The sequence below is a fragment of the Pseudomonas sp. PvP025 genome (assembly GCF_017832155.1).
Lineage (GTDB): Bacteria > Pseudomonadota > Gammaproteobacteria > Pseudomonadales > Pseudomonadaceae > Aquipseudomonas.
Genome location: NZ_JAFIBJ010000001.1, coordinates 3,960,608 through 4,073,708, shown reverse-complemented (window position 1 = coordinate 4,073,708; position 113,101 = coordinate 3,960,608). Strand labels below are relative to the sequence as shown.

General features: G+C 61.3%; 110 protein-coding genes and 1 pseudogene (2 of these 111 cut by a window edge). 60 read left to right on the top strand and 51 right to left on the bottom strand.

Going from position 1 to position 113,101, the window contains the following annotated elements:
• Positions 1 to 514, top strand: the 3' portion of a protein-coding gene (gene yihA, locus JOE32_RS17740) for a ribosome biogenesis GTP-binding protein YihA/YsxC (protein ID WP_015373414.1). The gene continues 128 nt to the left of window position 1, outside the view; the window shows 514 of its 642 coding nt (coding positions 129-642); the start codon falls outside the window, past its left edge; the stop codon is at positions 512 to 514.
• Between the two features lie 268 nt (positions 515 to 782).
• Here yihA and polA read toward each other — a convergent pair whose 3' ends face one another.
• On the bottom strand, positions 783 to 3,566 hold the full coding sequence (polA, locus tag JOE32_RS17735; protein WP_209986865.1) for a DNA polymerase I: 2,784 nt from the start codon (positions 3,564 to 3,566) through the stop codon (positions 783 to 785).
• A 74-nt stretch (positions 3,567 to 3,640) separates the two neighbouring features.
• Between polA and JOE32_RS17730 the strand changes: the two genes are divergently transcribed.
• The gene (locus JOE32_RS17730) at positions 3,641 to 3,931 is read left to right on the top strand and encodes a DUF2782 domain-containing protein (RefSeq protein WP_003187366.1); all 291 of its coding nucleotides are present in this window, start codon (positions 3,641 to 3,643) and stop codon (positions 3,929 to 3,931) included.
• 55 nt (positions 3,932 to 3,986) lie between these two features.
• Positions 3,987 to 4,940 (top strand): homoserine kinase, encoded by a 954-nt coding sequence (locus tag JOE32_RS17725; protein WP_209986860.1) that lies wholly within the window; start codon positions 3,987 to 3,989, stop codon positions 4,938 to 4,940.
• A 127-nt stretch (positions 4,941 to 5,067) separates the two neighbouring features.
• Here the strand turns inward: JOE32_RS17725 and JOE32_RS17720 are convergent, their stop codons facing one another.
• Positions 5,068 to 5,997, bottom strand: a complete 930-nt coding sequence (locus tag JOE32_RS17720) for a zinc ABC transporter substrate-binding protein (RefSeq protein WP_209986857.1) — start codon at positions 5,995 to 5,997, stop codon at positions 5,068 to 5,070.
• 46 nt (positions 5,998 to 6,043) lie between these two features.
• Between JOE32_RS17720 and JOE32_RS17715 the strand changes: the two genes are divergently transcribed.
• The 4 genes from JOE32_RS17715 to JOE32_RS17700 are packed head-to-tail and all read left to right on the top strand — an operon-like array spanning position 6,044 to position 8,861.
• The gene (locus JOE32_RS17715) at positions 6,044 to 6,538 is read left to right on the top strand and encodes a Fur family transcriptional regulator (RefSeq protein ID WP_169896426.1); all 495 of its coding nucleotides are present in this window, start codon (positions 6,044 to 6,046) and stop codon (positions 6,536 to 6,538) included.
• Positions 6,538 to 7,323, top strand: coding sequence for a zinc ABC transporter ATP-binding protein ZnuC (znuC, locus tag JOE32_RS17710; RefSeq protein ID WP_003233726.1), 786 nt, complete (start codon positions 6,538 to 6,540; stop codon positions 7,321 to 7,323). The genes JOE32_RS17715 and znuC overlap by 1 nt, the downstream gene beginning before the upstream one ends.
• Complete coding sequence (gene znuB, locus JOE32_RS17705; protein ID WP_209986854.1) at positions 7,316 to 8,104, top strand: zinc ABC transporter permease subunit ZnuB; 789 nt, start codon at positions 7,316 to 7,318, stop codon at positions 8,102 to 8,104. The genes znuC and znuB overlap by 8 nt, the downstream gene beginning before the upstream one ends.
• Positions 8,105 to 8,141: 37 nt before the next feature.
• Positions 8,142 to 8,861, top strand: a complete 720-nt coding sequence (locus tag JOE32_RS17700; protein ID WP_209986852.1) for a PA5502 family lipoprotein — start codon at positions 8,142 to 8,144, stop codon at positions 8,859 to 8,861.
• Between the two features lie 96 nt (positions 8,862 to 8,957).
• Here JOE32_RS17700 and katE read toward each other — a convergent pair whose 3' ends face one another.
• On the bottom strand, positions 8,958 to 11,099 hold the full coding sequence (gene katE / locus JOE32_RS17695; protein WP_209986849.1) for a catalase HPII: 2,142 nt from the start codon (positions 11,097 to 11,099) through the stop codon (positions 8,958 to 8,960).
• 265 nt (positions 11,100 to 11,364) lie between these two features.
• Between katE and JOE32_RS17690 the strand changes: the two genes are divergently transcribed.
• Genes JOE32_RS17690 through JOE32_RS17680 form a run of 3 tightly spaced genes read left to right on the top strand, consistent with a single transcriptional unit; the run spans position 11,365 to position 13,868 of the window.
• The gene (locus tag JOE32_RS17690) at positions 11,365 to 12,372 is read left to right on the top strand and encodes a methionine ABC transporter ATP-binding protein (protein ID WP_057006188.1); all 1,008 of its coding nucleotides are present in this window, start codon (positions 11,365 to 11,367) and stop codon (positions 12,370 to 12,372) included.
• Positions 12,372 to 13,046: a methionine ABC transporter permease gene (locus tag JOE32_RS17685; protein ID WP_209986847.1), complete on the top strand. Its 675-nt coding sequence runs from the start codon at positions 12,372 to 12,374 to the stop codon at positions 13,044 to 13,046. The genes JOE32_RS17690 and JOE32_RS17685 overlap by 1 nt, the downstream gene beginning before the upstream one ends.
• 51 nt (positions 13,047 to 13,097) lie before the next feature.
• Complete coding sequence (locus tag JOE32_RS17680; protein ID WP_209986844.1) at positions 13,098 to 13,868, top strand: MetQ/NlpA family ABC transporter substrate-binding protein; 771 nt, start codon at positions 13,098 to 13,100, stop codon at positions 13,866 to 13,868.
• A 149-nt stretch (positions 13,869 to 14,017) separates the two neighbouring features.
• Here the strand turns inward: JOE32_RS17680 and JOE32_RS17675 are convergent, their stop codons facing one another.
• Positions 14,018 to 14,653, bottom strand: a complete 636-nt coding sequence (locus JOE32_RS17675; protein ID WP_209986841.1) for an SCO family protein — start codon at positions 14,651 to 14,653, stop codon at positions 14,018 to 14,020.
• A gap of 165 nt (positions 14,654 to 14,818) precedes the next feature.
• On the bottom strand, positions 14,819 to 15,370 hold the full coding sequence (locus JOE32_RS17670; protein WP_209986837.1) for a cytochrome c oxidase assembly protein: 552 nt from the start codon (positions 15,368 to 15,370) through the stop codon (positions 14,819 to 14,821).
• 273 nt (positions 15,371 to 15,643) lie between these two features.
• Between JOE32_RS17670 and JOE32_RS17665 the strand changes: the two genes are divergently transcribed.
• A complete protein-coding gene (locus JOE32_RS17665; protein ID WP_209986834.1) occupies positions 15,644 to 16,291 on the top strand; it encodes a hypothetical protein in 648 nt (215 codons plus the stop codon).
• Positions 16,292 to 16,629: 338 nt separating this feature from the next.
• On the opposite strand, the gene JOE32_RS17660 is transcribed toward JOE32_RS17665, so the two are convergent.
• From JOE32_RS17660 to prlC, 8 genes are all read right to left on the bottom strand, one after another.
• The gene (locus JOE32_RS17660) at positions 16,630 to 18,171 is read right to left on the bottom strand and encodes a SulP family inorganic anion transporter (RefSeq protein ID WP_209986831.1); all 1,542 of its coding nucleotides are present in this window, start codon (positions 18,169 to 18,171) and stop codon (positions 16,630 to 16,632) included.
• An 85-nt stretch (positions 18,172 to 18,256) separates the two neighbouring features.
• Entirely contained in the window at positions 18,257 to 18,988 is a 732-nt protein-coding gene (locus JOE32_RS17655; RefSeq protein WP_003233703.1) for a carbonic anhydrase, read from the bottom strand.
• 229 nt (positions 18,989 to 19,217) lie between these two features.
• Positions 19,218 to 20,276, bottom strand: coding sequence for a PA0069 family radical SAM protein (locus JOE32_RS17650; RefSeq protein ID WP_209986826.1), 1,059 nt, complete (start codon positions 20,274 to 20,276; stop codon positions 19,218 to 19,220).
• A 70-nt stretch (positions 20,277 to 20,346) separates the two neighbouring features.
• Positions 20,347 to 21,645, bottom strand: coding sequence for a cytochrome c (locus JOE32_RS17645; protein WP_209986823.1), 1,299 nt, complete (start codon positions 21,643 to 21,645; stop codon positions 20,347 to 20,349).
• 12 nt (positions 21,646 to 21,657) lie between these two features.
• Positions 21,658 to 23,442: a GMC family oxidoreductase gene (locus JOE32_RS17640; protein WP_209986820.1), complete on the bottom strand. Its 1,785-nt coding sequence runs from the start codon at positions 23,440 to 23,442 to the stop codon at positions 21,658 to 21,660.
• A 2-nt stretch (positions 23,443 to 23,444) separates the two neighbouring features.
• A complete protein-coding gene (locus tag JOE32_RS17635; protein WP_209986817.1) occupies positions 23,445 to 24,197 on the bottom strand; it encodes a gluconate 2-dehydrogenase subunit 3 family protein in 753 nt (250 codons plus the stop codon).
• Between the two features lie 237 nt (positions 24,198 to 24,434).
• Entirely contained in the window at positions 24,435 to 24,701 is a 267-nt protein-coding gene (locus JOE32_RS17630; RefSeq protein ID WP_209986814.1) for a YheV family putative zinc ribbon protein, read from the bottom strand.
• Positions 24,698 to 26,797 carry an oligopeptidase A gene (prlC, locus tag JOE32_RS17625; RefSeq protein ID WP_209986810.1) on the bottom strand — a complete coding sequence of 700 codons (2,100 nt, stop codon included), beginning with the start codon at positions 26,795 to 26,797 and terminating at the stop codon, positions 24,698 to 24,700. The genes JOE32_RS17630 and prlC overlap by 4 nt, the downstream gene beginning before the upstream one ends.
• A 54-nt stretch (positions 26,798 to 26,851) precedes the next feature.
• On the opposite strand from prlC, the gene JOE32_RS17620 reads away from it, so the two are divergent.
• On the top strand, positions 26,852 to 27,394 hold the full coding sequence (locus JOE32_RS17620; RefSeq protein ID WP_209986807.1) for a gamma carbonic anhydrase family protein: 543 nt from the start codon (positions 26,852 to 26,854) through the stop codon (positions 27,392 to 27,394).
• Positions 27,391 to 28,050 carry an HAD family hydrolase gene (locus JOE32_RS17615; protein ID WP_209986803.1) on the top strand — a complete coding sequence of 220 codons (660 nt, stop codon included), beginning with the start codon at positions 27,391 to 27,393 and terminating at the stop codon, positions 28,048 to 28,050. Before JOE32_RS17620 ends, JOE32_RS17615 begins: the two co-directional genes overlap by 4 nt.
• Positions 28,051 to 28,101: 51 nt before the next feature.
• On the opposite strand, the gene JOE32_RS17610 is transcribed toward JOE32_RS17615, so the two are convergent.
• The gene (locus tag JOE32_RS17610; RefSeq protein WP_209986798.1) at positions 28,102 to 29,178 is read right to left on the bottom strand and encodes an aminopeptidase; all 1,077 of its coding nucleotides are present in this window, start codon (positions 29,176 to 29,178) and stop codon (positions 28,102 to 28,104) included.
• Positions 29,179 to 29,287: 109 nt separating this feature from the next.
• On the opposite strand from JOE32_RS17610, the gene JOE32_RS17605 reads away from it, so the two are divergent.
• A complete protein-coding gene (locus tag JOE32_RS17605) occupies positions 29,288 to 29,707 on the top strand; it encodes a hypothetical protein (RefSeq protein WP_209986796.1) in 420 nt (139 codons plus the stop codon).
• On the opposite strand, the gene JOE32_RS17600 is transcribed toward JOE32_RS17605, so the two are convergent.
• Both JOE32_RS17600 and JOE32_RS17595 read right to left on the bottom strand, forming a co-directional pair.
• Positions 29,708 to 29,947 carry a DUF1161 domain-containing protein gene (locus JOE32_RS17600; protein ID WP_209986793.1) on the bottom strand — a complete coding sequence of 80 codons (240 nt, stop codon included), beginning with the start codon at positions 29,945 to 29,947 and terminating at the stop codon, positions 29,708 to 29,710.
• 154 nt (positions 29,948 to 30,101) lie between these two features.
• A complete protein-coding gene (locus tag JOE32_RS17595; RefSeq protein WP_057006206.1) occupies positions 30,102 to 30,533 on the bottom strand; it encodes an OsmC family protein in 432 nt (143 codons plus the stop codon).
• 217 nt (positions 30,534 to 30,750) lie between these two features.
• Between JOE32_RS17595 and JOE32_RS17590 the strand changes: the two genes are divergently transcribed.
• Positions 30,751 to 31,752 (top strand): LLM class flavin-dependent oxidoreductase, encoded by a 1,002-nt coding sequence (locus tag JOE32_RS17590; RefSeq protein WP_209986790.1) that lies wholly within the window; start codon positions 30,751 to 30,753, stop codon positions 31,750 to 31,752.
• A gap of 59 nt (positions 31,753 to 31,811) precedes the next feature.
• Here the strand turns inward: JOE32_RS17590 and JOE32_RS17585 are convergent, their stop codons facing one another.
• Positions 31,812 to 32,036, bottom strand: coding sequence for a DUF1161 domain-containing protein (locus JOE32_RS17585; RefSeq protein WP_209986784.1), 225 nt, complete (start codon positions 32,034 to 32,036; stop codon positions 31,812 to 31,814).
• A 115-nt stretch (positions 32,037 to 32,151) separates the two neighbouring features.
• A complete protein-coding gene (locus JOE32_RS17580; protein ID WP_003233668.1) occupies positions 32,152 to 32,364 on the bottom strand; it encodes a dodecin in 213 nt (70 codons plus the stop codon).
• 157 nt (positions 32,365 to 32,521) lie between these two features.
• Between JOE32_RS17580 and JOE32_RS17575 the strand changes: the two genes are divergently transcribed.
• Positions 32,522 to 32,848: a DUF883 family protein gene (locus JOE32_RS17575; RefSeq protein ID WP_034101663.1), complete on the top strand. Its 327-nt coding sequence runs from the start codon at positions 32,522 to 32,524 to the stop codon at positions 32,846 to 32,848.
• Here JOE32_RS17575 and JOE32_RS17570 read toward each other — a convergent pair.
• Complete coding sequence (locus JOE32_RS17570) at positions 32,845 to 33,744, bottom strand: LysR family transcriptional regulator (RefSeq protein ID WP_209986781.1); 900 nt, start codon at positions 33,742 to 33,744, stop codon at positions 32,845 to 32,847. The genes JOE32_RS17575 and JOE32_RS17570 overlap by 4 nt on opposite strands.
• Before the next feature lie 110 nt (positions 33,745 to 33,854).
• On the opposite strand from JOE32_RS17570, the gene trpB reads away from it, so the two are divergent.
• The 3 genes from trpB to JOE32_RS17555 all read left to right on the top strand — a co-directional run bounded on the left by trpB (position 33,855) and on the right by JOE32_RS17555 (position 36,471).
• Positions 33,855 to 35,096 carry a tryptophan synthase subunit beta gene (gene trpB / locus JOE32_RS17565; RefSeq protein WP_209986778.1) on the top strand — a complete coding sequence of 414 codons (1,242 nt, stop codon included), beginning with the start codon at positions 33,855 to 33,857 and terminating at the stop codon, positions 35,094 to 35,096.
• Positions 35,096 to 35,905, top strand: coding sequence for a tryptophan synthase subunit alpha (trpA, locus tag JOE32_RS17560; RefSeq protein WP_057006211.1), 810 nt, complete (start codon positions 35,096 to 35,098; stop codon positions 35,903 to 35,905). The genes trpB and trpA overlap by 1 nt, the downstream gene beginning before the upstream one ends.
• Before the next feature lie 134 nt (positions 35,906 to 36,039).
• On the top strand, positions 36,040 to 36,471 hold the full coding sequence (locus JOE32_RS17555; RefSeq protein ID WP_209986775.1) for an anti-virulence regulator CigR family protein: 432 nt from the start codon (positions 36,040 to 36,042) through the stop codon (positions 36,469 to 36,471).
• Positions 36,472 to 36,710: 239 nt separating this feature from the next.
• Here JOE32_RS17555 and JOE32_RS17550 read toward each other — a convergent pair whose 3' ends face one another.
• The 6 genes from JOE32_RS17550 to JOE32_RS17525 all read right to left on the bottom strand — a co-directional run bounded on the left by JOE32_RS17550 (position 36,711) and on the right by JOE32_RS17525 (position 42,371).
• On the bottom strand, positions 36,711 to 38,015 hold the full coding sequence (locus JOE32_RS17550) for an MFS transporter (protein ID WP_209986773.1): 1,305 nt from the start codon (positions 38,013 to 38,015) through the stop codon (positions 36,711 to 36,713).
• Positions 38,016 to 38,171: 156 nt separating this feature from the next.
• Positions 38,172 to 39,320, bottom strand: a complete 1,149-nt coding sequence (gene dgoD, locus JOE32_RS17545; RefSeq protein ID WP_003233648.1) for a galactonate dehydratase — start codon at positions 39,318 to 39,320, stop codon at positions 38,172 to 38,174.
• 48 nt (positions 39,321 to 39,368) lie between these two features.
• On the bottom strand, positions 39,369 to 39,989 hold the full coding sequence (locus tag JOE32_RS17540) for a 2-dehydro-3-deoxy-6-phosphogalactonate aldolase (protein WP_209986771.1): 621 nt from the start codon (positions 39,987 to 39,989) through the stop codon (positions 39,369 to 39,371).
• 1 nt (position 39,990) lies between these two features.
• Entirely contained in the window at positions 39,991 to 40,956 is a 966-nt protein-coding gene (locus JOE32_RS17535; RefSeq protein ID WP_209986769.1) for a 2-dehydro-3-deoxygalactonokinase, read from the bottom strand.
• A 103-nt stretch (positions 40,957 to 41,059) separates the two neighbouring features.
• A complete protein-coding gene (locus JOE32_RS17530) occupies positions 41,060 to 41,389 on the bottom strand; it encodes a DOPA 4,5-dioxygenase family protein (RefSeq protein ID WP_209986768.1) in 330 nt (109 codons plus the stop codon).
• 31 nt (positions 41,390 to 41,420) lie between these two features.
• The gene (locus JOE32_RS17525; protein WP_209986766.1) at positions 41,421 to 42,371 is read right to left on the bottom strand and encodes a LysR family transcriptional regulator; all 951 of its coding nucleotides are present in this window, start codon (positions 42,369 to 42,371) and stop codon (positions 41,421 to 41,423) included.
• 103 nt (positions 42,372 to 42,474) lie between these two features.
• Between JOE32_RS17525 and betC the strand changes: the two genes are divergently transcribed.
• The 3 genes from betC (at position 42,475) to JOE32_RS17510 (ending at position 46,599) form a co-directional block, all read left to right on the top strand.
• Positions 42,475 to 43,989 (top strand): choline-sulfatase, encoded by a 1,515-nt coding sequence (betC, locus tag JOE32_RS17520; protein ID WP_209986764.1) that lies wholly within the window; start codon positions 42,475 to 42,477, stop codon positions 43,987 to 43,989.
• 18 nt (positions 43,990 to 44,007) lie between these two features.
• The gene (gene choX, locus JOE32_RS17515; protein WP_209986762.1) at positions 44,008 to 44,922 is read left to right on the top strand and encodes a choline ABC transporter substrate-binding protein; all 915 of its coding nucleotides are present in this window, start codon (positions 44,008 to 44,010) and stop codon (positions 44,920 to 44,922) included.
• Between the two features lie 108 nt (positions 44,923 to 45,030).
• The gene (locus JOE32_RS17510; RefSeq protein WP_209986760.1) at positions 45,031 to 46,599 is read left to right on the top strand and encodes a SulP family inorganic anion transporter; all 1,569 of its coding nucleotides are present in this window, start codon (positions 45,031 to 45,033) and stop codon (positions 46,597 to 46,599) included.
• 24 nt (positions 46,600 to 46,623) lie between these two features.
• On the opposite strand, the gene aroE is transcribed toward JOE32_RS17510, so the two are convergent.
• Both aroE and hemF read right to left on the bottom strand, forming a co-directional pair.
• The gene (gene aroE / locus JOE32_RS17505; protein WP_209986758.1) at positions 46,624 to 47,442 is read right to left on the bottom strand and encodes a shikimate dehydrogenase; all 819 of its coding nucleotides are present in this window, start codon (positions 47,440 to 47,442) and stop codon (positions 46,624 to 46,626) included.
• A complete protein-coding gene (gene hemF / locus JOE32_RS17500) occupies positions 47,442 to 48,374 on the bottom strand; it encodes an oxygen-dependent coproporphyrinogen oxidase (RefSeq protein WP_209986756.1) in 933 nt (310 codons plus the stop codon). The genes aroE and hemF overlap by 1 nt, the downstream gene beginning before the upstream one ends.
• Before the next feature lie 161 nt (positions 48,375 to 48,535).
• Between hemF and JOE32_RS17495 the strand changes: the two genes are divergently transcribed.
• Positions 48,536 to 49,513, top strand: coding sequence for an NADPH:quinone reductase (locus JOE32_RS17495; protein ID WP_209986754.1), 978 nt, complete (start codon positions 48,536 to 48,538; stop codon positions 49,511 to 49,513).
• A gap of 97 nt (positions 49,514 to 49,610) precedes the next feature.
• On the opposite strand, the gene JOE32_RS17490 is transcribed toward JOE32_RS17495, so the two are convergent.
• From JOE32_RS17490 to JOE32_RS17480, 3 genes are read right to left on the bottom strand one after another with little or no spacing between them, the layout of a single operon-like run.
• The gene (locus JOE32_RS17490) at positions 49,611 to 50,168 is read right to left on the bottom strand and encodes an L-threonylcarbamoyladenylate synthase (RefSeq protein ID WP_057006224.1); all 558 of its coding nucleotides are present in this window, start codon (positions 50,166 to 50,168) and stop codon (positions 49,611 to 49,613) included.
• Between the two features lie 59 nt (positions 50,169 to 50,227).
• Positions 50,228 to 51,331, bottom strand: coding sequence for a DNA-processing protein DprA (gene dprA, locus JOE32_RS17485; protein ID WP_209986752.1), 1,104 nt, complete (start codon positions 51,329 to 51,331; stop codon positions 50,228 to 50,230).
• Positions 51,332 to 51,390: 59 nt separating this feature from the next.
• A complete protein-coding gene (locus JOE32_RS17480; RefSeq protein WP_209986750.1) occupies positions 51,391 to 52,170 on the bottom strand; it encodes a peptidoglycan-binding protein in 780 nt (259 codons plus the stop codon).
• Positions 52,171 to 52,305: 135 nt separating this feature from the next.
• On the opposite strand from JOE32_RS17480, the gene def reads away from it, so the two are divergent.
• From def to JOE32_RS17455, 5 genes are all read left to right on the top strand, one after another.
• Positions 52,306 to 52,812, top strand: coding sequence for a peptide deformylase (gene def, locus JOE32_RS17475; protein WP_003233625.1), 507 nt, complete (start codon positions 52,306 to 52,308; stop codon positions 52,810 to 52,812).
• 68 nt (positions 52,813 to 52,880) lie between these two features.
• Complete coding sequence (gene fmt / locus JOE32_RS17470; RefSeq protein WP_209986748.1) at positions 52,881 to 53,834, top strand: methionyl-tRNA formyltransferase; 954 nt, start codon at positions 52,881 to 52,883, stop codon at positions 53,832 to 53,834.
• On the top strand, positions 53,831 to 55,141 hold the full coding sequence (gene rsmB, locus JOE32_RS17465) for a 16S rRNA (cytosine(967)-C(5))-methyltransferase RsmB (RefSeq protein ID WP_209986746.1): 1,311 nt from the start codon (positions 53,831 to 53,833) through the stop codon (positions 55,139 to 55,141). The genes fmt and rsmB overlap by 4 nt, the downstream gene beginning before the upstream one ends.
• Positions 55,142 to 55,163: 22 nt before the next feature.
• Positions 55,164 to 56,537, top strand: coding sequence for a Trk system potassium transporter TrkA (gene trkA / locus JOE32_RS17460; RefSeq protein ID WP_209986708.1), 1,374 nt, complete (start codon positions 55,164 to 55,166; stop codon positions 56,535 to 56,537).
• Between the two features lie 18 nt (positions 56,538 to 56,555).
• Positions 56,556 to 56,867 carry a hypothetical protein gene (locus tag JOE32_RS17455; RefSeq protein ID WP_209986705.1) on the top strand — a complete coding sequence of 104 codons (312 nt, stop codon included), beginning with the start codon at positions 56,556 to 56,558 and terminating at the stop codon, positions 56,865 to 56,867.
• 122 nt (positions 56,868 to 56,989) lie between these two features.
• Here JOE32_RS17455 and JOE32_RS17450 read toward each other — a convergent pair whose 3' ends face one another.
• The gene (locus tag JOE32_RS17450; RefSeq protein ID WP_209986702.1) at positions 56,990 to 57,877 is read right to left on the bottom strand and encodes a lysophospholipid acyltransferase; all 888 of its coding nucleotides are present in this window, start codon (positions 57,875 to 57,877) and stop codon (positions 56,990 to 56,992) included.
• Positions 57,878 to 57,917: 40 nt separating this feature from the next.
• Positions 57,918 to 58,475, bottom strand: a complete 558-nt coding sequence (tag, locus tag JOE32_RS17445; RefSeq protein WP_209986699.1) for a DNA-3-methyladenine glycosylase I — start codon at positions 58,473 to 58,475, stop codon at positions 57,918 to 57,920.
• Positions 58,476 to 58,556: 81 nt separating this feature from the next.
• Between tag and glyQ the strand changes: the two genes are divergently transcribed.
• From glyQ to JOE32_RS17425, 4 genes are all read left to right on the top strand, one after another.
• Positions 58,557 to 59,510, top strand: coding sequence for a glycine--tRNA ligase subunit alpha (glyQ, locus tag JOE32_RS17440; protein WP_003213601.1), 954 nt, complete (start codon positions 58,557 to 58,559; stop codon positions 59,508 to 59,510).
• Entirely contained in the window at positions 59,507 to 61,561 is a 2,055-nt protein-coding gene (glyS, locus tag JOE32_RS17435; protein ID WP_209986696.1) for a glycine--tRNA ligase subunit beta, read from the top strand. The genes glyQ and glyS overlap by 4 nt, the downstream gene beginning before the upstream one ends.
• On the top strand, positions 61,561 to 62,100 hold the full coding sequence (gmhB, locus tag JOE32_RS17430; RefSeq protein WP_173670281.1) for a D-glycero-beta-D-manno-heptose 1,7-bisphosphate 7-phosphatase: 540 nt from the start codon (positions 61,561 to 61,563) through the stop codon (positions 62,098 to 62,100). The genes glyS and gmhB overlap by 1 nt, the downstream gene beginning before the upstream one ends.
• A gap of 85 nt (positions 62,101 to 62,185) precedes the next feature.
• The gene (locus tag JOE32_RS17425) at positions 62,186 to 62,956 is read left to right on the top strand and encodes a lysophospholipid acyltransferase family protein (protein ID WP_209986693.1); all 771 of its coding nucleotides are present in this window, start codon (positions 62,186 to 62,188) and stop codon (positions 62,954 to 62,956) included.
• Positions 62,957 to 63,134: 178 nt separating this feature from the next.
• Here JOE32_RS17425 and JOE32_RS17420 read toward each other — a convergent pair whose 3' ends face one another.
• Positions 63,135 to 64,760, bottom strand: a complete 1,626-nt coding sequence (locus JOE32_RS17420; RefSeq protein ID WP_209990593.1) for a HAMP domain-containing sensor histidine kinase — start codon at positions 64,758 to 64,760, stop codon at positions 63,135 to 63,137.
• A gap of 400 nt (positions 64,761 to 65,160) precedes the next feature.
• On the opposite strand from JOE32_RS17420, the gene JOE32_RS17415 reads away from it, so the two are divergent.
• The gene (locus JOE32_RS17415; RefSeq protein WP_209986691.1) at positions 65,161 to 65,883 is read left to right on the top strand and encodes a response regulator transcription factor; all 723 of its coding nucleotides are present in this window, start codon (positions 65,161 to 65,163) and stop codon (positions 65,881 to 65,883) included.
• Between the two features lie 94 nt (positions 65,884 to 65,977).
• Here JOE32_RS17415 and gyrB read toward each other — a convergent pair whose 3' ends face one another.
• From gyrB to dnaA, 4 genes are read right to left on the bottom strand one after another with little or no spacing between them, the layout of a single operon-like run.
• A complete protein-coding gene (gyrB, locus tag JOE32_RS17410; protein WP_209986688.1) occupies positions 65,978 to 68,395 on the bottom strand; it encodes a DNA topoisomerase (ATP-hydrolyzing) subunit B in 2,418 nt (805 codons plus the stop codon).
• 4 nt (positions 68,396 to 68,399) lie between these two features.
• A complete protein-coding gene (recF, locus tag JOE32_RS17405; protein WP_209986685.1) occupies positions 68,400 to 69,503 on the bottom strand; it encodes a DNA replication/repair protein RecF in 1,104 nt (367 codons plus the stop codon).
• Between the two features lie 20 nt (positions 69,504 to 69,523).
• Positions 69,524 to 70,627: a DNA polymerase III subunit beta gene (gene dnaN / locus JOE32_RS17400; protein ID WP_209986680.1), complete on the bottom strand. Its 1,104-nt coding sequence runs from the start codon at positions 70,625 to 70,627 to the stop codon at positions 69,524 to 69,526.
• A 38-nt stretch (positions 70,628 to 70,665) separates the two neighbouring features.
• Complete coding sequence (gene dnaA / locus JOE32_RS17395) at positions 70,666 to 72,186, bottom strand: chromosomal replication initiator protein DnaA (RefSeq protein ID WP_209986676.1); 1,521 nt, start codon at positions 72,184 to 72,186, stop codon at positions 70,666 to 70,668.
• 585 nt (positions 72,187 to 72,771) lie between these two features.
• Between dnaA and rpmH the strand changes: the two genes are divergently transcribed.
• The 21 genes from rpmH to glmS all read left to right on the top strand — a co-directional run bounded on the left by rpmH (position 72,772) and on the right by glmS (position 93,051).
• Complete coding sequence (rpmH, locus tag JOE32_RS17390) at positions 72,772 to 72,906, top strand: 50S ribosomal protein L34 (RefSeq protein ID WP_003213577.1); 135 nt, start codon at positions 72,772 to 72,774, stop codon at positions 72,904 to 72,906.
• A gap of 16 nt (positions 72,907 to 72,922) precedes the next feature.
• On the top strand, positions 72,923 to 73,324 hold the full coding sequence (gene rnpA / locus JOE32_RS17385; protein WP_197675632.1) for a ribonuclease P protein component: 402 nt from the start codon (positions 72,923 to 72,925) through the stop codon (positions 73,322 to 73,324).
• Entirely contained in the window at positions 73,317 to 73,562 is a 246-nt protein-coding gene (yidD, locus tag JOE32_RS17380; RefSeq protein WP_192298133.1) for a membrane protein insertion efficiency factor YidD, read from the top strand. Before rnpA ends, yidD begins: the two co-directional genes overlap by 8 nt.
• A gap of 2 nt (positions 73,563 to 73,564) precedes the next feature.
• The gene (gene yidC / locus JOE32_RS17375; RefSeq protein ID WP_209986673.1) at positions 73,565 to 75,247 is read left to right on the top strand and encodes a membrane protein insertase YidC; all 1,683 of its coding nucleotides are present in this window, start codon (positions 73,565 to 73,567) and stop codon (positions 75,245 to 75,247) included.
• Between the two features lie 79 nt (positions 75,248 to 75,326).
• Complete coding sequence (mnmE, locus tag JOE32_RS17370; protein ID WP_209986671.1) at positions 75,327 to 76,697, top strand: tRNA uridine-5-carboxymethylaminomethyl(34) synthesis GTPase MnmE; 1,371 nt, start codon at positions 75,327 to 75,329, stop codon at positions 76,695 to 76,697.
• 549 nt (positions 76,698 to 77,246) lie between these two features.
• Positions 77,247 to 79,139, top strand: coding sequence for a tRNA uridine-5-carboxymethylaminomethyl(34) synthesis enzyme MnmG (gene mnmG, locus JOE32_RS17365; RefSeq protein WP_209986669.1), 1,893 nt, complete (start codon positions 77,247 to 77,249; stop codon positions 79,137 to 79,139).
• Entirely contained in the window at positions 79,136 to 79,780 is a 645-nt protein-coding gene (gene rsmG / locus JOE32_RS17360; protein ID WP_209986667.1) for a 16S rRNA (guanine(527)-N(7))-methyltransferase RsmG, read from the top strand. Before mnmG ends, rsmG begins: the two co-directional genes overlap by 4 nt.
• Positions 79,781 to 79,798: 18 nt before the next feature.
• Positions 79,799 to 80,596, top strand: coding sequence for a ParA family protein (locus JOE32_RS17355; RefSeq protein WP_209986665.1), 798 nt, complete (start codon positions 79,799 to 79,801; stop codon positions 80,594 to 80,596).
• Positions 80,597 to 80,605: 9 nt separating this feature from the next.
• A complete protein-coding gene (locus tag JOE32_RS17350) occupies positions 80,606 to 81,478 on the top strand; it encodes a ParB/RepB/Spo0J family partition protein (protein WP_057006243.1) in 873 nt (290 codons plus the stop codon).
• Positions 81,479 to 81,626: 148 nt separating this feature from the next.
• Entirely contained in the window at positions 81,627 to 82,034 is a 408-nt protein-coding gene (locus tag JOE32_RS17345) for a F0F1 ATP synthase subunit I (protein ID WP_003177069.1), read from the top strand.
• A gap of 16 nt (positions 82,035 to 82,050) precedes the next feature.
• The gene (gene atpB / locus JOE32_RS17340; RefSeq protein ID WP_057006244.1) at positions 82,051 to 82,920 is read left to right on the top strand and encodes a F0F1 ATP synthase subunit A; all 870 of its coding nucleotides are present in this window, start codon (positions 82,051 to 82,053) and stop codon (positions 82,918 to 82,920) included.
• Between the two features lie 133 nt (positions 82,921 to 83,053).
• Entirely contained in the window at positions 83,054 to 83,311 is a 258-nt protein-coding gene (gene atpE / locus JOE32_RS17335) for a F0F1 ATP synthase subunit C (protein WP_002555987.1), read from the top strand.
• A 56-nt stretch (positions 83,312 to 83,367) separates the two neighbouring features.
• Complete coding sequence (locus JOE32_RS17330; protein ID WP_003177066.1) at positions 83,368 to 83,838, top strand: F0F1 ATP synthase subunit B; 471 nt, start codon at positions 83,368 to 83,370, stop codon at positions 83,836 to 83,838.
• 12 nt (positions 83,839 to 83,850) lie between these two features.
• On the top strand, positions 83,851 to 84,387 hold the full coding sequence (locus JOE32_RS17325; RefSeq protein WP_003233569.1) for a F0F1 ATP synthase subunit delta: 537 nt from the start codon (positions 83,851 to 83,853) through the stop codon (positions 84,385 to 84,387).
• Positions 84,388 to 84,408: 21 nt separating this feature from the next.
• Entirely contained in the window at positions 84,409 to 85,953 is a 1,545-nt protein-coding gene (gene atpA, locus JOE32_RS17320) for a F0F1 ATP synthase subunit alpha (protein WP_003233567.1), read from the top strand.
• Between the two features lie 50 nt (positions 85,954 to 86,003).
• Complete coding sequence (gene atpG, locus JOE32_RS17315; RefSeq protein WP_003233565.1) at positions 86,004 to 86,864, top strand: F0F1 ATP synthase subunit gamma; 861 nt, start codon at positions 86,004 to 86,006, stop codon at positions 86,862 to 86,864.
• Positions 86,865 to 86,891: 27 nt separating this feature from the next.
• On the top strand, positions 86,892 to 88,268 hold the full coding sequence (gene atpD / locus JOE32_RS17310; protein WP_003233564.1) for a F0F1 ATP synthase subunit beta: 1,377 nt from the start codon (positions 86,892 to 86,894) through the stop codon (positions 88,266 to 88,268).
• 44 nt (positions 88,269 to 88,312) lie between these two features.
• Positions 88,313 to 88,729, top strand: a complete 417-nt coding sequence (locus JOE32_RS17305; RefSeq protein ID WP_003233562.1) for a F0F1 ATP synthase subunit epsilon — start codon at positions 88,313 to 88,315, stop codon at positions 88,727 to 88,729.
• Positions 88,730 to 88,851: 122 nt separating this feature from the next.
• A complete protein-coding gene (gene glmU, locus JOE32_RS17300; protein ID WP_209986663.1) occupies positions 88,852 to 90,219 on the top strand; it encodes a bifunctional UDP-N-acetylglucosamine diphosphorylase/glucosamine-1-phosphate N-acetyltransferase GlmU in 1,368 nt (455 codons plus the stop codon).
• 218 nt (positions 90,220 to 90,437) lie between these two features.
• Positions 90,438 to 91,208 carry a DeoR family transcriptional regulator gene (locus tag JOE32_RS17295; RefSeq protein ID WP_209990589.1) on the top strand — a complete coding sequence of 257 codons (771 nt, stop codon included), beginning with the start codon at positions 90,438 to 90,440 and terminating at the stop codon, positions 91,206 to 91,208.
• A gap of 10 nt (positions 91,209 to 91,218) precedes the next feature.
• Entirely contained in the window at positions 91,219 to 93,051 is a 1,833-nt protein-coding gene (glmS, locus tag JOE32_RS17290; RefSeq protein ID WP_209986661.1) for a glutamine--fructose-6-phosphate transaminase (isomerizing), read from the top strand.
• 261 nt (positions 93,052 to 93,312) lie between these two features.
• Here the strand turns inward: glmS and JOE32_RS17285 are convergent, their stop codons facing one another.
• The 6 genes from JOE32_RS17285 to JOE32_RS17260 are packed head-to-tail and all read right to left on the bottom strand — an operon-like array spanning position 93,313 to position 99,000.
• Positions 93,313 to 94,245: a phosphatidate cytidylyltransferase gene (locus JOE32_RS17285; RefSeq protein ID WP_209986659.1), complete on the bottom strand. Its 933-nt coding sequence runs from the start codon at positions 94,243 to 94,245 to the stop codon at positions 93,313 to 93,315.
• Between the two features lies 1 nt (position 94,246).
• The gene (locus JOE32_RS17280; protein WP_209986657.1) at positions 94,247 to 94,867 is read right to left on the bottom strand and encodes a lysophospholipid acyltransferase family protein; all 621 of its coding nucleotides are present in this window, start codon (positions 94,865 to 94,867) and stop codon (positions 94,247 to 94,249) included.
• Between the two features lie 9 nt (positions 94,868 to 94,876).
• Positions 94,877 to 95,320 (bottom strand): hypothetical protein, encoded by a 444-nt coding sequence (locus tag JOE32_RS17275; protein WP_209986654.1) that lies wholly within the window; start codon positions 95,318 to 95,320, stop codon positions 94,877 to 94,879.
• Positions 95,310 to 96,608, bottom strand: a complete 1,299-nt coding sequence (locus JOE32_RS17270; RefSeq protein WP_209986652.1) for a phosphatase PAP2/dual specificity phosphatase family protein — start codon at positions 96,606 to 96,608, stop codon at positions 95,310 to 95,312. The genes JOE32_RS17275 and JOE32_RS17270 overlap by 11 nt, the downstream gene beginning before the upstream one ends.
• A 2-nt stretch (positions 96,609 to 96,610) precedes the next feature.
• Positions 96,611 to 98,365: a bifunctional alpha/beta hydrolase/class I SAM-dependent methyltransferase gene (locus tag JOE32_RS17265; RefSeq protein ID WP_209986649.1), complete on the bottom strand. Its 1,755-nt coding sequence runs from the start codon at positions 98,363 to 98,365 to the stop codon at positions 96,611 to 96,613.
• A gap of 11 nt (positions 98,366 to 98,376) precedes the next feature.
• On the bottom strand, positions 98,377 to 99,000 hold the full coding sequence (locus JOE32_RS17260; protein ID WP_209986646.1) for a CDP-alcohol phosphatidyltransferase family protein: 624 nt from the start codon (positions 98,998 to 99,000) through the stop codon (positions 98,377 to 98,379).
• 305 nt (positions 99,001 to 99,305) lie between these two features.
• Here JOE32_RS17260 and JOE32_RS17255 point away from each other — a divergent pair, with 305 nt between their 5' ends.
• The 5 genes from JOE32_RS17255 to cfaB all read left to right on the top strand — a co-directional run bounded on the left by JOE32_RS17255 (position 99,306) and on the right by cfaB (position 106,393).
• On the top strand, positions 99,306 to 101,210 hold the full coding sequence (locus tag JOE32_RS17255) for a protease modulator HflK (RefSeq protein ID WP_209986642.1): 1,905 nt from the start codon (positions 99,306 to 99,308) through the stop codon (positions 101,208 to 101,210).
• Positions 101,211 to 101,222: 12 nt separating this feature from the next.
• Entirely contained in the window at positions 101,223 to 102,206 is a 984-nt protein-coding gene (locus tag JOE32_RS17250; RefSeq protein WP_209986640.1) for a protease modulator HflC, read from the top strand.
• Entirely contained in the window at positions 102,203 to 103,237 is a 1,035-nt protein-coding gene (locus JOE32_RS17245; protein ID WP_209986637.1) for a protease modulator HflK, read from the top strand. Before JOE32_RS17250 ends, JOE32_RS17245 begins: the two co-directional genes overlap by 4 nt.
• Positions 103,234 to 105,141, top strand: a complete 1,908-nt coding sequence (locus JOE32_RS17240) for a cation-translocating P-type ATPase (RefSeq protein WP_209986634.1) — start codon at positions 103,234 to 103,236, stop codon at positions 105,139 to 105,141. Before JOE32_RS17245 ends, JOE32_RS17240 begins: the two co-directional genes overlap by 4 nt.
• A gap of 64 nt (positions 105,142 to 105,205) precedes the next feature.
• On the top strand, positions 105,206 to 106,393 hold the full coding sequence (gene cfaB, locus JOE32_RS17235) for a C17 cyclopropane fatty acid synthase CfaB (protein ID WP_209986631.1): 1,188 nt from the start codon (positions 105,206 to 105,208) through the stop codon (positions 106,391 to 106,393).
• On the opposite strand, the gene JOE32_RS17230 is transcribed toward cfaB, so the two are convergent.
• Together JOE32_RS17230 and cls are read right to left on the bottom strand one after the other, a co-directional pair.
• Positions 106,381 to 106,803, bottom strand: a complete 423-nt coding sequence (locus tag JOE32_RS17230) for a hypothetical protein (RefSeq protein WP_209986628.1) — start codon at positions 106,801 to 106,803, stop codon at positions 106,381 to 106,383. The genes cfaB and JOE32_RS17230 overlap by 13 nt on opposite strands.
• A gap of 339 nt (positions 106,804 to 107,142) precedes the next feature.
• Positions 107,143 to 108,582, bottom strand: a complete 1,440-nt coding sequence (gene cls / locus JOE32_RS17225) for a cardiolipin synthase (protein WP_209986625.1) — start codon at positions 108,580 to 108,582, stop codon at positions 107,143 to 107,145.
• 135 nt (positions 108,583 to 108,717) lie between these two features.
• On the opposite strand from cls, the gene JOE32_RS17220 reads away from it, so the two are divergent.
• Complete coding sequence (locus JOE32_RS17220; protein ID WP_015373352.1) at positions 108,718 to 109,239, top strand: DUF3617 domain-containing protein; 522 nt, start codon at positions 108,718 to 108,720, stop codon at positions 109,237 to 109,239.
• Positions 109,240 to 109,331: 92 nt separating this feature from the next.
• Here JOE32_RS17220 and JOE32_RS17215 read toward each other — a convergent pair.
• From JOE32_RS17215 to folE2, 6 genes and pseudogenes are all read right to left on the bottom strand, one after another.
• A pseudogene (locus JOE32_RS17215) lies at positions 109,332 to 109,860 on the bottom strand (dihydroorotase); the annotation flags it as partial.
• Positions 109,861 to 109,863: 3 nt separating this feature from the next.
• Complete coding sequence (locus JOE32_RS17210; RefSeq protein ID WP_003231797.1) at positions 109,864 to 110,424, bottom strand: DapH/DapD/GlmU-related protein; 561 nt, start codon at positions 110,422 to 110,424, stop codon at positions 109,864 to 109,866.
• Positions 110,421 to 111,299 carry a metal ABC transporter substrate-binding protein gene (locus JOE32_RS17205; protein ID WP_209986622.1) on the bottom strand — a complete coding sequence of 293 codons (879 nt, stop codon included), beginning with the start codon at positions 111,297 to 111,299 and terminating at the stop codon, positions 110,421 to 110,423. Before JOE32_RS17205 ends, JOE32_RS17210 begins: the two co-directional genes overlap by 4 nt.
• An 11-nt stretch (positions 111,300 to 111,310) precedes the next feature.
• A complete protein-coding gene (locus JOE32_RS17200) occupies positions 111,311 to 112,177 on the bottom strand; it encodes a metal ABC transporter permease (protein WP_003231793.1) in 867 nt (288 codons plus the stop codon).
• A complete protein-coding gene (locus JOE32_RS17195) occupies positions 112,177 to 112,845 on the bottom strand; it encodes an ATP-binding cassette domain-containing protein (protein ID WP_209986619.1) in 669 nt (222 codons plus the stop codon). Before JOE32_RS17195 ends, JOE32_RS17200 begins: the two co-directional genes overlap by 1 nt.
• Positions 112,842 to 113,101, bottom strand: partial view of a GTP cyclohydrolase FolE2 gene (gene folE2 / locus JOE32_RS17190; protein WP_209986616.1) — the 3' end only. The gene runs 631 nt beyond the window's last position; the window shows 260 of its 891 coding nt (coding positions 632-891); its start codon lies off the right edge, out of view; it ends in the stop codon at positions 112,842 to 112,844. Before folE2 ends, JOE32_RS17195 begins: the two co-directional genes overlap by 4 nt.

Here is a 113,101-nt window from a genome sequence, read left to right as displayed (position 1 = left end):
CAAGTCCAGCGCACTGAACACCCTGACCCACGCCAGCCTGGCGCGCACCTCGAAGACCCCGGGCCGCACGCAACTGCTCAACTTCTTCAAGCTGGACGACGAGCGTCGTCTGGTCGACCTGCCAGGCTACGGTTACGCGAAAGTACCCATCCCGCTGAAGCTGCACTGGCAGCGTCACCTGGAGGCCTATCTGGGTGGCCGCGAGAGTTTGAAAGGGTTGATCCTGATGATGGACATCCGTCATCCAATGACCGACTTCGACCTGCTGATGCTCGACTGGGCTGTCGCCAGCGGCATGCCGATGCATATCCTGCTGACGAAGGCCGACAAGCTCACCTACGGCGCGGCCAAGAACACCTTGCTCAAGGTGCAGGCCGAAATCCGCAAGGGCTGGGGTGACACCATCACCATCCAGCTGTTCTCGGCGCCAAAGCGCATGGGCCTGGAAGACGCCTACACCGTGCTGGCCGGCTGGATGGAATTGGCAGACAAGGGCGCAGAAATCGCCGAATAGCTTTTCTGCAGGCAAAAAAAACCCCGGACTTCGTATGGGGAGGGGAAGTTCGGGGTTCAAGTTCCGGACCGCTAGGGCGGAGTCCGGATATCTGCCAACACTTAACACAACATAGGAGCTTTGAAGGGCTTCACCACCCATTCAGAGACTCTGAGTAGCAATTCACAGGTTAAGTTCCGGCCCGCCCGAAAAACTGTGAAATACCTGAAGGCTATTTCCCACGTCAAACGCTGTGCCACCGCCCGTTGCCGGTGGCGAACGCTCGCCGTCAGTGCGCTTCGTCCCAGTTGTTGCCCACACCCACTTCCACCAGCAGGGGCACGTCCAGTTGCGCGGCAGCGCTCATGTGCTCACGAATCCTCTCGCTGACTTCGGCGACCAGATCCTCACGCACCTCCAGCACCAATTCATCGTGTACCTGCAGAATCACCTTGGCATCCAGACCCGAGTCGGTCAGCCAGTTATCCACGCGCACCATGGCTTTCTTGATGATATCGGCGGCGGTGCCCTGCATCGGCGCGTTGATCGCCGTGCGCTCGGCGGCGGCGCGTTCCTGGGGTCTGTTGGAATTGATATCCGGCACATACAGGCGGCGGCCGAAGAAAGTTTCCACGTAGCCCTGGTCGGCAGCCTGGGCGCGGGTGCGCTCCATGTACTCGCGGACCCCGGGATAGCGGGCGAAATACACGTCGATATAGGCCTTGGCGGTCTTGGTATCGACGCCAATGTCTTTGCCCAGCTTCTGCGCGCCCATGCCATAGATCAGGCCGAAGTTGATCGCCTTGGCACTGCGGCGCTGGTCGGAGGTGACCTCGCCCAACTCCACCTTGAACACCTCGGCCGCGGTGGCGGTGTGCACATCCAGATTGTGACGGAAGGCATTCATCAAGCCTTCGTCCCTGGACAGGTGCGCCATGATGCGCAGCTCGATCTGCGAATAGTCCGCTGCCAGCAGCTTGTAACCTTTGGGCGCGACAAACGCCTGGCGGATGCGCCGCCCCTCAGCGGTGCGCACCGGGATGTTCTGCAGGTTCGGGTCGCTGGAAGACAGGCGCCCGGTCGCGGTCACCGCCTGGTGATAAGACGTGTGGATACGCCCGGTGCGCGGGTTGATCTGTTCCGGCAGGCGGTCGGTATAGGTGCTTTTGAGCTTGCTCATGCTGCGGTACTGCATCAGCACCTTGGGCAGCGGATAGTCATCCTCGGCCAGTTTGGCCAGCACTTCTTCCGCCGTCGAGGCCTGCCCCTTGCCGGTCTTTTTCAGCACCGGCATGCCGAGCTTGTCGTAGAGAATCGAGCCGAGCTGTTTGGGAGAACCCAGGTTGAATTCCTCACCGGCGATCTCGAATGCCTGGCGCTCCAGTTCGACCATCTTGTGGCCCAATTCGATGCTCTGGATACCCAGCAACTCCTTGTCCACCAGCGCGCCCTGACGCTCGATGCGCGCCAGCACCGGTACCAACGGAATTTCGATATCCGACAGCACGCTGGCCAGGCTCGGGATCGCGGCCAATTGCGCGTGCAGCGCCTGGTGCAGACGCAAGGTCACGTCGGCATCTTCGGCTGCGTACGGGCCGGCCTGTTCCAGTGCGATCTGGTCAAAGGTCAGTTGCTTGGCGCCCTTACCGGCGATGTCCTGGAAACTGACGGTGTCGTAGTCCAGGTACTTCTTCGCCAGGCTGTCCATGTCGTGCCGGGTGACGGTGGCATTGAGCACATAGGACTCAAGCATGGTGTCGAAAGCAATGCCGCGCACGGTGATGCCTTGCGCCGGGTCGCCGCCGATGGCGCAGTTGGCGAGGATGTTCATGTCGAACTTGGCGTGCTGGCCGACCTTGAGTTTGGCCGGGTCTTCCAGCAGCGGTTTCAAGGCAAGCAGCACGGTGTCACGGTCCAGTTGGTCCGGCACGCCGATGTAGGAGTGGGTCAGCGGGATGTAGGCCGCTTCATGGGACTGCACGGCGAAGGACACCCCGACCAATTGCGCTTTTTGCGCGTCGATGCCGGTGGTTTCGGTGTCGAACGCGAACAACGGTGCATCCTGGAGCTTCTTCAACCATAGCTCGAAGGTCGGCTGGTCGAGGATAGTGGTGTAGGCCGTTTCCAGGGGAGCCGTGGGTGCAGCCTCGACCACCTCGACCGCCACGGGCGCCGCGCTCAGCTCGACGCGCTTGGCATCGCGCTGAATCTCGTCGTACCAGCTCTTGAACTCGAGCAGGGTGTACAGCTCAAGCAGCTTTTCACGGTCCGGTTCGATCAGGTGCAGGTCGTCCAGGCCGATATCCAGCGGCACATCGATCTTGATCGTGGCCAATCGGTACGACAGGAACGCCATCTCGCGGTGCTCTTCCAGCTTGGCGCGCAGGGTCTTGGCGCCGCGAATCGGCAGGCTCGGCACAATGTCCAACTGCTCATAAAGCTCTTTGAGGCCGCCATTGACGCCCACCAACAAGCCGGAGGCAGTCTTGGGACCAATACCCGGCACGCCGGGAATGTTGTCGGACGAATCGCCCATCAATGCCAGATAGTCGATGATCTGCTCCGGAGCGACGCCAAATTTCTCCTTCACGCCCTCTACGTCCATCGCGCTACCGGTCATGGTGTTGACCAGGGTAATGTGCCCGTCGACCAACTGCGCCATGTCCTTGTCACCGGTGGAAATCACCACCGGCCGGCTGGCGGCCGCGCTGCTGCGGGCGAGGGTGCCGATCACGTCATCGGCTTCGACGCCTTCGACGCACAGCAACGGAAAGCCCAGAGCGATCACACTCTGGTGCAGCGGCTCGATCTGCAGACGCATGTCATCGGGCATGCTCGGACGATTGGCCTTGTAATCGGCATACATGTCATCGCGAAAAGTCCCACCCTTGGCGTCGAAAACCACCGCGAACGGGCTGTCCGGGTACTGCCGGCGCAGACTCTTGAGCATGTTCAGCACGCCCTTGACCGCGCCGGTCGGCAGGCCTTTGGAGGTGGTCAGCGGTGGCAGTGCATGGAAGGCGCGGTACAGATAAGAAGAACCGTCCACCAGGACGAGGGGCGCTTGGCTCATGAGCAGGATCAACCTTTTCGGCGGGTCAGGCGCTAGAATAGCCGGACCAATGAAAACAAAGGGACAAGGTTATCATGCGTACATTCAATCGCCTGCTGTTGACTGGCCTGATTGCACTCGCTCCGATGGCTGCCATGGCGGCAGACGATGCGCCGTCGGCCGACCCGGAAGTGACCATTCGCACGGAAGGCGACAAGACCATCCAGGAGTACCGCCAGAATGGCTTTCTGTATGCGATCAAGGTCACGCCCAAAGGTGCACCGCCGTATTTTCTGGTGCGCGCGGACGGAACCGACGCGAACTTCATCCGCTCTGACCAGCCGGATATGCTGATTCCGTCATGGAAGATCTTCGAATGGAAATGATTTCCCCACTTTAATCGACGCTGCAATTCGCAGCGTCCGTAACGGCAGTTTACCCATGTCTGTGTTTACCCCCCTGGCTCGGCCCGAGCTGGAAACCTTTCTCGCGCCCTACGGGCTCGGCCGCCTGCTCGACTTCCAGGGGATTGCCGCTGGTAGCGAAAACACCAATTTCTTCATCAGCCTGGAACAGGGCGAGTTCGTCCTGACCCTGGTTGAGCGCGGCCCTGTGGCAGAAATGCCGTTTTTCATCGAGCTGCTCGACGTACTGCACGACGCCGACCTGCCGGTGCCCTACGCGCTGCGCACCACCGACGGCGTCGCCTTGCGCGAGCTGGCCGGCAAACCGGCGCTGCTGCAACCGCGCCTGGCCGGCAAGCACATCACGCACGCCAATGCGCAGCATTGCGCCCAGGTCGGCGAACTGCTCGGCCATCTGCACCAGGCCACCCAGGGCGACAAGGTGCTGGAACGCAAGACCGACCGCGGGCTGGACTGGATGCTCAGTGAAGGTGCACAGATTGTTTCGCACTTGAACGCCGCGCAGCAAAGCCTGCTGCAGGACGCGCTGGCCGAGATCCAGGCGCACAAGGCCGACATCCTGGCCCTGCCGCGGGCCAACCTCCATGGCGACCTGTTCCGCGACAACGCGATGTTCGAAGGCACCCACCTGACCGGCCTGATCGACTTCTACAACGCCTGCTCCGGGCCGATGCTGTATGACGTCGCGATTGCGCTGAATGACTGGTGCTCGAACGCAGAAGGCGCAATCGATGGGCCGCGGGCCCGCGCGTTGCTGGGCGCCTACGCGGGGCTACGACCGTTTACCGCGAAGGAAGCCGAACTGTGGCCGACGATGCTGCGGGTGGCGTGCGTACGGTTCTGGCTGTCGCGCCTGATTGCTGCTGAGTCGTTTGCCGGGCAGGATGTGCTGATTCACGATCCAGCGGAGTTCGAACACCGCCTGGCGCAACGCCAGCGGGTCAGCGTCCACCTGCCGTTCGCCCTCTGAAGCCTTACCGGATCAAAAAATGTGGGAGGGGGCTTGCTCCCGATAGCGGCGTATCAGGCAACTTATGCATGCCTGGCACACTATCATCGGGAGCAAGCCTCCTCTCACACTTGATCTTCGCTTGGTCTTAAAGCGATTCCAGGCACCCCGCCAGGTCGTTACCCAGCTTGTCCAGCACTTGCTCGTAGCCATTAGCGGTGGCCGGTGTATAACCGCCCAGCGCATCCAGCTCCGCCAGTTTTACCGGCAGACCCGCCACCAGGGTTTCAGCCAGACGCGGGCGCAGCGGCGGCTCGCTGAACACACAGGTCTTGCCCACTTCCTGCAGACGCGTGCGCATTGCCGCGACATGCTGGGCGCCCGGTTGCACTTCGGCGGCAACGCTGAACACGCCGGCATGCTTGAGCCCGTAAGCCTCTTCGAAGTAATCGAAGGCTTCGTGGAACACAAAATAAGGTTGGCCGGCGATCCCTGCCACGCGCTTTTTCAGACGCGCATCCAGTGCGTCCAGACGCTCGTCGAAAGCCTTCACGTTGCTCTCATAACGGCCGGCGTTCTGCGGGTCGGCGGCACTCAGGTCAGCCGCCATGCGCGCTGCGATCACTCGCGCATTGAGCGTAGACAGCCACACGTGAGCATCCAGGCTGCCCGGACGGTGATCGTGGTCATGCTCGTCGGCATCGTCGGCGTGAGAGTGGCTATCTTCGGCGAAGCGACGCAGTTTCATGCCAGGCAGGTCCTGCACCGCCACCGTTGGCGCGCTGCGGCCCTTGAGCACGCGCGGCAGGAAGCTTTCCATGTCCGGACCGATCCAATACAGCAGGTCCACCGACTGCACGCGCCGTACGTCGGATGGGCGCAACGCGAAGTTATGCGGCGACGCACCCGGCGGCAACAACACCTCGGGAACCGCCACGCCGTCCTGCACAGCGGCGGCAATCAGCTGCAACGGCTTGATGCTGGTCAGCACCTTGACCTCGGCCTGAGCGGCCCCCGCAACGAAAAAACTGGCGATAAATATGACAAAAACTGGAAAAAGTCGGGACACGATGACCACTCAATGGCGTAGGAACGGGTAACATAATAACGTCTCTATCAAATGTCTGTCGCCGCTCATGCCTAAAACACCGCTTGCCAGCCGTCCCCACGACCATTCTCACTGCGTGCACACCGCGCTGGCGGAAGCCGACACCCTGTGTGCGCAAAAGGGTTTGCGCCTGACCGCCCTGCGTCGCCGCGTGCTGGAACTGGTGTGGCAAAGCCACAAACCGCTGGGCGCCTACGACATTCTCGGCGTGCTCAGCGAACAGGACGGCCGTCGCGCCGCGCCGCCTACCGTGTATCGCGCGCTGGATTTCCTGCTGGAAAACGGCCTGGTGCACCGCATCGCCTCGCTCAACGCCTTCGTCGGCTGCAACCACCCCGAACACGCGCACCAGGGCCAGTTCCTGATCTGCCGCGAGTGCCACGCCGCCATCGAGCTTGAACAAAAAAGCATCAGCGACGCGATCATCAAGAGTTCTGCCGAGGTGGGCTTTCAGGTCGAAGGGCAAACGGTCGAAGTGGTCGGCCTGTGCTCGGGCTGCCAGGGGGCTTGATGAGCAACGCGTTAATCCGCCTGGAGCAGGTCGGGGTCACGTTCGCCGGGCAAACCGTGCTGGATAACATCGCCCTGAGTGTCCAGCCACGGCAGATCGTCACCCTGATCGGCCCCAACGGCGCCGGCAAGACCACCCTGGTGCGCGCCGTGCTCGGCCTGCTCAAGCCCGACACCGGTAGCGTGTGGCGCAAGCCCAAGCTTCGCGTGGGCTACATGCCGCAAAAATTGCACGTCGATCCGACCTTGCCGTTATCCGTGCTGCGCTTTTTGCGCCTGGTGCCCGGCGTTGACCGCGCCCGCGCACAGGCGGCGCTCAAGGAAGTCGGCGCCGAGCAGGTGATCGACAGCCCGGTGCAAAGCATCTCCGGCGGCGAAATGCAGCGCGTGCTGCTGGCCCGCGCCCTGCTGCGCGAGCCCGAACTGCTGGTGCTCGATGAGCCCGTGCAAGGCGTCGACGTGGCCGGTCAGGCCGAGCTGTACAGCCTGATCACCCGCCTGCGCGACCGCCATGGCTGCGGCGTGCTGATGGTGTCCCACGACCTGCACCTGGTGATGAGCACCACCGACCAGGTGGTGTGCCTCAACCGCCACGTGTGCTGCTCCGGCCACCCGGAACAGGTCAGCGGCGACCCGGCCTTTGTCGAGCTGTTCGGCAAGAACGCGCAGAGCCTGGCGATCTATCACCACCATCACGACCACGCCCACGACCTGCATGGCGCCGTGGTCGACGACCCTTCTGCACCCCACGTGCACGTTCACGGAGATAGCTGCAAGCATGGCTGATTTTCTGCTCTACGCCCTGCTGGCAGGCTTGGCTCTGGCGTTGGTGGCGGGCCCGCTGGGCTCGTTCGTGGTGTGGCGGCGCATGGCGTATTTTGGCGACACCTTGTCCCACGCCGCCCTACTCGGCGTGGCCATGGGCTTTTTGCTGGATGTGAGCCCGACCATCGCCGTCACCGTGGGCTGCCTGCTGCTGGCGGTGCTGCTGGTGACCCTGCAACAGCGCCAGCCGCTGGCCTCCGACACCCTGCTGGGCATCCTGGCGCCGAGCACCTTGTCCCTGGGCCTGGTGGTGCTGAGCTTCATGCATGAAGTGCGCATCGACCTGATGGCCTACCTGTTCGGCGACCTGTTGGCGATCAGCCCGACCGACCTTGCGTGGATCCTCGGCGGCAGCGCTGCCGTGCTGATGCTCCTGGTGACGCTGTGGCGCCCGCTGCTGGCGATTACCGTGCACGAGGAGCTGGCCAAGGTCGAAGGCTTGCCGGTGCCGGCCCTGCGCATGGCCCTGATGTTGTTGATCGCGGTGGTGATTGCTGTCGCGATGAAGATTGTCGGCGTATTGTTGATCACCTCGCTGCTGATCATTCCCGCCGCCGCCGCCCAGCGCCACGCCCGCTCTCCGGAGCAGATGGCAATCGGCGCCAGCCTGTTGGGGATGCTTGCCGTCTGTGGGGGCCTGGCGTTGTCCTGGTTCAAGGACACGCCGGCCGGGCCATCGATTGTGGTCGCGGCCGCTGCCCTGTTTCTGCTGAGTTTTGTCCTGCCCCGTCGAGGGGTGTAGACTTGCTCGCTTTTTGCGCAATTAGAGAGTCGCAGGAATGAAGCCGTTCACCTCCCGTTATCTGCTCCTTGCCGCATTTTCCCTGCTGCTGGGCGCCTGTCAAAGCACACCGCCCGCCGCCCTCGCGACGCCGGACGCTCGCGCTGCGGCCATCGCGCAGCTGGAGCAAAACCTGGCCAGCAGCGAGCTGGCAACCGCCGAGGACCAACTGGCGGCCTTGCAGGCACAAACACCCAATGACCCGGCGCTGGAGGCTTACCAACGCCAGTTGGCCGAAGCCTACCTGCAGCGCAGCCAGATCGTCCTGCAAAAGGGCGACGTCAACGCTGCCGCCACCGCCCTGAGCCGTGCCCGTGCGCTGATGCCCAAGGCGCCGGCCCTCACCGGCGGCGTCAACAGTGCGATCAGCCATGCGCGCAAAGCCGAGCTGGACAAAGCCGAGGCCGCCTTGAAAGCCGCCGAAGCCAAGCCGCCCGCCAAGGTCATCGACCCGGCGGCGCCCAGCACCACGGTGGCGTTGAACCTCACCGATATCGAAGCCCTGCGCCATCAACTGGATGCGATTGCCACCGATGTGGTGAATTACCAGTGCGACGTGAGCATCCAGGCGCCGCGCACCGAGGATTACCCGTGGCTGGCCACATTACTGACCAAACGGGTGAAGCGGATTGATTCGGGGTATGAGCTGAAGATCCACCGCCAGATCCTGAAACACATTCCGGCGCAGGTTGTGCTGATTCCGCGCAAGGCGGACTAACGCAAATCGGGAGCAAGCCCCCTCCCACCCCTGGAACGCATTCCAGGGGTGGGAGGGGGCTTGCTCCCGATTGCGGTTTAAGAAACAACCAATAAGTTAAGCCGGAATTGCCTTGGCCTTGGCCTCACGATCCCAGACCCGATGCTCGGCAATCGCCGCAAAGAACGCCTTGAACGCCTTCGCATCCGCGCCCACGATCAGCCCCTCGTCCGCCTCCAGCTTCAGCAGATCCAACAGCGGCTTCACGTCACTGGCGACCGCAATCGCCTTCAGGTGCTTGTACGCCTCCAACACATAGTGCAGCGCCACACCGTCACCGCTCAGCGCGTCCACCGAAGCTTTACCGCCCGGGATAAACACCGCGTCAAAGGCAATCGACGGCATGCCTTCCATCGACGCATCCACCGGCAGCGCCTTGCCATCTGCCGTCGTCACCGGCGCCGAAGTCGGCCCCAGCAACTTGGCGTGGGCACCTTCTGCCTCCAGCGCTTTTTTCATTGCATCAATCGCTGCGCCGTCCACGCCATTGGCCGCCAGAATCGCCACTTTGCGCGTCTTGATATCACCCGATAGCAGGTTCACCTGGCTCAAGGCCGGCGATTTTTTAACCGAGGTCTCACGCACAGGCACGGTGCCTTTGGCCGGCGCCGGCAGGCCCAGGTTCTGCGCAACGCGCTTGGCCAGTTCCAGGTCGATGTTGGCGAGGATCTCGTTGACCTGGCGGGCACGGATGTACTCGCGCTCGACCTTGCCCAACTCGAAGCTGTAGGCCGCGATGATGTGCTCTTTCTCGTGGTGGCTCATGCTGTTGAAAAACAGGGTGGCCTGGGAGAAGTGATCGCCGAACGACTCGCTGCGCTCACGCACCTTGTTGGCGTCAACACGCTCGTAATAGGTTTCGAAACCGCCGTCAGTCGGGCCTGCCGGTGTTTCTTTCGGCCAGCCACCGTCGATGGAGTTCGGCTCGTAGGCGGCGCGGCCCTTGTCGATCACGGTGCGGTGCTGCGCGTCGCGCTGGCCATTATGGAACGGCGCAACCGGACGGTTGATCGGGATCTCGTGAAAGTTCGGCCCGCCCAGTCGGCTGATCTGCGTATCCGTGTAGGAAAACAGACGGCCTTGCAGCAGCGGGTCGTTGGTGAAATCGATACCCGGCACGATGTGGCCTGGGCAGAACGCAACCTGCTCGACCTCGGCGAAGAAGTTGTCCGGGTTGCGGTTAAGCACCATCTTGCCGAGCGGGGTGATCGGCACCAGCTCTTCGGGGATGATCTTGGTCGGGTCAAGCAGGTCGAAGTCGAAGTTATGCTCGTCTTCTTCTGCAACGATCTGAACGCCCAGCTCCCACTCAGGGTAGTCGCCGCTCTCAATCGCTTCCCACAGGTCGCGACGGTGGTAGTCGGTGTCTTTACCGGCCAACTTCTGCGCTTCGTCCCACACCAGGGAGCAGGTGCCGACCTTTGGCCGCCAGTGAAACTTGACGAAGCTCGACTTGCCTTCGGTGTTGATCAAACGGAAGGTGTGCACGCCAAAACCCTGCATGGCACGCAGGCTTTTTGGAATGGCACGGTCGGACATGGCCCAGATCACCATGTGCGCCGATTCCGGTTGCAGCGACACGAAGTCCCAAAAGGTATCGTGGGCCGAACCGCCGGTAGGAATCTCGTTGTGCGGCTCAGGTTTTACGGCATGCACAAAGTCAGGAAACTTGATCGCGTCCTGAATGAAAAACACCGGCATGTTGTTGCCCACCAAATCGAAGTTGCCTTCGTCGGTGAAGAACTTCACGGCAAAACCACGCACGTCACGCACAGTATCGCCGGAGCCGCGCGGGCCCTGCACGGTGGAGAAGCGCGCAAATACCGGCGTTTTATGCTCCGGCATCCGCAGGAAACCAGCCTTGCTAAGCGCAGAGTGGTCTTCGTAAGTCTGGAAGTAACCATGGGCGCCGGTACCACGGGCATGCACGATGCGCTCTGGAATGCGCTCATGGTCAAAGTGCGTGATCTTTTCACGCATGATGAAATCTTCGAGCAGCGAGGGGCCGCGAGCGCCCACCTTCAAGCTGTTCTGGTTGTCGGAAATCTTCACGCCCTGGTTGGTGCGCAGCGCCTGGCCGGTCGCGTCGGAACGGAATTCTTCCAGGGCCTGCAATTTGGCGTTGGTGTTGCCACGGTCAAGGGTATCGGTGCCCGCGAGTTCACTCTTCGGCGGGGTGGCTGGCTTCTTGTTACTCATCAGTCAAAACTCCTTATTCAAAGTGGCCAGAGCGTTCCCCGGCTCTTTTGAGCAAAACCCCAGGCACGGCACCTGGGAAATCGAGTTGCTTAAGTAGTGACTAATGAGGTTTTGGGCCGTTCCTTTTTTATGACCTTTGATCGCGTTATTGCCAAATCGCTGGTTGAATGCGAAATAAATGCTAAGAAAGACTATACGGACAGGCTAAAATGCGCGCCCGGCTAACCGCTGATCCCTTTTCCATGCGCCCCACAAGGTTCGCTACGTGATCGAGTTTCAAAACGTCCATAAAACCTACCGCGTCGCCGGTAGGGATATCCCCGCCCTGCACCCCACCAGCCTGCGCGTCGAAAACGGCCAGGTGTTCGGCCTCATCGGCCATTCGGGTGCGGGTAAAAGTACGCTGCTGCGCCTGATCAACCGCCTCGAAGAACCGAGTGGCGGGCAGATCACGGTCGACGGCGAAGAAGTCACCGCACTGGATGCCAACGGCCTGCGCCGCTTCCGTCAGCAGGTCGGGATGATTTTCCAGCACTTCAACCTGCTGGCGTCCAAGACCGTCGCCGACAACGTGGCACTGCCGCTGACCCTGGCCGGCGAGTTGTCGCGCAAGGCCATCGACCTGCGCGTGGCCGAGTTGCTTGCCCGCGTGGGCCTGTCGGACCACGCCAAAAAATACCCGGCGCAACTGTCCGGCGGCCAGAAACAGCGCGTCGGCATCGCCCGCGCCCTGGCGACCAAGCCAAAAATTCTGCTGTGCGACGAAGCCACCAGCGCCCTCGACCCGCAAACCACGGCGTCGGTTTTGCAACTGCTGGCCGAGATCAACCGCGAGCTGAAGCTGACCATCGTGCTGATCACCCATGAAATGGACGTGATCCGGCGCGTGTGCGACCAGGTGGCCGTAATGGACGCCGGCGTCATCGTCGAACAAGGCTCGGTGGCCGAGGTGTTCCTGCACCCCAAGCACCCGACCACCAAGCGTTTCGTGCAGGAAGCCGACCAGATCGACGAAAGCGAGCAGCGCGATGATTTCGCCCACGTGCCAGGCCGCATCGTGCGCCTGACATTCCAGGGCGAAGCGACCTACGCGCCATTGCTGGGCACCGTCGCCCGCGAAACGGGGGTGGACTACAGCATCCTCGCCGGTCGGATCGACCGCATCAAAGATATCCCTTACGGGCAACTGACCCTGGCCGTCACCGGCGGTGACATGGACGCGGCATTTGCGCGATTTACCGCTGCCGATGTCCATATGGAGGTGCTGCGCTGATGGACGTTTTCCTGAGTTTCTTCGCCAATATCGACTGGTCCGAGATCTGGCTCGCCACGGGCGACACCATGACCATGCTGTTCGGTTCACTGTTCTTTACCGTGCTGCTGGGCCTGCCGCTGGGGGTGCTGCTGTTCCTGACCAGCCCGCGTCAGCTGTTCGAGCAGAAAGGCCTGTACGCACTGCTGTCGCTGATCGTGAACATGCTGCGCTCGCTGCCCTTCATCATTTTGTTGATCGTGATGATTCCGTTCACCGTGTTGATCACGGGCACGTCCCTGGGCGTGGCGGGTGCGATCCCGCCGCTGGTGGTCGGTGCCACGCCGTTCTTCGCGCGGCTGGTGGAAACCGCCCTGCGTGAAGTGGACCGCGGCATCATCGAAGCCACCCAGTCCATGGGCGCCAGCACTCGCCAGATCATCACCAACGCATTGCTGCCCGAGGCACGGCCCGGCATCTTTGCAGCGATTACGGTGACGGCGATTACACTGGTGTCCTACACGGCCATGGCCGGTGTGGTCGGGGCCGGCGGCCTGGGTGACCTGGCGATCCGTTTTGGTTACCAGCGCTTCCAGACCGACGTGATGGTGGTCACCGTGGTAATGCTGTTGATTCTGGTGCAAATCCTGCAAACCGTCGGCGATCGACTGGTGGTGCATTTTTCTCGAAAATAACGGCCATTGCCGGCCAGAAGCCGGCAATTAACCGAACAAGGAGCTTGCTGCATGAAAAAACTACTGGTCGCTTTTGCCGCCGTTGCGGCGTTTTCCGCCCACGCCGAAACCCTCACCGTTGCAGCCTCGCCGGTGCCGCACGCGGAAATCCTCGAGTTCGTGAAGCCTGCCCTGGCCAAAGAAGGCGTGGACCTGCAGGTCAAGGTCTTCACCGACTACGTGCAGCCCAACGTGCAGGTGGCAGAAAAACGCCTGGACGCCAACTTCTTCCAGCACCAGCCGTACCTGGATGAGTTCAACAAGGCCAAGGGCACTCACCTGGTGAGCGTTGGCGGCGTGCACCTGGAACCTCTGGGCGCGTACTCCAGCAAGTACAAGAAGCTCGACGAGCTGCCGGACGGCGCCAACGTGGTCATCCCCAACGACGCCACCAACGGCGGCCGCGCCCTGTTGCTGCTGGCCAGAAACGGCCTGATCACCCTGAAGGACCCGACCAACATCCTGTCGACCATCAAGGACATCACCGGCAACCCGAAAAACCTGAAATTCCGCGAACTCGAAGCCGCCACCCTGCCGCGCGTGCTGACCCAGGTTGACCTGGCGCTGATCAACACCAACTACGCCCTGGAAGCCAAGCTGGATCCTTCCAAGGACGCGCTGGTGATCGAAGGCAGCGACTCGCCTTACGTGAACATCCTGGTGACCCGCGAAGACAACAAGGACTCGGACGCCGTGAAGAAGCTGGTAGCCGCCTTGCACACCCCTGAAGTGAAGCAATTCATCGAAGAGAAATACAAGGGTGCGATCAAGCCAGCGTTCTGATTCGTCCGTAAATCTGCGACCTCCAACCTGATGGAGGTCAAAAAAGTGGGAGGGGGCTCGCTCCCGATAGCAGCGCTTCAGTCAACTGATAGGTCGACTGACTCACCGCTATCGGGAGCAAGCCCCCTCCCACTTTTTTTGTGCCGGCCTTACTTGCGCAGCAATAATCCCGGCAACTGTGCCACCAGCTTCTGGTTGTTCAACGGCGCGCGGATAAACCCGCGCTGGGTGCCGTCCGGCCCGATAATCGCGAGGTTGCCACTGTGGTCGACGGTGTAGTTGGGCTTGCTGGTGTCAGCTGGTATGAAGGGGATGCTCACGGCATTCGACACCTTCTGCACATCATCCACAGTCGCACCGGTCAGGCCGCGGAACTGCGGATCGAAGTAACCCAAATACTGCTTGAGCTGCGCCGGAGTGTCGCGATGCGGGTCGACACTGACCAGAATCACCTGCAACTTATCCACAGCCTCCCTGGGCAACTCACTCTTGATTTGGCGTAATTGGGCGAGGGTAGTGGGGCAGATGTCCGGGCAGAAGGTGTAGCCGAAGAACAGCAGGCTCCACTTGCCTTTCAACTCGTTGATCACCACTGGCTGGCCGTTCTGATCTTGCAGGGTCACTGGCGGCAGTTGGCGGCTTTGCGGCAGCAGGATGATGCCTGCGTCGATCAACGCCACAGAGTCAACCTGACCCCTTCCCGAGATCGCCTTGTTAACGATGAGGCCCAGGATCAACGCCACCAGGGCAATCAGCATGAAGACAGTTTTTTGAGTTCGAGTCATAGGGTCAACAGTAGGAGTGGTTTATGAGCAGGGCGATAAACGACAGCAACAGGTGCCGGAGTGTAAAGCAGGAGAAGCAGCTGGGTGTAATGCTGCTTCAGGTTATGTAGTACGTATCATGATTGAGCATGTATTTGCCTCCGTTATGGAGGGGGCAAACAGTAGCTAGCCCTCGCCACGCAGGGCTACGGGCGATGAGTGAGCAGTGATATCGAACAACGTGTAAGCCAGCGTTATATGCGTCACATCCCGGGGCATGTCGCGGTCGACGATGAAACGTACCGGCATTTCTATGCGCTCGCCGGGTTGCAGCACTTGCTGGGTGAAACAGAAGCACTCGGTCTTGTGGAAGTACGGCGCGGCTTGCGCCGGGGAAATGCTCGGCACCGCCTGGGCGGTCATGGGTTTGTCGGTGGGGTTGTAGGCCACGAACAGCATCTCGCTGACGGCGCCTGGATGGACCACGACCTCACTGGCCTTGGCATGAAAATCCCACGCCATATTGGCGGCATTGGTGGACTGAAACTGCACCCGCACCTGGCGCATCGAGTCCACCACCTGCGATCCCCTGTATTGCCCGGCGGTCCCGTCGTTGAGGCCGAACGCGCTGGACAGCGCATCGTAGATGGGCACCAGAGCAAAGCTGAAAGCGAACATCGCCACCGCGAGGATCAGCACGCGCGCAATAAACCGTTTGAGCGGAACAGATTCAGCCATAACACCCACCCAGTATCCGCAAGGGCCACACAGTCCAGGACACCGTCGAGTATAGGCAGCGTTCGTAAACTCGTGATGTAGCCGGGAAAATCAGTGAAAAACGATCAGTCCCACCCGATAAAGTCAGGAGCGGAAACGTTTTTGCGACTAAAATTTGCGCTGGGATATAGCGCACGCGCATAACCATGAAGTAATTATGACAAATGCATCTTAGGCGCTCGGATAAACGGGCTAACTTCTCCTCTTTCCTACACCTGCTTGACTGGAGCCACCATGAACACCGCCGCATTGCGCGAGCAGATTTCCCGTGCCCATCACCACGAAGCCAGCACGGGCCAACTGGCCCTGCAACTGGAAAAACAATTGCCGCACCTGCATTCGGCCATTTCCCTGGCTGAACGTGATCGCAACGGGGTCATGACACGCTTCGTCACGGCCTACATCGACCTCGTCCCGGACCTGCTGGACGCCGCCAATGACGTGGCCCGCGCAGCCGGTATCGAAAGCCAGATCAAACCGGTACTGAAGATCGCCGAGCATTTTTTCCTGCAGCCACCGTCAATCCTCGCCGGGCACGAGGGCCTGGAAAGTTTGCTCGATGAGGCCTACCTGGCGCATCGCCTGGTGGAAGAAGTAAACGATCTGTATATCAAGCATTTCGGTCAGCCGTTGATACCGGCGGATACCACCGTGGCCAACCTGATTGCCCACCAATTGATCGGCGAAGCCTTCGCCAACCAGTTGGACGAGGCGGTACACCTGGCGGTGGATGAAATGCTCAACGAAGAGAGTTTTGCGCTGGAGTCGGTAGAGCGCTACCGGGAAAAGCTGAGAAGCCCGAACACCGAAGCTGCGTGGAAGCGCTGGCCGTGCCTTTCACGGCAGTTGGGCGTTGAACTGGCCCTGGATCAGCCTGCCTGATCTGCACAGCCAAAAGATCAAATGCGGGAGGGCGCAAACGCCTTCTTAGCAAACAAAAATAACGTGTTGATGTTAAAGCCTGAAATTTCACACTGCCCATGAGCAGTCAACCACACCCTTGTGGCGAGCAGGCTTGCCCTGCGTTGGGCTGCGCAGCAGCCCCAAAGCCAGGCGCTGAGCCGTATCAGGTACACCGCGTTTTGCTCGATTGGCGGCGCTTCGCACCCCAACGCGGGGCAATCCCGCTCGCCACAATAAGCCCACACATTTTCCTTAGCTGAACGGGATTAGGGCTTGCCACAACAAGCCCTCTCACCTTGGCGGAGCCACCCAGGTGTTCAAGCCGGGGCGGATCCAATCCCGGTTGTGGTCCTTATCCGCCCTTCCAGGCGACGCTTCAGCCCCCGCGCCTCAATCACCAGCTTCGAGCCCTTCGCCGCATTTGCGCGGCCCCATTCCTCCAGCAACTCCAGGCATGAATGGTCGATATAGCTCAGGTTATTGAGCGGCACATGCACGGTGGTCCCCGCCGGTACCGTCGACAGCACCTGGGTCAGCGCCGGTACCTTCAGGAAGGTCGCCGCACCGGTCAGGCGCAGTTCCATCTCGGCGTCCTGCGGCAGGTCGATCAGGCTGACTTTCAAGCGTGAGGCCTTGAACGCGAGCTTGAGCAATGTCAGACCGAAGCCCACCAGCACGCCCGTCAGCAAGTCGGTGAAAATGATCGCCAGGGCCGTGGCCGCGTAGGTGAACATCGGCATCCGCCCATAGCGCCCCAACGCCTTGAACGCCTTGATGTCCACCAGCTTGATCCCGGTGTATACCAGCACGCCGGCCAAGCTCGCCACGGGAATACTTTGCAGCACGCTCGACAGCAGCAGCACGAAGCCCAGTAGCCACAGGCCATGGAACATCGCCGACAGCCGCGTGGTGGCGCCGGCCTGGACGTTGGCCGAGCTGCGCACGATCACGCCGGTCATCGGCAGGGCGCCGACCAGACCGCAGAGCATGTTGCCTACACCTTGAGCAGACAATTCCTTGTCGAAGTCCGAGCGCTGCCCACTGTGCATACGGTCAACCGCGGCGGCGGACAGCAGGGTCTCAGCGCTGGCGATGAACGCCACGGCGAACGCCGCGATCAACAGCTGCGGATCGGCCAGGTTGAGCAGGTCGCTGGGACGTAGCCAATCGATGGCGTCCGCCAGGTTTTCCGGTACTTCCACGCGCTTGACCTGCAACGCCAGCACCAGGCTGGTCACGGTCGCCAGGCCCACACCGAGCAGAGCGCCGGGCACAAAGCGCAGTTTCTGCGGGCGCAATTTGTCCCACAGGTACATCACCAGCATGGTCGACAGCCCCAGCAGACCGGCCTGCCAGCCAAGGCCGCCGCCCAGCGTCGGGATCGCTTCGACCAGCGCCGCCGGGAAGCCCGTGAGGTTGTCCAGCCCGGAAGGCTTGGGCGCACCGTCGAGCATCACATGCACCTGCGACAGCACAATCAATACGCCGATACCCGCGAGCATGCCGTACACCACTGCAGGCGCCGTCACGCGGAACCAGCAGCCCAGGCGTAAACGCCCGGCCACCAATTGCAGGAAGCCCGCCAGCAGCAGAATCGGCCCGAGCATCAGCATGCCGTGCTGACGCACCAACTCGAACACCAACACCGCAAGGCCCGCCGCCGGGCCGCTGACCTGCAGCGGCGACCCCGCCAGCCAGCCCACCACCAACCCGCCGATGATCCCGGTGATCAGGCCCTTGGCCGGCGGCATGCCGGACGCGATCGCGATCCCCATGCACAGGGGCAGGGCGACCAGAAACACAACCACGGAAGCGAGCAGCTCCCGTGGCAATACAGCTTTCAATTGAGCAGCACGCATGATGACTCTCCCGAGGCATTCGCCGGGCGCGGTAAAGCCTGGCTGCATCCATGGCAGCCACCGCTTTACCCGGCAGGGAAGTGTGTTAGAAGCGCGCTTTAGGCGTCGCGGACGGAATCGGACCTTCACCGCCCAACGGTCGGAATGCCGACTGATCCGCGTCGTAGGCGCGGATCTCGCTGGTCTCGATGTTGTAGATCCAGCCGTGGATAAACAATTGGCCATTGGCCATGCGCGAAGCCACGGACGGGTGGGTGCGCAAATGCTGCAACTGGGCGATGACGTTTTCTTCGGTCAGCACCTGCATGCTTTCGCCTTCATTGGCGCAGTCGCAGTTGTCATGGACCATGGTCTTGGCGACCTCGGCATGCCGCAGCCAGGCCTTGACCGTCGGCATCTTCTCCAGGCTCTGGGGGTTGAGCACTGCGCGCATGGCGCCGCAGTCGGAGTGGCCGCACACGATGATGTGCTGCACGCCCAGGGCGAGTACCGCGTACTCGATGGCGGTGGATACGCCGCCGTTCATCTGGCCATAGGGCGGAACCACGTTGCCGACGTTACGGGTCACGAACAGGTCGCCAGGGGAGCTTTGGGTAATCAGCTCGGGCACGATGCGCGAATCGGCACAGGTAATGAACATCGCACGTGGGCTCTGGGCCGTGGCGAGTTTCTTGAACAATTCTTCCTGCTGGGGGAAGACGTCGTGATGGAAATGCAAAAAACCATCAACGATGTGCTGCAGCGCTGCATCGGCGGACTCCGCCACTTGAGGGGCTGAAGCCGACGCAGCCAACGGCTGTTTATCGTTATCACTCATGATTCATCCTCATACTTTATGCAGGGGCAGGGTTCAGCTCAGTTCGACGCCAGAGCCGTGAAATAGTTGTGCAATTGCCACAAACCAGGTCACCGACTCATTGGTCACTCGCTGAACAAGGTAACCATCGAAACTTAACTCAAGCTGAATGAACCGCTCTAGATCAAGGGTTTCATTGATATCAAAACGCGACTATTCCTACAGTAACCGTGTACCTCAACCGATCAGTCTATAACAGTGCCATCTGTCTACCCGGTGGACAGAACGCCGTGCAATCGAGGTTATACCCCTCCCGACGATCCAGGCCCAGGCGCTTGAGCGCCTTGCTGAACCGCTGTGCCAACAGGTCTGCAAAGGGCCCCTCGCCACGCATGCGCACGCCGAACCGACTGTCGTACACCTCACCCCCGCGCACCTGGCGCACCAGGCTCATCACGTGGGCCGCGCGCTGCGGGTAATGTGCCGCCAGCCACTCCTCAAACAGCGGCGCCACCTCCAGCGGCAGGCGCAGCATCATGTAGGCCGCACTTTGCGCCCCGGCAGCGTGGGCTTCGGTGAGCAGGTTTTCCAGCTCGCTGTCGTTGATCATCGGAATCATCGGCGAGCACAGCACACCCACCGGAATGCCTGCCTCACGCATCACGCGAATGGCCCGCAAACGCGCCTTGGGCGCCGCCGCGCGCGGTTCGAGGATGCGCTTGAGTTCGTCGTCCAGACTGGTGAGGCTGATCATCACCGCCACCAGCCGTTGCCGGGCCAGTTCGGTGAGCAGGTCGAGGTCGCGCAGTATCAGTGAGCCTTTGGTGATGATGGTCACCGGGTGCCGATAGCGCAGCAGCACTTCCAGGGTTTGCCGGGTGATTTTGTACTCGCGCTCGATGGGCTGGTACGGGTCGGTATTGGAACCCAGGTTGATCGGCGCACACACATAGCCGGGCCTGGACAGTTGCTGCTCGAGTACCTCGGCGGCATTGCTCTTGGCGATCAGACGGGTTTCGAAATCCAGCCCCGGCGACATGTCCCAATAGGCATGGCTGGGCCGCGCATAGCAGTAGATGCAGCCATGCTCGCAGCCGCGATACGGGTTGATCGAACGATCAAACGGCAGATCCGGCGAGTTGTTGCGCGTGATGATGGTTTTGGCCGTTTCGATGCGCACTTCGGTGCCCTGGGTCTGCGGCACTTCCTGATGCCAGCCGTCGTCTTCAGCCACGCTGACGGTGGGCGCAAAGCGGTTGTGCAGATTGGTGGCCGTGCCCCGGCCACGGGGCGGCAGCGCAGTCGTCATGAAAATGCCTCGATACTGTTTTTATGTACAGTATCGAGACACAAGCGTTATGACCAGTGCCGTCCGGCGGTCAGTGCTTTTGCGTGACCTGCCCCAGGTCATCGCCCGAGGTGCTGCGCATATCGCTCTTGCGCAGGTCGGCCACCTCGCTGGCGCTGATCGGCGTGCCTTTATTGCCCCAGCTGCCACGAATGAAACTGACAACGTCCGCCACTTCCTGATCCGACAAACGCCAGGCAAACGCCGGCATGGTGAAGGTCGATGGCGCCGCATGGGTAGCCGGCAGGGTGCCGCCGTTCAACACGATGTTGATCAACGACGTGGCATCCGCCGTCTGCAGCACCGGATTGCCTGCCAGCGCAGGGAACACCCGCGTGTAGCCATGGCCATCGGTACGGTGGCAAGCCGCGCAATTGTCGATGTACACCGACGCGCCCGGCTTACTGTCATCGCCCTTCCACAGCGCCTCGGCCACCTGTTTATCGTACTGATGCGGCTGGTCCTTGGGATCGACCGCAGGCAGGCTCTTGAGGTAACGGGCGATAGCGGTCAGGTCGTCTTCAGACATGTACTGCATGCTGTGGACGACAACGTCACTCATGCCGCCAAACACCGCGCTGCGGTCACTGCGACCGGTCTTGAGAAACTGCACCAGTTGCTCTTCGCTCCAGCTGCCGAGGCCGTCCTTGTGATCGCCGCGCAGGCTCTTGGCGATCCAGCCTTCCAGCGGCGCGCTGCCGGACAGGAACGCGTTGCCATCGGCAGCGCTCAGGGCTTTTTCCTGCATGGTCAGCGCACGCGGCGTATGGCACGCGCCGCAGTGGCCGAGGCCTTCCACCAGATAGGAGCCACGGCTGATCACCGGATCGGCACCCGCCGGCGCCTGGTAATCCGCCACCTCAGGCGCAAACATCCAGCGCCACGCCGCCAATGGCCAGCGCATGCTCAGGGGCCAGGGAATGTCGCTGTCGCGGTTTTCCTGGGCCACCGGCTCCACGCCTTTCATGAAATACGCGTACAACGCCTGCATGTCGCTTTCGCTGACACGCGCGTAAGACGGGTAGGGCATCGCCGGGTACAGCGTACTACCGCTCTTGGCGACGCCATGGCGTACGGCCTTGTCGAAGTCTTCGAAGCTGTAGTCGCCCAGGCCTGTTTTATCCGGGGTGATGTTGGTGGAATAGATCATGCCGATGGGCGTTTCCATCGGCAGCCCGCCGGCGAACGGCTTGCCGTCCCTGGCGGTGTGGCAGGCCACGCAGTCACCGGCACGGGCCAGGTATTCGCCCTGCTTGATCAGATCGGTTTCGGCAGCGCTCACCGAGCAACTGCTGAACAGCGCCAGGGTCGCGATAACAAATGCTTTCATGGTCATCGCTCCTTATGCCTGAACCAACGGGCCGGGGTTTTTCAGGTACTGCTCGCGGATCGCCCGGGCCGACCAGTAGGTCAACGCGGCCACCAGGCCGGTAGGGTTGTAGCCCAGACCTTGTGGAAAAGCGGACGCGCCGGGGACAAACACATTGTGTACATCCCAGCTCTGCAGATAGCGGTTCAACGCGCTGGTCTTCGGGTCGGTGCCCATGATCGCGCCGCCGTTGAGGTGGGTGGTCTGGTAGGCCGCCGTATTGAAATGCTCGCCGACTTTCTTGCCGAGCAGGGCAATCGACTTGGGGTTCATCGCTTCGGCGACCTTGCTCATTTTCTCGACCATGAAGCGGTTCATCTTGATGTCGTTTTCCTGCCAGTCGAACGTCATCCGCAGCAACGGCAGGCCGTAGGCATCGCGGTACACCGGGTCCAGATCGAGGTAGTTGCCTCGGTAGGATTGATGGGCGCCGTGAGCATCCATCGACACCTGATGGGTATAGTAATCGGCGGTAGCGCGCTTCCACGCACTGCCCCAGGCCGGAGTGCCCGGTGGGTTGGACGTGCCGGCAATCGGCCGGCTGCCCGCCTGGTTGACCCACATCGGCGAGCCGCCGACAAAACCATGGGGGCCATGGTCGAAGTTGTCCGCGTTGAAATCATCAATGGCCACGCCATTACCACCCGCACCGATAAAGTTATTGGTGTGGGTGTCCTTGTCGAAAAACGCCTTGATGGTGGCCATGTTCTGGTAGGCGAAGTTGCGGCCCACCACGCCCTCGTTGGTGATCGGGTCGTAGGGCTTGCCGATGCCCGACAGCAGCATCAGCCGCACGTTGTGGAACTGGAAGGCACCGAGGATCACCAGGTCCGCCGGCTGCTCGCACTCGCGGCCCTGGGCGTCGATGTAGGTCACGCCGGTGGCTTTGCTTTTGGTGCTGTCGAGATTGACCTTGAGCACGTGGGAATTGGGCCGCAGCTCGAAGTTGGGCACCTGGCGCAACGCCGGCAGGATGTTCACGTTTGGCGATGCCTTGGAATACATGTAGCAGACGTAGCCGCTGCAGAATCCGCAGAAGTTGCACGGCCCCATCTGCGCGCCATAGGGGTTGGTGTAAGGCCCCGAGGTATTGGCCGACGGCAGGTTGTAGGGCTTGTAACCGACCTCGGCAGCCGCTTTCTGAAACAGCTGTGCGGAGACGGTGTTTTTCTGCGATTGCAACGGGAACGGATTGGAGCGGTCCGGCGCATACGGGTTGCCGCCACGCCCTTCGCCCACCAACTGACCGTTGACGGTCCAGGCCTGGCCGGAGGTGCCGAAGACTTTCTCCGCATAATCGAAAAACGGCTCCAGCTCTTCGTAGCTGACGCCGAAATCCTGGATGGTCATGTCCTTGGGAATGAAGTGTTTGCCGTAGCGCTCCTCGTAATGGCTGCGCATGCGCAACTCGATGGGGTCGACGCGAAAATGCACGCCCGACCAGTGCAGGCCCGCACCGCCGACGCCGTTGCCTGGCAGGAAGGCGCCAAGCTGGCGGTTGGGCAGGGCGACGTCATTCACGCTATGGCGAATGGTCACCGTCTCCTTGGAAATGTCCTGGAAGAGTTTTTTACGCACGCTGTAGGTCAGTTCGTCGATGACCTGGGGATAGTTGCCGTCCGGGTAAGTGTCCTGCATCGGACCGCGCTCCAGCGCTACCACGTTCAGGCCCGCTTCCGTCAGTTCCTTGGCCATGATTGCACCGGTCCAGCCGAAGCCGACGATCACTGCATCGACTTTCTTCATGATGGTCGCCACGTTTATGCCCTCTCGCCACGGATGGAAACAGCCGGGAAGGGGTATTGCTCGTTGCGTTCCACCCAATCCATGAAGTCGGCGCGGGCGCCGGGGAAGCCGATCATGGTCCAGCCGACCATGCCTTTGTTGCCGCCGTGGATCGGGTCGCAGAAGAACCCTTCCTTGGTGTTTTGCAGCAGCAGGTTGAAGAACATCTTTGGCGGCACCGCCTCAAAATGCGCAGACACTTCACCGCCGCCTGCTTCGAGGCGCCGAAGCATATCGTCTCGGGTAGCGCTGTCTTGCGCAGCAAAAGCTTTACCGTTGAACGCCTTCGACCAGGCATCCGTGGCGGCAATGCCCAGGCGATAGATCTCCCGGGGCACCAACTTGCTCTGCCAGCCCATCTCCGGCGCGGCGTCGGCATTGAATGGGCCTTGCATGAACCACAGGGCTCCGCTGGCGTAAGGCGTGTTCATCTGGCGGTCGATGTATTCCGGCGCACCGGCTTCCAAAGCACCTGGACCCTGCGCATCGGCAGGAATCAGGCGCTCGACGGCGGCGTTGATAAACGCCCATTCTTCGGCCGTGAAATAACTCGGCTCGTAGGCTTTGTCGCTGGCTACAGACTTGGCAGACGCGGCCTGCACGGGCTCGGGCGTGGCCATCAGCATCGAGCCGCCAAGGCCGGTACTGGCAACCGTGACCACCGGGATCAAGGTCAAGGATTTGCGCAAAAAATCACGCCGGGGGTTGTCTTGATCTTGATCAGACATGGGTGCACCTCATCATGTGGTCACGGGTTTGGCCACCGCTTCTGGAGAGCGGCTCGGGCAATCATTGGTTACAAATGATAGCAGGCTAAGCATCCGTAGACCTCGTTAAGCGCCGAACAAAAAAATGTGGGAGGGGGCTTGCTCCCGATAGCGTCGTGTCAGTCAGCCTGTCTTTCAGCTGATCCGCCGCCATCGGGAGCAAGCCCCCTCCCACAGGTTGAGTCGGGTACGAGGGTTTTAGTCTTTCTTCAACTTGGGATTGGGAAAGAACTGCACCGCCTGCACCTTGGGGTCGGCCGGCGCTTTGAGCGCCGAGGTATTGACCCGCGTGCCCAATTCCCTGGGCACCGACAAGCCCTGCTCATTCAACGTGTCGGTATACCCGCAGGCCACGCATTCGCGGTGCGGCACGTCGTCTTCGGTCCACATTTTCAGCCTGTCCGGCTCGCTGCACGCCGGGCAAACCGCCCCGGCGATAAACTGCTTCTTGGTGATCACCGTCATGCTGCTGCGTCCTCACTCAGGCCGCTGTGGCGCAGGAGCGCATCGATGGTCGGCGCGCGCCCACGGAAGTCGACGAACAGCACCATCGGTGCCTGGGAACCACCGCGCGCCAGGATCGCCTCGCGGAAGGCACGTCCGGTATCGGCGTTGAGCACGCCGTCTTCTTCGAATTTGGAGAACGCATCCGCCGACAGCACTTCAGCCCACTTGTAGCTGTAGTACCCCGCCGCGTAACCGCCGGCGAAGATGTGCGCAAAGCTGTTGGGGAAGCGGTTGTAGGCCGGCGGACGCATCACCGAGACCTCGTCACGCACACCTTCGAGCACCTGCGCGACACTGCGGCCATCGCCGTGGGTGGCGTGCATTTCGAAGTCGAACAGCGAGAACTCCAGCTGACGCACCATCATCAGGCCGGATTGGAAGTTCTTCGCCGCCAGCATTTTTTCCAGCAGGTCCTGAGGCAGCGGCTCGCCGGTCTCGTAATGACCGGAGATCAGCGCCAGGCCTTCGGGCTCCCAGCACCAGTTCTCCATGAATTGGCTCGGCAACTCCACCGCATCCCAGGCCACGCCGTTGATGCCGGACACGCCAGCATGCTCGACGCGGGTCAGCAGGTGGTGCAGGCCATGGCCGAATTCGTGGAACAGGGTGGTGACTTCATCGTGGGTCAGCAGCGCAGGCTTGCCGCTGTCGGCCGGGGTGAAATTGCACACCAGGTTGGCCACCGGGCTTTGCAGCACGCCGTCGAGGGTGCGGCGACGGTCGCGCGCGCCGTCCATCCAGGCGCCGCCACGCTTGTTGGCGCGGGCGTACAGGTCGAAGAAGAAACGCCCGACGTGCTGGCCGTTTTCCTTGATTTCGAACAGGCGCACGTCCGGGTGCCAGGTGTCGAAGCCTTTCTGCTCGGCGATCTCGATGCCATACAGGCGCTGCACAATGGCAAACAGGCCGCTCAGCACCTTGTCGATCGGGAAGTAGGCGCGCAGGGCTTCCTGGGACACGCTGTAGCGTTGCTCGCGCAGTTTTTCGCCGTAGAAACCGCTGTCCCAGCTTTGCAGGTCGGCGCAGCCCTGTTCGGCGGCGTAAGCCTTGAGCTGTTGCAGGTCCTGGGCGGCAAACGGTTTACTGCGCTTGGCCAGGTCACGCAGGAAGCTCAGCACCTGGTCGCTGGACTCGGCCATCTTGGTGGCCAGGCTCAGCTCGGCGAACGACGCAAAACCCAACAGCTGGGCCAGTTCCTGACGCAGATCGAGGATCTGTTCCATCACCGGGCCGTTATCGTTCTGACCGGCATTCGGGCCCTCGTCCGACGCCCGCGTGCAGTACGCGGCGTAGACTTCTTCGCGCAGGGCGCGGTCGTGGGCGTAAGTCATTACCGCGTAATAACTGGGAAATTCCAGGGTGATCAACCAGCCGTCGAGGCCTTTGGCCTGGGCAGCGGCGGCCATTTGCGCCTTGGCCGAGTCGGTCAGGCCGGCGAGGGTGGCTTCATCGGTAACGTGCTTGGTCCAGGCCTGGGTGGCGTCCAACAGTTGGTTGGAAAACTTGCTGCCCAGCTCCGAGAGCTTGCTTTGCACTTCGGCGTAGCGCTTCTGCTGTTCTGGCGGCAGGTCGATACCCGACAGGCGGAAATCGCGCAGGGAATGCTCCAGAATGGTTTTTTGTGCCACGTCGAAACCGGCGGCTTCCGGGCTGTTGGCCAGGGCTTCGAAGGCCTGGAACAGCGCGCGGTTCTGGCCCATCTCGGTGGAATAAGCGCTCAACGCCGGCAGGCAGCTTTCGTACGCTTCGCGCAGCTCGGCGCTGTTGCACACGGCGTTTAGGTGGCTGACCGGGCTCCAGGCGGCGCCCAGGCGGTCATTCAGTTCGTCCATCGCCAGGACCAGGCCTGCCCAGGTAGGGTTTTTACCCTGGCTTTGCAGGATGCCTTCGATGGCAACGCGGTTGTCGGCGAGGATCTGTTCGATGGCCGGTTGCACGTGCTCGGCACGGATCGCTGAGAACGGCGGCAGGTCGTAGGACTGCAGAAGCGGGTTGTTCGCGCTCACGGTGGGCACCTTGGCTGAAGAAAACGGATAAGACAAAGATGGGGCCATCTTAATTACAATCAACACCCACCGCAGCTATCAGCACACAAGAGAGAGGCTATCGTGACCCTTCGCACCTATCAGAACCACACGCCAACCCTCGGCGCCGGGGCTTTTGTCGATATTTCGGCGGTGGTGATCGGCGATGTCGAAATCGGCACCGACAGCTCGGTCTGGCCGCTGACCGTGATTCGCGGCGACATGCACCGCATCCGCATCGGCGCGCGCACCAGCGTGCAGGACGGTTGTGTGCTGCACATCACCCACGCCGGGCCGTTCAACCCGGACGGCTTCCCGTTGCTGATCGGCGACGATGTGACCGTCGCCCACAAAGTCATGCTGCATGGCTGCCGCGTCGGCAACCGGGTGTTGATCGGCATGGGCAGCATCGTGATGGATGGCGCCGTGGTGGAGGACGACGTGATCATCGGCGCCGGCAGCCTGGTGCCGCCGGGCAAGACCCTCGACAGTGGCTTTTTGTACGTGGGCAGCCCGGTCAAACAGGTCCGCGCGTTGACGGACAAGGAGCGCGCGTTTTTCACCTACAGCGCCGCCAACTACGTGAAGCTCAAGGACCTGCACCTGGCAGAGGGGTTCGACCAGTGAGCCTGCGTTACTCCACCGTACTGTTCGATCTCGACGGCACCCTCACCGACCCGCGCGAAGGCATCACGCGCTCGATTCAATATGCCCTTGGCAAACTGGGGATTGATGAGCCGGACCTGACCCGGCTTGAACACTTCATCGGCCCGCCGTTGCTGCAGGCGTTCATGCAGTTCTACGGCTTCGACGAAGCCAAGGCCTGGCAGGCGGTGAATTTCTACCGCGAGCGCTTCAAGGTCACCGGGCTGTATGAAAATCGCGTATTTGACGGCGTGATGCCGTTGCTGGAAGCGCTGAACCAGCAGGGACGCCAGCTTTACGTGGCCACCTCCAAACCGTGGGAATTTGCCCGGGAAATTGCGCGACACTTCGACTTTGCCAGGCACTTCAAGGTGATCTACGGCAGCGAGCTGGACGGCACGCGCACCGACAAGGTCGAGCTGATTGCGCACCTGATGCGCGAAGAAAGCCTGGACCCGGCGGCGACCCTGATGATCGGTGATCGCAAACATGACCTGATTGGCGCGCGCCGCAACGGGCTGGATTCGGCAGCGGTGGGGTATGGATTCGGCAGTTTTGAAGAGCTGAATGCCGAGGCGCCGACCTGGCATTTCGAAACGCTGGATGAGATGCATCAGGGGTTTTTGCAGCGCTTTTGAGCCGCTATCGGGAGCAAGCCCCCTCCCACATTCTGACCTGTGAACACCCGGCTAATGTGGGAGGGGCTTGCTCCCGATGAGGCCAGCACTGGCAAAACCCTCCAACTGCCTGAGCGCCGCCTTGCGCTGCGCCACCGGCAACCCACCCAGTCTCTCGACCGCCGCATAAAACTTCACCCAGTCCCCACCTTGCTGCCTGAACAACCCGGCAAACGCCGGCACCCACTGGTCATACAGGCCGAACGGCAGCAACCGCGCGTTGTTCAGCGGCTGGTCGATCCACGCGTCATAACGCTTGTCGCCTGCCCATTGGCTATCGCGCATCTGCCGATACTGGCTGCGCAAACGCTCGAACTCCGTCGCCTTGGCCTGGCGCATCGCATCGACGGCCAGGGGCTGTGTGTAGAGCGTTTCCAGGCGCGTGCGGGTGTCGAGAACCAACCGGATAAACTGGTCACGCTGCTGCGACGCCGCCTGGCTGAGCGGCGCCAGCCCTCTGGCGGCACGCCATTGGCGGGCGCCTTCCTGCTCGACGAAGGTGGCAAATGACTCGTTGAATTCGGTGTCGTCCTTCACATAGAAACGCTGGTGCGCCAGTTCATGGAAGATCAACGTGGCCAGGCGCTCGTCGCCCCAGCTCATCATCGAACTCATGATCGGATCATTGAACCAGCCCAGGGTGGAATAGGCCTCGACGCCACCGATGGCGACATCCAGGCCCTGTTGCCGCAACAACGCCGCCTCGCCGCGCGCCGCGCCCTGGTTGTAGTAGCCGCGATAGGCCACGCACCCGGCGATAGGGAAGCAGTGGTTCTGCGGTGACAGGGAAAATTCCTGCGTGGCGAAGACATTCCACACCACATACGGTCGGTGGATGTCGGCGTACAGCCGGTAACTCTGATTGTCCGGCAGGTGCAGGTGCTCGCTGGCAAATATGCGGGCTTTCTGGGATTGAGCGAGGTGGTCACGCAAGACCTGGGGTCGGGACGGGTCGGCAATCACGGCGGCCACCGGCTCCCGTGCGCGCAGCAATTGCCACTGGCCGTCGGCCAATTGGCTGTAATAACCAACGCTGGAGCAACCACCGAGCAACACGAGCAGCACTGCGGGAAATAAACGCCTGACCATGCGGTGGCTGCTCCTGGAAGTGGGGCCGCCAGACTATCGCGCTTGAAGGTGATTTTTCCACGCGATGACGTGTTTATACTCAAACTTCGTCCCGCGTTGAGTTCCTGCCATGCGCCAGCTTCTGATTCCCGCCGCCCTGTTGCTCAGCGCCTGCGCGTTGACGCCCTTGCCGGCCGTCGACCCGCAGCAGGCCTGGGTCGATTTCACCACGCCCACACCCGGCGCCAAACTGGTGATGGCGGAGCGTCTGGACGGGGAGAAACTCAATGACGGTCGCTTTTTCCAAATGCCCCCCGGCCCTCACGAGCTGATGGTGCGCTTTGATTTTGAAGTGCCCGCCGGTGGCGGATTGGGCGGCCTCAGCCAGATGATGTACCGCACGTGTTTCATGACGCTGCAGTACGACCACTTCCAGGCCGGCCAGCGCTACGTGCTGGAAGGGCGCTCGCTGGCGTTCACGCCGAACATTCGCCTGTATGACCCGGCGCGTCAGTTGCTGGCCGAAGAGCGCAGCGTGAACTGCCTCTGATCAGTCGTTGTTTTTCTGATAGAGGATGCGCTTGGTGCCGTTTTCGCACGAACCGACAATCATGGCGCTGTCGTGATTCCTGGCTTCTTCGGCAGTGATGATTTCCAGGGTGTAGGACGGAATCGCCTTGGCCTGGATATTCACTTCGATCTCTTTTCTAAGCTCTTCACAATCTTTTGGTGCGGCCACAGCCGACGTGGCCAACGCACCGCAGATGATTGCCAAGGCAAAACGTTTCATGTGTGTAGCTCCCTGAATGCATGCGCACGGGTGTGCGCCTAGGCTGCATAGGCTATAGGACCACATTTGCGAAACGGGAGTTCTGATTTAACGCACAACTGAACGTGTGGAAAAATGAGGGAGGGCTTGCCCCTCCCACATTGAAGCGGCTGCATCAGTTAACGAGCGTGCCGTCCAGGGTAATGGTGGCGTTCAACAGCTTCGACACCGGGCACCCTTCCTTGGCCTTCTTGCTCAGCTCATCAAACTGCGCCTGGCTGGCGCCGGGGATTTTGGCCTTCAGCACCAGGTGCACCGCAGTAATGGCGAAGCCGCCTTCAACCTGATCCAGGGTCACTTCTGCCTGGGTGTCGATGCTGTCAGCCTTGAGGCCAGCGTCGCCAAGAATCATGGAAAACGCCATGGAGAAACAACCGGCGTGGGCGGCACCGATCAGTTCTTCAGGGTTGGTGCCCTTGCCGCCTTCGAAACGGGCCTTGAAGCCGTAGGGCGCTTCGCGAAGTACGCCGGTTTCCGTGGAGATGGAACCCAGGCCAGTCTTCAGATCACCTTCCCAATGCGCGGATGCTTTTTTAACGATACTCATAGCGGTCTCCTCGAACGGTGGTTTTACGTCGTCAAGGATTCTGAGGTTAGACGGCGCGGCAAAGTTCATCTTGTCGGAAAAACCTAGCGAATTAGTAGGAAATTTCCTAGCCTGCTATTGAATCTCGGGTATATGCCCTCATTTCACAGAGCATGCACATGAAGCGGCAGGTTTGGTTCGTCTTGAAAGCCTGCGCCCCTATTGGAGAAGCAGGCTTATGAAATCGCTGTCCGACGTAAAGTTCTCGACCCTCGACCTGGTACCCGTGCGCGCCGATGGCAGCCCGGCGCAGTCGCTGCGCAATTCGCTGGACTTGGCCCAGCACGTGGAAAAATTCGGCTACAACCGTTTCTGGGTGGCCGAGCACCACAACATGGACGGCATCGCCAGCTCGGCCACCTCGGTATTGCTCGGCTACCTGGCCGGGGGCACCTCGACCATCCGCGTCGGCTCCGGCGGCGTGATGCTGCCCAACCACGCACCGCTGGTGATCGCCGAACAGTTCGGCACCCTCGAAAGCCTCTACCCTGGCCGCATCGACCTGGGCCTGGGCCGCGCGCCCGGCTCCGACCAGATGACCGCCCGCGCCCTGCGCCGTGAGCGCTCCGGCAGTGCGGATGACTTCCCGCAGGACGTGGCCGAACTGATGGCCTACCTCGGCCCACGCACCCCCGATCAGCGCGTAATCGCCGTGCCCGGCACCGGCACCCACGTGCCGGTATGGCTGCTTGGTTCAAGCCTGTTCAGCGCACAACTGGCCGGTGAGCGCGGTTTGCCCTACGCCTTCGCCTCCCATTTCGCACCGCGCCTGATGCACGAGGCGGTGCGCGTGTACCGCAATCACTTCCAGCCTTCAGCCGTGCTGGACAAGCCCTACGTGATGCTCGGCATTCCGCTGGTGGCTGCTGACACCGACGAACAGGCCGAGTACCTGGCCACCTCGATGTATCAACGCATCCTCGCGTTGATGCGCGGGCAGAGCCTGATGCAGCGCGCACCGGTAAACACCATGGATGGCCTGTGGCTGCCCCACGAAAAAGACGCGGTCGGCAGCTTCCTCGGCCTGGCCATGGTCGGCGGCCCGGCGAAGATCCGCGCCAGGCTGGAGGTGCTGATCGAGCAGACCGGCGCCGACGAACTGATCTTCACCAGCGACCTGTACGAGCATGCCGACCGGATTCATTCCTACGAGCTGCTGGCGCAGGTAATGAAGGGCTGAACCCCAGGCGTAAAAAAACCGACGCACCTGCGTCGGTTTTTTATGTCTGGAGCACGGGATTAACCGCGCTTGTAGACGATTTCCTTGGTGCCGCCTTCACAGCTGCCAATCACTTGGGCATCGGCCGCTGCGCCTTTCTCGACGACATCCAGCGAGTAATGCTGAACGCCTTTAGCGTCAAGCTTCGCTGCGAGTTCGCTTTTCAGCTCATCACAAGGCTTGCCCGCCGCCAGAGCTGTGCCTGCAATGCTCAACAAACCTACTGCCAACAGAAACTTTTTCATCCGTTACTTCCTTGCGCTGATCAAATTGAGCGTGCCGACGCCAATGGCGTCGGCACCCAATGTGTGTAGCGCAGGTTATGGCAATCGGCCAGCGAGCAAAGTTCAACTCACCCGATTAACTACTGGCAATACGGAATCCCACCTTGAGGGTGACCTGATAATGGGCAACCTTGCCGTTCTCGATATGACCACGGGTTTCAGTCACCTCGAACCACTCCAGATGCGTCAGGCTTTTGCTGGCTTCAGCCAATGCGTTGTTGATCGCATCTTCAATGCTGGTGGTGGACGAACCCACCAGTTCGACTTTCTTGTAGGTGTGATTACTCATGGCGTTTCTCCTAAAGGTCGTCAATCAAGACTAGCAGTGAATGTTCTTACTGCTTCAGGCGACCATTCGCAGGAGAAAGTTCAGAATTACTGCACTTTCTGAAACGGGCGCAGTCGGTATCTACACACGCCACTCAATCACTTTCAGGAGAGTTCACATGGCCAACACTTCTTTACGCAAAGCGTCGCTGGAAAGCATGGAAGCCGAGATTTCGAGCCTGCTCAAATCCCTTGAGAGCCTCAAGGATGACGCGTCCGATGAGTCGCGCAAAACACTGAAGGCCTTGAAAAGCAATGCCGAGAACGCCCTCAAGCACTCTCGCCACCTGATCACCGATGCCTACGAAGAAAGCAAGGTCAAACTGCGCGAAACCGGCGTTGCTACCCGTGACTACGCACAAGAGCACCCATGGACTACTGCCGGTGTTGCCGTCGGTGCACTGGGCCTGCTGGCAGCCTACCTGCTGTGCAAACGCGGTGACTAATACGTGGTCTGGCGCGCCAGCTCAGCCTTGAGCCACTGCGCCAATTGCCCTGCGCGCCCGTCTGCGGCGCGCTTGGGCAGCCACAACGCGAGGTGCGCCGGGGTTTCACTGAAACCCCATGGCGCCACCAGCCGACCCGCACGCAGGTCTTCCGCCACCAGCGGCTGCGGTGCAATCGCTACCCCAAGTCCCGCCACTGCTGCTTCCAGCAAATAATACAAATGCTCAAACCCCTGGCCGAGTTTCAACGTGCCGGGCTCGATGCCGTGTGGCTGCGCCCAACTGGGCCAGGCTTGCGGGCGCGAGGTGGTGTGCAACAGCGGTTCGCCACACAAGGCAGAAGCCGGGGCCTGGCGCAGTCTTTCGTAACCGGCATAACGCGGGCTCATGACCGGCCCGATGCGTTCGCTGGCCAGCTCGAACACCTGCATGTCGGCCGGCCATGGTGGTTCGGCAAACACCAGCAGGGCGTCGAGACCCGGTCGACGCGGATCGAGATCGCCATCACCCGCCGAGAGGTGCAGACGCAGGTCCGGCAGATCGGCATTCAAGCGGCCCAGGCGCGGGATCAGCCAGCGCGCGAGCAAACTGCCCGAACAACCCAGCACGAAGGGTGCGTCGGCGCTGTGGCGGGTCAATTCGTTGCACACATCGCGCAGTCGCTCAAATGCCTCGGCACTCACATCACGCAGCCGTACGCCCGCATCTGTGAGTTTAAGGCCACGACCTTCCTTGACGAACAGGCTGACGCCCAGGTGTTCTTCAAGCACTTTGAGCTGGCGACTCACCGCACCGTGGGTCACATGCAGCTGCTCGGCTGCCTGGCTGACGCTGTTTAGCCGCGCTGCGGCTTCAAACGCGCGCAAGGCATTGAGCGGTGGGAGGTCTCGGCTCATCTGTGAGTTTTCCTGACAGGTTGCGGCGATCTTATCGGTTTTCAGCCTGGAGCGTGAGGGGTAGAGTGGACCTCATTGCATCTCTCACCCCCTATTCCCTGGAGCGTCCCATGATTGAGTCCCAGACCGACCTGCGCAACGGCCCGGACCTTAACGGCCTGTTTGGCGGCTTTGGCGGCCGCTACGTTGCAGAAACCCTGATGCCGTTGATCCTCGACCTGGCCCGCGAATACGAAGCGGCCAAGATCGATCCGGCTTTCAATAAGGAACTGGCCTACTTCCAGCGCGACTATGTCGGACGCCCGAGCCCGCTGTACTTCGCCGAACGCCTGACCGAATTCTGCGGCGGCGCCAAGATCTACCTCAAGCGCGAAGAGCTCAACCACACCGGCGCGCACAAGATCAACAACTGCATCGGCCAGATTCTGCTGGCGCGGCGCATGGGCAAAAAACGCATCATCGCCGAGACCGGCGCCGGCATGCACGGCGTGGCCACCGCCACCGTGGCGGCGCGCTTCGGCCTGCAATGCGTGATCTATATGGGCACCACCGACATCGAGCGCCAACAGGCCAACGTGTTCCGCATGAAATTGCTGGGCGCTGAAGTCATCCCCGTGGTGGCCGGCACCGGCACGCTGAAGGACGCGATGAACGAAGCGCTGCGCGACTGGGTGACCAACGTCGACGACACCTTTTACCTGATCGGCACCGTGGCCGGCCCGCACCCTTACCCTGCCATGGTGCGTGACTTCCAGGCCGTGATCGGCAAGGAAACCCGCGACCAGATGCAAGCCCAGGAAGGCCGCCTGCCGGACAGCCTGGTGGCGTGCATCGGCGGCGGTTCGAACGCGATGGGCCTGTTCCACCCGTTCCTGGATGACAAGAGCGTGGACATCATCGGCGTCGAAGCGGCCGGCCACGGCATCGAGACCGGCAAACACGCCGCCAGCCTCAACGGCGGCGTACCAGGCGTGCTGCACGGTAACCGCACCTTCCTGCTGCAGGACGACGATGGTCAGATCATCGACGCCCACTCGATTTCCGCAGGCCTGGACTACCCCGGCATCGGCCCGGAACACGCGTGGTTGCATGACATCGGCCGCGTCCAGTACACCTCGGTGACCGACGACGAAGCCCTCGAGGCGTTCCACAAATGCTGCCGCCTGGAAGGGATTATTCCTGCGCTGGAAAGCGCCCATGCCCTGGCCGAAGTGTTCAAGCGTGCACCGAGCCTGCCCAAGGATCACCTGATGGTCATCAACCTGTCGGGCCGTGGCGACAAGGACATGCAGACCGTGATGCACCACATGGGACATGCTCAACCAGAGCATGCCAAGCAGGAGACACACTGATGAGCCGCCTGCAAACCCGCTTTGCGCAGCTGAAAGAACAGAACCGCGCCGCCCTGGTGACCTTCGTCACCGCCGGCGACCCGGGGTATGACGCTTCGCTGGCGATCCTCAAAGGCCTGCCTGCGGCCGGCGCCGATGTGATCGAGTTGGGCATGCCCTTCACCGACCCGATGGCCGACGGCCCGGCGATCCAGTTGGCGAACATCCGTGCGTTGGAAGCCAAACAGAACCTGGCGAAAACCCTGCAGATGGTGCGCGAGTTCCGCAAGGACAATAACGACACGCCGCTGGTGTTGATGGGTTACTTCAACCCGATCCACAAATACGGCGTGCCGACGTTCATCAGCGACGCCAAGGACGCTGGGGTCGATGGCCTGATCGTGGTCGACATGCCGCCCGAGCATAACGCTGAGCTGTGCGACCCGGCCCAGGCCGCCGGCATCGACTTTATCCGCCTGACTACGCCGACCACCGACGATGTGCGTCTGCCTACCGTGCTCAACGGCAGTTCCGGCTTTGTGTACTACGTGTCGGTGGCCGGTGTGACCGGTGCCGGCGCCGCCACCCTGGAACACGTCGAAGAAGCCGTGACGCGCCTGCGCCGCCATACCGACCTGCCGATCAGCATCGGTTTTGGTATCCGCACGCCGGAACAGGCCGCTGCCATCGCTCGCCTGGCGGACGGTGTCGTGGTGGGCTCGGCATTGATCGACCACATCGCCAACGCCAGCAGCCACGAGCACGCTATCGATGGGGTATTGAGCCATTGCGCGGCGCTGGCCGAAGGCGTGCGTAACGCGCGTAAGTAAGCGTCCCGTCAGCACTAGGTAAAGTTCCTGATACAGAGGAATCAACCCGCGCGGGCACGGCCTAAACAGCAAGACCCAGGGATTTCGAACCTCGTTTGAAATCCCTTTTTTGTGTGTGCCCTGAGGAATCCCCGATGAAAATGCCCAAATCCGTGATTGCAGGTCTCGGCGTGCTGGTACTCGGCGCCAGCGCCTTGGTGCACGCCGCGCCGCCCGACCCGCGCGGTGAAGGCCCCGGCCGTGACGGCCCGCCGGGCCCCCATGAGCAACGTGGCCCGCAGGACGACCGCAGAGGCGGCCCACCCCGGGATTTCGGCCCGGTGCGCCAGATCATCCACGACCACCACGACCAGTTCGCACGCGGCGCGCCACCGCCACCGGACGTGCGCCTGGAACGCGGCCGACCATTGCCTCCCGGCTACTACGGCGAGCGCCTCGGCCCCCGCGAACTGGAGCGCCTGCCGCGCTACGACGGTTACGAATGGCGCCGCTCCGGCCCGGACGTGGTGTTGATTGCAGTGGGCACCGGCATCGTCTACGAGATCCTTGCCAACGTACTTAACTAAGCAGGTTTTTTGTGGCGAGCGGGCTTGCTTGTGGCGAGCAGGCTTGTCCTGCGTTGGGCTGCGCAGCAGCCCCAAAACCAGACGCTGAGTCGTATCAGGTACACCGCGTTTTGCCTGATTGGGGGCGCTTCGCACCCCAACGCGGGGCAAGCCCGCTCGCCACAAGCAAGCCCGCTCGCCACAACACAAAAAGCCTGCTAGCCACAGAAGCCCGCCCGCCACCACAGGCGGGTCAGGGTTTACAACTCGATCCGCTCGACCTTGCCCACCAGCAGCACGTAGGACAACGCGCCAAGCAGCGCCAGCACGGCGATGTAGGTTATTGCCGGCGCAAACGAGTCGCCGCTGGCCAGAAAGCCGATCACGATTGGCGTGGCAATCGCCGACAGATTGCCGATGAAGTTGAATACCCCGCCCGTCAGTCCCAGCAAACGCGCAGGGGCCAGGGTCGACACCAGCGACCAGGTGATCGATGCCAGGCCATTGCCGAAGAACGCCAGCGCCAGGAAGGCAATCACCCACGCCGTCGAGTCCACGTAGTTGGCGCCGATTATCGCAGTGGAAATCAGTAGCCCGCTGATGATCGGCAACTTGCGTGCAAAGCCCACCGACGCTCCCCGGCGGATCAGCCAGTCGGAAAAGATCCCGGAACACAGCACACCGACAAACGCCGCGAGAAAGGGCAGCGAGGCCAGCAGGCCGGACTTGATGAAATCCATGCCACGGTATTTCACCAGGTAAGTGGGGAACCACGTCAGGAAAAACCACAGCGTGGAGTTCAGGCAGAACTGGCCCAGGTAGATGCCCCAGAGTTTGCGCTTGCTCAGCACAATGCCCAGGTCGACCCAACTGAACGGCGCCTTTTTGGTCTGCGCCTGCATGTCCACCAGGCCGCCGCCGTCGCGGATCAGTTGAATTTCCGCCGCATTGGCGCCTTTGAAATCCTTCGGCTCGCGGTACACCGCGTACCAGATCAGCGCCCACAGGATGCCCACGCCGCCCGTGGCGACAAACACCATGTGCCAGCCGAACCGGTGTTGCAGCCAGGCCAGCACCGGCGTCAGAAACGCCAGCCCGACGAACTGCCCCGAGGTATAAAAGCCAATCGCCGTGGCGCGTTCGCGCTCGGGAAACCAAGTGGTCACCACACGGCTGTTGATCGGATAGGCCGGGGCCTCCAGTGCGCCGACCGCCATGCGCAACACAAACAGCGCGATAAAGCTGGCGGCAAAGCCCAGCATCACCGTGGCAATCGACCACAACAGCAAGGCGGCGGTGTAGAGGATGCGCGGTGGCACCCGGTCGACCAGCCAGCCGCCGGGAATCTGCATGGCCGCGTAGGTCCAGCCGAACGCGGAGAAGATCAGCCCGACATGCACCGGGTCGATCCCCAGGTCGCTGGTCAAAGCTGGCGCGGCAATCGACAGGTTGCTGCGGTCCAGGTAGTTGATCACCACGGTGATGAACAGCAGCAGGCCGATGAAGTAGCGCTTTCGGCTAGGCGTGACGAGAGAAGCCTGTCCGGTGAGGGATTCAGGTTGCATGGGGAGTGCCTCTTTTTATGTTTATTGAGGACTGGGTGGGAGGGGGCTGGCTCCCGATAGCGGTGAATCAGCCACTGAAAATGTCGACTGACACCCAGCTATCGGGAGTAAGCCCCCTCCCACCTGTTTAACCGCATTCTTTCAGTCAGAGCGTGCTTACCACTCGGCAAAGCTGCCGTCGGCATGGCGCCAGATCGGGTTGCGCCAGCGGTGGCCGATGGCCGCGCGTTCGATCACGTATTCCTCGTTGATCTCGATGCCCAGGCCCGGGCCGTTGGGGATCTTCACAAAGCCCTGGTCATAGTCGAACACGCCCGGGTCGCGCACGTAGTCGAGCAGGTCGTTGCTCTCGTTGTAGTGAATGCCCAGGCTTTGTTCCTGGATAAACGCGTTGTAGCAGACCGCGTCCAGTTGCAGGCAGGCCGCCAGGGCAATCGGGCCCAGCGGACAGTGCAGAGCCAGCGCCACGTCGTAGGCTTCGGCCATGTTGGCGATCTTGCGCGTCTCGGTGATGCCGCCCGCGTGGGAGGCATCCGGCTGGATGATGTCGACGTAGCCCTCGCTGAGCACGCGCTTGAAGTCCCAGCGCGAGAACAGGCGCTCGCCCAGGGCAATCGGCGTGCTGGTCAGCGGCGCCAGCTCTTTCAGCGCTTCATAGTTTTCGCTGAGCACCGGCTCTTCGATAAACATCAGCTTGTACGGGTCCAGCTCCTTCATCAGCACCTTGGCCATCGGCTTGTGCACGCGGCCATGGAAGTCGACGCCGATGCCCACGTTGGGGCCGACTGCATCACGCACGGCCGCCACGTTGGCCAGGGCCAGGTCGACTTTGTCGAAACTGTCGACGAACTGCAGTTCTTCGGTGCCGTTCATTTTCACCGCGGTAAAGCCACGGGCCACGGCCTCTTTGGCGGCACGCGCGGTGTCAGCCGGACGGTCGCCGCCGATCCACGAATACACGCGAATCTTGTCGCGCACCTGGCCGCCGAGCAGGTCGCTCACGGACACGCCGAGGGCCTTGCCCTTGATGTCCCACAGCGCCTGGTCGATACCGGCCAGGGCACTCATGTGCACGGCACCGCCACGGTAGAAGCCGCCGCGATAGAGCACGGTCCAGATGTCTTCGATATTGCGTGGGTCTTTGCCGATCAGGTAGTCGGACAGTTCTTCAACGGCAGCCGCCACCGTGTGGGCGCGGCCCTCGACCACCGGCTCACCCCAGCCGGTCACGCCCTGGTCGGTCTCGACCTTGAGGAAGCACCAGCGCGGCGGGACGATAAAGGTCGTCAGTTTGGTGATTTTCATCTGTTATCTCTCTTATCGATGCGGCGCCTGCGGGCGCGGAACTTGATATCAGCTCAGGGCTTTCCAGGCGGCGACATACGCCTGGGCGCGGCTCGCGACCTGATCCACTGTCATACCCGGTTTGAACAACCCGGAACCCAACCCGAAACCCTTGGCGCCGGCGTCGCTGAACACCTGCATGTTGTCCGGGGTGATGCCGCCCACCGGCAGCAGCAGGGTGCCCGCCGGCAATACCGCGAGCCACGCCTTGATCACCGCCGGGCCCATTTGCTCGGCCGGAAACAGCTTCAGCACATCGGCGCCTTCGGCCAATGCCGCGAACGCTTCGGTGGGCGTCGCCACACCCGGCGACAGGTACAGGCCGGCCGCTTTTGCCGCACGCAGTACCTTGGCATCGCTGTGGGGCATGACGATCACCTGGCCGCCGGCCGCCTTGACCTGCTCGACCTGTTCCGGCGTCAACACCGTGCCGGCACCGATCAGGCAATCGGCGGGCAAGGTGTCGCGCAGGGTGCGGATGCTGGTGTAGGGGTCGGGCGAATTGAGCGGCACTTCGATCACGCGAAAACCGGCGTCGTACAACACCAGTCCGATGGCCAGGGCTTCGTCCGGGCGTACGCCGCGCAGGATCGCGATCAAACCGTTTTGTGCCAGTGCGTGCTTGAGCATGTCAGGCCTCCGTTGCTGGTTGAGTGAGCCCGGCCGCCACGGCCAATTGCCACAGGCCGCGCTCGGTGGCTTCCTGCGCCAGGCTGACATGGCCGAAGCCGCAAAGGGCGAGGGCGCGTTGATAGCGGGTGCAAAGAGCAGCGGCGCCGACCAGGATGATCGGCTGGTGTTTTGCGCTGCCTGGCAGGCCGGCGAGTTCATGGCCGATCATCAGGCCGGAAAGATAATCCGCTTGTTGCTCGGCCGAGAGTTCGGCGGTGAGGCCCAGGGTACGGGCGCTGAACAGGGTGGACAGCAAACCGCGCTGGCCATCGGCCGACAGCGCCACGTGTACGCCTCGGTCAAAGGCTTGGGCCTGGAACTGCTCACAGGGCTGTTGGGTACGCCCCAGAATGCTGTGTTTGCTCAATATCGCGAACAGCTCACCGGTCATGAAGGTGTCGAAATGGGTGATGCGGCCATCGACCACCTTGACCCATTTGCAATGGCTGCCGGGCAGGCCGATCAATACGTCAGCGCCCGCCGGCAGGCTTTGCAGCACGCCCAGCACCTGGGTTTCTTCGCCGCGCATCACATTGGGCAAGCCGTCCGGCTCGATCACACCGGGCACGATGTGCACCTCCACACCACGCAGGCTGCGCACCCGGTGCAAGGCCTGGCCCAGGCTGGAGACGTCGACGGGTGTAGCGCGATAGGCCGCTTCGCTCCAGCCCTGGGCGCTGCCGACCATGCCGCAGGCGATCACCGGCAGATGGGGCGCCGCGTCGAGCCAGTCGCCACAGGCCGCGTCAAAGGCCAGCTCGAAGCCATCGGTGCAGCGCACACCGGCGATAGCGCGGGCCTCGGTGGGCAAATGCATGATGCCCGACGCCAGCGCGCGCTGTTCCAGCACCACGCCTGCGGGGCCGAGTTTGTAAGCACGAAGGGAGCTGGTCCCCCAATCGAGCGCGATCAATTGCGCCTGCATCGCTTCACCTGAGTGTTCTGAGCGGATGGGCGAATATAAACCCAAGGCGGCGCGAATCTCAATATATAAATATCTGTCCCATATATAGGGAATCAACGGCCATTTATGTAAATGCGCTCAGGTTCAGCTCCCGCATCGCCCCCATCCAGATCGCGTAGTCGGTGTGGTCCTTGAGGTCGTCACCGGTGTCCGGATGCAGGAACACCACCAGGCCATTGCGATGGATCACCAGCCAGGGCAGCACCACACCGATGTATTCGACGTCGAACGCCAGCTGACAGCTCCAGTCCGGGTGCGGGCCCACCGGCCGTTGGTGCATGCGCCCCATGCGCAGCGGGAACAGTGCGGCGGCGTCTTCACACAACGTGCGGGCCTGATCGAGGGTGTCGGCGTCGAAGTAGATATGGGCGTGATAGCCCTTGATGCGTTGCATGGCGGCCTCCGCAGCGGATGTGCGCCAAATGCTAGACGGCAATCGAGGGCAGGGCCAGTCCGGTCAGCGATTGCGCGCTGCTGGCCTGCTCCGCCAGCAACCAGTCGACAAATCGCTCGACCAGTTGCCCGCGTCGTTTACGCTGTGGCTGCACCACGTAGTAGCCGAAGCGCGAGATCACCGTGTCGCTGATCGGCCGGCACAGCCAGTTCTGCTCGAGCAGGTTATCCACCAGGTGCCGCCAGCCGATGGCCACGCCCTGGCCGGCAATCGCCGCCTGGATCAGCAGGGTGTAGTTGTCGAAACGCAACTGGCCGGGCGTGGGCGCTGCGGCGATCCCCAGCTCGCGGAACACGCCAGCCCAATTGAACCATTGGCTGTTGGTCTCCTGACGCAGGTGCAGCAGCGGGTACTCGGGCAAGGTCTGCACGCTCAGTGGCCGGGCCTGATCCTTGAGCCACTGGGGGCTGCACACCGGGAATACTTCCTCGTTGAATAGCCACAGGCTGTCGCCCTGCTTGAAGCGGCCGTCGCCAAACAGCACCGCCACGTCGAGGTCGCTGCGCAGGCTGGCGTGGTTGCGTTCGCTGGTCACCAGGCTCACGTCCACCTGCGGGTAGGCCTCATGAAAACGGTGCAGGCGCGGCATCAGCCAGTAGGCGGCGAAGGCAAAGTCGGTGGCCACCTGCAGCACTTCGTGCTGGTCCTGCTGGGTAATCGCGCTGAGGCCCTGATTGATGCCCTGCAAGCCGCCCTGCACATGCTCGAACAACAGCGCGCCGGCGTCTGTCAGTTCAATGCCGCGGTAGATGCGATCAAACAGGCGGATCGCCAGCTGTTCTTCGAGGCGTTTGATCTGCTGGCTGATCGCCGGTTGGGTGGCGCCCAGCTCCATCGCCGCCGCCGTAAAGCTGCGGTGGCGCGCAGCGGCTTCGAAGGCGCGCAGCAGGTCGAGGGACAGGTCGCCGAGGGCTTCATACATAAGCTGTGCTTATCCTAGACATTGCTTTTCATGGGCTTTACCCCACTTTTCATGGGCTGCATGCTCACTGGCATAAACACCGCCTATGGAATGCCGATAGATCATGAAGCGCAAGAACATTCTTTTCATCATGGCCGATCAAATGGCCGCGCCGATGCTGCCGTTCTACGGACCTTCCCCAATCAAGCTGCCCAACCTGAGCCGTCTTGCCGCCCAGGGCGTGGTGTTCGACGCCGCCTATTGCAACAGCCCGCTGTGCGCACCGTCGCGCTTCACGCTGGTCAGCGGCCAGCTGCCGAGCAAGATCGGCGCCTACGACAACGCGGCGGACTTTCCCGCCGATGTGCCGACCTACGCCCACTACCTGCGCCGCCTGGGCTACCGCACCGCGCTGTCGGGCAAGATGCACTTTTGCGGCCCCGACCAGTTACACGGTTTTGAAGAGCGCCTGACCAGCGATATCTACCCCGCCGATTACGGCTGGGCGGTGAACTGGGACGAGCCGGATGTGCGCCCCAGCTGGTTTCACAACATGTCATCGGTGCTGCAGGCCGGCCCCTGCGTGCGCACCAACCAGCTGGATTTCGACGAGGAGGTGGTGTTCAAGGCTCAGCAGTACCTGTTCGACCACATTCGCGAGGACGGCGACCGGCCGTTCTGCCTCACCGTGTCGATGACCCACCCTCACGACCCGTACACCATTCCCAAACCGTTCTGGGACCTCTACGACGACAGCGACATCCCGTTGCCCGTGACGCCTGCGCAGAGTGACCTCGACCCGCATTCCCAACGGCTGCTCAAGGTGTATGACTTATGGGACAAGCCGCTGCCGGTCGACAAGATCCGCGATGCGCGCCGCGCCTACTTCGGCGCCTGCAGCTACATTGACAGCAACGTCGGCAAGCTCCTGCAAACCCTGGAAGACACCGGCCTGGCCGACGACACGATCATCATCTTTTCGGGCGATCACGGCGACATGCTCGGCGAGCGCGGCCTCTGGTACAAAATGCACTGGTTTGAAATGGCTGCCCGCGTGCCGTTGCTGGTGAGTGCGCCAGGGCAGTTCGCCGCCGGCCGCGTCACGTCGGCCGTGTCCACCGCCGACCTGCTGCCTACCCTGGTGGAACTGGCCGGCGGCGCACTCGACCCGCGCCTGCCGCTGGACGGCCGCTCGCTGGTGTCGCACTTGCAAGGGCAGGGCGGGCACGACGAAGTGTTTGGCGAATACATGGCCGAAGGCACCATCAGCCCCTTGATGATGATTCGCCGGGGCGCCTGGAAATTCATCTACAGCGAAGACGATCCGTGTCTGCTGTTCGATGTGCACAACGACCCGCACGAGCGGGAAGACCTCAGCCAGTCACCGGAACACCGGCCGCTGTTCGAGGCGTTTTTGACAGAGGCGCGGGCCAAATGGGACATCCCGGCGATCCACCAGCAGGTGCTCGCCAGCCAACGCCGTCGTCGCCTGGTGTTCGAGGCACTGACCCAGGGCACGCTCAAGAGCTGGGACCACCAGCCGCTGGTGGACGCCAGCCAGCAATACATGCGCAACCACATCGACCTCGACGACCTGGAGCGCAAGGCACGTTATCCACAACCCTGCCAGAACCAATAAACAGACAGAGGGAAGGTCATGCAAAAATTGACGGTGATACTGAGCATTCTGGCGCTGGCCAGCGCCAATGCGTACGCGGACACACGTTGCGAAACGGTAAAAATGGCTGATCCGGGCTGGAGCGACATTGCCGCAACCAACGCCATTACCGGTTTCTTGCTGACGGGCATGGGCTACACACCCAAGGTCGACACCCTGGCGGTGCCGATTACTTTTGGCGGGCTCAAGGACGGCAAAGTGGATGTGTTCCTCGGCAACTGGATGCCGGCGCAGCAAGGCTTTTACGACAAGTTCGTGGCCAATGGCGATGTGGTGCAACTGGCGAAGAACCTCGACGGCACCGAGTTCACCCTTGCCGTGCCGGATTATGTGTGGGATGCGGGGGTGCATGATTTTGCCGACCTGAACACATTCGCCGACAAGTTCGACAAGAAGATTTACGGCATCGGCTCCGGTGCGCCGGCCAATATCTCGCTGCAGGAGATCATCAAGAAGAACGACTTCAACCTGGGCCAGTGGAAACTGATCGAGTCGAGCGAACAGGCGATGCTCGCCGAAGTGTCGCGGGCGGTGAAGAAGCAGCGCTTCGTCACCTTCCTTGGCTGGACGCCGCACCCGATGAACGTGCAGTTGAAGATGCATTACCTCAAGGGCGGCGAGCAGTACTTCGGCGATACCGGCAGCGTCTACACCCTGACCCGCAAGGGTTATACGCAGGCCTGCCCGAACGTGGGGAAACTGCTGACCAACCTGAGTTTTACCCAGGACATGGAGAACAGCATCATGGCGCAGGTGGCCAACGACAAGGTCAGCAACGCCGAGGCCGCGAAGACGTGGATCAAGGCCAACCCTGCGGTGCTCGACAAGTGGCTTGATGGGGTGAAGACCGTGGATGGCAAGGACGCATTGGCGGCAGTCAAAGCCCAGCTCTAAAGCCCCACCGCTGCCACTTTGTGGGAATGAGCTTTTGTGGGAGCTGGCTCCCACAGGGGCATGTGGGTGCTGATAATCTTGAGCCAAATCTTTCAAGCCGAGTTACAGATGCCCCGGCCCACTCGCTACACACTCTTTCCCTTCCTCGCCTGGCTGGCGAATCAAACCCGCGCGAGCGTCGGACGGGACGCACTGGTCGGTCTCAGCGGCGCCGTACTTGCCCTGCCACAGTCGATTGCCTACGCGCTGATCGCCGGCCTGCCACCTGAATACGGCCTGTACGCAGCCATCATCCCGGTGTTGATCGCTTGCCTGTGGGGTTCGTCCTGGCACCTGATCTGCGGGCCTACGGCGGCGATTTCCATCGTCCTCTACGCCAGCGTCAGCCCATTGGCCGTGCCGGGCTCGCGGGACTACATCAGCCTGATCCTGCTGCTGACGTTCCTGGCTGGCGTGTTCCAGTGGCTGCTCGGCCTGCTGCGCTTCGGTGCGCTGGTGAATTTCGTCTCGCACTCCGTGGTACTCGGCTTCACCCTCGGCGCCGCCGTGGTCATCGCATTGGGGCAGTTGCCCAACCTGCTGGGGCTTGAACTGCCGAGCCAGACCACCGCCCTCAACAGCCTGCTGGCACTGATCGAACATCGCGGCGAGTGGGACCACGCCTCGCTCATCCTGGGCCTCGGCACCTTGCTGCTGGGCGCGTTGCTCAAGTACCGGGTGCCGCGCTGGCCGACGCTGTTGATCGCCCTGACCCTGAGCAGCCTGGCCGCGTGGCTGTGGCCGGCGATGTTCGGGCACGTAGCGCGGGTGAGTGGGTTTATCGGCAAGCTGCCGCCGTTCAGCCCGTTGCCGATGGACCTGGACGTGATTTTGCGCCTGCTGCCCGGCGCCGTGGCGGTGGGCATGCTGGGGCTGGTGACCAGCCTGTCGATTGCGCGCGCCTTGTCGGCGCGCTCGCAGCAATTGCTCGATGCCAACCAGGAAGTTCGTGCGCAGGGTTTATCCAATATGGTCGGCGGATTTTTTTCCGGCTATTTGTCGGCCGGTTCCTTCACGCGCTCGGGCCTCAACCTTGAGGCGGGCGCCTGCTCACCACTGGCCGGGGTATTTTCGGCGCTGTGGGTGGCGTTGTTCGCGTTGTTTGGCGCGGCGTTGATCGCACGGATCCCGATCCCGAGCATGGCGGCGAGCATTCTGCTGATTTGCTGGGGCCTGGTGGACCGTCGCGCTATTGGCGCGTTGTTCCGGGTCAGTCGCGCGGAATTCGTGGTGATGAGCCTGACGCTGTTGGCGACTTTGCTGCTGGAGTTGCAGACGGCAATTTATGCGGGGGTGCTGGCCTCGCTGTTTTTCTACCTCAAGCGCACGTCACAACCCAGCGTCCAGCACTGGCGCGACGGTGAAGATGATGTGCTGCGGGTGGGCGGCTCGATCTTTTTTGGCGCCAGCCATTACCTGCAGGTGCGCCTGCAACGACTCGCGGGGAAGCGGGTGGTGATCGAGGCGCAACAGATCAATTTCATCGACTATTCGGGGGTGGAGATGCTGCACCAGGAAGCACGGCGGTTGCAGGGGTTGGGACGCAGCCTGACCTTGCGCCGGGCTCGGCCCCAGGTGGTAGAGGAACTGAGAAAGCTGGAAGGCGCCGACCGTTGCCCCATCCATTTCGAAGACTGAGCCCCTCCCATAATTGGATGGGTGTCAGGCCAACTGTCGGCGCAGTTCAGCCAGCACCGGCGCCGAATCCGGGCGCACACCGCGCCACAGGAAGAATGCTTCGGCCGCTTGCTCAACCAGCATGCCCAGGCCATCCATCGCGATCGCCGCGTCGTGTTCGCTGGCCCAGCGACAGAACGCAGTAGGCTGCTGGGCATACATCATGTCGTAGCAGAATGTCCTGCCCGGGTCGATCAGGCTGCCCGCAATCGGCGGTACATCGCCTGACAGGCTGGCCGAGGTGGCGTTGATGATCACGTCCACCGGCTCACGCAGCCAATCGAAACCGCTGGCCGACACCGGGCCCAAATCGTCGAACAACTCGGCCAGTGATTCGGCTTTCTCCACGGTGCGGTTGGCGATGATCAGCGACGCGGGTCGCTCGGCCAGCAATGGCTCCAGCGCACCACGCACCGCGCCACCGGCGCCCAGCAACAGGATACGTTTGCCTTCCAGCGTCAGCCCGGCGTTGACCGTGAGGTCGCGCACCAGGCCGGCGCCATCGGTGTTGTCGCCCAGCAAGGTGCCATCGCCCAGTTGGCTCAGGGTGTTGACCGCACCGGCGCGCCGCGCCCGCTCGGTCAGGCTGCTGGCCAGGCGGAACGCCTCTTCCTTGAACGGCACGGTGACATTGGCGCCCCGCCCCTGCAGGAAAAACTCACGGGCACAGCCGGCGAAATCCTCCAGTGGCGCAAGCAGGGTGCTGTAGTCCAGTTGCTCGCCGGTCTGCTCGGCGAACATACGGTGAATCAACGGCGACTTGCTGTGGCCGATGGGGTTGCCGAACACCACATAACGGTCCATCACAGCGCTGCCTTGGGCGGCGCAATACCCAGCCAGTCGCGGTCCTGCAGGAAATAGTCGGTCAGACGCGCTTCTTCACTGCCGGCCTCGGCCTTCCAGTCGTAGCTCCAGCGCACTTGCGGCGGCAGCGACATCAGGATCGACTCGGTACGCCCGCCCGATTGCAGGCCGAACAGGGTGCCACGGTCGTAGACCAGGTTGAACTCGACATAACGGCCCCGGCGGAATTCCTGGAATTGGCGCTGCTGCTCGGTGTACGCCATCGCCTTGCGGCGCTGCAGAATCGGCAGGTAGGCGTCGATGTAGGCATTGCCGATGGCCTGCATGAACGCAAAGCAGGTGTCGAAATCCCACTCGTTCAAGTCATCGAAGAACAGCCCGCCGATGCCGCGCGGCTCGTTGCGATGCTTGATGTGGAAGTAGGTGTCGCACCAGGCCTTGTAGCGCGGGTACACGTCCGGGCCGAACCGCGCGCAGGCTTCTTCGGCCACGCGGTGCCAGTGGATGCAGTCTTCCTCAACGCCGTAGTAGGGCGTGAGGTCGAAGCCGCCACCGAACCACCACACCGGATCTTCGCCTTCTTTTTCAGCAATGAAAAAGCGCACGTTGGCGTGGGACGTCGGCACATGCGGGTTGTGCGGGTGGATCACCAGCGACACCCCCAGCGCCTCGAAGCCGCGCCCGGCAAGCTCCGGGCGGTGGGCACTGGCGGAGGGCGGCAAACCGCTGCCGAATACGTGGGAAAAGTTGACGCCGCCTTTTTCGATCACCGTACCGTTCTCGATCACACGGGTGCGCCCGCCGCCGCCGGCAGGCCGGGTCCAGGCGTCTTCGATAAAGCGAGTGTCCGTCTCGAAAGCTTCCAGAGCGCTGCAGATACGGTCTTGCAGATCGAGCAGGTAGGCTTTGACAGCCTCGGTGCGGGTAGTCATGAGGTCACCTTGAATCGGGCAAAGCAGCGCGAAGCCATGGGGCGTCGGCGGCAAATGGGCGCACAGGATAACACTGCACCTGCCGCCGCCGCAGTTGACGAAGGTCAAGCTTAGGAGTCCGATAGGAGGCTACGCGAATTCGAACCTGAGGAGATGTGCAGATGGCCAAACGTATCCAGTTCAGCGCCCATGGCGGCCCCGACGTGCTCGAGTACGTGGACTACACGCCCGCAGAGCCCGGCCCACAACAGGTGCGGGTACGCAATGAGGCCATCGGCCTGAACTTCATCGACACCTATTTCCGCAGCGGCCTTTACGCACCGCCGGCCTTGCCATCGGGCCTGGGTGCAGAAGGTGCGGGCGTGGTCGACGCGGTGGGCAGCGAAGTCAGCCAATTCAAGGTGGGCGACCGCGTGGCCTACGGCAGCGGGCCGCTCGGCGCCTACAGCGAACTGCATGTGCTGCCGGCCGCCAACCTGGTGCACCTGCCGGACGACATCAGCTTCGAACAGGCGGCCGGCGCGATGCTCAAGGGCCTCACCGTGCAATACCTGTTGCGCCAGACCTATGAGGTGCAGGCAGGCGACACCATTCTGTTTCACGCAGCCGCCGGTGGCGTGGGCTCCCTGGCCTGTCAGTGGGCCAAGGCTCTGGGCGCGAAGCTGATCGGCACCGTCAGCTCGCCGGAAAAGGCTGCACTGGCCAAATCCCTCGGCGCCTGGGCAACCATCGATTACAGCAAGGAAAACGTCGCACAGCGTGTGCTGGAATTGACCGACGGCAAAAAGGTGCCGGTGGTGTACGACGGCGTGGGCAAGGACACTTGGCTGACGTCTCTGGACAGCGTGGCGCCACGGGGTCTGGTGGTGAGCTTCGGCAATGCGTCGGGTGCCGTGGACGGGGTGAACCTGGGGATTCTGTCGGCGAAGGGCTCGCTGTATGTCACCCGGCCGACGCTGGCGACTTATGCCGGCAACGCGAAGGACTTGCAGGTGATGGCCGATGACCTGTTTTCGATGATCAAGAGCGGCAAGGTGCGCATTGATATCAACCAGCGCTATTCGCTGGCGGAGGCGGCGAAGGCGCAGACAGAGCTGTCGGGGCGGCGGACTACAGGGTCGACTATTTTGTTGCCTTGAGGGCCTCATCGCGGGCCAGCCCGCTCCCACCTGTTGACCGAGTTGGAATGCGATCAAGTGTGGGAGCGGGCTTGCCCGCGATAAGCGCGACGCGGTCTCAGGAAGGCCGCACCACCTCACCCGTGACCAGGTTGCGAATCAGGCTCGGGTTCTTGCGCCCACCCAACGCGCCCCCCAACACCCGATCCACCTGCCCACGGAAATACTGCTCCACGCGAATCCGCGAGCGGGCGGCCGGGCGGCCCTGGGGGTTGGCCGAGGTGGAAATCAACGGGCCCACCAGCGAGCACAGGTCCCGCACCAGCGGGTGATCGGTGACCCGCAGCGCCACCGTGTCGTGCACACCGGTCACCCATTCCGGCAATAAATCCTGATGAGGCACCAGCCAGGTGTTCGGCCCTGGCCAGGTGCTGGCCATGCGGTCGATCCAATCCTGCGGGAAGTCTTCGAACAGAAAGTCGAACTGGCGAATCGTGTCCGCCACCAGAATCAGGCCCTTGTCCACCGAGCGGTTCTTGATCGCCAGCAGGCGGTCCACCGCTTCTTCGTTCCACGGGTCACAGCCCAGGCCCCAGACGGCTTCGGTTGGATAGGCAATCACCGCGCCTGCGCGAATTTCCCGTGCGGTTTCCAGCACACGCCACCTGTTGACCATTTGCTCACTCTCCAGACAAAAGCTCTGCGCAGTTTACCGATCTTCCTTACAAAACCCAGCTACAAAGCCTGGCAGCGCGCAAGCCAACGCCCGCTCTCGCTGATCACCTGACCTTCGAGCTCCAGTTCCGTGAGGGTGGCAAGTACCTGGGACAACGGTCGTCCGCTGGCAATCGCCAAAGCCTCGCTGGTGTGCGGCGCGGCATGCAGCAACGCTACCAGCGGATGAGTGACAGGCAGCGGCGCAGGACGTGACAAGGCCTGCCAGCCGCGCAATCCTTCGAGGATATGCTCGATGGTTTCCACCAGCATCGCGCCATCGCGGATCAACTGATGACAGCCCTTGGCCCCGGGATGATGGATGGACCCCGGAATCGCATAGACCTCGCGCCCTTGCTCGGCCGCCAGTTTCGCCGTGATCAGCGAACCGCTGGCCATGCTCGCTTCCACCACCAGCACCCCCAGGGACAGGCCACTGATGATGCGATTGCGCCGCGGGAAGTTGCCCGCCTGGGGCGCGGCGTCCAGCGGGAACTCGGAAACCACGGCGCTGCCCTGGTCAATCATCGCGGCGGCGAGCCGCCGGTGGCGCTGTGGATAAAGATTTTCCAGGCCGGTGCCGAGCACGCCGATTGTCTGGCCTCCCACGTCCAATGCGGCCTGATGCGCAGCGCCATCGATTCCCAGAGCGAGGCCGCTGGTGATGACAAAACCGGCGCTCGCCAGGCTGCGGGAAAACGCGGCAGCGGTGTCCATGCCGGGACGCGAAGCACGACGGCTGCCGACCATCGCCAGTTGTGGTTTTTCCAGGATCAGCGGGTCGCCGGCGACGAATAACAGCGGTGGCGCGCTATCGATCTCGGCAAGCAAGGCGGGGTACTCGGGTTGGTCCCACATCAGTAAATGCTGGCCCGCACGCTCAAGCCAGGCCAATGCCACAGCGGCGCCCTCACGGACTTCGGGGCTGCGCCGAGCGTCGGCGCTGCTGGCCGGCAACCCGAGTGAACGCCAGGCACTGGCCGGCGCACTGATGGCGCTGGAGGCCGAGCCGAACGCTTCGATCAGCAGTTGAAAACGCTTCGGGCCCAGTTCCGGCAGCCGGTGCAGGCGCAGCCTTGCTTCCAGTTCTGATGGGGATATTTCGTTGCGGTTTATCGCGAGCATAGGATCATCCTTGACCGGAACAACTTGTGGATAACTCTGTTGGTAACTTATTTAGCAACCTATTCATTGTGTTTGACGGCTGTCTCAAAGCGGTCCTGTACGGCCAGCGGTTGGGAGGCCTTGAGCACCAGGCCGTAGCTGAGTTTTTCGTAAGTGCGAAACACCAGCAGGGTGCCCGCACGTGCATCGGGAAGGGTCACCAACGCGCCGGTAAGAACGTCGCGCACGCTGGCGCCGGCTTTGATTACGCTGAGCACCTGGCCTTCGATCAGGCCGTCCCGGCGCCCCTTGTTCAGGGTCACGGCGTCGAGTACGCCGATCTGGGTCACACCCTTGGGGATATCGATGATCGTGCCTTCGATGAAAGGCCCAGGCTGCGCAGCGTCCAGGCGTTTCAGCGCAATCGGCGACGGTGCGCGGAGCAGGCGGTCGCCAGGACGTATCTCCTGAGTGATCCGCTGAACGGCAAGCGTGCTGAGGTCGCCGGCGGTTATAAACCGCGCAGTGCCGATGTCGTCGGCGTTGACGCCCAACAACTCCTGGGTTCGAGGATCGGTGTAGGCCTTGCCGCGTCGGAATATTCCGTAAATGGGCTGGGAAGGGTCCAGGTTGCCTCTGGCATGCACGCGCTCATCGTTGGCGCCCAACACACGGCCGGCGCCCGCCGCGATGATGTAGGGTGCATTGTCCAGGTCCTGGGGTGAGTCAAAAATGCGGTTGTGCAACAAAAACCGCTGGATGGCCTGTTGCGTGGTGTGATCCAGGCGTGGGCCAGGCGGGGGGATCAGGGCCGTGGCAAACGGGGCCCAGAGCAGCAAGACGAGTAGCGATTTCCTCACAGGGTGAATCTCCTTTATTATGTGCGTTCGCGTGAAACGTCAGCGCCTTCGCGGCTTTCGAACGTTTCACACCGGCTGCCTGGGTCCATCCCACCGCCGATTTGCCTCTACCTCACATGTGCAGCAATTACGCTTATGGCTATTTTGAACATCCTCGAATTTCCCGACTCGCGCCTGCGCACGATCGCCAAGCCGGTGGCCGTAGTGGACGACAAGGTTCGTCAGTTGGTCGATGACATGTTTGAAACAATGTATGAAGCGCCGGGCATCGGTCTCGCCGCGACCCAGGTCAATGTTCACCTGCGCGTGGTGGTCATGGACCTGTCCGAAGACCGCAGCGAGCCGAAGGTGTACATCAACCCCGAGTTCGAGCCGCTGACCGACGAGATGGGCGAGTACCAGGAAGGCTGCCTGTCGGTGCCGGAGTTCTACGAGAGCGTAGAGCGCCCGCTGCGCGTGAAGATCAAGGCCCTGGACCGCGACGGCAAGCCCTTCGAACTGATTGCCGAAGGCCTGCTGGCGGTGTGCATCCAGCACGAATGCGACCACCTCAACGGCAAGCTGTTTGTCGATTATCTGTCCACGCTCAAGCGTGATCGGATCAAGAAGAAGCTGGAAAAAAAGCATCGCCAGCAAGCTTGATGCCTCCTTCCAAAGGCTTGCTGCGGCAAGCCTTTTTCTTTTGTGACTGTTTTTAACCGAGACCTCCCATGACCGAGCCACTGCGCATTGTTTTTGCCGGTACACCCGAATTTGCCGCCGAACACTTGAAGGCGCTGCTTGCCAGCCCTCACGCGATCGTCGCGGTGTACACCCAGCCGGATCGCCCGGCCGGTCGCGGGCAAAAACTGATGCCGAGCCCGGTCAAGCAACTGGCACTTGAGCACAACATTCCCGTGCTGCAACCGCCGACTTTGCGCAACGCCGAGGCCCAGGCCGAACTGGCCGCGCTCAAGCCCGACCTGCTGGTGGTCGTGGCCTACGGCCTGATCCTGCCGCAGGCAGTGCTGGATATCCCACGCCTGGGCTGCATCAACAGCCACGCGTCGCTGCTGCCACGCTGGCGCGGTGCGGCGCCGATCCAGCGCGCCGTAGAAGCCGGTGACAGCGAAAGCGGCGTCACCGTGATGCGCATGGAGGCAGGCCTGGACACCGGCCCGATGCTGCTCAAGGTCACCACCCCCATCACCGGCGAAGACACCGGTGGCAGCCTGCACGACCGCCTCGCCGAACTGGGCCCGCCCGCCGTGATCCAGGCCATCGCCGGCCTCGCCGACGGTAGCCTGCAAGGCGACGTGCAGGACGACAGCCTGGCCACCTACGCCCACAAGCTGAACAAAGACGAAGCGCGCATCGACTGGAGCCGCCCGGCCGTGGAACTGGAGCGCCTGGTGCGTGCGTTCAACCCGTGGCCGATCTGCCACAGCACGCTCAATGGCGAGGCGTTGAAAGTGCTGGCCGCTACCCTGGCCGAAGGCGAGGGCGCGCCGGGTGAAATCATCGGCGCCAGCAAGGACGGTCTGGTGGTCGCGTGCGGTGAACAGGCGCTGTGCCTGAACCGTCTGCAACTGCCCGGTGGCAAGGCGCTGAACTTCAGTGATTTGTTCAACAGCCGCCGTGAGAAATTTTCCCTGGGCACCCTCCTTGGGTTGGCTGCGCAATGAACCCACGTCTGGCCGCCGCCAAGGCCCTGGCCGCCGTCCTCAACGGCAAGGCTTCGCTGAACAGTTCTCTGCCGCCCCAGTTGGACAAGGTGGAAGACCGCGACCGCGGCTTCACCCAGGACCTGGCCTTTGGCACCGCCCGCTGGCAGCCGCGTTTGTCGGCGTTGGCGGCCAGACTGCTGCAAAAGCCGTTCAAGGCTGCCGATGCGGACGTGGAGGCGCTGCTGTTGGTGGGCCTTTATCAACTGCTGTACACCCGTGTGCCGGCCCACGCCGCCATCGGCGAAACCGTCGGTTGCGCCGACAAGCTGAAAAAACCCAGGGCCAAGGCACTGCTCAACGCCGTGCTGCGCCGCGCACAGCGTGAAAGCGAAACGCTGCTGGCCGAGCTTGAGCACGACCCGGTGGTGCGCACCGCCCACCCGCGCTGGCTGCAAAAATCCCTCAAGGCGTTCTGGCCCGAGCACTGGGAAGCCATTTGCGCCGCCAACAATGCACACCCGCCGATGATCCTGCGGGTTAACCGTCGCCATCACCGCCGTGACGCCTATTTGCAGTTGCTGACCGATGCCGGCATTGCAGCCGCCGCCTGTGTGTACAGCATCGATGGCATCGTGCTCGAAGCGGCTGCCGATGTACGCAGCCTGCCGGGCTTCGCCGAAGGCTGGATCAGCGTGCAGGATGAAGCCGCGCAACTGGCCGCCGACCTGCTCGACCTCGCCCCCGGCCAACGCGTGCTCGACGCCTGTTGCGCCCCCGGCGGCAAGACCTGTCACATCCTGGAAGTTGAAAAGGATCTGGCCGGTGTCGTCGCGGTGGACCTCGAAGCCAAGCGCCTGGTGCGCGTGCGGGAAAACCTCGCGCGTCTGGGCCTGAGCGCCGAGCTGATCGCCGCCGATGGCCGTGACACCGCCACCTGGTGGGACGGCAAGCCGTTCCAGCGCATCCTGCTCGATGCGCCATGCTCGGCCACCGGTGTGATCCGCCGTCACCCGGATATCAAGCTCACCCGCCAAGCTGACGACATTGCTGCCCTGGCCGTGCTGCAAGGCCAATTGCTCGACGCGCTGTGGCCGACCCTGGAAGTGGGCGGCATTCTGCTCTACGCCACATGCTCCACGTTGCCGACCGAAAACACCGAGGTCATCCAGGCCTTCCTCGCGCGCACCAGCGGTGCGCGCGAACTGGACCTGGCCACCACGGCCGGCATCAAGCAGCCCCATGGCCGTCAACTGCTCGCGCAGGAAGGCGGACACGATGGCTTCTACTACGCCAAACTGATCAAGATCGCCGCCGCGCGCGGCTGAACGGTTTTAAGGGAGTGACCGGATGAAAATCATCATCCTCGGGGCAGGGCAGGTGGGTGGCAGCCTGGCCGAACATTTGGCCAGCGAAGCCAACGACATCACCGTGGTCGACACCGACGCCGAGCGCCTGCGCAACCTCGGCGACCGCCTGGACATTCGCACGGTGCAAGGGCGTGCGTCGTTCCCGACGGTGCTGCGTCAGGCCGGTGCCGACGATGCCGACATGCTCGTGGCCGTGACCAACAGCGACGAAACCAATATGGTCGCCTGCCAGGTCGCCCACACCCTGTTCCACACGCCAACCAAGATCGCCCGCGTGCGCGAAGCGGCCTACCTGACCCGCGCCGGCCTGTTCGACAATGACGCGATTCCGGTAGACGTGCTGATCAGTCCGGAACAGGTGGTCACCCACTACATCAAGCGTCTGATCGAAATTCCCGGCGCCCTGCAGGTGATCGACTTCGCCGGCGGCAAAGCGCAGCTGGTAGCCGTGAAGGCCTACTACGGCGGGCCGCTGGTCGGCCAGCAACTGCGTCAGTTACGCGAGCACATGCCCAATGTGGACACCCGCGTGGCCGCGATTTTCCGCCGCGACCGGCCGATTCTGCCCCAGGGCGACACCGTGATCGAGGCCGACGACGAGGTGTTTTTCATCGCGGCCAAGGCGAATATTCGTGCCGTGATGAGCGAAATGCGGCGGCTGGATGAGACCTACAAGCGCATCGTGATTGCCGGTGGCGGGCAGATTGGTGAGCGCCTGGCCGAGGCCATCGAGAGCCGCTACCAGGTCAAGATCATCGAGATGAGCCCGGCGCGCTGCCGGCATTTGTCCGACACCCTCGACAGCACCGTCGTGCTGCAAGGCAGCGCCTCGGACCGAGACCTGCTGATGGAAGAGAACATCGCCGACGCCGATATCTTCCTGGCACTGACCAACGATGACGAGGCCAACATCATGTCGTCGCTGCTGGCCAAGCGGCTGGGCGCCAAGAAGGTGATGACCATCATCAACAACCCAGCGTATGTCGACCTGATTCAGGGCGGCGATATCGACATTGCGATCAGCCCGCAACTGGCAACCATTGGCACCTTGCTGGCCCATGTGCGCCGTGGCGACATCGTCAGCGTGCACTCCCTGCGCCGTGGCGCGGCGGAGGCCATCGAGGCGATTGCCCACGGTGATTCGAAGTCCAGCAAGGTGATCGGCAAGGCCATCCGCGATATCGGCCTGCCGCCGGGCACCACCATTGGCGCGATCATTCGCGACGAGGAAGTGCTGATTGCCCACGACGACACGGTGATTGCCAGCGGCGACCACGTCATCCTTTTCCTTGTAGATAAAAAACATATCCGTGACGTGGAGAAGCTGTTCCACGTGGGCTTGAGTTTTTTCTGATCGAACGGAGTGGCTGCGATGCTCGAATCCCTGGAAAAAATGCTCGCCAAGGGCGTGGATAATTCACTGCTGCGCTTTGGCTTGGGCAAGGGTTATCTGGACTTGAAGGACAACGCCCGCGCGGCTGAGCATCTGCATAAATGCGTTGAGTTCGATCCAAAGTATTCAGCGGCGTGGAAGTTGTTGGGCAAGGCCCATGCAGGCTTGGGTGATAGCGCTGCAGCGCGGCTGGCGTGGGAGAAGGGCATCGAAGCGGCCCAGGCCCATGGCGACAAGCAGGCCGAAAAAGAGATGACGGTGTTCCTGAAGAAACTCGACCGCCAGATTTAACCTGAACCCAATGTGGGAGGGGGCTTGCTCCCGATAGCGGGGTGTCAGCCAATCTATGGCTAGCTGACAGACCGCCATCGGGAGCAAGCCCCCTCCCACACTGGTTTTGTACCTACCTTGAGTCAATACCAGCGCGCTTCACCCGGCGGGCGTTTCTTGAAGCGCTTCATGCTCCACATGTACTGGCTCGGGTAGGCGCCGACATAACGCTCCACCACTTTGCTCATCGCCGCGCAGGACGTGGCGGTGTCGGTGCTGTACATGTCTTCGGGCGCCGCTTCCAGGATCACTTTGTAGCCCGAGCCATCCGGCAGGCGCAGGGCGTGCAGGAACACGCCCACCGCTTTGTGGCCTGCCAGCATGTTCGGCACGAACTTGCTGGTCAGCGCCTGGGTGGCGAAGAACGGCACGAAAATCCCGGCCGATTCCGCCGGCTCAGGGTCCGCAGGGATGCCCACCTGGCCGCCTTTACGCACTTCCTTGATCACGCTGAGAATGCCTTCCTTGGTCGACGCCGCCACGCGGTTGCCCAGCTGTACGCGCTGTTTGCGCAGCAGTTCATCCACCGCCTTGAGCTTGGGCGGACGATAGAAAATGATCGGTTTGCATTGGCTGCAATAGAAGTGATTGAGCACTTCCCAGTTGCCCAGGTGGCTGGTGATGCCGACCACGCCTTTGCCCGACGCCAGCGCCTGGTGCAGCACCTCCAGGCCCTCGACCTCCCGCACCAGGTCGATGGAGCGCTGCGCCGGCCAGATCCAGGCGCAGGCGCTTTCGGTGAGGGACTTGCCGATGTCCATGAGGCTGCGGCCCACCAGTTGCTCGCGCTCGGCGGGGTCCATGGCCGGGAAGCACTTGGCGAGGTTGATCCGCACCGTGTCGCGGGAGCGGTTGGGGGTTTTCCACATGATCCAGCCAATGGCCGTGCCGACAGCCTGGACAGCGCGCCAGGGCAACAGGGCAAACAATCGCAGAGCGCCTACCAGCAAGGCGCCTTTAAACTTTTCCACAGGTCACTCCTGATCGTGTGTGGTGCGCAAAGCCGGCATTCTAACCGGCGTTGGCCAGGTCCGCGTAACGGTCGCAGTCCACGGTGTGGTCCATGACCATGCCCGAGGCCTGCATGAACGCGTAGCAGATGGTCGGGCCGACAAAGGTGAAACCGGCTTTCTTCAAGGCTTTGCTCATGGCTTCGGCCTGCGGCGTAATCGCCGGGACCTCACTGCGGTCCTTGAAATGATTGACCTTGGGCGCGCCGTCGACAAACGACCACAACCACTGCACCGGGTCTTCCAGCGCCAGCCAGGCCGCGGCATTGCGCCGGGTGGCGTTGAGCTTGAGACGGTTGCGCACAATGCCCGGGTCGAGCATCAGCGTGTCGATTTCAGCATCGCTCAACTGCGCCAAACGCTGCGCGTCAAAGCCGAACAACACCTTTCGGTAGTGTTCACGCTTGCGTAAAACCGTGATCCAGGACAGGCCTGCCTGGAACCCTTCGAGCAAAAGCAACTCGAACAAGCCCTGCGCATCGCGCAGCGGCGTTCCCCACTCCTGATCGTGATAAGCCATGTACAGCGGATCTTCAGAACACCAAAAGCAGCGTGGCATAAGGCTCCAGGGGATGGTGGCGCGGCCGAATCGGGTATACTCCCGCTCTTTAAATCGCAGCCCAAGTAACAGGTGAATTTCGTGAGCCAGCCTACGCCAGCCGTGCGTACCTTCCAAGACTTGATCCTCGCCCTCCAGCAATACTGGGCCGAGCAAGGTTGTGTGGTACTTCAGCCCTACGATATGGAAGTAGGCGCCGGCACTTTCCACACCGCCACCTTCCTGCGGGCCATTGGCCCGGAAACCTGGAACGCCGCTTATGTGCAGCCCAGTCGTCGCCCGACTGACGGCCGCTACGGCGAAAATCCGAACCGTCTGCAGCACTACTACCAGTTCCAGGTGGTGTTGAAGCCGAACCCGGACAACTTTCAGGAACTGTACCTGGGCTCGCTCAAGCATGTGGGCCTGGACCCACTGGTGCACGACATCCGTTTCGTCGAAGACAACTGGGAGTCGCCAACCCTGGGCGCCTGGGGCCTGGGCTGGGAAGTCTGGCTCAACGGCATGGAAGTGACGCAGTTCACCTACTTCCAGCAGGCCGGCGGCATCGAATGCTACCCGGTCACCGGCGAAATCACCTACGGCCTCGAGCGCCTGGCCATGTACCTGCAAGGCGTGGACTCGGTCTACGACCTGGTGTGGGCAGACGGCCCGTTCGGCAAGGTGACCTACGGCGACGTGTTCCACCAGAACGAAGTGGAGCAGTCCACCTACAACTTCGAACACGCCAACGTCGAGAAGCTGTTCGAACTGTTCGACTTCTATGAAAGCGAAGCCAAGCGCCTGATCGAACTCGACCAGCCGCTGCCATTGCCAAGCTATGAAATGGTGTTGAAGGCGTCCCACACCTTCAACCTGCTGGACGCCCGCCGTGCCATCTCGGTGACCGCGCGCCAGCAATACATCCTGCGTGTGCGCACCCTGGCGCGTTCCGTCGCCCAAGCCTACCTGCTGGCTCGCGCCAAGCTGGGCTTCCCGATGGCTACCCCGGACCTGCGTGATGAAGTGTTGGCTAAGCTGGAGGCTGCACAATGAGTGCTCAAGATTTTTTGGTTGAACTGGGCACCGAAGAGCTGCCACCCAAGGCACTCAACACCCTGGCCGATGCATTCCTGGCTGGTATCGAGAAAGGCCTGCAAAGCGCCGGCCTGAAGTTTGAAGCGAAGAAAGTCTACGCCGCGCCGCGCCGTCTGGCCGTGCTGCTGACCGCGCTGGAAACCCAGCAGCCGGACCGCAGCATCAACCTCGACGGCCCACCGCGTCAGGCGGCTTTCGATGCTGAAGGCAATCCGACTCAAGCGGCCCTCGGGTTTGCCAAGAAGTGTGGCGTCGAGCTGAGCGAGATCGACCAGAGCGGCCCGAAACTGCGGTTCAGCCAGGTGATCACCGGCAAGCCGACCGCCAGCCTGTTGCCGACCATCGTTGAAGATTCCCTGAATGACCTGCCGATTCCCAAGCGCATGCGCTGGGGGGCGCGCAAGGAAGAGTTCGTGCGCCCAACCCAGTGGCTGGTGATGCTGCTCGGTGACCAGGTCATCGACTGCACGATCCTCGCCCAGAAGGCAGGCCGTGATTCCCGTGGTCATCGCTTCCACCATCCTGAAGCCGTGCGCATCACCTCACCGGCCAACTACGCCACTGACCTGCGTGCCGCCTACGTGCTGGCAGACGCCAATGAGCGTCGCGAACTGATCAGCAAGCGCACCGAAGAGCTGGCCCGCCTGCAGGAAGGCACCGCCATCGTGCCGCCAGGCCTGCTCGACGAAGTGACCGCGCTGGTGGAATGGCCGGTGCCGCTGGTGTGCTCGTTCGAGGAACGTTTCCTCGATGTGCCACAGGAAGCGCTGATCACCACCATGCAGGACAACCAGAAGTATTTCTGCCTGCTGGATGCGGACGGCAAATTGCTGCCGCGCTTTATCACCGTAGCCAACATCGAAAGTACGGACCCGCAGCAGATCATCGCCGGCAACGAGAAAGTCGTCCGCCCGCGCCTGACCGACGCCGAATTCTTCTTCAAGCAAGACAAGAAGCAGAAGCTCGAAGACTTCAACCTGCGCCTGCAGAACGTGGTGTTCCAGGAAAAACTCGGCAGCGTCTACGACAAGGCCGTGCGCGTTTCCAAACTGGCGGCCTACATTGCCCAGCGCATTGGCGGCGATGCAGCCTGGGCGGCGCGTGCCGGCCTGCTGTCCAAGTGCGACCTGGCCACCGAGATGGTCGGCGAGTTCCCTGAGATGCAAGGCGTGGCGGGTTACTACTACGCCCTCAACGACGGCGAGCCGGGCGATGTGGCGCTGGCACTGAACGAGCAGTACATGCCGCGCGGTGCTGGCGCCGAACTGCCAACCACCCTCACCGGTGCGGCCGTGGCCATCGCCGACAAGCTGGACACCCTCGTCGGTATCTTCGGTATCGGCATGCTGCCCACCGGCAGCAAAGACCCGTATGCCCTGCGCCGTGCTGCCCTGGGCGTGCTGCGTATCCTGATCGACAAGAAGCTGGACCTCGACCTGACTCAGGCCGTGGTGTTTGCTGTCGGCCAGTTCGGCGCCAAGGTCAAGCAGGCTGGTCTGGCCGAGCAAGTGCTGGAGTTCGTGTTCGACCGCCTGCGTGCGCGTTACGAAGACGAAGGCGTGGACGTTTCCGTGTACCTGTCGGTGCGTGCCCTTCAACCAGGTTCGGCACTGGACTTCGATCAGCGTGTGCAAGCCGTACAGGCCTTCCGCAAGTTGCCCGAAGCCAATGCGCTGGCCGCCGTGAACAAGCGTGTGTCCAATCTACTGGGCAAGGCCGACAACCTCGGCACCGCCGAAGTCGACCCGGGCCTGTTTGCCGATGCCAAGGAGTTCTCGCTGAACTCGGCCATCGCCAAGGCAGAAAACGCGGTGAAGCCGCTGATCGCCGAACGCAACTACGCCGAAGCGCTTGCGCGTCTGGCCACCCTGCGTGAGCCGGTGGATGCGTTCTTCGAAGCGGTGATGATCAATGCCGAAGATGCCGGTGTGCGGAAAAACCGCTACGCCATGCTGGCGCGTCTGCGTGGACTGTTTATCAACATCGCTGACATTTCCGTACTGGGCTGATCATGTTGAAACTGCTGATTCTCGATCGGGACGGGGTGATCAATTACGACTCCGACGCTTACATCAAGTCGGTGGCTGAATGGATACCACTGCCCGGCTCGATCGAGGCCATCGCGCAGTTGAGCAAGGCCGGCTGGACGGTGGCAATCGCCACCAACCAGTCCGGCATCGCCCGCGGCTATTACGACATTGCCACCCTGGACGCCATGCACGCGCGCCTGCGCACGTTGGTGGCCGAGCAGGGCGGTGAGGTGGGGCTGGTGGTGTACTGCCCCCACGGGCCGGACGAGGGCTGCGACTGCCGCAAACCCAAGCCTGGCATGTTGAAAATCATTGCAGAACATTACAAGGTACCGTTGGCTGGGATATGGTTCGTCGGGGACAGCCTCGGTGACCTGGAGGCGGCCAAGGCCGTCGACTCTCAGCCAGTTTTGGTGAAGACCGGGAAAGGCGAAAAGACCCAGGCGAAAAACCTGCCGGTAGGCACCTTGATTTTTGACGATCTGGCGGCGGTTGCCGCAGAACTTATCAACAACTAGCAGCAGCCCTCGACTTCCTGGCCAAGGACTGTTCGGGAGTGCGCTTTAAACAGGCGGGCCGTGTCCCGCAACGGTAAATGCCGCCATGTCGATTTTGCAGGCCATCAGAACCTTTTTCTTTTACCTGCTGTTGGGCACCAGTTCCTTTCTCTGGTGCACCCTGAGCTTTTTTATCGCGCCTTTCCTGCCATTCAAGGCGCGCTACCGCTTCATCAACGTCTATTGGTGCCGCTGCGCGTTGTGGCTGTCCAAGGTGTTCCTGAACATCCGTTTCGAGGTCAAGGGCGCAGAGAATGTGCCGGATCAGCCTTGCGTGATTCTGTCGAACCACCAGAGCACCTGGGAGACTTTCTTCCTGTCGGCGTACTTCTCGCCGTTGAGTCAGGTGCTCAAGCGTGAGTTGCTCTACGTACCGTTCTTTGGGTGGGCGATGGCGATGCTGCGTCCGATCGCCATCGATCGCGACAATCCCAAGGCCGCGCTCAAACATGTGGCCAAAAAAGGTGATGAGCTGCTCAAGGACGGTGTGTGGGTGCTGATCTTCCCCGAAGGCACTCGCGTGCCCTATGGCACCGTGGGCAAATTTTCACGCGGTGGTACCGCGCTGGCGGTCAACGCCAACCTGCCGGTGCTGCCGATTGCGCATAACGCCGGCAAGTTCTGGCCGAAAACTGGCTGGGCCAAACGCCCAGGCACTATCACCGTAGTGATCGGTGAACCGATGTATGCCGAAGGCGAGGGCCCGCGTGCCATTGCGGCGCTGAATGAGCGTGCGCAGGCGTGGAACCAGGCGCAACAGAGGGCAATGGGTTCGTTGCCACCCGAGCCCATCGTGGTGGATACGCCAGTGATATGAGGTTCTGTGGATAACCTGTGTACGGTTTGTTGGCTAATCGGCTTTTTATGCATATAAATATCTGATTTATATACATATTTCATCAGCCAATAAAAAAGCGAAAAACGTGCATAAGTTTTTTCGGCATTAAAAAACCGGTCCTTGTGACCGGTTTTTTATGCACAGGACAAAAGCTGTCTCAGCAGTCATCCAGCAGGGGAAGGCGCAGACTGAAGGTAGTGCCTTTGCCAAGGGTACTTTCGCAACTGATATGCCCTTTATGCCGTTCAACGACCGCCCTGACCATGGTCAGTCCCAAACCGAGGCCCTCACTGCCCTGAGCGGACTCGAAGCGCCGGTACTGGCTGAACAGCTCGGGCAAATCTTCGGCCGCGATACCTGCACCCTGATCGCTGATATGGCATTCCAGCCAGCCTAGAGTGCTACTGTGGCGCAATCTTACGGTGGTGCCGGAAGGAGAATATTTGATCGCGTTCTCCAGCACGTTGAACAACGCCCGGGTAAGCAGCGATTGATCGGCTGACACCATGCCGTCGTCAGCCTCGTCCAGGTCATGGAGCAGGTGGATGCCCTTGAGTTGAGCGATCACTGCCACTTGATCGAACGCATCCATCACCAGCATCGCGAACAGGGTCGGCTGGAAGTGATAACCATCGGCCTCGGCTTTGGCCAACTGAACAAATGACTCAGTGAGGTTCAGGGCGCGTCGCACCTGTTGCTCGATCTGGGCGAATACCGGGGAACCACCGCTGTGTATATCCAGCAGCGCAAGAATCGCCGAATGGGGCGCACGCAGGTCATGGGACAGGAAGCGCAGCATGGTTTCCCGGTGCTGCTGGGCCTCGCGTTCTTTGCTCAGGTCGGTCAGGCTCAGCAACCAGCCCAGGGCGACATCACCTTCTGCAGGTAGCAAAGGCGCAATCTCCATGCGCAAGCTGCGTTGGTGGATATCGCGAAACTCAACGAGCTCGAGCGCCGAAAGGGCAGGGCGCACGCCATTGTGCAGGGGCGGGTAACCCAGGTCCGCCAGTTGCTCAAGCAAATTGTGGCTCACCAGCTCATTGCCGAATACTTCCCGGGCAATGCGGTTGGCCAGCAGGATACTGCCGCGCGGATCAGTAATCAGTGTCGCCACCGGCAAACATTCCAGGCCATCGGCCATGAAGCGGCGGGTGTCACGCGTACGGCTGACGGCCTGCTCGAGCGCAAAGATCCGTCCCTGCAACACATCCCCCTTACTGGCAGGCGCACGGCGGCGTTCCGGCAGCACTTTGGGCTCATCATCCAGGCGCGCCAGCTCCCAGCCGAAATAGGCGAGCACCGCACTCAAACGGCGCCAATTCCAGATCAGGTAGCTGAGCAGCAATCCAATCAGGCAGGCGCCAGGCGACCACCAATGGCCCATGCGCAACAGGGCCAATGAGCCAAGCACTGCAGTGGCCATGCAACCCAGCGTCATCCACGACGCGTATCGCGGCCGGTAGAGCAATAGACCGAGCAGCAAGGCCACCAGCGAGGTCGACATCAGTGCTGCCAGCCAACCGGGCACCTGCGCGATAGTGCGCCCACGCAGCAGACCACCCAGTACGTCGGCCTGAATCTGCATGTCGGCAGAGGACAGCGCGGCGAGCCTGCGAAGGCCGTCATACAACGGATTGTCGAGGGCAAGGAATGGGTTAAGGGATAGATAGGCTGTGAGAGGCAACAACAGTAGGCCTATCCAAAGCCACTCGCGAACCAGGCCGTTGAACAAGCGTTGGGCGTGGGTGGGTTGGCGCTTTTCCGGCTGGCCCCATAGCTTCATCGGTTGGCCACCGCAGGCCGACATATAGGTGGCAGGCGTGTGATAAGGAATGTCATAGACCTCGGTTTCTCCTTCCAGGCCATGCTCGTCGCAAGCCAACAAGTGGGCGTGATTTGAACCCAGTGAAACGTATTTCCAGTTCACTGAATAGGTTATTCGATACGGGCGTATCGAACCCTCCCGATAATGTGTCGGCCGAACCTTTTACTTGCCAGCAGTAGTCGGTATCTTTCCTACACGCGCTCGAGGATTTAGTCCTTGAAGCAGCGTATCGCCAGAAGCTGAGGGCCGTTGAATCTGACCACAATTATTCAGATTCAACGTCCGGTATCTGCGCAGTATGTGCCCCTGTTTGTGTGGGGCCGTCAGTTGCTGTATTTCTTGTGAAGGGACCCACACCATGCGTGTCGCGATATTGGATGACGAGCCCGCTGAGTTACGCCGGGTGGAACAGACACTGCGACAGATCCCCCGGCCATCGGACCAGCCGTGGTCTGTGCATTGCTTCGAGCGGGGAGAAGACCTGCTGCGCCAACTGCGTCGGGAAAACTTCGATCTGTTGATACTCGACTGGCAATTGCCCGATATCACCGGTATTGCACTGCTGCGCTGGACCCGTGAACACATGGAATCACCGCCTGCGGTAATCATGCTTACCAGCCGCGATGCCGAGAGCGATATCGTCGCCGCGCTAAACAGCGGTGCCGATGACTACCTGAGCAAGCCCTTTCGCCCCAATGAGCTTAAAGCCCGAGTCACCGCCGTGCTGCGCCGCCATGGCTTGCAAAAATCCGCGACGCCTGAGGTGCAAAGCTTTAACGACCTGACTTTTGACGACGCCCAACTCACCGTGACCCGAGCGGGTAAGCCCATCAACCTGACCGAACGTGAGTACCGTCTGGCCAACTGCTTGTTCGCTAACCTGGCACGGCCGTTATCCCGCGAATACTTGTATGAGCGGTTCTGGACGCATGAAGAGATGGTGTCGTCACGGCCATTGGACACACACATCTATCGCCTGAGAAACAAGCTGGGGCTGACGGCGGATCGCGGGTGGCAACTGTTGACGATCTACGGGTATGGGTATCGGTTGGAGAGTGTGGGCGTGGCGTCTGAAGGGTAAAAATCGGGATGTTCCACGTGGAGCATTTGGTAAAGACGAGGTAATAAAAAAGGCCAACGCTGAGCGTTGGCCTTTTACGTACGGGTTTGCCTGATCAGAAATCCAGGTTGGAAACCGCCAGAGCATTGCTTTCGATGAAATCACGACGAGGTTCAACCGCATCACCCATCAGGGTGTTGAAGATTTGATCCGCGCCAATGGCGTCCTCGATGGTTACGCGCAGCATGCGACGCTGAGCCGGGTCCATGGTGGTTTCCCACAATTGATCCGGGTTCATTTCGCCCAGACCTTTGTAGCGCTGGATAGTGTGGCGTTTGGTGCTTTCAGTCATCAACCAGTCCAAGGCTTCCTTGAACTCCTTGACGGCTTTCTTGCGCTCGCCACGCTGAATGTAAGCGCCATCGTCCAGCAGAGTGCTCAGTTGCGCGCCCAGAGTGACCACAGTCTTGTAGTCGTTACTACCGAAGAAGTCGCGGTTGAACGTGACGTAGTTCGACAGCCCATGGGAGATCAGTTCGACCTCCGGCAGCCAGACGTTACGTTCACGGTCCTCACGCAAGCTGGCTTTGTACACCAGGCCAGACTTCTCGACGGTGCGCAGGCGGGCTTCGTACTGCGCCAACCACGCCTGCATGTGTGCGTGATCGCCCAGTTGCTCCAGGCTGACCGATGGCAGGTAGATGAAGTGCTCGGTCAGTTCCTGAGGGTACAGACGCGACAAGCGCTTGAGCGTCTTCATCACCATGCGGAAGTCGTTTACCAGGCGCTCCAGCGACTCACCGGAGATGCCCGGTGCTTCGTCGTTCAAGTGCAGGCTCGCATCTTCCAGCGCCGACTGCGTCATGTACTCTTCCATGGCGTCGTCGTCTTTGATGTATTGCTCTTGCTTGCCCTTCTTGACCTTATACAGCGGCGGCTGGGCGATGTAGATGTAGCCGCGCTCGATCAGCTCCGGCAACTGACGGAAGAAGAAGGTCAGCAGCAGGGTACGGATGTGCGAACCGTCGACGTCGGCATCGGTCATGATGATGATGTTGTGGTAGCGCAGCTTGTCGATGTTGTATTCATCGCGGCCAATACCGCAACCCAGCGCCGTGATCAGGGTGCCGACTTCCTGGGAGGAAATCATCTTGTCGAAGCGCGCCTTCTCGACGTTGAGGATCTTGCCCTTCAACGGCAGGATGGCCTGGGTGCGACGGTTACGGCCCTGCTTGGCGGAACCGCCAGCAGAGTCACCTTCCACCAGGTACAGCTCGGAGAGGGCAGGGTCCTTCTCCTGGCAGTCAGCCAGTTTGCCGGGCAGTCCGGCGATATCCAGTGCGCCTTTGCGACGGGTCATCTCACGGGCTTTACGCGCCGCTTCACGGGCCCGCGCAGCGTCGATCATTTTGCCGACAACCAGCTTGGCTTCGTTCGGGTTTTCCAGCAGGAAGTCGGAGAAGTACTTGCCCATCTCCTGTTCCACGGCGGTCTTCACTTCGGAAGATACCAGCTTGTCTTTGGTCTGGGAGCTGAACTTGGGGTCCGGCACTTTTACCGAGATGATTGCAGTCAGGCCTTCACGCGCATCGTCGCCAGTGGTGGCGACTTTATGCTTCTTGGCCAAACCTTCAGCTTCGATATAAGTGTTGAGGTTACGCGTCAGTGCCGAGCGGAAACCTACCAGGTGAGTACCGCCATCGCGCTGTGGAATGTTGTTGGTGAAACACAACAGGTTCTCGTTGAAACTGTCGTTCCACTGCAGGGCGATTTCCACGCCGATGCCGTCGTCGCGCTGGATGTTGAAGTGGAATACCTGGTTGACCGCAGTCTTGTTGGTGTTCAGGTATTCAACGAATGCACGCAGGCCGCCTTCGTACTTGAACAGCTCTTCCTTACCGCTGCGCTCATCCTTGAGGACGATACCCACACCGGAGTTCAAGAACGACAGTTCGCGAATCCGCTTGGCCAGGATGTCCCAGCTGAAATGGATGTTTTTAAAGGTTTCATCAGACGGTTTGAAGTGGATCTGAGTACCCGTGGTTTCACTGTCGCCAACGATTTTCATCGGCTCCTGTGGAACACCATGGACGTAGGTCTGCTCCCAGATTTTGCCACTGCGGCGTACTGTCAGGATCAGCTCTTCGGACAGCGCGTTCACTACTGACACGCCAACACCGTGCAAACCGCCGGAAACCTTATAGGAGTTGTCGTCGAACTTACCGCCAGCATGCAGCACGGTCATGATGACCTCGGCTGCCGATACGCCTTCTTCTTTATGCACATCGACCGGAATACCGCGACCATTGTCGCGCACGGTGATGGATTCATCCGGATGGATGATGATGCTGATGTCGTCGCAGTGACCGGCCAGAGCTTCGTCGATGGAGTTGTCGACCACCTCGAACACCATGTGGTGCAAACCGCTGCCATCATCGGTGTCGCCAATGTACATACCGGGACGTTTGCGTACGGCATCCAAACCTTTCAGCACTTTGATGCTGGTCGAGTCGTACGTTCTTTCTTCGCTCATGCCTTCACTCCCGATGGTCGTGGGTCTGGGTGATACGGCCTTGTTCCACGTGGAACAAAGCGACTGGCGTTTCCGTCTGCCAGCCTTCCCTCAATAATTCGTGGTCTACACAGGTGATAAACACCTGGCAGCGTAAGTCTTCCAACAAGCGGCATAGCGCGCGGCGATGTTGCTCGTCGAGTTCGGACGGCAAGTCATCCACCAGATAAATACACTGCCCGCGTCGGGCCTGGCTGACCAAGTGCCCCTGAGCAATACGCAGTGCGCACACCACCAACTTCTGCTGACCCCGCGACAGTATGTCTGCGGCATTGTGTGCACCTAATCTAAGGCGCAAGTCAGCGCGTTGTGGGCCGGCCTGGGTGTGGCCAATTTGCTGATCACGTTGCAGGGAGGTTGCAAGCACTGCACTCAGCTCACGCTCTTTGTCCCAACCACGGTAGTAGCTCAGCGTCAGCCCCTCGAGTTCCAGCAACTCACTCAAGGTCTGCTCAAAGACTGGTTTCAAGGCTTTGATATAGGCGCGGCGGTATTCATCGATTTCGTCGCTGGCCAGGCACAGTTCACGGTCCCAAGCCGCCTGCGAAGCGGCGTCAAGTGTACCATGCCGCAGCCATGAGTTCCGCTGCCGCAGGGCCTTCTGCAGACGCTGCCACGTGGCCATAAACCGTGGTTCCACGTGGAACACGCCCCAGTCGAGAAACTGTCGGCGGATTTTTGGTGCGCCCTCCAATAACCGGAAGCTGTCGGGATTGATCAATTGCAATGGCAGGATTTCGGCAAGTTGCGCGGCACTGCGTGCATTCTGCCCATCGATGCGAATTTGAAAGTCGCCGCCCCGATCACGGGAGATCCCCAAGGCGCTATGTCCACCTTCCGCCAATTCGACCTGGCCAAACACGGTGCACGCCAATTGCTCGTATTGGATCACCGGCAGCAGTCGCGCACTGCGAAACGAACGGGCGAGCCCCAGCAAGTGAATAGCTTCCAGCACGCTGGTTTTGCCACTGCCGTTGGCGCCATGGAGGATATTGATGCGAGGGGAGGGAGAGAAGGTCACCGGGTGCAGATTGCGCACCGCGGTGACCGAGACACGACTGAGGGACATCTAGCTTGCGCTGAGCATGATTACAGACGCATCGGCATAACAACGTAAGCCGAGTCGTCGTTATCGGATTCTTGTACCAGGGCGCTGCTGTTGGAGTCCGACAGGATCAGGCGAACCTGTTCAGTAGTCATCACACCCAGCACGTCCAGCAGGTAGCTCACGTTGAAACCTATCTCGAGCGAGCCACCGTTGTAGTCAACGCCCACTTCCTCTTCCGCTTCTTCCTGCTCCGGGTTATTCGCCTGGATCTTCAATTGGCCGTTGGCCAACTGCAGCCGGATGCCGCGGTACTTCTCGTTCGACAGAATCGCCGTGCGGCTGAAAGCTTCACGCAGGGCCTGACGGTCACCGAGTACCAGCTTGTCACCCCCCTTAGGCAGTACGCGCTCGTAGTCCGGGAACTTGCCGTCGACCAGCTTGGAGGTAAAGGTGAATTCGCCAGTGGTGGCGCGGATATGGTGCTGACCGAGAACGATGCTGACGATACCGTCCGGCTCGGTCAGCAGGCGCGCCAACTCCAGGATACCTTTACGCGGCACGATCACCTGGTGGCGATCCGGCTGACCGATATCGGCACGCATCGAGCACATTGCCAGGCGGTGTCCGTCGGTGGCCACGGCGCGGATGATACCTTCCGAGACTTCCAGCAGCATACCGTTGAGGTAGTAGCGTACGTCCTGCTGGGCCATGGCGAAGCTGGTGCGTTCGATCAAACGACGCAGCTTGCTCTGCTCCAGACTGCAGGTCAGCGAGCCCGGGCCTTCTTCCACGGTAGGGAAGTCATTGGCTGGCAACGTCGACAGAGTAAAGCGGCTGCGGCCGGCCTTGACCACCAGCTTCTGCTCATCGACCTTGATATCGATCAGCGCATCGTTCGGCAGGCTTTTGCAGATGTCCATCAGCTTGCGTGCCGGCACGGTGATCTCGCCAGGTTCGGCAGGCTCTTCGAGCTGCACGCGCCCAACCAGTTCGACTTCCAGGTCGGTACCGGTCAGGGACAATTGCTGGCCTTCGACCACCAGCAATACGTTGGAGAGCACCGGCAAGGTCTGTCGGCGCTCGACGACGCCTGCGACCAGTTGCAGGGGTTTCAACAGGGCTTCGCGTTGAATGGTGAAATGCATGGTCTAGTCCCTTGCCTTAATAAGCTGCGCTGGTGACATCACGTCGTGAGCGTACGCAGCAGGTTCTTGTAGTCCTCGCGAATATCCGCGTCGGATTCCTTAAGTTCATTGATCTTTCGGCAGGCGTGCAGGACGGTCGTGTGGTCGCGACCGCCAAACACATCACCGATTTCCGGCAGGCTGTGGTTGGTCAACTCCTTGGAGAGGGCCATGGCCACCTGACGCGGGCGCGCCACAGAGCGCGAACGGCGCTTGGACAGCAGGTCGGAAATCTTGATCTTGTAGTACTCGGCCACAGTGCGCTGAATGTTATCCACACTCACCAGTTTGTCCTGCAATGCCAACAGGTCTTTCAGGGACTCGCGGATCAGCTCGATGGTGATATCGCGGCCCATGAAGTGCGAGTGCGCGATGACCCGCTTGAGCGCGCCTTCGAGTTCACGCACGTTGGAGCGGATACGCTGGGCGATGAAGAAGGCCGCATCGTGGGGTAGATCAACTTTTGCCTGATCGGCCTTTTTCATCAGGATCGCCACACGGGTTTCCAGCTCCGGCGGCTCAACTGCAACGGTCAGGCCCCAGCCGAATCGCGACTTCAAGCGTTCTTCCAGACCTTCGATCTCCTTCGGATAACGGTCGCTGGTCAGGATGACCTGCTGACCGCCTTCGAGCAGGGCGTTGAAGGTATGGAAAAACTCTTCCTGAGAACGTTCCTTGCGCGCAAAGAATTGAATGTCATCGATCAGCAAAGCGTCAACGGAGCGATAGAAGCGCTTGAACTCGTTGATTGCATTGAGCTGCAAAGCCTTGACCATGTCGGCCACGAAGCGCTCCGAGTGCAGGTATACAACCTTGGCATTCGGGTTCTTCTTTAACAGATGGTTGCCCACTGCATGCATCAAGTGGGTCTTACCCAAACCAACCCCGCCATACAGAAAAAGCGGGTTATAGCCGTGCTTGGGATTATCCGCGACCTGCCAGGCGGCCGCGCGGGCCAACTGGTTGGACTTGCCTTCAACGAAGTTCTCGAAGGTGAAGGTACGGTTGAGGTAGCTGGTGTGCTTGAGCGCACCTTCGACCTGCACCGTGCGCTGTTCGGCACGTACCGGCGCTTGCTGGGAAGCGGCGCCAGCCATCGGGTCGAAGCTGTCGCGAGACGGCTCTTCATTTATGGGCGCGTTTTTCTGCGACGCGGGTTTTGAAGCCGCCTGCGCAACCGGTGCCGCCAAGTTATTAACAGGGGCCGCAGCGGCCTGAGCCTGCGAAGCACTCGCCGCGAGCGGAGCATTCGGTGCAGCACGAGGTACAGAGCTGCGTTTGCTGCCTATCAATAAGGAGAGCACGGGCGCGATACCGTTGCCGTGTTCGTCGAGCAACTCGAGCACACGGCCCAGGTACTTTTCGTTGACCCAGTCGAGAACAAAACGATTAGGCGCATAGACACGCAACTCGTCGCCTTCGGCTTCGACCTGTAGTGGACGGATCCAGGTGTTGAATTGCTGGGCAGGCAGCTCTTCGCGCAAAAGCTCTACGCACTGCTGCCAAAGTTCCACTGACACGGATATCCCCTAAGTTGAAAGCCGGTGAGGCAAAAACAGCCGCCATTGTAGCGGCCAGCCGCCCACTTATCCACATGTAGGTTGCTCACAGACGACCCAAAATCAACGCGTTATCTGTAAAAAAGAAGACAGATGGTCTGTGCATAAGCTCTGTGGATAAGCGCCCGTGAGCCCGTTGTACAAGTGGGGGTGAAAGTCTGTGGGTAACTGGCCTGTGGATAAAACCGTGTTCCACCCACAGCTTATCCGACAGCGCAGCACAGGAAGGACACCGTTTTCCCCTGTAGTTGTCATCCTCTGTACATCACGTGAAATATGGGCTTGGGGCAGTTATCCACAGATAGACGCCAGCCTAGCTTTTATAAGCTTTACAGAAAAGCTTTAAATAACTTCCTTCTTTATATTTATATCTATGCCACTGCTCGTCGACGCCACTCACACGGAAAAGCCCAAACGGGCTGACGAGATCTAATTAAAGGAAAAGCTGGTTGGAAATTGACCTAGAGCCTTGCTTTCTCTAGAATCGCCGGTCTCTTAAAACGGGGGCCATTCCGGCCCGTTGTGGACGAACCAGGTAACAACGCCATGAAACGTACTTTCCAACCAAGCACCATCAAACGCGCCCGCACTCACGGTTTCCGTGCTCGCATGGCTACCAAGAACGGCCGTGCTGTCCTGTCGCGTCGCCGCGCCAAAGGTCGTGCGCGTCTGGCAGTTTGATAATCCGGTACTGGTGGTGAGTCAGGACTTCAGTCGGGAAAAGCGTCTGCTTACCCCCCGGCACTTCAAGGCAGTCTTTGACTCCCCCACCGGCAAGGTTCCGGGGAAAAATCTCCTGCTCCTTGCGCGTAACAACGATCTTGATCACCCACGTCTCGGGTTGGTGATCGGCAAGAAGAGCGTAAAGCTCTCCGTTGAGCGCAATCGCCTCAAGCGTCTGATGCGCGAATCGTTTCGCCTCCACCAGGACACTCTGGTTGGTTGGGATATTGTTATCGTCGCGCGCAAAGGCTTGGGGGATGTAGAAAACCCCGAATTGATTCAGCATTTCGGCAAGCTATGGAAGCGTCTGGCGCGTACCCACAAACCAGCACCAGCAGTCGTCGAAACTGTAGGGGTAGACAGCCTTGATGCGTAAACTGGCCATCGTTCCGATCCAGTTTTACCGCTATGCCATTAGTCCTCTGATGGCCAACCACTGTCGTTTCTACCCCAGCTGTTCCTGCTACGCGTTAGAGGCCATAGAAAATCATGGTCTTCTGCGCGGTGGCTGGCTGACCTTTCGTCGTTTAGGTCGCTGTCATCCGTGGAATGCCGGTGGTTATGACCCGGTTCCACCTATCCCTACCTCCCGTTCTTCTTCGATGGCCGAGTAATCATGGATATTAAACGCACGATCCTGATCGTCGCCCTGGCAATCGTGTCCTACGTCATGGTCCTTAAGTGGAACCAGGACTATGGCCAGGCTGCCCTGCCGACTCAGAATGTTGCTACCAATCAGGCTGCGCCGGCTATTCCGGACACCCCGCTGGGTAACAATGCGTCCGCGAGTGCCGATGTTCCCAGCGCGAATGGCGAGACTGCCGCACCTCTTGAAACGCCAGTGGTCACCAACAAAGACCTCATCCACGTGAAAACGGATGTGCTCGACCTGGCTATCGATCCACAAGGTGGTGATATCGCGCAGTTGAAACTGCCGCTGTATCCACGTCGCCAGGACCATCCGGATGTGCCGTTCCAACTGTTCGATAACGGTGGTGAGCGCACGTATCTGGCACAAAGCGGCCTGACCGGCACCAATGGTCCGGATGCACGTGCTACCGGTCGTCCGGTTTATTCGACCGAACAGAAGAGTTATCAACTGGCCGATGGCCAGAATCAGTTGAATGTCGACCTGAAATTCAGCCTCGATGGCGTCAACTACATCAAGCGCTTCAGCTTTACCCGCGGCCTGTACGACTTGAAGGTCACTTACCTGATCGACAACGAAAGTGCCAAACCGTGGACCGGCAACCTGTTTGCCCAGCTCAAGCGTGATGGCAGCTCCGATCCTTCTTCCAGCACCGCCACCGGCACCGCGACTTACCTGGGCGCAGCCCTGTGGACAAGTGGCGAGCCGTACAAAAAAGTGTCGATGAAAGATATCGACAAGGGCGCACTGAAAGAAAATGTTCAGGGTGGCTGGGTAGCCTGGCTGCAACACTACTTCGTGACCGCCTGGATTCCGAACAAGGCTGAAGCCAATCTGGTTCAGACGCGTAAGGACAGCCAGGGTAATTACATCATTGGTTTTACCGGCCCGGCGTTGACCGTAGCGCCAGGTGCCAAGGCTGAAACCAGCGCTACCCTGTACGCCGGTCCGAAAAGCCAGGCAGTGCTCAAAGAGTTGTCCCCAGGTCTGGAACTGACCGTGGACTACGGCATTCTGTGGTTCATTGCTCAGCCAATCTTCTGGCTGCTGCAACATATCCACAGCATTGTGGGTAACTGGGGCTTCTCGATCATCTTCCTGACCATGCTGATCAAAGGGATTTTCTTCCCTCTGTCGGCCGCCAGCTACAAGTCGATGGCGCGCATGCGTGCCGTGGCGCCGAAGCTGGCTGCTCTGAAAGAGCAACATGGTGATGACCGGCAGAAAATGTCGCAGGCCATGATGGAGCTGTACAAGAAAGAGAAGATCAACCCGCTGGGTGGATGCTTGCCGATTCTGGTGCAGATGCCTGTATTCCTGTCGCTGTATTGGGTACTCCTGGAAAGCGTCGAAATGCGCCAGGCGCCGTTCATGCTGTGGATAACTGACCTGTCGATCAAGGACCCGTTCTTTATCCTGCCGATCATCATGGGCGCGACCATGTTTATCCAGCAGCGCTTGAACCCGACTCCGCCGGACCCGATGCAGGCGAAGGTAATGAAAATGATGCCTATCATCTTCACCTTCTTCTTCCTCTGGTTCCCAGCTGGTCTGGTGCTGTACTGGGTGGTCAACAACGTGTTGTCGATCTCTCAACAGTGGTACATCACGCGTAAAATCGAAGCGGCTACCAAAAAAGCCGAAGCGTAATTTACTCTGTGGGTAACCACTCAAGACGCCCCCTAGTGGGGCGTTTTGCTTTCCGTCATTTTTGTTCTGGAACCTGCTGATGAGCGCACCTCGTGAAACCATCGCTGCCGTTGCGACCGCTCAAGGTCGCGGCGGTGTCGGTATCGTTCGAATTTCCGGGCCGCTCGCCGGCAGGGCGGCACAGGCAATCAGCGGCCGCGAGCTGAAGCCACGCTATGCCCATTACGGTCCCTTCCTCGACGCCGACAACAGCGTGCTGGATGAAGGCCTTGCCCTCTATTTCCCGGGGCCCAACTCATTCACCGGTGAAGATGTCCTGGAGCTGCAGGGACACGGCGGTCCGGTGGTACTGGATATGCTGTTGCAACGTTGCCTGCAGCTGGGTTGTCGTCTGGCTCGCCCGGGCGAGTTCAGCGAACGTGCCTTTCTCAACGACAAACTAGACTTGGCCCAGGCTGAAGCGATTGCCGACCTGATCGAGGCCAGTTCCGCACAAGCTGCCCGCAACGCCCTGCGCTCGTTGCAGGGGGCTTTCTCGCTGCGCGTGCATAACTTGACTGAGCAACTGATCAGCCTGCGTATCTACGTTGAAGCAGCAATTGATTTCCCGGAAGAAGAAATCGACTTCCTTGCCGACGGCCATGTTCTTGCGATGCTCGATAAGGTTCGTGACGAGTTATCCACAGTACTGTGCGAAGCGGGGCAGGGCGCCTTGCTGCGCGATGGCATGACGGTGGTAATTGCCGGGCGTCCGAATGCCGGCAAGTCGAGCCTGCTCAATGCACTTGCAGGGCGTGAAGCTGCCATCGTTACCGAGATTGCCGGCACTACGCGGGATATTCTGCGCGAACATATCCACATCGATGGCATGCCATTACACGTGGTTGACACCGCCGGGCTGCGCGACACCGACGACCAGGTGGAAAAAATTGGCGTGGAACGAGCGCTCAAGGCAATCGGCGAAGCGGACCGTGTGCTGTTGGTCGTGGACGCCACGGCGCCGGAAGCTGTGGATCCTTTTGCCTTGTGGCCCGAGTTCCTCGAACAACGGCCGGACCCAGCCAAGGTCACCTTGATCCGGAACAAGGCAGACCTCACGGGCGAAGCCATCGCAATGGAGACCAGCGAGGATGGCCACGTCACGATCAGCCTGAGTGCGAAATCAGCGGGTGAGGGTCTGGAACTGCTACGTGACCACCTCAAAGCCTGCATGGGCTACGAACAGACCTCGGAAAGCAGCTTCAGCGCTCGCCGCAGGCACCTGGAGGCGCTGCGCCATGCCAGCGCGGCGTTGGAGCACGGCCGGGCACAGCTGACCCTGGCGGGCGCCGGTGAGCTGTTGGCGGAGGATTTGCGTCAAGCGCAGCAGCTGTTGGGTGAGATCACCGGCGCGTTCAGCTCCGATGACTTACTCGGACGGATTTTCTCCAGCTTCTGCATCGGTAAATAAACCTTACGCCGACTCCAGACAGGCCATTCGTGCCTGTCTGCTGCGCTCGTTTCAGAGCACTCCATCTCAAAACCTGAATTTCTATCGATAGGCACGGCATTTTCGTGGGCGCTATTTGCGCTTTGCACTGCTTTTCTGTGGATTAAGCCCTGTGAATAACCCTACCTGTGCCCAGTTGATAACAGGGCTCAAAAACTGCGTATAAGGGCGGCTGTGGATAACCAGCTGTTTAATCCACAGGCTTAGCGCAGTTATCCAAGGGCCTCATTGGCACCTGACCACAGACTTTTGAATCGCTATACACAACGTGAATAAAGGGCTGTAGAGATCTATCCACAGAAAACATGCTCAGTAGAAATAAACATAAAAACAAAGATTTAATAAATTTCTCTCTTTTAATTTCTATTGTCCGTGATTCATCCACAGCTGGTTAAATTTTGTGCAAAGGGTTCTTTAGGGAAGGCTAAGTCCCTATACTTGCCGCCAAGCTCAAAAACTCTTTCAACCAACAATTCCTGATTACCTACATAAGCAGGCACGAGGTGCGTGGTGGATTTCCCTTCCCGTTTTGAAGTGATCGTCATCGGCGGCGGTCATGCCGGTACCGAGGCAGCACTGGCGTCAGCACGCATGGGTGTTAAAACCCTGCTGCTCACGCACAACGTGGAAACCCTCGGCGCCATGAGTTGCAACCCCGCCATTGGCGGGATTGGCAAAAGCCATCTGGTCAAGGAAATCGATGCCCTGGGTGGCGTCATGGCCATGGCTACCGACAAGGGTGGTATTCAATTTCGCGTGCTCAACAGCCGCAAGGGCCCGGCCGTGCGTGCCACCCGGGCACAAGCTGACCGCATCCTGTACAAAGCGGCAGTACGTGAAACCCTGGAAAACCAGCCGAACCTGTGGATATTTCAACAGGCCGCCGATGACCTGATCGTCGAGCAGGACGTGGTGAAAGGGGTTGTCACCCAAATGGGCCTGCGTTTCTTCGCAGAGTCCGTGGTGCTGACCACCGGGACGTTCCTCGGCGGACTTATCCACATCGGTATGCAGAACTATTCCGGTGGACGCGCGGGTGATCCTCCCTCGATTGCCCTGGCAAAACGCCTGCGTGAATTGCCGCTGCGGGTCGGTCGCCTTAAAACCGGAACCCCGCCGCGTATCGACGGGCGCTCCGTGGATTTCTCGGTGATGACCGAACAGGCTGGCGATACACCGATTCCGGTGATGTCGTTCATGGGCTCCAAGGAGCAGCACCCCAAGCAGGTGAGCTGCTGGATCACTCACACCAATGCGCGCACCCACGAAATCATCGCAGCCAACCTTGATCGCTCGCCGATGTACTCCGGTGTGATCGAAGGCATCGGTCCGCGGTATTGCCCGTCGATCGAAGACAAGATCCACCGCTTTGCCGACAAGGAAAGCCACCAGGTCTTCATCGAGCCCGAAGGCTTGACCACACACGAGCTGTACCCCAACGGGATTTCCACTTCCCTGCCGTTCGATGTGCAAATCCAGATCGTGCAGTCGATTCGCGGCATGGAGAACGCGCACATCGTGCGCCCCGGCTACGCCATCGAGTACGACTACTTCGACCCGCGCGATTTGAAATACAGCCTGGAAACCAAAGTGATCGGCGGGCTGTTTTTCGCCGGGCAAATCAACGGCACCACCGGTTACGAAGAAGCCGGCGCCCAGGGTTTGCTGGCAGGGACCAACGCTGCGTTGCGTGCACAGGGCAAAGACAGCTGGTGCCCGCGTCGCGATGAGGCGTATATCGGCGTGCTGGTTGACGACCTGATTACCCTGGGCACCCAGGAACCGTACCGGATGTTTACTTCTCGGGCCGAATACCGCCTGATCCTGCGTGAAGACAACGCAGATCTGCGCCTGACCGAGAAAGGCCGCGAGCTGGGCCTGGTCGATGATGCGCGTTGGGCCGCGTTCTGCAAGAAACGCGAAAGCATCGCGCTCGAAGAACAACGGCTGAAAAGCACCTGGGTTCGCCCGGGTACCGAGCAGGGCGATGCGATCGCCGAAAAATTCGGCACGCCTTTGACCCACGAATACAACTTGCTCAACCTGCTGTCACGTCCGGAAATCGACTACGCCGGCCTGGTCGAAGTGACCGGCCAGGGCGCAGAAGATCCGCAGGTTGCCGAGCAGGTCGAGATCAAGACCAAGTACGCCGGTTACATCGATCGTCAGCAGGACGAGATCGCTCGTCTGCGCGCCAGTGAGAACACCAGACTGCCTGTGGATATCGACTACACCGGGATTTCCGGGCTGTCCAAGGAAATTCAAGGCAAACTGGGGATAACTCGGCCGGAAACACTCGGCCAGGCGTCACGCATTCCCGGTGTCACCCCGGCAGCCATTTCGCTGTTGATGATTCATTTGAAAAAACGCGGCGCGGGCCGTCAGTTGGAGCAAAGCGCTTGAGTTCGTTGGTCACCTCGCAACACGCCGAAGAGTTATCCACAGGTGCTCGCCAGTTGGGCGTTGACCTGACCCCGGCCCAGCACGACTTGCTGCTGGGCTACCTGGCCCTGTTGATCAAATGGAACAAGGCGTACAACCTCACGGCAGTACGTGATCCTGACGAAATGGTCTCGCGTCATTTGCTCGACAGTCTGAGTGTGATGCCATTCATCAAGAATGGGCGCTGGCTCGATGTAGGCAGTGGCGGCGGTATGCCAGGCATTCCGCTGGCCATCCTGTTTCCCGAGTCGCAGGTCACCTGCCTGGACAGCAACGGCAAGAAGACCCGCTTCCTCACCCAGGTCAAACTCGAACTCAAGCTGGATAACCTGCAGGTTATCCACAGCCGCGTCGAAGCCTTCACGCCTGAACAGCCATTCAACGGAATTGTTTCCCGGGCATTCAGCAGCATGGAGAACTTCAGCAACTGGACCCGCCATTTGGGCGACCTCGATACGCGCTGGCTGGCAATGAAGGGCGTCCATCCAAGCGATGAGCTGTTAGCATTGCCGGCGGACTTCCACCTCGATAGCGAACACGCCCTGGCCGTACCCGGTTGCCAAGGCCAACGCCATCTGCTGATACTGCGCCGCACGGCATGATTGGGAACACAAGCAAGAATGGCTAAGGTATTCGCGATAGCGAACCAGAAAGGTGGCGTGGGTAAGACCACCACCTGCATCAACCTCGCAGCATCGCTGGTCGCGACCAAGCGCCGCGTGCTGTTGATCGATCTCGATCCACAGGGCAACGCCACCATGGGTAGCGGTGTGGATAAACACGGCCTGGAAAACTCGGTCTACGACTTGCTGATTGGCGAGTGTGACTTGACCCAGGCCATGCACTATTCCGAGCACGGCGGTTATCAACTGCTGCCGGCCAACCGCGATTTGACCGCAGCGGAAGTGGTGCTGCTGGAAATGCAGATGAAAGAAAGCCGTCTGCGCAGCGCCTTGGCGCCGATTCGCGAGAACTACGATTACATTCTGATCGACTGCCCACCGTCGCTGTCGATGCTCACGCTCAACGCGCTGGTGGCGGCTGACGGGGTGATTATCCCCATGCAGTGCGAGTACTACGCGCTGGAAGGATTGAGCGACCTTGTGGATAACATCAAGCGTATCGCCGAGTTGCTCAATCCAAACCTGCAGATCGAAGGGCTGCTGCGCACCATGTTCGACCCGCGCCTGAGCCTGATGAACGATGTGTCGGCCCAGCTCAAGGAACACTTTGGCGAGCAGCTGTACGACACGGTGATCCCGCGTAACATCCGCTTGGCCGAAGCCCCTAGCTACGGCATGCCGGCGCTGGCGTATGACAAATCATCGCGCGGTGCCATTGCCTATCTGGCCCTGGCCGGCGAGATGGTCCGCCGTCAACGCCGCAACCCACGCACCGCTGTTGCCCAGCCAACTTAAGGAATCCCCATGGCCGTCAAGAAACGAGGTCTCGGACGTGGACTGGATGCACTCCTGAGTGGTCCGACCGTCACATCGCTTGAAGAACAAGCGGTGCAGGCCGACGAGCGTGAGCTGCAGCACCTGCCCCTGGACCTGATCCAGCGCGGCAAATATCAGCCACGGCGCGACATGGACCCGCAGGCGCTGGAAGAACTGGCGAACTCGATCAAGGCCCAGGGTGTGATGCAGCCGATCGTGGTGCGCCCGATTGGCGGCGGCCGCTTTGAAATCATCGCCGGCGAACGTCGCTGGCGTGCCAGCCAGCAGGCCGGCAAGGACACCATCCCGGCGATGGTGCGCGATGTGCCGGATGAAACCGCCATCGCCATGGCATTGATCGAGAACATCCAGCGTGAAGACCTCAATCCGATCGAAGAAGCGATCGCCTTGCAGCGTTTGCAGCAGGAGTTCCAGCTGACCCAGCAGCAAGTGGCCGAGGCAGTGGGTAAATCCCGCGTGACCGTGTCCAACCTGTTGCGCCTGATTGCGCTGCCGGAAGTGATCAAGACCATGCTGTCTCACGGCGACCTGGAAATGGGTCATGCCCGTGCCTTGCTCGGTTTGCCGGAAAATCAACAGGTTGAAGGGGCGCGACACGTTGTCGCACGAGGCCTGACGGTGCGTCAGACCGAAGCCCTGGTTCGCCAATGGCTCAGCGGCAAACCGGCACCGGTCGAGACGCCGAAGGCCGACCCGGATATCGCGCGGCTCGAGCAGCGCCTGGCCGAGCGCCTGGGCTCTGCGGTACAGATCCGACATGGCAAGAAGGGCAAAGGGCAATTGGTTATAGGATATAACTCGCTCGATGAGCTTCAAGGCGTCCTTGCCCACATTCGCTGAAACATTTACTCATGTAGCGTGTGATCGGAAATCACTACCCGGCAGTTGAATAGGGGCAGAACCGCCCCTATACTCTGCGCGCATTTTGTCGGCACAAATTATGCCAAGTTATTGATTTGCGGCAGCCGACCATTGAGGAGCAAGAGTGATGGAAACCCGCACGCCAAACACGTTGCCGTTCCATCGCTTGGCCGTTTTTCCGGTTTTATTGGCTCAATTTGTCATCCTGCTGATCGCCGCATTGGCGCTTTGGTATGGGCATGGAGTCGTAGCCGGGTATTCAGGACTTTGCGGAGGCCTGATAGCCTTGCTGCCCAATATGTATTTTGCTCACAGGGCCTTTCGGTTTTCCGGCGCCCGAGCAGCCCAGGCTATCGTCCGGTCCTTTTATGCCGGCGAGGCGGGCAAACTGATTTTGACGGCAGTGCTGTTCGCACTGACCTTTGCAGGTGTGAAGCCATTGGCGCCGCTGGCTGTATTCGGCGTCTTCGTGTTGACCCAACTGGTCAGCTGGTTCGCTCCCCTGCTAATGAAAACAAGACTTTCGAAACCTTAGGGCGTTTGAGGCAACCATGGCAGAAACAACCGCTTCGGGCTATATCCAGCACCACTTGCAGAACCTGACCTTCGGTCAGCTTCCCAACGGCGGCTGGGGCTTCGCCCACACCGCAGCAGAAGCCAAAGAGATGGGTTTCTGGGCTTTCCACGTCGATACGCTCGGCTGGTCGGTCGCACTGGGTCTGATCTTTGTCCTGATTTTCCGCATGGCGGCAAAAAAGGCGACTTCCGGTCAGCCAGGTGCCTTGCAGAACTTCGTTGAAGTATTGGTCCAGTTCGTCGATGGCAGCGTGAAAGACAGCTTCCATGGCCGTAGCCCGGTGATTGCACCGTTGGCGCTGACCATCTTCGTGTGGGTGTTCCTGATGAACGCCATCGACCTGATCCCGGTCGACTGGATTCCTCAGTTGGCCATCCTGATCACCGGTGATGCGCACATTCCATTCCGCGCCGTTTCCACCACAGACCCGAACGCTACCCTGGGCATGGCCCTGTCGGTGTTCGCGTTGATCATTTTCTACAGCATCAAGGTCAAGGGCATCGGCGGCTTCATCGGCGAGCTGACCCTGCACCCGTTCGGCAGCAAGAACATCTTCGTTCAAGCCCTGCTGATCCCGGTGAACTTCCTGCTGGAATTCGTCACCCTGATCGCCAAGCCGATTTCCCTGGCGCTGCGACTGTTCGGCAACATGTATGCCGGCGAGCTGGTGTTCATTCTGATCGCTGTGATGTTCGGCAGTGGTCTGCTCTGGCTTAGCGGCCTGGGCGTTGTTCTGCAGTGGGCGTGGGCTGTGTTCCACATCCTGATCATTACCCTGCAGGCGTTTATCTTCATGATGCTGACCATCGTCTATCTGTCGATGGCGCACGAAGAGAACCATTAAGACCAGCCTCGGCCAGTCTGATGTCCTTCCCGGTTAAACGGGAAGGTGGCCCCCAGGGGCTATGAAACGATTTGTTTTACCGCTTTAAAATCTAAAAAACCTAAACCATACGACGTAAAAGTCGGGAGGAAAGATGGAAACTGTAGTTGGTCTAACCGCTATCGCTGTTGCACTGTTGATCGGCCTGGGCGCCCTGGGTACTGCCATTGGTTTCGGCCTGCTGGGCGGCAAATTCCTGGAAGGCGCAGCGCGTCAGCCAGAAATGGTCCCAATGCTGCAAGTTAAAATGTTCATCGTCGCAGGCCTGCTCGACGCCGTGACCATGATCGGCGTTGGTATCGCTCTGTTCTTCACCTTCGCGAACCCCTTCGTTGGTCAACTCGCTGGCTGATCACTCGACTTTTCGAGTGATTGGAGTGATGGACAACGAATGAGCGAGGTGTTGGCGTGAACATTAATGCAACCCTGATTGGCCAATCCGTTGCGTTCTTCATTTTTGTAGTGTTTTGCATGAAGTTCGTGTGGCCTCCGGTCATCGCGGCTTTGCACGAACGTCAGAAGAAGATCGCGGATGGTTTGGACGCTGCCAGCCGTGCAGCTCGCGACCTGGAGTTGGCCCAAGAGAAAGTGGGTCATCAACTGCGCGAAGCTAAAGCACAGGCAGCTGAAATCATTGAGCAAGCCAAGAAGCGCGGTAACCAGATCGTCGAAGAGGCTGTTGAAAAAGCCCGCGTCGAAGCTGACCGTGTGAAGGCTTCGGCTCATGCCGAGATCGAACAGGAACTGAACGGCGTCAAAGACGCGCTGCGTGCCCAACTGGGTGCTCTGGCGGTCGGCGGTGCGGAGAAGATCCTCGGTGCCACAATCGATCAAAACGCGCACGCGGAGCTGGTTAACAAACTGGCTGCTGAAATTTAAGCGAGGGCGATCATGGCAGAACTGACCACGTTGGCTCGACCTTACGCTAAGGCAGCCTTCGAGCACGCCCAGGCCCACCAGCAACTGGCCTCTTGGTCAGCCATGCTCGGCCTGGCTGCAGCAGTGTCGCAAGATGACACCATGCAGCGCGTGCTCAAGGCCCCGCGCCTGACGAGCGCAGACAAGGCCGCCACTTTTATTGAAGTGTGCGGCGACAAGTTTGATGTGAAAGTGCAGAACTTCATCAACGTCGTTGCCGAAAACGACCGTCTCCCGCTTCTGCCGGAGATTGCCGCTCTGTTCGACCTGTACAAGGCCGAACAAGAGAAGTCGGTAGACGTTGAAGTCACCAGTGCTTTCGCATTGAACCAAGAACAGCAAGACAAACTCGCCAAGGTTCTCAGTGCACGACTCGACCGGGAAGTGCGCCTGCAAGTTGCGGAAGACAGGTCCCTCATTGGGGGCATTGTCATTCGCGCCGGCGACCTGGTTATCGATGGCTCGGTTCGCGGCAAACTCGCGAGCCTTGCCGAAGCATTGAAATCTTGAGTTTGAAGGGGCAGCAGAGCAATGCAGCAACTCAATCCTTCCGAAATAAGTGAAATTATCAAGGGCCGCATCGACAAGCTCGATGTGACCTCCCAAGCCCGTAACGAAGGCACTGTCGTCAGCGTATCTGACGGCATCGTGCGGATTCACGGTCTGGCCGACGTCATGTACGGCGAGATGATCGAGTTTCCGGGCGGCGTCTACGGTATGGCCCTCAACCTGGAGCAAGACTCCGTAGGTGCCGTTGTATTGGGCGCGTACACCAGTCTGGCCGAAGGCATGAGCGCCAAGTGCACAGGCCGCATCCTCGAAGTTCCGGTTGGTAAGGAACTGCTGGGCCGCGTAGTCGACGCACTGGGTAACCCTGTTGACGGCAAAGGTCCACTGGGCAACACCTTGACCGACGCGGTCGAGAAAGTTGCTCCAGGCGTGATCTGGCGTAAGTCGGTAGACCAGCCTGTACAGACTGGTTACAAGGCTGTCGATGCCATGATCCCGGTCGGCCGTGGCCAGCGTGAGCTGATCATCGGTGACCGTCAGATCGGTAAAACCGCTCTGGCGATCGACGCGATCATCAACCAGAAGAACAGCGGCATTTTCTGCGTCTACGTAGCCATCGGTCAGAAGCAATCGACCATCGCCAACGTGGTTCGCAAGCTGGAAGAAAACGGCGCCCTGGCCAACACGATCATCGTGGCTGCCAGTGCTTCGGAATCTCCTGCGCTGCAATTCCTGGCACCGTACTCCGGTTGCACCATGGGTGAATTCTTCCGCGACCGCGGTGAAGACGCACTGATCGTTTATGACGATCTGTCCAAGCAAGCAGTGGCGTACCGCCAGATTTCCCTGCTGCTGCGCCGTCCACCCGGCCGTGAAGCTTACCCAGGCGACGTGTTCTATCTCCACTCCCGTCTGCTGGAGCGCGCATCCCGCGTTTCCGAAGAGTACGTAGAGAAGTTCACCAACGGCGCAGTGACCGGCAAAACCGGTTCCCTGACCGCACTGCCGATCATCGAAACCCAGGCTGGCGACGTTTCCGCGTTCGTTCCGACCAACGTGATTTCCATCACCGACGGTCAGATCTTCCTGGAATCGGCCATGTTCAACTCCGGGATCCGTCCTGCTGTGAACGCCGGTGTTTCGGTATCCCGTGTGGGTGGTGCCGCTCAGACCAAGATCATCAAGAAGCTCTCCGGTGGTATCCGTACCGCTCTGGCTCAGTACCGTGAACTGGCGGCATTCGCCCAGTTCGCGTCTGACCTGGACGAAGCGACCCGTAAGCAACTTGAGCATGGTCAGCGCGTTACCGAGCTGATGAAGCAGAAGCAATACGCCCCTATGTCGATCGCTGACATGGCGTTGTCGCTGTATGCCGCTGAGCGTGGGTTCCTGACCGACGTTGAAATCGCCAAGGTCGGCAGCTTTGAACAAGCGCTGATTGCTTACTTCAACCGCGATCACGCCGAATTGATGGCGAAGATCAACGTGAAGGGTGACTTCAATGACGATATCGACGCTGGCATGAAAGCCGGTATCGAGAAGTTCAAGGCCACCCAAACCTGGTAAGCCGCAGCGGGAGCCGCGAGGCTCCCGCTTGCTAACCTGATAGGTGTTACATGGCAGGCGCAAAAGAGATTCGCAGTAAGATTGCGAGCATCAAAAGCACGCAAAAGATTACCAGCGCCATGGAAAAAGTGGCGGTGAGCAAAATGCGCAAGGCACAAATGCGCATGGCTGCCAGCCGTCCTTATGCGGAGCGTATCCGCCAGGTAATTGGGCATCTGGCCAACGCCAACCCGGAATACCGCCACCCGTTCATGATCGACCGCGCCGTAAAGCGTGTGGGTTATGTGGTAGTGAGCAGTGACCGTGGTTTGTGCGGTGGTCTGAATACCAACCTGTTCAAGGCCCTGGTCAAGGACATGGCGGTAAACCGCGAAAACGGCGTCGAGATCGATCTGTGTGTGGTGGGTAGCAAGGGTGCGGCCTTTTTCCGCAACTTCGGCGGTAACGTCGTTGCAGCTATCAGCCACCTGGGTGAAGAGCCGTCGATCAACGATTTGATCGGCAGTGTGAAGGTGATGCTCGATGCATACCTGGAAGGCCGGATTGACCGCCTCTCCGTGGTATCCAACAAGTTCATCAACACCATGACCCAGCAGCCGACCGTGGAGCAATTGATTCCACTGGTGGCGACTCCGGATCAGGAACTCAAGCACCACTGGGACTACCTCTACGAACCGGACGCCAAAGAGCTGCTTGACGGCTTGATGGTGCGCTACGTGGAGTCGCAGGTGTACCAGGCGGTGGTCGAGAACAACGCAGCTGAACAAGCGGCGCGGATGATCGCGATGAAAAACGCTACCGATAACGCCGGTGATCTGATCAGCGATTTGCAGCTGATCTACAACAAGGCGCGTCAGGCTGCGATCACCCAAGAGATCTCGGAAATCGTCGGCGGCGCTGCCGCGGTTTAACGGTTCAAATATTCAGAGGATCCAGCTATGAGTAGCGGACGTATCGTTCAAATCATCGGCGCCGTTATCGACGTGGAATTCCCACGCGACAGCGTACCGAGCATCTACAACGCGCTGAAAGTACAAGGCGCGGAAACCACCCTGGAAGTTCAGCAGCAGCTGGGCGACGGCGTGGTTCGTACCATTGCGATGGGTTCCACCGAAGGCTTGAAGCGCGGTCTGGACGTTATCGACTCTGGCGCAGCCATCTCCGTACCGGTCGGTAAAGCGACCCTGGGCCGGATCATGGACGTATTGGGTAACCCAATCGACGAAGCTGGTCCGATCGACACCGAAGAGCGCTGGGGCATTCACCGTCCAGCACCTTCGTTCGCCGAGCAAGCGGGCGGCAACGACCTGCTGGAAACCGGCATCAAGGTTATCGACCTGGTTTGCCCGTTCGCCAAGGGCGGTAAAGTCGGTCTGTTCGGTGGTGCCGGTGTAGGCAAGACCGTCAACATGATGGAACTGATCCGTAACATCGCCATCGAGCACAGCGGTTATTCCGTGTTCGCCGGTGTGGGTGAGCGTACCCGTGAGGGTAACGACTTCTACCACGAGATGAAGGACTCCAACGTTCTGGACAAAGTGGCACTGGTTTACGGTCAGATGAACGAGCCGCCGGGTAACCGTCTGCGCGTAGCCCTGACTGGCCTGACCATGGCCGAGAAGTTCCGTGACGAAGGTAACGACGTTCTGCTGTTCGTCGACAACATCTACCGTTACACCCTGGCCGGTACCGAAGTGTCCGCACTGCTGGGCCGTATGCCTTCGGCAGTAGGTTACCAGCCGACCCTGGCTGAAGAGATGGGCGTTCTGCAGGAACGTATCACTTCGACCAAGGAAGGTTCGATCACCTCGATCCAGGCGGTATACGTACCTGCGGATGACTTGACCGACCCGTCGCCTGCCACCACCTTCGCCCACTTGGACGCCACCGTCGTTCTGTCCCGTGACATCGCTTCCCTGGGTATCTACCCGGCGGTCGATCCACTCGACTCGACTTCGCGCCAGCTGGATCCGAACGTGATCGGCCAGGAGCACTACGACACCGCTCGCGGCGTTCAGTACGTGCTGCAGCGTTACAAGGAACTGAAGGACATCATTGCGATCCTGGGTATGGACGAGCTGTCGGAAACCGACAAGCAGTTGGTAAACCGTGCTCGTAAGATCCAGCGTTTCTTGTCGCAGCCGTTCTTCGTGGCTGAAGTCTTCACCGGTGCCTCGGGTAAATACGTTTCCCTGAAAGACACCATTGCTGGCTTCAAAGGCATCCTCAACGGTGACTACGACCACCTGCCAGAACAAGCGTTCTACATGGTCGGCGGCATCGAAGAAGCGATCGAGAAAGCCAAGAAACTGTAATCCTGGCGCCCGGCGACGGGCGCTCATCAGGTTGAGGCAATCAGATGGCTATGACAGTCCATTGCGATATCGTCAGCGCGGAAGGGGAAATCTTCTCCGGTCTGGTAGAAATGGTGATTGCACACGGCGAACTCGGTGACCTGGGTATTGCCATGGGCCACGCGCCGTTGATCACCAGCTTGAAGCCAGGTCCGATCACACTGACCAAGCAAGGCGGGGAACGTGAGGTGTTTTACATCTCGGGTGGTTTCCTCGAGGTTCAGCCGAACATGGTCAAAGTACTTGCCGACACTGTGCAACGTGCTGGCGACCTGGATGAAGCCTCCGCTCAGGAAGCCGTCAAGGCTGCCGAGAAGGCGCTGAACGAAAAAGGCGCAGACTTCGACTACAGCGCTGCTGCAGTCCGTCTGGCCGAAGCCGCAGCCCAGCTGCGGACGCTCCAGCAGATCCGCAGGAAGTAAGCGGCCACGCCGTAATGCTTATGCGCGATTGATTAAAAAGGGTAGCCTCGGCTACCCTTTTTCTTTTTTTGCAAAACACTTCTCTGGTCTGAACCCGGACCGCCCAGGATTGGTAGCCATTCATGTCTCTTGAAATCGTCATTCTCGCCGCAGGCCAGGGCACACGCATGCGTTCGGCCCTGCCCAAGGTGCTGCATCCGGTCGCGGGCAACTCCATGCTCGGCCATGTTATCCACAGTGCCCGGCAGTTGGACCCGCAACGCATCCATGTAGTGATCGGCCACGGTGCCGATGCTGTGCGCGAGCGCCTGGCGGCGGATGACCTCAATTTCGTGTTGCAAGACAAACAACTCGGCACCGGCCACGCCACTGCCCAGGCAGTGCCGTTCATCACCGCCGACACTGTGCTGATCCTCTACGGCGATGTGCCGCTGATCGAAGTCGAAACCCTGCAACGCCTGCTCAAGCACGTAGTGCCTGGCCAGATGGGCCTGCTTACCGTTGAGCTGGACGACCCCACCGGCTACGGACGCATCGTGCGCAACGCTGACGGCAAGGTCGCCGCCATCGTTGAACACAAGGACGCCAGCGAAGCCCAGCGCGCCATCACCGAAGGCAACACCGGGATCATGGCCGTGCCGGCCAATCGCCTGGCGGACTGGATGAGCCGCCTGTCCAACAACAACGCCCAGGGCGAGTACTACCTCACCGACGTCATCGAGATGGCGGTGAGCGACAACCTGGTAGTTGCCACCGAGCAGCCCCATGACCCGATGGAAGTGCAGGGCGCCAACGATCGCAAGCAATTGGCAGAGCTGGAGCGTCACTATCAGTTGCGCGAAGGCCGCCGCCTCATGGCTCAAGGCGTCACCCTGCGCGACCCGGCCCGTTTCGATGTACGCGGTGAAGTCACCGTCGGCCGCGACGTGCTGATCGACATCAACGTGATCCTCGAAGGCCGTGTGGTCATCGAAGACGACGTGGTAATTGGGCCCAATTGCGTGATCAAGGACAGCACCCTGCGCAAGGGCGTGGTGGTCAAGGCCAACAGCCATATCGAAGGCGCCGTGATGGGCGAGGGCAGCGATGCAGGCCCGTTTGCGCGGTTACGTCCGGGCAGTGTGCTGGGCGCCAGGGCGCATGTGGGTAACTTCGTCGAGCTGAAAAACGCCGTGATGGGCGACGATGCCAAGGCTGGCCACCTGGCCTACCTGGGGGACGCTGTGATCGGTGCTCGCAGCAACATTGGTGCTGGCGCCATCACCTGCAATTACGATGGCGCCAACAAATACCAGACGACGATTGGTGAGGACGTATTCATCGGCTCCAATAACTCGCTGGTCGCACCCGTCACCATTGACGACGGTTCCAACACGGCGGCGGGCTCAACTATCAACCAGAATGTGGACAAGTCGCAACTGGCCGTAGCCCGCGCCCGCCAACGCAACATCGATGGCTGGAAACGCCCGGTCAAACTCCCCAAGACCTGAGTTATCCACAGTGTCAGCAGCAACATGAAACCCAATGTGGGAGGGGGCTTGCTCCCGATAGCAGTCATTCAGTCACTGATGCATCGACTGAAACAGCGCTATCGGGAGCAAGCCCTCTCCCACAATCGTCTTGTCGTCGCATTCAAAAATGCACTTGACGAACTTTCACCAATAGGTTTTGATTGCCTTCGTTATCTTTCGAAACGAAACTTATCATCATCATGTCGAAACGAAATACCCCTCAACGTCGCCACAACATCCTCACCCTGCTCAATGAGCAGGGCGAAGTCAGCGTGGACGAGTTGGCCAAGCGTTTCGAAACCTCGGAAGTCACCATCCGCAAGGACCTCGCCGCCCTCGAAAGTAACGGCCTGCTGCTGCGCCGTTACGGTGGCGCAATCACCATGCCCCAGGAACTGGTCGGCGATGCAGCCCAACCCATCTCGGCCCATAAACGCGCTATCGCGCGTGCCGCCGTAATGCGTTTACGCGAACACGCCCGCATCATCATCGACAGCGGCAGCACCACTGCCGCGATGATTCCCGAGTTGGGTCACCAGCCGGGTCTGGTGGTGATGACCAACTCCCTGCATGTCGCCCGCGCCTTGAGCGAACTGGAACATGAGCCGGTGTTGTTGATGACCGGCGGCACCTGGGACCCGCACTCGGACTCGTTCCAGGGGCAGGTCGCCGAGCACGTGTTGCGCTCCTATGACTTTGACCAGTTGTTCATCGGTGCCGACGGCATTGATCTGGAGCGCGGCACCACCACCTTCAACGAGCTGCTGGGCCTGAGCCGGGTAATGGCCGAGGTCGCCCGGGAAGTGGTGGTAATGGTCGAGTCCGACAAGATCGGCCGCAAGATTCCCAACCTGGAGCTGCCCTGGAGCAGCGTCCATACCCTGATCACCGATGATCGCCTGCCGCTTGAGGCCCGCGACCAGATACAAGCCCGCGGCATCACGCTGATATGCGCGGCAATCATCTAGGAGACATACCATGTGTGGAATTGTAGGCGCCGTCGCCGAACGTAACGTTACCGCCATCCTCATCGAAGGCCTCAAGCGCCTCGAATACCGCGGCTATGACAGCGCCGGTGTGGCGGTTTTCACCAACGGCGGCAAGCTGGAGCGCATGCGCCGGCCCGGCAAGGTCAGCGAATTGGACCAGGCCCTGGCCGGTGAGCCGCTGGTCGGCCGTCTGGGCATCGCCCACACTCGCTGGGCCACTCACGGCGCGCCGTGCGAGCGCAACGCCCACCCGCATTTCTCCGGCGACCTCGCTGTGGTGCACAACGGCATCATCGAGAACCACGAAGCACTGCGCGAACAGCTCAAGGGCCTGGGCTACGCGTTCACCTCGGACACCGACACCGAAGTCATCGCCCACCTGCTCAACCATAAGCTCAAGGACCACAGCGACCTGACCACCGCCCTCAAGGCCACGGTCAAGGAACTTCATGGCGCCTACGGTCTGGCGGTGATCAGCGCCAGCCAACCCGACCGCGTGGTCGCCGCCCGCAGCGGCAGCCCGCTGGTGATCGGCCTGGGTCTGGGCGAGAACTTCCTCGCCTCCGACCAACTGGCCCTGCGTCAGGTTACCGACCGCTTCATGTACCTGGAAGAAGGCGATATCGCCGACATCCGTCGTGAAAGCGTGGCGATCTGGGACGTGGACGGCAACTCTGTCGAGCGCGAAGCCGTGCAATACCGCGACGGCGCCGAAGCCGCCGACAAGGGCGAATTCCGCCACTTCATGCTCAAGGAAATCCACGAGCAGCCTTCCGTGGTGCAACGCACCCTCGAAGGTCGCCTCAGCCAGAACCAGGTGCTGGTCAACGCCTTCGGCCCGCAAGCCGCCGAGCTGTTCGCCAAGGTGCGCAACGTGCAGATCGTCGCCTGCGGTACCAGCTACCACGCCGGCATGGTTGCGCGTTACTGGCTGGAAGAGCTGGCCGGCATCCCGTGCCAGGTCGAAGTCGCCAGCGAGTTCCGCTACCGCAAGGTGGTGGTGCAGCCCGACACCCTGTTCGTGACCATCTCCCAGTCCGGCGAAACTGCCGACACCCTGGCCGCCCTGCGCAACGCCAAAGAGCTGGGCTTCCTTGCCAGCCTGGCGATCTGCAACGTCAGCATCAGCTCCCTGGTGCGTGAATCCGACCTCACCCTGCTGACCCAGGCCGGTCGCGAAATCGGCGTAGCCTCCACCAAGGCGTTCACCACGCAGCTGGTCGGCCTGCTGCTGCTGACCCTGTCCCTGGGTCAGGTGCGCGGCACCCTTGCCGAAGGCGTCGAAGCCACGCTGGTAGAAGAACTGCGCCGCCTGCCAACCCGCCTGGGCGAAGCCCTCGCGATGGACAGCACCGTGGAAAAAGTCGCCGAGCTGTTTGCCGACAAAAACCACACCCTGTTCCTCGGCCGTGGCGCGCAATACCCGGTGGCGATGGAAGGCTCCCTCAAGCTCAAGGAAATCTCCTACATCCACGCCGAAGCCTACCCAGCCGGCGAGCTGAAGCACGGCCCGCTGGCCCTGGTGGATGACGACATGCCGGTGGTCACCGTCGCGCCGAACAACGAACTGCTGGAAAAGCTCAAATCCAACCTGCAGGAAGTACGTGCCCGTGGCGGCCAACTGATCGTGTTCGCCGACGAAAAAGCCGGCATGACCAATGGCGAAGGCACCCACGTCATCAACATGCCGCACATCCACGACACCCTGTCGCCGATCCTCTACACCATCCCGCTGCAGTTGCTGTCGTACTACGTGGCCGTGCTTAAAGGCACCGACGTTGACCAGCCGCGTAACCTGGCCAAGTCGGTGACGGTGGAGTAATAAGCCGCGTGCCTGGAGGCCGTAGACCTGTGCATCTTCGAAGCTGATGCCTGGATTCGGGATAAAAAAGGGATGAGATAGGCCGGAACGCAGGTTTCACACTTTGCTTAAACGGTGAAAGCACCACACAACCCAATGTGGGAGCGGGCTTGCTCGCGAAGGCGGTGGGTCAGTCGGATAACCCTTCGACTGATACACCACCTTCGCGAGCAAGCCCGCTCCCACATTTTTTGATCTTCGTTTGAGTTGGAGACGGTGAGGTCAGGTCCACCAGTAGCGCACCAAATGAAAGAAAATCGGCGCCGCAAAGCACACCGAATCCAGCCGATCCAGCATCCCGCCGTGGCCTTCGATCATGTGCCCCCAATCCTTTACACCCCGGTCGCGCTTGATCGCCGACATCACTATCCCGCCAGCGAAGCCCAGCAGGTTGATCAGCAGCGCAATCAGGAACGACTGCCACGGGTTGAACGGCGTGGTCCACCACAGTGCTGCGCCGATCAGCGAGGACAGCAGGATCCCGCCAACAAAGCCTTCCATGGTTTTCGAGGGTGAGAGGTTCGGCGCGATCTTGTGTTTGCCGAACAATTTCCCACAGACGTACTGGAGCACATCCGACAGTTGCACCACGATCACCAGGTAGGCGATCAACAGCAGGTTGCGGCCTTCGTAGCCGGGAATATCCAACGTGAGCAGGGCGGGCACGAAGGATACGCAGAACACCGCGATCATCAGTCCCCATTGCACCTTGGATGCGCGTTCCAGGAAGTGGGTGCTGTCGCCGCCCAGGGAGGCGAGGATCGGCAGCAGCAGGAACACGTAGACCGGGATGAAGATCGAGAACAGCCCGTACCAGTCGGCGTAGATCAGTACGTATTGCAGCGGCAGTGCCAGGTAGAACGCGGCCACCAGCGCCGGGTAGTCGCTACGCCGGGTTGGGGTGAGGGTGAGAAATTCGCGCAGGGCGTAGAACGACACCGCGTAGAACAGCAGGATCACGGCAGCGGTGCCGAGCCAGAAGGCGATGCCGATCACCACCACCATCACCCACCACGCGTTGATGCGCGCGTTGAGGTTTTCCACTACCGCATTCGGGGTGCCACGGGTGCGCAGCTTGAGGATCAGGCCGATCAGCGAGGCCAGCACCAGGATCGCGCCGATTCCGCCGAACAGCATCAGGGTTTGGCTATCCATGTCAGACATGCTCCGGGGCAAGGGCCAGCAGGGCGTCGCGGGTGCGCGCAAGAAACAGTGCCTTGTCTTCGCCGTCTTCCAGTTGCAGCGGGGCGCCGAAGCTGGTGGTGCACAGCAGGGGCAGCGGCAGGACGCGGCCTTTGGGCATGACCCGGTTGAGGTTGGCAATCCACACCGGAATCAACTCGGCCTGTGGGTAACTTTTTGCCAGGTGATACAGGCCGCTCTTGAAGGGCAGCAGGCCATCCTCAAGATTGCGCGTACCTTCCGGGAAGATGATCAGCGAGTCGCCGCCTTGCAGCGCGGCGAGCATGGGCGTCAGGGGGTTATCCACAGGGTCCTTGCGCTCGCGGTCGATCAGCACACCGTTGAACACACGGTTGATGATGTAGCGGCGCAGTGCACTTTTGTTCCAGTAGTCGCTGCCTGCCACCGGGCGCGTGAATTTGCGCAGGTTCTGCGGCAGCGAGGCCCACAGCAGCACGAAGTCGCCGTGGCTGCTGTGGTTGGCGAAGTAGATGCGCTGCACCGGCACGGGCGCGCAACCGAGCCACAGACTGCGGGCGCCGGTGACGGTGCGGGCCATCGACGTAATCAGCGTGGCGACCACGGGTTCGAACATGGGAATTCCTTATCCGGCGAAAGGCAGCCAGGGGCTGGCGAGGATGACGCCCAGGGTCAGCAGCGCTTGCGCGCCCAGCAGCCAGGCTTGTTTGCGCAGCAGTTTCAGCGCGCCCCGGCGGCGCTCGATCCAGGGCCGTCCGGCGCGCCTGGCCGATTGCAGGCCAAGGGCTTGCAGGGCCTGGTCGAGGTCGGCGGTGCGCCCGGTATCCCGAGCCAGCAGGGCGAACAGGTCGGCATCGAAGGCCACGCGCAGTGCCCAGTATTTTTGCAGCAGCCCGAAGATAACCATCCACAGGCTGAGCAGCAGGCAGATCGGCGAAATGCTCGCCATCAGCACTTGCGCCAGCCCGAACAGCACGCCCAGCAGCGTCAGGCCTGTGGATAACTGGTCCAGTGAGCGACCACGTCGCAGCAGACTGGCGACGACCTGGAGTTCCATATCAGCGGGCATGGGGCAAACCCTCCAAAGCTTCTCGGTGAGCGGGGTGCAGGACCACTTCGGCCCGTGCTGTACGAATGATAGCCAGCGCCTGATCCACCGTGGCGGCGCGCCCGCTGTGCAGCAGCCAGGCGGCGACGGCGGTGGCGCTGCGCGAATAGCCCAGCGCGCAACACACCAGCAAGGGTCCGCTGACGCGCAGGCGTTCGATGGCCTCGGCGGCGTGTCGGCATTCGGCGGACGTGGGGGCGATCAGGTCCAGCACGGGGATGCACTGGAAGGCTCGACCCTGTGGATTAATCGGCAACTCTGCACACAGATCGACCACTGCACTGAACGAGCCTTGCTCAGCGGCCGTGGGAATTCGGCCCAGCCAAACGTTATCCACAATCAGATCGGCCTGTGGATGCCTGCGCGTCCACAGCCGTGAATTGATCCAGGCTCCGGCCAGATACGGCGCGTACAGCCAGCGTGCGGCGGCTGTTAACCGGCCATCCGCGCGCTTCTGAAAACCCTCTGCGCCAAGCACGCAGTAATTCAACGTGACCAACGCCAGCGACACTGCGGGCCACGCCAGCCACAGCCACCAACCGCCCAACAGCAGCGCCAGGCTGAACAGCACGAGGGCCCCTATGGCATAACGCATAGCCAACCACCAACGCTTGGGATCGCGCGCCAGTCGACTATGCAACAGGGGACTTGGATGCTCCACAGGCCATAGCCACACACACAGCCATCCCGCGAGGGCGCCTGTGGGTAAGTCAATAAAGTGATGTTGATAAGTGGTCAGCACCGAAATACCGATCAAGGCGAACCAGCCATGCACCAGCCAACGCCACATGCCCTGGGTGTGCCGCTGGAACATGAGCCACAGAATCACCAGTAACGCGATGTGCAGCGACGGCGCCTGGTTGAACGGTTTGTCGAACCCCGCCAGCACCGCGAACAGCCAGCCGAACACGCCATCCAGCGCGGGCCGTTCGAAGGTAAACCGCAGCGGCCAGATCAGAAAGCAGCTCACGGCGATCGCCTGCGCAGTCAGCAGGCGCAGCGCGTGCTGCTTGAGTTCATGGCGGGTGTTGGGCAGCAGCAGCGAGAACCCGTAAAGCAGGTCGATGGACCAGTAGGGCACGATGGTCCAGGCCCAGAACGGCATATGGGTTTCCCAGCCGAACACCAGCGTGCCCACGTCGCTGCGCTGAGCCGTGACCCAGGTGGCGAAGCCGTAGGTGCTGAAGAACAGCGGTGCCAACAGCAGCAGCCATAACAGCGCTGGCTTGAATAAACCGGGTTCGCGCATGTTCAGAGCTTCTGCGCCAGGGACACGGTGAAAATGCCCCATTCATCCACACGTTGGGTGATCTTGCGAAAGCCTGCCGCTGCCACCAGCTGATCCATTTCCGCCTGACTGCGACGGCGCATCACCCAGGCCTGGCCCTGGCGATGGCTGGTGAGCGCGCGGGCGATCAGTTCCAGCTGCGGGTGCCACGGCTGACCGGTGTACACCAGGTAACCACCGGGCTCCACTGCCTCGGCCAAGCCGGCCAGCGAATCACCGACCCTGCCGTTATCGGCGAACAATTCATACAGCCCGGACACCACCGCCAGGGTCGGCCTGGGCGCAAGCGCTGCCAGGTCGGCCCGGTCAAACGCGTCGCCTTTGACGAACTGCGCGATATCCCCCAGGCCTTTCTCGCGAATCAGCGCGCCACCGTCACGCACGTTGATGTCGCTGTAGTCACGCAGCAGGATCGATTCCGGCAACGGTGAGACGCCCTGCAGGGCTTCGAGAATGTAACGGCCATGGCCGGCGGCGATGTCGACGATGCGCACTTCGCGCTGCTCATCGCGCAATCTGGCCATGGCCAGGCGCAGCAATTCCTCGACGTTCACTTTGCGCTGGCGAATGCCGCGCCAGCCGATGGAGTTGAGGTAGTTGGTGTCGATCATCCGTCCCACACCACCCTTGCCGGTGGGCGTGTTGCGGTAGACGTAGTCCAGGGTGCTGCCGGAGTCGAAACCGGTATCGAAACCCAGCTTCACGCCGGCCGACAGGCGTTGGCCCAGGCCCATGCTGGCGCGGGTCATGCGCCAGTAAAGGTCGCGCAGGGAATTGCGCGGCAGCGGCGCGGCCAGAGATTCGGATTCGGCGCAGGTGGCGCCCAGCCTGTCGGCGTCCAGCAGCGAGGCGCGGTCCAGTGGGTGGCTGAAGTTCTGCAGGATAAAACGCCTGGCGCTGCTCAGCGCCACCGCGCGATCACGTTCGCCAAGGGTGTCGTGAAAGAAACCGGGGAGAATATGCAGCTCTTTTTTCAGGCTGCCCAGGCGGTCGAAGAACTGCTGCTGAGGCTTGCGGTGCACCACGAAGTCGGAACCGGACACCAGCAGTTGGGTCGGCACCTGGATCGCCTGGGCATCGGCGACAACGCGGTCGGCCGCTTCGTACAGGCCCAGCAGCACATTCACCGAAATGGCCTTGGTGATCAGCGGGTCGCTGTCGTAGGACGCCACCCGCTCGGGATCATGGCTGAGGAACCTGGCCTTGACGTAACTGTTGACGAAAAAGTTGCCGCGAAACCGGCGCATCAAGGCCAGGCCCGGGCGGGCGAAGGGCACGTACAGCTTGACCTTGAACGCCGGGGAGGCCAGCACCAGGGCGCGGATGTTGGGGGCATAGTCGTGCACCCAGGTGGCCGCAATCACCGCGCCGACGCTTTGGGCGATCACCGCAAGGTTTTGCGCCTCGATGCCAAACGTGGCTTCGATATGTTCGCAGAAGGTCTGCACGTCGCGGGCGCTGGTGGCGAAGCTCGGGCTGTCACCGCGTGCGCCGGGTGATTGGCCGTGGCCACGGGCGTCCCAGGCGAAGAAGTCGAAACCGGGCAGGTCCAGTTCATCCACCAGATGGGCGATACGCCCGGAATGCTCATGGCCGCGATGAAACAGCAGGATCGCCTTGCGCGGTTCGCCATCCGTTGCAGCGGTGGCCGGCCAGTGCCGATAGAAAAGCTCGACGCCATCATGGGTACTGAATGTCTGTGCCTGCTGTTCGCGCATCGCAAAAATCCTTATGCAATCGGTGAAGTGGCGGAGTGTTCCTTGAGGCCCTGGCGCACCCGGTTGACCAGGGTATAGGCGAGCAGGGCGGCGACCAGCCACATCACCGCGCTCACCCAGGCAGCGCCCAGCCAGCCCAGCGCCACGCCCGTGGCCAGCACGCCGAGGACGAAGGCGCGATCGCTCTTGCCCATCGGCCCGTCATAGCGCCGCGAGGCACCGACCATCGGCCCCAACACCCCTGCGTATTCGCTGAACACCGCGAGCAGCGTCACCAGCAGCACTGGCGCCAGGCTCACCTCGGGGATCAGTGCAAACGGCAGGATCAGCGCGCTGTCGGCGATCACGTCGCACAGTTCATTGAGGTAGGCACCCAGGCGCGATTGCTGGCCGAATTCGCGGGCGAGCATGCCGTCGATGGCGTTGAGGGCCATGCGCACGATCATCCACAACGGGATCAGCGCAAATAGCCACAGGTGCTGGGCGAACCCGCCAATCAGCAGGCCTACCAACAGGGAAATCACCCCGGCCAGCACGGTGATCTGGTTGGCGGTGGTGCCATTGTCGTAGAGGCGCTGCACCAGCGGGCGCAGCAGGTTCTGAAAGCGTGGCTTGAGCTGATAGATCGAAATCATGGGAGATGACGCTTCCTTGTCCGTGAACCCGTGAAAAGCTGTGCTGGAGTGTGCCGATTATTTGTAGCCCCTACCAGTGATGGCTCCTGTTTATAGGGGGTTAGTGCCATCGTGAGTGCAATAACGCTCAACTGTGGGAGGGGGCTTGCTCCCGATAGCGGTGGATCAGTGAGTACCTGTACCGACTGACCCACCGCTATCGGGAGCAAGCCGCCTCCCACATTGATTTTTCGGTGTTAAACAAACAAATATTTCACGCCCCGTGTTATATCGTAACGAACTGTGTGTTATCGGGCGTTGAGTGGATGCAAGTGGATCTGGAAGCTGACGGCGTGCGGGCTGAAAGCCTGCCGCGTTTTCAGCAAGGGCTGTTCCATGCCCGTCGATTGAGGCAAGCCGGTATCAGCCTCACCGCCGTGGGTGTCAGTGGTTGGGTGTTGGCGTTGTTTGTCGCGCTGTTTGCGCCGCTGTCGATCTGGCCGGTGGTGTTGATCAATTGCGCCTCGGCCTTGCTGCTGCTGGTGGCCGGCTTGCAGTCGGCGTGGTGGGTGGCCGACTGGCGCGCCCAGGCACTGGAAGCACCGCCGGTTGACGTGCCGGCTGAAGAAACGGGCCGCTACGCGCGCTTGATGGAGCGCTTTATCGCGCAGATCGGCACACCGGTCTTGTGGCTGTGCGGTTGGGCGTTGCTGGCGCTGATCAGCATCATCGAATTCTGGAACCTGGCCCTGCCTGCGGCCGCTATTGGCCAGTCCGCCAGCATCGGTGCTGCGCTGGGGTTGGCCCTGGCGTTTGGCTTGCTGGTGTTCGAACGTCGCCTGGCTCAGGAAAGCGACACGCAATGGCCTGAGGCTTCATCCCTGGCCCAGTTGTGCCGCGTGGCCATCGGTTGTTTGCTGGTGAGCTCGATCTGCCTGCTGTTTGCGAACGCCGAATCGGTGTGGCCAGTGCGCCTGGCCGTGCTGATGGGCGTGTTGCCCGCGCTGGTGGCACTGGAGTTTTTGATCAGGGGCGTGCTGTCACTGTTCAGCCCGCGCCAGCCGCGCCTCGAACCGCGCCTGATGGCGCAAAGCTTCATTGCTGACCTGCTGCGCTGGCCACCCCAGCCCTTGCTCGCCTTGCAGCACGAACTGCACAACCGCTACGGCATCGACCTGCGTCAGATATGGGCGTTCACCTACATGCGCCGGGCATTTTTGCCGGTGCTGTTGGTGGTGTTGGCCGTAGGCTGGGCGCTGACCGGCGTGCATGAAGTGCCCCTGCAAGGTCGTGGGATTTACGAGCGCTTCGGCAAGCCGGTGCAGGTGTTCGGGCCCGGTCTGCATACCGGGCTGCCATGGCCGTTGGGCCGTGTCATCAACGTGGAAAACGGCGTGGTGCACGAGCTGGCCACCAGCGTCAGCCAAGCCGGCCCACCCGAACCGGCGCCGGCTGAAGGCCCACCGCCAGCCATCGCCAACCGTCTGTGGGACGCCAGCCATGTGAATGACAAATCCCAGGTCATTGCCAGCAGCAGCGGCGACAAGCAAGGCTTCCAGATCGTCAATATGGATGTGCGTTTCGTCTACCGCATCGGCCTCGGCGATCAGGCCGCACTGGCCGCCACCTACAACAGCGCCGACGTACCGACCCTGATTCGCAGCACCGCCAGCCGCATCCTGGTGCACGACTTCGCCTCGCGCACCCTTGACGAACTGCTCGGCGAACAACGCACGCGGCTGGCCGACGAGATCGGCCGCAGCGTGCAGGCCGACCTGCAGAAACTCGACAGCGGCGTGGAAATTCTTGCCACGGTGGTGGAAGCCATCCACCCGCCGGCCGGTGCGGCCAACGCCTATCACGGCGTGCAGGCCGCGCAGATTGGCGCCCAGGCCCTGATCGCCCGCGAGCGCGGCGCCGCCAGCGAGCAAACCAACCAGGCCTTGTTGCAAGCCAGCACCGCCCATGACCAGGCCGTGGCCAGCGCCCGCGAAGTGAATGCCGGCGCCCAGGCCGCAAACCTGCGCTTTGACGCCGAACAAAAAGCCTACGCCAGCGCTGGCCGGGCCTTCGTGCTGGAACAGTACCTCGGCCAACTCAGCCAGGGCCTGGCCCACGCCAACCTGCTGATTCTGGATCACCGCCTGGGTGCCGACGGCGCTCCGACGATCGATCTGCGTTCTTTTACCTTGCCGGCCGATCCAGTGGCGCCGCGTAAAGCCGTTCAATAAGGAGTCTGTCTGTTGGGCGCTCATTCTCACGATCATCATCACGGCCATCACCACCACCCTCATCACGGCGATGAGCAGGCGGCGGGCCCGTTTCCGTGGCGGCGCATGGCCTGGGCCGCGCTGCTGGTGCTGTTTGCCGTGGCGGCGGCGAGCCTGGTGCAGGTGCGCTCCGGCGAGGCCACGGTGATCACCCGCTTCGGCAATCCGTCGCGGGTGCTGCTGGCGCCGGGCTTGGGCTGGCGCTGGCCGGCGCCGTTCGAGGCAGCGATTCCGGTGGATCTGCGCTTGCGTACCACCTCCAGCGGCCTGCAGGACGTGGGCACCCGCGATGGCCTGCGCATTATCGTGCAGGCCTACGTGGCGTGGCAGGTGCAGGGCGATGCCGACAACGTGCAGCGCTTCATGCGCGCGGTGCAGAACCAGCCCGATGAAGCGGCGCGGCAGATTCGCACCTTTGTCGGCTCGGCGCTGGAAACCACGGCCGCCAGTTTTGACCTGTCCAGCCTGATCAACACTGACGCCGGCCAGGTGCGCATCGCCGAATTCGAGGCGCAGTTGCGCCAGCAGATCGATCAACAATTGCTCACCACCTACGGCGTGCGCGTGGCGCAAGTCGGCATCGAACGGCTGACGTTGCCCTCGGTGACCCTCACCGCCACCGTCGACCGCATGCGCGCCGAACGCGAAACCATCGCCACCGAGCGCACCGCCGTGGGCAAGCGCGAGGCCGCGCAGATTCGCTCGGCGGCCGAGCGCGACGCGCGCATCATGCAGGCCGATGCCACGGTGAAAGCCGCTGACATCGAAGCGCAATCGCGGGTTGAAGCCGCACAGATCTACGGCCGCGCCTATGCCGGCAATCCCCAGCTGTACAACCTGCTGCGCTCGCTGGATACCTTGGGCACGGTGGTGACACCGGGCACCAAAATCATCCTGCGCACCGACGCGGCGCCGTTTCGTGCGCTGGTCGATGGGCCCAGGGACGTTCAACCATGAGCGAGGGTGACGGCCCGGACGGCCCATGGGTCCAGGCCGGGCGCCTGACCTTTTTTGCGCTGTACGCGGTGACGGTGTTGGCGGCATTGGCCTGGGCATTTTCCAATGTGCGCCAGATCGACCCGCAGAACCGCGCCGTGGTGCTGCACTTTGGCGCCCTGGACCGCATTCAGAACGCCGGCCTGTTGTTGGCGTGGCCGCAACCCTTCGAGCAGGTGGTGCTGCTGCCGGCCGCCGACCGCGTGATCGAGCGCCGGGTGGACAACCTGCTGCGTTCGGATGCGGCGCTGCAGGCCGACCGCGTGGCCAGTTTTGCCACGCCCTTGAGTGACGCCCTGGCCGGCTCCGGCTATCTGTTGACCGGCGATGCCGGCGTGGTGCAGCTGGATGTGCGGGTGTTCTACAAGGTCAGCGAACCCTATGCGTTCGTGTTGCAGGGCGATCATGTGCTGCCCGCGCTGGATCGGCTGGTGACGCGCAGCGCCGTGGCCCTGACCGCTGCGCGCGACCTGGACACCATCCTGGTGGCACGCCCGGAACTGATCGGCAGCGATAACGGCGCCGCCGAACGCCGCGAGCGGCTGCGCGGTGACCTGGTGCAAGGCATCAACAAGCGCTTGGCCGAGTTGGCCGTCAGCGGCCTGGGCCTGGGCATCGAAGTGACCCGTGTCGACGTGCAGTCCAGCCTGCCGGGCCCGGCGGTAAACGCCTTCAACGCGGTACTCACCGCCAGCCAGCAAGCTGACAAGGCCGTGGCCAATGCGCGCACCGACGCGGAAAAACTGACCCAGGCCGCCAACCAGCAGGCCGACCGCGTGGTGCAGGTCGCCCACGCCCAGGCCAGCGAACGTCTGGCCAGCGCCCAGGCGCAAACCGCCACCGTCGCCAGCCTGGCCCAGGTCAAAGACCCTGGGTTGATGCTGCGCCTGTACCGCGAACGCTTGCCGAAGATCCTCGGCCAGGCCGGTTCCGTGACCACCGTCGATCCCAGGGACGACTCCCGCTTGATCATTCAGGGCGCCGAGAAATGAGCGATTCGATGCTGACGTCCGCCGAGCAGCGAAGCGCCGCACGGCAATTGACCCTGGCGATGCTGGCGTTGGGCTTGCTGATATTGGGTCTGGTCTGGCGCTGGCTGGCCCCCGACCAGAGCGGCGTCAGCCAACTGCTGCTGGGCGTGGCCTCGCTGCTGGTGGCTGTGCCGGTGATGCGTTCGGCCTGGTACAGCCTGCGCTTCCCCAGCCTGCACGGCATCACTGACCAATTGATCGCCCTGGCCATGCTCGGCGCCTGGGCCACGGGCGATCTGCTGACCGCCGCGCTGCTGCCGATCATCATGATTTTCGGGCATGTGCTGGAAGAGCGCAGCGTGATCGGCTCCCAGGAGGCGATTCATGCCCTGGGCAAGCTCACCCGCAGCCAGGCGCGCCGGGTGCAGGCCGATGGCAGCATCGTGGAAGTGGATAACGGCACGCTCAATACCGGCGATATCGTTGAAGTGCGCGCCGGCGACCGCGTGCCTGCCGATGGCGTGGTGCTGTCGGGCCAGGCCAGCCTGGACACGGCGCCGATTACCGGCGAGTCGGTGCCCATGGAGGCTTCGGCCGGGGTGCAGGTGTTTGGCGGTGCGATCAACCTCGACGGCCTGCTGCGCCTGGAAGTAACGCGCACCGGCGATGAGTCGACCCTGGGCAAAGTCATCGCCCTGATGCAGAACGCCGAGCGCGCCAAGCCGCCGATCACTCGGTTGCTGGAGCGTTACGCCGGCAGCTATATGGTGCTGGTGCTGTTGCTGGCGGCCGTGACCTGGTTTGTGACCAACGACGCCCAGGCGATGCTCGCGGTGCTGGTGGCGGCGTGCCCCTGCGCCCTGGTGCTGTCGGCGCCGGCCACGGCGATTGCCGGCATTGCGGTGGCGGCGCGCCATGGCATTCTGATTCGCAGCTCGGCGTTTCTGGAGGAATTGGCCGATCTCACCTCATTGGTGGTCGACAAGACCGGCACGCTGACCTTTGGCACCCTGCGGTTGCAGTCCATCGAGGGCGCATCTACGGACCGCGCGGCGGTGCTCAACCTGGCGGCCAGCCTCGGTTCGGCCAGCAGTCACCCGGTCAGCCGTGCGTTGGCGGGGCTGGGCACGCAGTTGCCGGCGCTGACCGATATTCGCGAGCGTCAGGGCCTCGGTGTGGTTGCACAGACCGGGGAGGGCGAAGCCGCGCTGGGGCGGCCGGAATTGTTCGAGCAGTTGGGCATCGTGACCACGCCGGTTCCCCGTCACGATGGCCCGATTGCCGGGCTGGCGCTGAACGGGCGGTTCCTGGCCTGGCTGCTGCTGGCCGACAGCGTCAAGCCGGAAGCGCGCCAGGCCCTGCAGGAACTGCGCGAGCTGGGCCTGGGCCGGCAATTGCTGCTCACCGGCGACCGCCAGAGCGTGGCCGACAGCCTGGCGGCGCAGGTGGGCATCAGCGATGTGCAAGCCCAGGCCCTGCCGGAAGACAAGCTCAACCGTGTGCTGGGCGAAATCGGCAGCGGCTTTCGGCCGATGGTGGTGGGCGACGGCATCAACGACTCGCTGGCGCTCAAGGCGGGTGTGGTCGGCGTGGCGATGGGCGCGGGGGGTGCGGATATCGCCCTGGCCTCGGCGGACGTGGTGCTGATCGGCAGCGACCTGCGTCGCCTCGGCACCTGCGTGCGGCTGAGTCGCCAATGCCGGCGCACGTTGCAGGTCAATGTGATCATCGGTCTGGGCTGGACCCTCGCCATTGTGGTGTTCGCTGCGTTTGGCTGGCTGGGCGCTGCAGGCGCCATGATTGCGGCGGTGCTGCATAACCTCAGCACCTTGCTGGTGCTGGGCAACGCGGGGCGGTTACTGCGTTTCCAGGAGCCACTGTTGAAGCTTGAAGAGGATGCCGGCAGTCCGCTGGTAGATAGATAGCCTCCTACTTTGTCTGCGGATGGTCTACCCTCAATTCGGACTTCTGAACAAGGGGGGACTACTCATGCTCGCGCAACTTCCACCGGCCTTACAGAATCTTCAGCTTCCGCTGCGTCTGCGACTCTGGGATGGCCATGAATTCAACCTGGGCCCCGAGCCCAGTGTGACCATTGTGGTGAAGGACCCCACCGTCGTTACACAGCTGACCCACCCCACGCTCGACTCGCTGGGCGAAGCGTTCGTCGAGGGCAAGCTCGAGCTGGAAGGCTCCATCACCGACGTCATCCGGGTGTGTGACGAGCTGAGTCACGCCCTGATCGACGATGACGAGGACACTCGCCCGGTGCGCTCGATTCACGACAAGGCCACCGATGCGGCGGCCATTTCCTACCATTACGACCTCTCCAATGAGTTCTACCAGCTGTGGCTGGATCAGGACATGGCGTACTCCTGCGGCTATTTCGAAACCGGCAGCGAATCCATCGACCAGGCCCAGCAGGACAAATTTCGCCACCTGTGCCGCAAGTTGCGCTTGCAGCCCGGCGAATACCTGCTGGACGTAGGGTGCGGCTGGGGCGGACTGGCACGGTATGCCGCGCGTGAGTTCGGGGTGAACGTGTTGGGCATCACCCTGAGCAAGGCGCAATTGGCCCTGGCGCGTGAGCGGGTGAAAGCCGAAGGACTGGAAGACCAGGTCGACCTGCAACTGCTCGATTACCGCGACCTGCCCCAGGACGGGCGTTTTGACAAGGTGGTGAGCGTGGGCATGTTCGAACACGTCGGCCATGCCAACCTCACGCAATACTGCAAGACGCTGTTTGGCGCGGTGCGCGAAGGTGGCCTGGTGATGAACCATGGCATCACCGCCAAGCACACCGACGGTCGCCCGGTGGGGCGTGGCGCCGGTGAGTTTATCGGGCGTTATGTGTTCCCCAACGGTGAGCTGCCGCATTTGGCGATGATGACCGCCGAGATCAGTGACGCTGGGCTGGAAGTGGTCGACGTCGAAAGCCTGCGTCTGCACTACGCGCGCACCCTGGACCACTGGAGCGAACGCCTGGAAGACAACCTGGAAGCGGCGGCGCGGATGGTGCCGGAGCAGGCGCTGCGCATCTGGCGCTTGTACCTGGCCGGATGCGCATACGCGTTTGCACGGGGTTGGATCAATCTGCATCAGATTCTTGCGCTCAAGCCCCATGCGGACGGCAGCCATGAACTGCCGTGGACGCGCGACGATATTTATCGAGGATGAGGCAGGTCGTCCCACGAGATATCGCGTGGGTCGACGATGTCATTCGGGTGTATCTGGAAGGTGCCGTGCTGCTTGGGAATGTTCGGGTCTGAAGGCAGGTAGGCTTGCTGCCCGAACGTCATCGCGGCTTTGTCGAAGGTGAGCGTGTGCAGCGCGACGTTGTCGTACCAGTCGGCATGGGGCAGCGAGATGAAGGTCATCTCCCAGGTGCCACCGTCCACGTGCCCCTTTGTGACGTAGACGCCGTAATGGTTTTCGCCAGGCGAGAGTATTTTGTACACGCCGTTATCGTAGAGAAGCAGCGCCGCGTCCGTGAACGGTTTGGCTTCGTAGAGCACGGCGTAGAGCAAATCGATTTTGTAAGTGGGCGCACCCAGTTCCACAGGGATCGTGACAGCGTTGTCTTGCATGGTCTGCGTTCCTTATCGAGGGAGACGGCCTGATTCTAAACCGCCTCTGTGGCGGGTGTGCTTATTGTGGCGAGCGGGCTTGCCCTAATGCCGTTCAGTTAAGCGCAGATTCCCTGTGGCGAGCAGGCTTGTCCTGCGTTGGGCTGCGCAGCAGCCCCAAAGCCAGGCGCTGAGCCGTATCAGGTACACCGTGTTTTGCTTGATTGGGGGGCGCTTCGCACCCCAACGCGGGGCAAGCCCGCTCGCCACAACAAGCCCGCTCGCCACGACAGCCCGCTTGCCACAGGGTGTGGTTGCCTGACATTTCAGGCCCCCTCCCACAGGACGTTGGGTTGGCGGTTAGAGAATCGGTGAAATAAGCCGCGCGATCCGCATGCCCAGTTGCTGCAGGCGCCGGGTCTCTCGGCTTTCCGCCAGGCTCATCTCATGGGCCTGGGCGAAATCTTCCAGCAGCATCTGCTCCACCTGTTTGGCGAAGGCCTCGTCAACCGTGAGCAACATCACCTCGAAATTCAGCCGGAAAGAACGGTTGTCCATGTTCGCGCTGCCGATGGCGCTGATTTCGCCGTCCACCAGCACCACTTTCTGGTGCAGAAAACCGGGCGTGTAGCGGAACACCCGCACGCCGGCGCGCACCGCTTCGATGGCGTACAGGCTGGACGCGGCATACACGATGCGATGGTCGGGGCGCGATGGCAGCAGGATGCGCACATCGACGCCGCGCAGTACCGCCAGGCGCAGCGCAGCGAACACGGCTTCGTCGGGGATGAAATACGGGGTGGTGATCCAGACCCGTTCGGTGGCGGCATGGATGGCTTCGACGAAGAACAGCGAGCAGGTTTCATAGGGGTCTGCCGGGCCACTGGCGAGCAGTTGGCAGAGCACGCCGTCTTCGGGGTAGGTGTCCGGCAGGATCAGGGGTGGCAACTCCCGCGCGGCCCAGAACCAGTCTTCGGCGAATGACTCCTGCAGGCACGCTACCACCGGGCCGAAAACCTGCACGTGAGTATCGCGCCAGGGCGCCAGCGGCGGCTTTTTGCCGAGGTATTCATCACCCACGTTATGCCCGCCCACAAACCCGGTAACGCCATCCACTACCACGATTTTGCGGTGGTTACGGAAGTTGACCTGGAAGCGATTGAGCCAGCCGCTGCGGGTGGCGAACGCCTTGACCTTCACTCCGGCGTCACGCAGCGACTGCACGTAGCGATGGGGCAGGGCGTGGCTGCCGATGCGGTCATAGAGCACATGGATATCGACCCCTTCGGCGGCCTTCGCCTTGAGCAGGGCGTGCAGTTGGCGGCCCAGCGCATCGTCGTGAATGATGAAGAACTGGAACAGCACGGCGGATTTTGCGCCGCGAATGGCGTCGAAAATCGCGCTGAAGGTAGCCTCGCCGTTGATCAGCAGGCGCACCTGGTTATTGGCCAGGCACGGCATGCGTCCCAGTTTGGGCATGGCACGCAGGGAGGTGTAGGCGGCGGAATTGCGCGCGGCCAGGGCTTCCTCGACCCACGGGCGCCAGTTCAGCTCATTGATGGCGGTGTGCATTTCCTGGTTGGCCTGGCGACGCGCCTGGATGTACGCATCGAACGTGCTGCGGCCAAAGATCAGGTAGGGGACAAGCGTGAGGTACGGCATGAACATCAGCGACAGCGCCCAGGCGATCGAGCCCTGAGCGGTGCGCACCGTCAGCACCGCGTGGATCGCGGCGAGTGTCCCGAAAAAATGCAGCGTGGCGATGAAGTAGGCGAGCAGGTGCGGGCCAAAAAAATCCATGAACGGCGATACTCCAGACAATCCAGTGCAGTGCGTAACAGACCATGTTCGGCCACGAATGTCGCTATTTTATTTGCCGTGCAACACTGGCACGTCCGCGGCGTCTAACGCCCACAATTACCCAGGAGTTACCCGATGAAGGCTCGTCTGCTGTGTTTGTCCATGGTTGTTGGTTTGGCGCTGCCGGTGGCGGCACAGGCGCAGATGCTGGCGCCGGGCTTGTGGGAATTGACCACCAGCAATATGAAGGTCGATAACCAGGACCTGCCGGACCTGTCGCTGATCCTCGGTCAGCTCAAGCAACAGATGACCCCCGAACAGCGCGCCATGCTCGAAAAGCAGGGCATTACCATGGCCGGTAAAGGCGTGCAGGTGTGTCTCACGCCCGCCCAGGTGGCGACCGACTCCATCCCGCTGACCGACCCGCAATCGGGTTGCAAGCAGCAAATCACCGAGAAGACCGGCAACCAGTGGAAATTCCGCTTCAGTTGCCCGAAAGCCCAAGGCACTGGCGTGGCGACCTTCCAGAGCCAGAAGGCCTTCACCACCACGGTCAACGGCACCTTCAATGCCACCGGCATCCAGCAAAAAGGCAGCCTGGACAGCCACGCCCAATGGCTGGGCAATGACTGCGGCACCGTCAAGCCTCGCGCATAACCGGCTGCGCCTACCTCAGCCTACCTCAGGAAGTGCAGCGGTAAACCCTGGCAGCTCTCGACCACCTGGCCGTTGTGCCACGCCAGGTGACCGGAGACCAGGGTGGTGCTGACGCTGTGGCGAAAGCGGCGCTCGGCGAATGGCGTCCACCAGCATATTGCCGGTGGACGCGCCCATGAACACCTTGACCCCGGCCACTTCGCGCGGGTCCAGAGCCGCCACGGTGTCGAGGTTGTCGTTGCTGACGCCAAAGTGAAAACCATAGTTGGCCACCGAATGCAGGCCGGCGCGGCGTTTCTTGTCGGCCAGCGCTTCGAGGGTCAGCGTGGCCGGACGGGTATTGGGCATGTCCATGAAGCTGGTGATGCCACCGGCCACCGCTGCCCTTGATTCGCTGTAGAAGCTGCCTTTTTCCGGCGCGCCAGGTTCACGAAAGTGCACCTGATCGTCAATCATGCCCGGCAGCAGCCATTGACCCTGAGCGTCAATCGCCAGGGGCGCCTTACAATCCTCGATGCTGCTGGCGATTTTCTCGATGCGGCCATTGGCGACCCATACATCAGCGTCGAATGCCTGGCCTTCGTTCACCAGGCGGGCGTTGCGGATCAACAGGCGGGTCATGGTTCAGAACTCGTTTTGCAGGGCTTTATAACCTCGCACCAGGTCGACGTTGGTACGGGCCACGTCTTCGGAAAACTCCGAGGCGCTGACACTCACCGGCGGGAATTGCGACAGGTCGGTATTCGGCCCGATGCGGGTAGTGGAGGGCACGTAGAACGCGTCGGGCAAATCGCGACCGTCGACCACCGAGTTGTGGCGCACCACGCAGCCGTCGCCGACGACGCAATTGAACAGCACGCTGTTGAAGCCGATAAACACGCGGTCACCCACCGTGCAGGGGCCGTGGACGATGGAGCGGTGCGCGATGGACGTGAACTCGCCGATGGTCACCGCCGCACCGGATTTGGAGTGGATGACCACGCCGTCCTGGATGTTGGAGTTGGCGCCAATGGTGATGGGGTCCATGGCGCCGCTGGCGTCGACTTCGTCGGCGCGGATCACGGCGTAGGGGCCGACGAACACGTTCTCGCCGATGATGACTTTGCCGCAGATGATTGCGGTCTTATCGACGTAGGCCGATTCGGCAATGACCGGCAGGTCGCCCGAGGGATTTTTACGGATCATGGTTTGCTCAACGCTGCACAAAGCGTGTTGAGGTTGTATTCGAACAACCCGGTGAAGGTGCTGGCAGGGCCTTCGGCGGCCAAGGCGTCTGAGTACAGCGTGCCGCCGATCTGCGCACCGCTTTCGTCAGCGATCTGCTTGAGCAGGCGCGAATCCTTGATGTTTTCCATGAACACGGCCTTGACCTTGTCTTTGCGGATCTGCGTGATCAGCGCAGCCACTTCGGCGGCGGACGGTTCACGCTCGGTGGACAAGCCCTGGGGCGCGAGGAACTGAATACCGTAGGCCTGGCCCAAGTAACCAAAGGCGTCATGGGAGGTGACGATGCGGCGGTTACCCGCTGGCAGTGCGCCGAACTTGGCCTTGGCTTCAGCCAGCAGGCGGTAGATTTCTTTCAGGTAGGCCTGGCTGTTGCGCTGGTAGTCGGCCTGGTTGGCCGGGTCGGCAGCGATCAGGGCCTTGGTGATGTTGTTCACGTAGATTTCGGCATTGGCCAGGTTGTGCCAGGCGTGCGGGTCGGGAATGGTTTCGCCGTCTTCGTCCATGGTGTGGGAAATCACGCCTTTGCTGGCAGTGACCACCGTGGCCTTGGTTTCGGTGCTGGTGATCAGGCGGTCCAGCCACGGCTCGAAGCCCAGGCCGTTCTTGATGATCAGTTTGGCCTTGAGCAGCGCTTTGGCATCATCCGGCGTGGGTTCGTAGGTGTGGGCGTCGGCGTCGGGGCCGACCATGTTGCTGATCTGGATGTGTTCGCCACCGATCTGGTGGGTGATGTCATCGAGAATACTGAAGCTGGTGACCACCTGGAGTTTGTCGGCGGCATGGGCCATCGACAGCGGCAGCAGCAGGCTGAACAGCACGAGTAGAGCGCGCATCGGGAAACACCTCATTGGGATGTAAGCAAGGGCGGGCGGCGCAGCAGGCCGTGCACCGGACCAAAGACCACGGACAGCAGATACCCGCCGCCAGCCACCAGCACGATGGCCGGGCCGCTGGGCAGCGAGTAGTAAAACGACAGCAACAAGCCAAGCCATACCGACAGGCATCCCAGCACCGCCGATATTGCGATCAACACCGGCAGGCGCCGGCTCCAGAAACGTGAGGCGATGGCCGGCAGCATCATCAGGCCTACCACCATCAATGCGCCGATGGCCTGGAAGCCGATCACCAGGTTCAGCACCACCAGGGTCAGGAATAAGCCGTGGGCCAGTGGCCCCAGGCGGCTGACGGTTTGCAGGAACAGCGGATCCAGCGTGTCCAGCAGCAGCGGTTTGTAGATCAGTGCCATGGCGAGCAGGCTGAAGCTGGAAACCCAGAGCATGCCGGTGAGGGTGGTTTCGTCCACCGCCAGGGCGGAGCCGAACAGCAGGTGCAGCAGGTCCAGGCGTTTGCCGGCGATGCCGAGGATCAGCACGCCGGCGGCGAGGGAGATGGGGTAGATGGCGGCCAGGCTGGCGTCTTCGCGCAGGCCCGTGCGACGGGTGATCCACGCCGACAGGCCGGCCATGCTCAGGCCGGCGCCGAGACCGCCGATGGTCAGCGCGGGCAGGCTCAGCCCGGCGAACCAGAAGCCCAGTGCCGCGCCGGGCAGGATGCCGTGGGCGACGGCGTCACCGATCAGGCTCATACGCCGCAGGATCAGGAACACCCCCAGCGGCGCAGTGCTGCAGGCCAGTACCAGGCCGCCGATGAGGGCGCGACGCATGAACACAAAATCGAGAAACGGCATCCACAGGTGAGCGGCAAAATGCATCAGGCCACCTGCATTTGAGGTTGCGCGCGAATCAGCTCTTTGCTCGAGCCGAACACGCAGCCGTTGCTTTTGATCTGCAGCACCTTCTGGGTGTGATGACGCACCGAGGCCAGGTCGTGGCAAACGACCACCACCGTGCGACCTTCGGCATGCCAGGCGTGAATGTGATTCCAGCACAGCGCCTGGCCTGCTTCGTCGAGGGCGGCGTGGGGCTCGTCGAGCAGCAGCACGGGCGAGTCGGCCAGGCTCATGCGGGCAAGCAGGGCACGTTGCAATTGGCCGCCGGACAACGCCATCAACGGGCGCAGCTCCAGGCCGCTGAGGCACCAGTCTTCGAGCACCGCTTGCAGGCGTTCGCTGCGCTGCGCAGCAGAAAGCCGCGCGCCCCAGAAACCGGCGGCGACCAGTTCCTGCAGGTTGATCGGGAACTGGCGGTCGAGCTGTTGCTGCTGGGGCAGGAACGCCAGGCCGCCACGGCGTGGCACTTCCACGACGACTTTCCCGGCCAGCGGTTTCTGCAAGCCGGCGATGACTTTGAGCAGGCTGCTCTTGCCGCAGCCATTGGGGCCTACGACGCCGGTGAGGCTGCCTTTTTCCAGGGTGAAATCGATGGCGGGTGTGAGGGGTTGGCCGGGGGCGCCCCAGCGCAGGGCAGTGCAGGTGATCATGCAGGGTTTCTCGTCCAGCGGCTTTCGGCCACGGCATCGTGCGCGTGCAGGCTTTCGGCGTGGATCACTTTGAGGTGGAAGGCTTTGACGGCGTCCGAGCGTTTCAAGGCGAGGTTCAGGCGGCGGGCGGCGTCTTCGCAGAACATCAGGTTCTGCCCATTGGCCAGGGCGAAGGCTTGTTCGTCTGCACGCTTTACGGCGGTTTGTACGGCGGTGCCAAGGGCGGCTTCGGCGCCGTTGATCAGGTCGACCAATG

Excerpts from the sequence above, each read along its gene's own strand:
- polA (WP_209986865.1), bottom strand. The coding sequence starts at position 3,566 with ATGAGCCAAGCGCCCCTCGTCCTGGTGGACGGTTCTTCTTATCTGTAC.
- JOE32_RS17730 (WP_003187366.1), top strand. The coding sequence starts at position 3,641 with ATGCGTACATTCAATCGCCTGCTGTTGACTGGCCTGATTGCACTCGCT.
- JOE32_RS17725 (WP_209986860.1), top strand. The coding sequence starts at position 3,987 with ATGTCTGTGTTTACCCCCCTGGCTCGGCCCGAGCTGGAAACCTTTCTC.
- znuC (WP_003233726.1), top strand. The coding sequence starts at position 6,538 with ATGAGCAACGCGTTAATCCGCCTGGAGCAGGTCGGGGTCACGTTCGCC.
- znuB (WP_209986854.1), top strand. The coding sequence starts at position 7,316 with ATGGCTGATTTTCTGCTCTACGCCCTGCTGGCAGGCTTGGCTCTGGCG.
- JOE32_RS17700 (WP_209986852.1), top strand. The coding sequence starts at position 8,142 with ATGAAGCCGTTCACCTCCCGTTATCTGCTCCTTGCCGCATTTTCCCTG.
- katE (WP_209986849.1), bottom strand. The coding sequence starts at position 11,099 with ATGAGTAACAAGAAGCCAGCCACCCCGCCGAAGAGTGAACTCGCGGGC.
- JOE32_RS17685 (WP_209986847.1), top strand. The coding sequence starts at position 12,372 with ATGGACGTTTTCCTGAGTTTCTTCGCCAATATCGACTGGTCCGAGATC.
- JOE32_RS17680 (WP_209986844.1), top strand. The coding sequence starts at position 13,098 with ATGAAAAAACTACTGGTCGCTTTTGCCGCCGTTGCGGCGTTTTCCGCC.
- JOE32_RS17675 (WP_209986841.1), bottom strand. The coding sequence starts at position 14,653 with ATGACTCGAACTCAAAAAACTGTCTTCATGCTGATTGCCCTGGTGGCG.
- JOE32_RS17670 (WP_209986837.1), bottom strand. The coding sequence starts at position 15,370 with ATGGCTGAATCTGTTCCGCTCAAACGGTTTATTGCGCGCGTGCTGATC.
- JOE32_RS17665 (WP_209986834.1), top strand. The coding sequence starts at position 15,644 with ATGAACACCGCCGCATTGCGCGAGCAGATTTCCCGTGCCCATCACCAC.
- JOE32_RS17660 (WP_209986831.1), bottom strand. The coding sequence starts at position 18,171 with ATGCGTGCTGCTCAATTGAAAGCTGTATTGCCACGGGAGCTGCTCGCT.
- JOE32_RS17655 (WP_003233703.1), bottom strand. The coding sequence starts at position 18,988 with ATGAGTGATAACGATAAACAGCCGTTGGCTGCGTCGGCTTCAGCCCCT.
- JOE32_RS17650 (WP_209986826.1), bottom strand. The coding sequence starts at position 20,276 with ATGACGACTGCGCTGCCGCCCCGTGGCCGGGGCACGGCCACCAATCTG.
- JOE32_RS17645 (WP_209986823.1), bottom strand. The coding sequence starts at position 21,645 with ATGAAAGCATTTGTTATCGCGACCCTGGCGCTGTTCAGCAGTTGCTCG.
- JOE32_RS17635 (WP_209986817.1), bottom strand. The coding sequence starts at position 24,197 with ATGTCTGATCAAGATCAAGACAACCCCCGGCGTGATTTTTTGCGCAAA.
- JOE32_RS17630 (WP_209986814.1), bottom strand. The coding sequence starts at position 24,701 with ATGACGGTGATCACCAAGAAGCAGTTTATCGCCGGGGCGGTTTGCCCG.
- prlC (WP_209986810.1), bottom strand. The coding sequence starts at position 26,797 with ATGGCCCCATCTTTGTCTTATCCGTTTTCTTCAGCCAAGGTGCCCACC.
- JOE32_RS17610 (WP_209986798.1), bottom strand. The coding sequence starts at position 29,178 with ATGGTCAGGCGTTTATTTCCCGCAGTGCTGCTCGTGTTGCTCGGTGGT.
- JOE32_RS17605 (WP_209986796.1), top strand. The coding sequence starts at position 29,288 with ATGCGCCAGCTTCTGATTCCCGCCGCCCTGTTGCTCAGCGCCTGCGCG.
- JOE32_RS17600 (WP_209986793.1), bottom strand. The coding sequence starts at position 29,947 with ATGAAACGTTTTGCCTTGGCAATCATCTGCGGTGCGTTGGCCACGTCG.
- JOE32_RS17595 (WP_057006206.1), bottom strand. The coding sequence starts at position 30,533 with ATGAGTATCGTTAAAAAAGCATCCGCGCATTGGGAAGGTGATCTGAAG.
- JOE32_RS17590 (WP_209986790.1), top strand. The coding sequence starts at position 30,751 with ATGAAATCGCTGTCCGACGTAAAGTTCTCGACCCTCGACCTGGTACCC.
- JOE32_RS17585 (WP_209986784.1), bottom strand. The coding sequence starts at position 32,036 with ATGAAAAAGTTTCTGTTGGCAGTAGGTTTGTTGAGCATTGCAGGCACA.
- JOE32_RS17580 (WP_003233668.1), bottom strand. The coding sequence starts at position 32,364 with ATGAGTAATCACACCTACAAGAAAGTCGAACTGGTGGGTTCGTCCACC.
- JOE32_RS17575 (WP_034101663.1), top strand. The coding sequence starts at position 32,522 with ATGGCCAACACTTCTTTACGCAAAGCGTCGCTGGAAAGCATGGAAGCC.
- JOE32_RS17570 (WP_209986781.1), bottom strand. The coding sequence starts at position 33,744 with ATGAGCCGAGACCTCCCACCGCTCAATGCCTTGCGCGCGTTTGAAGCC.
- trpB (WP_209986778.1), top strand. The coding sequence starts at position 33,855 with ATGATTGAGTCCCAGACCGACCTGCGCAACGGCCCGGACCTTAACGGC.
- trpA (WP_057006211.1), top strand. The coding sequence starts at position 35,096 with ATGAGCCGCCTGCAAACCCGCTTTGCGCAGCTGAAAGAACAGAACCGC.
- JOE32_RS17555 (WP_209986775.1), top strand. The coding sequence starts at position 36,040 with ATGAAAATGCCCAAATCCGTGATTGCAGGTCTCGGCGTGCTGGTACTC.
- JOE32_RS17550 (WP_209986773.1), bottom strand. The coding sequence starts at position 38,015 with ATGCAACCTGAATCCCTCACCGGACAGGCTTCTCTCGTCACGCCTAGC.
- dgoD (WP_003233648.1), bottom strand. The coding sequence starts at position 39,320 with ATGAAAATCACCAAACTGACGACCTTTATCGTCCCGCCGCGCTGGTGC.
- JOE32_RS17540 (WP_209986771.1), bottom strand. The coding sequence starts at position 39,989 with ATGCTCAAGCACGCACTGGCACAAAACGGTTTGATCGCGATCCTGCGC.
- JOE32_RS17535 (WP_209986769.1), bottom strand. The coding sequence starts at position 40,956 with ATGCAGGCGCAATTGATCGCGCTCGATTGGGGGACCAGCTCCCTTCGT.
- JOE32_RS17530 (WP_209986768.1), bottom strand. The coding sequence starts at position 41,389 with ATGCAACGCATCAAGGGCTATCACGCCCATATCTACTTCGACGCCGAC.
- JOE32_RS17525 (WP_209986766.1), bottom strand. The coding sequence starts at position 42,371 with ATGTATGAAGCCCTCGGCGACCTGTCCCTCGACCTGCTGCGCGCCTTC.
- betC (WP_209986764.1), top strand. The coding sequence starts at position 42,475 with ATGAAGCGCAAGAACATTCTTTTCATCATGGCCGATCAAATGGCCGCG.
- choX (WP_209986762.1), top strand. The coding sequence starts at position 44,008 with ATGCAAAAATTGACGGTGATACTGAGCATTCTGGCGCTGGCCAGCGCC.
- JOE32_RS17510 (WP_209986760.1), top strand. The coding sequence starts at position 45,031 with ATGCCCCGGCCCACTCGCTACACACTCTTTCCCTTCCTCGCCTGGCTG.
- aroE (WP_209986758.1), bottom strand. The coding sequence starts at position 47,442 with ATGGACCGTTATGTGGTGTTCGGCAACCCCATCGGCCACAGCAAGTCG.
- hemF (WP_209986756.1), bottom strand. The coding sequence starts at position 48,374 with ATGACTACCCGCACCGAGGCTGTCAAAGCCTACCTGCTCGATCTGCAA.
- JOE32_RS17495 (WP_209986754.1), top strand. The coding sequence starts at position 48,536 with ATGGCCAAACGTATCCAGTTCAGCGCCCATGGCGGCCCCGACGTGCTC.
- JOE32_RS17490 (WP_057006224.1), bottom strand. The coding sequence starts at position 50,168 with ATGGTCAACAGGTGGCGTGTGCTGGAAACCGCACGGGAAATTCGCGCA.
- dprA (WP_209986752.1), bottom strand. The coding sequence starts at position 51,331 with ATGCTCGCGATAAACCGCAACGAAATATCCCCATCAGAACTGGAAGCA.
- def (WP_003233625.1), top strand. The coding sequence starts at position 52,306 with ATGGCTATTTTGAACATCCTCGAATTTCCCGACTCGCGCCTGCGCACG.
- fmt (WP_209986748.1), top strand. The coding sequence starts at position 52,881 with ATGACCGAGCCACTGCGCATTGTTTTTGCCGGTACACCCGAATTTGCC.
- rsmB (WP_209986746.1), top strand. The coding sequence starts at position 53,831 with ATGAACCCACGTCTGGCCGCCGCCAAGGCCCTGGCCGCCGTCCTCAAC.
- trkA (WP_209986708.1), top strand. The coding sequence starts at position 55,164 with ATGAAAATCATCATCCTCGGGGCAGGGCAGGTGGGTGGCAGCCTGGCC.
- JOE32_RS17455 (WP_209986705.1), top strand. The coding sequence starts at position 56,556 with ATGCTCGAATCCCTGGAAAAAATGCTCGCCAAGGGCGTGGATAATTCA.
- tag (WP_209986699.1), bottom strand. The coding sequence starts at position 58,475 with ATGCCACGCTGCTTTTGGTGTTCTGAAGATCCGCTGTACATGGCTTAT.
- glyS (WP_209986696.1), top strand. The coding sequence starts at position 59,507 with ATGAGTGCTCAAGATTTTTTGGTTGAACTGGGCACCGAAGAGCTGCCA.
- JOE32_RS17425 (WP_209986693.1), top strand. The coding sequence starts at position 62,186 with ATGTCGATTTTGCAGGCCATCAGAACCTTTTTCTTTTACCTGCTGTTG.
- JOE32_RS17420 (WP_209990593.1), bottom strand. The coding sequence starts at position 64,760 with ATGAAGCTATGGGGCCAGCCGGAAAAGCGCCAACCCACCCACGCCCAA.
- JOE32_RS17415 (WP_209986691.1), top strand. The coding sequence starts at position 65,161 with ATGCGTGTCGCGATATTGGATGACGAGCCCGCTGAGTTACGCCGGGTG.
- gyrB (WP_209986688.1), bottom strand. The coding sequence starts at position 68,395 with ATGAGCGAAGAAAGAACGTACGACTCGACCAGCATCAAAGTGCTGAAA.
- recF (WP_209986685.1), bottom strand. The coding sequence starts at position 69,503 with ATGTCCCTCAGTCGTGTCTCGGTCACCGCGGTGCGCAATCTGCACCCG.
- dnaN (WP_209986680.1), bottom strand. The coding sequence starts at position 70,627 with ATGCATTTCACCATTCAACGCGAAGCCCTGTTGAAACCCCTGCAACTG.
- rpmH (WP_003213577.1), top strand. The coding sequence starts at position 72,772 with ATGAAACGTACTTTCCAACCAAGCACCATCAAACGCGCCCGCACTCAC.
- yidD (WP_192298133.1), top strand. The coding sequence starts at position 73,317 with ATGCGTAAACTGGCCATCGTTCCGATCCAGTTTTACCGCTATGCCATT.
- yidC (WP_209986673.1), top strand. The coding sequence starts at position 73,565 with ATGGATATTAAACGCACGATCCTGATCGTCGCCCTGGCAATCGTGTCC.
- mnmE (WP_209986671.1), top strand. The coding sequence starts at position 75,327 with ATGAGCGCACCTCGTGAAACCATCGCTGCCGTTGCGACCGCTCAAGGT.
- JOE32_RS17355 (WP_209986665.1), top strand. The coding sequence starts at position 79,799 with ATGGCTAAGGTATTCGCGATAGCGAACCAGAAAGGTGGCGTGGGTAAG.
- JOE32_RS17350 (WP_057006243.1), top strand. The coding sequence starts at position 80,606 with ATGGCCGTCAAGAAACGAGGTCTCGGACGTGGACTGGATGCACTCCTG.
- JOE32_RS17345 (WP_003177069.1), top strand. The coding sequence starts at position 81,627 with ATGGAAACCCGCACGCCAAACACGTTGCCGTTCCATCGCTTGGCCGTT.
- atpB (WP_057006244.1), top strand. The coding sequence starts at position 82,051 with ATGGCAGAAACAACCGCTTCGGGCTATATCCAGCACCACTTGCAGAAC.
- atpE (WP_002555987.1), top strand. The coding sequence starts at position 83,054 with ATGGAAACTGTAGTTGGTCTAACCGCTATCGCTGTTGCACTGTTGATC.
- JOE32_RS17325 (WP_003233569.1), top strand. The coding sequence starts at position 83,851 with ATGGCAGAACTGACCACGTTGGCTCGACCTTACGCTAAGGCAGCCTTC.
- atpA (WP_003233567.1), top strand. The coding sequence starts at position 84,409 with ATGCAGCAACTCAATCCTTCCGAAATAAGTGAAATTATCAAGGGCCGC.
- atpG (WP_003233565.1), top strand. The coding sequence starts at position 86,004 with ATGGCAGGCGCAAAAGAGATTCGCAGTAAGATTGCGAGCATCAAAAGC.
- atpD (WP_003233564.1), top strand. The coding sequence starts at position 86,892 with ATGAGTAGCGGACGTATCGTTCAAATCATCGGCGCCGTTATCGACGTG.
- JOE32_RS17305 (WP_003233562.1), top strand. The coding sequence starts at position 88,313 with ATGGCTATGACAGTCCATTGCGATATCGTCAGCGCGGAAGGGGAAATC.
- glmU (WP_209986663.1), top strand. The coding sequence starts at position 88,852 with ATGTCTCTTGAAATCGTCATTCTCGCCGCAGGCCAGGGCACACGCATG.
- glmS (WP_209986661.1), top strand. The coding sequence starts at position 91,219 with ATGTGTGGAATTGTAGGCGCCGTCGCCGAACGTAACGTTACCGCCATC.
- JOE32_RS17285 (WP_209986659.1), bottom strand. The coding sequence starts at position 94,245 with ATGGATAGCCAAACCCTGATGCTGTTCGGCGGAATCGGCGCGATCCTG.
- JOE32_RS17280 (WP_209986657.1), bottom strand. The coding sequence starts at position 94,867 with ATGTTCGAACCCGTGGTCGCCACGCTGATTACGTCGATGGCCCGCACC.
- JOE32_RS17275 (WP_209986654.1), bottom strand. The coding sequence starts at position 95,320 with ATGCCCGCTGATATGGAACTCCAGGTCGTCGCCAGTCTGCTGCGACGT.
- JOE32_RS17270 (WP_209986652.1), bottom strand. The coding sequence starts at position 96,608 with ATGCGCGAACCCGGTTTATTCAAGCCAGCGCTGTTATGGCTGCTGCTG.
- JOE32_RS17265 (WP_209986649.1), bottom strand. The coding sequence starts at position 98,365 with ATGCGCGAACAGCAGGCACAGACATTCAGTACCCATGATGGCGTCGAG.
- JOE32_RS17260 (WP_209986646.1), bottom strand. The coding sequence starts at position 99,000 with ATGATTTCGATCTATCAGCTCAAGCCACGCTTTCAGAACCTGCTGCGC.
- JOE32_RS17255 (WP_209986642.1), top strand. The coding sequence starts at position 99,306 with ATGCAAGTGGATCTGGAAGCTGACGGCGTGCGGGCTGAAAGCCTGCCG.
- JOE32_RS17245 (WP_209986637.1), top strand. The coding sequence starts at position 102,203 with ATGAGCGAGGGTGACGGCCCGGACGGCCCATGGGTCCAGGCCGGGCGC.
- JOE32_RS17240 (WP_209986634.1), top strand. The coding sequence starts at position 103,234 with ATGAGCGATTCGATGCTGACGTCCGCCGAGCAGCGAAGCGCCGCACGG.
- cfaB (WP_209986631.1), top strand. The coding sequence starts at position 105,206 with ATGCTCGCGCAACTTCCACCGGCCTTACAGAATCTTCAGCTTCCGCTG.
- JOE32_RS17230 (WP_209986628.1), bottom strand. The coding sequence starts at position 106,803 with ATGCAAGACAACGCTGTCACGATCCCTGTGGAACTGGGTGCGCCCACT.
- cls (WP_209986625.1), bottom strand. The coding sequence starts at position 108,582 with ATGGATTTTTTTGGCCCGCACCTGCTCGCCTACTTCATCGCCACGCTG.
- JOE32_RS17220 (WP_015373352.1), top strand. The coding sequence starts at position 108,718 with ATGAAGGCTCGTCTGCTGTGTTTGTCCATGGTTGTTGGTTTGGCGCTG.
- JOE32_RS17210 (WP_003231797.1), bottom strand. The coding sequence starts at position 110,424 with ATGATCCGTAAAAATCCCTCGGGCGACCTGCCGGTCATTGCCGAATCG.
- JOE32_RS17205 (WP_209986622.1), bottom strand. The coding sequence starts at position 111,299 with ATGCGCGCTCTACTCGTGCTGTTCAGCCTGCTGCTGCCGCTGTCGATG.
- JOE32_RS17200 (WP_003231793.1), bottom strand. The coding sequence starts at position 112,177 with ATGCATTTTGCCGCTCACCTGTGGATGCCGTTTCTCGATTTTGTGTTC.
- JOE32_RS17195 (WP_209986619.1), bottom strand. The coding sequence starts at position 112,845 with ATGATCACCTGCACTGCCCTGCGCTGGGGCGCCCCCGGCCAACCCCTC.